Raw genomic sequence first — 100,690 nt, 5'->3', positions numbered from 1 at the left:
TGGTCATCTAATTTAGATAAAAAAACCTCTAGCATCATAATTGCAACACCATTTATTACGGTTGAAAAGTCTTCCATGAGATGGAAGAATGAGTACATTTCTTCATCATTAAATATCTTGTTTTCAGAAAAGTTAAAAAAGTCAGTGCAATTATCTGCTACTTGCTGTAAAATAAATTCCATAAGAAGGTCTCCTTTGCTTTGAGTTTTTTGACACATTCATTGTAACAAAGGATGACCTTCTTTTGCTATTTTATTTTCCCACAAACATTTTACACTAACCTACGCATTTCATTCCCCCTAGCTATGCGAATTTGGTACACCTAAACAAGATTCATTATACGTATAGTATTGAATCCCCTAATATGCACAAAAGGTACCTTCCCCTTAGGGAAGATACCTTGGCTATAGCATCTCAGATTATTCTTTTGATGTATCAATTTTATCGGGCATCACGATACCTGCCGCTTCTAGAGGAGACTTCTTACTGTTTGCTTCCTCTTCTGCTTGTGTCTGTGCCTCTTCTGGACTTAGCAAAGTACCATAGCGATACAAGTTGTCCACCTGCTTAGAATCAATCGTTTCTTCTTCTAATAAAGCTTTCGCCATATTATGTAAAAAATCAATATTTTCTGTTAACAAGTTCATTACATCACCGTAGGCTTCTGCTACGATACGATGCATTTCATTGTCGATTTTTTCAGCTACTGCTTCGCCATAATTGCGTTCAGATCCTAAGCTTTTACCTAAGAAAACTTGCTCTTGGTGTTCTCCAAATACCAATGGTCCTAGCTCATCACTCATACCCAAACGAGTAATCATTTCACGAGCAATGTTCGTCACCATTTGTAAGTCTCCAGAAGCACCACTACTGATTTCTTTCAGTACTATGGCCTCTGCACAACGTCCACCCAAAGCCACGCGAATCTGTGCTAGCAGTTGGGAACGAGTCATATAGTTTTTTTCCTCTTGTGGAAGCATCATGGTGTAACCACCTGCACTACCACGAGGAATGATTGTTACTTTATGAACTGGATCTGCATTCGGCCATAAATGAGCCACAATAGCGTGTCCAGATTCATGGTACGCTGTCAATTCCCGTTCTTTTTCACTCACCACATGACTTCTACGCTCAGGACCATAGCTTACTTTCTCACTAGCTTCTTCTAAATCATGCATGGAAATCGTTTTACGATCTTGACGAGCCGCCAATAATGCTGCTTCATTTAATAAATTGCTCAAATCAGCACCAGTAAAACCAGGCACTTTTTTCGCAATTGTTTTTAAATCCACATCTGGATCCAACGGTTTATTACGAGCATGAACTTGTAAAATCGCTTCACGACCCCGAAGATCTGGACGACCCACTGTCACTTGACGGTCAAAACGACCTGGACGCAATAAAGCTGGGTCTAAAATGTCTGGGCGGTTCGTAGCGGCAATAGTAATAATACCTTCGTTAGCACCGAAACCATCCATTTCTACCAATAATTGGTTCAAGGTTTGCTCTCGTTCATCATGACCGCCACCTAGACCAGCACCACGTTGACGACCTACCGCATCAATTTCATCGATGAAAATAATACATGGTGCATTTTTCTTAGCCTGACTGAACAAGTCACGTACACGAGAGGCACCAACACCAACGAACATCTCTACAAAGTCAGAACCACTGATAGTAAAGAATGGAACCCCTGCTTCCCCTGCTACGGCACGTGCTAACAAGGTTTTACCTGTACCTGGAGGGCCAAATAATAAGACCCCTTTCGGAATTTTAGCGCCGATAGCATTAAACTTAGCTGGATTTTTCAAAAACTCAACCACTTCTTGCAATTCTTGTTTTGCTTCATCTGCACCAGCCACATCTTTGAAAGTCACATTGACTTTGCCTTCTCCTTGCATTTTAGCACGAGATTTGCCAAAGTTCATGACGCGACCAGAGCCACCTTGTGTAGACTGCATCATAAAGAACCAGAATCCAATAATCAATACAATTGGTAAGGCAGAAGTTAATAAGCTTACCCACCACGCTGGTTGTTCAGGCGGTTGCGCCGTTACATCTACACCACCTTCGGACAATTTTGCAAAAATACCTGCATCACTAGGTGCATAGGTAGCAAATTCTGTACCGGATTTTAATTTACCTGTAATCGAATGATCCCCTGTAATTGTGACACTCTCTACATTTTTTCGTTGTACCTCTTGTAGGAACGATGTATATGTAATTTCTGATTTATTTTTAGTACCTTCAGAAAAAGAGTTTATGGCTGCCACTGCGGCCACAATTATCAACAAATAGAGGAGTACGTTTTTTAAGCCTCGCTTCAAATTTTTCTCCTTTCTCATCTATAATCTAAATTGATACTTATTTATCATATCAAATTTTGTCGAATATATCAACGATTATTGATAGACTTCTTCTTTTAAAATGCCGATATAAGGCAGTTGACGATATTTTTCATCATAATCTAAACCGTAACCGATAACAAACTCATCAGGGATGACAAACCCTTCATAATCTACATGAACATCTACTTTACGACGCTCTGGTTTATTCAATAAAGAACAAAGACGAACACTAGCAGCCTTACGAGATTGTAGGTTTTCTAGTAAATAGGACAAAGTGGTACCTGTATCCACAATATCTTCTACTACAATGACGTGTTTTCCTTCTACAGGACGGTCTAAATCTTTTAGAATACGCACAACCCCACTGCTCACAGTGCTACTACCATAACTAGAGCAGGAAATAAAATCCATACTCACATCGCCTTCAATATGGCGCAATAGATCTGCAAAAAAGACAACTGCCCCTTTCAGCACGCCTACAAGGACAACTTCCTTACCTGTATAATCTTCTGTAATTTGACGACCCAATTCTGCCACTCGTTTTTGAATTTGTTCTTCTGAAAGTAATAATTCTTTCACTTCTGGTATCATAGTAACTCCTTATTAGTTAGCTCTATTTCTTTTCTATGTCACTACATAGAACAATCTTAATTGTATCATATGACGTGAAAACTTGCACCTGACGAAATCGAAATTCTTTTCCTTTTGGGCCTTTCACCAGTGAAAGTAAGGCATCTATCACCGTTTGGCTCAACTGTTCTGCTCGTACATAGGAACCTAATACTCGTTTCCATAACCGGCTCACCAAGGCAGTATGCTCGCCCATCAATCCTCGTTTATCCAACACTATGCCCTCTTCAGTATGACTGACATAGTCCATTTCTAACCGTGTCACCGCTTGCTCAAAATAGGAGGCATCACATTGCGCTAATGCACCTAATCGGCACAAAGCATGTACCGTTTGTGGATACCGTTCTACACAAGTAGGTATTAACACTTGGCGAATCCAATTTCTATCATAAGTTGCATCTTGATTTGATGCATCTTCTCCATGAAAACAGTGTAACCACTTAGCATAGTCTTGCAAGACTTGCTTTGGCACAGCCAAACAAGGTCGCCAAATATCACCAGAGAACAGGCTCATCCCTTGTAAGCCTTCTAAGCCTGAACCTCGTAACAGATGCGCTAATATGGTCTCCCCTTGATCATCTAAATGATGGGCTGTCACAATATATTCATAGCCCCGTTCCTCAGCGATATCACGCAAATGAGCATAGCGCAATGTGCGTCCCATCATCTCAAAGGATACACCTTCTATATCCGCCTTCGCTGATACATCTTCCTGTACCGCATAGCAAGGCATACCAAATTGTAATGCATACCATTCTACGAGAGCCACTTCTTCCGTTGCCTCTGGTCGTAACCCATGATCCATGGTAAAGACCCCAATATTTGTGAACCCTTCTATATAGAAATAATGTAGCAAGGCAATAGAATCTACCCCACCAGAGCAAGCGAGCAATACAGGTGTATTCTTTGTAATCACATCATCCATGGATTCCGTCACAGCTTGTCGCAACCGTAACAGAGTAGTCCACATATCTCCGTACAAAGCTTTCTCTTCGCTACGATTCATCGGTCTAGTACAGTGAAACATGCGTTGTCGATACCTATGGTACTGCTCAATACAGCCTTCTTCATACCATTTACTCAACATATGTTGACTATGCTCCACTTGCTCTGCCAACTCTTCCATCGTCAGCAAAGGCACCACCATCTTCACATGTTTCCGTGTTTCATTCGCCTTTTCTACTTCTATCACCGTTTGAAAGTCCCCTTGACTTTCATAGGCATCTAATAAGCTATCCACCAAGGGTGCCCAGGAATAATAACTATCTCTATCTTCCACCATATTGTGATTGCCACCCTTCTAATCCATCGGCCTCGCTGATGACGATGGAGCCAATTTGATACGTATCCATAAGAGACGTAATAATCTCTGCACCTGGCACAATAATATCTACACGACCTGGTTGCAAACCTTTCACTTGCAATCGTTCCTCACGGCTCATATAGCGAAGTTGCAGTATCATCGCCTCGATGGTACCACGGTCTAAACGATGGCCTTGTATTCGTTTCGGATCATAGATCTCCATCTGCAAATCCATAGCCGCCAACGTCGTAGCAGTTCCGCCAATACCGATGAACTCTCCAAAGGTCCCTGCAATAGGTAATTCATCCCACATACGCACTGTTTCTTCCCATACACGTTGTGGCCCCTCTGCGGACATTTCTTGCATACGCACAGCACCAGCAGGATAAGATTTTGCAAAGTACACATGATTTGCATCACCCAAGGCAATTTCCGTACTCCCTCCCCCTACATCAATAGTGGCATAGTGAAAGTCGGGATGTTCATAAACCGTAGCCCCCTTAAATCCATAGGTAGCTTCTTCTTCACCACTTAGCACACGGTACTCCATAGGGCACACTTGTTTGGCTTGTGCTAGAAACTCCTGTCCATTTCCTGATTCTCGAATGGCACTCGTAGCAAGACCAATGCGAATAGTGGCACCATACGCATCTAAGACCTTACAGATTTCTTTAAGTGCTTGTAGACCACGTTCCATACCTCCCTTAGTTAATAGACCATCACTACTACGTTTTCCTAATTGTGTAGTCCATAATTGCTTCGGTTCATTCTGCCACTGCGAACCATCATAAGTGCCCAATAATACTCGAAATGAATTGGATCCTAAATCTACAATTCCTATCTGACTACCTTGTTGCACTATATATTGTTCCATCTATATCACTCAACTTTCTATCCATAATTATGTACATCCGTCTATTATGTAACTACTGTGTACACAAAAGAGACTATAATAAAATATTCATGTTTACATTTTCATTACAGTCCTTTTTTACATGCAGAAACTACCAAGTTCTTGAGACAGCATTATCACAAGATATCTTGGTAGTTTTCCGTTTTTCGACGCACTTGAAGCTATTTTATTACAGCCCCTTTCTTATCGAACATAGGGAACTTCCCCTGGTTTCACTAGACCAAGTTCTTCCCGTGCTACACCCTCGATATGTTTATCGTCTTCTAACAATTTCTTTTGTTCAGATAAACTTTCATTTTCCTTTTTCAGCTCCTGTAATTGTTGCTCCAACTGTTGCTTCTCTTGATGCAAACTATAAATCGTATATATTTGTTGCACTAATACAAGTGCAAACAAGATAACGATAGCGTAGCGCACCTTTTTCCACATACCATTTGCCTTCGCCTTGACAGGCCGACTCGGTCTTTTAGTACCGTTCTCCATGGTCTCCACTCCCAATATATATCTACTCGCTTTATCTATACCTTTTGTCCAGTCTTATGTATAGTTGTATTATAGCATATCTCCACAGTTCCGTGTAAACCTCATTCGCAATAACTAAGTCTCCATACTACATGTTAGCACTACTCATACAAGAGTAATCTCTGGGTTATAGGCCAAAATGATTTGGTATGCTAATCCCTGTCTTTTGTCAAAGAACCCTAACTACCCGCATACCCACGATGTAAATGCAATAAAAAGCGACCCCATAAAGAGGTCGCTTTTTATATGTGAATGTAAGGATTAACTATTCACCTTTGTAGTTCAATACTTTTTGAGTTACAGGTGTTGCATGTTTTTCGAAGTATTGAAGAGCTACTTCTGGGAACATAGCGTATGTTAATACGTCTTCTTCTGTTACGCCAGTGAAACCTTTAGCTTCAAGATCAGCACGCATTTTTTCCATTTCTGGAGCTACGTCATCAGCTGGACGATGAGTGATAGGAGTTTCATCACCAATGATTAATTCTTTGATTTCTGGTTTTACAGCTGCTGGAAGTTGACCGTATTTACCACGAACTAGGTCTTTTACTTCAGCTGGTGTAGTGTTGTAACGAGGCAATCCTTGGGATTGGAACAACACGTTCATCATAGCCATTGTACCAACGATTTGGGATGTTGGAGTTACCAATGGAGGGAAACCAAGATCTTCACGAACGCGAGGCATTTCATCCATTACGTCGAAGAATTTATCAGCCATACCCATTTCTTTCAATTGGTTTTGAGTATTGGATAACATACCGCCAGGAATTTGGTAATGACGAACTTCTGGCAATACTTCATGAGCTGGAGTCAAGCCGAATTCATCAGCGATTTCTTTACGAACGCCACGGAAGTATGTAGCTAATTCACGCATTTTAGCAAGATCTAAACCAGTATCATATGGAGTGTTTTTGAAGATTTCAACGATAGATTCAGTAGCAGGTTGGCTAGTTGCATGACCGAATGGGCTCAATGCAGTGTCGATGATATCAACGCCAGCTTCTACAGCTTTTAAGTAAGTAGCAGATGCTAAACCACAAGTGAAATGGCTATGTAAATCGATATCGAATTTTTCACCAAATTCTTTGCGTAAATCTTTTACTAAGGATTCTGCATCATATGGAGCTAATAAGCCAGACATATCTTTGATGCAAAGGGAATCAATACCCATTTCTTTCAATTCTTTAGCTACTTTTACGAAGCTTTCGTTAGTATGTACAGGGCTGATTGTGTAAACCATAGTACCTTGTACATGCACACCTGCTTTGTTACCAGCTTCGATAGCAGCACGCATGTTGCGAGGATCGTTCAATGCGTCGAAAATACGGATACGGTCCATACCGTTTTCTTTTGCTTTGCGAACGAATGCTTCTACTACATCATCAGCATAATGTTTGTAACCCAATAAGTTTTGACCACGAAGTAACATTTGCAATGGTGTATTTTTTAAGTTTGCTTTTAATGTACGAAGACGTTCCCATGGGTTTTCGTCCAAGAAACGGATACAGCTATCGAATGTAGCACCACCCCAGCATTCCAAAGCATCATAACCAATTTCATCCAATTGTTGTAATGCTGGAAGCATGTGTTTCATGCGCATACGTGTAGCCAAGATAGATTGATGACCATCACGAAGAACTGTTTCTACTAATCTTACTCTTTTTGCACTCATAATCCTTCTCCTTCACATTGACCCTTCCCTATCAAGACTCTACCACCTGATAGAAGGGGAATTATTAAATACATGAGTAACAGTTATCTCATGTATAATGTACATAACTATATTAGACTACTAAACGTGACATTTGTCAACCAAAGTACATGCTTTTTAGTCATATGAATTTTATCGATGTACTACCATGTTTTTCCACTATTTTAGAGGGATTTCAGTATATATATTACGATATTCATTGTCAACTGTTTAAGTTTATTTTACCTTTTTAGGCGCCGTTTCTAATACAATATTGTTGCCATTACGCTTGACCTGAATAGAAAAATCCTTTATGTCATCTTTGAAATAATCCATTTTTATGGCTAGTAATAACTTACCGATTTCCGTTTTTATCCGCTCTGTTAAAAACTCTTGGTAAAAATCATCTTCCGTTTTTTGCTCTTTCGGCTTTCCTACTACTTTGTTAGTTGCCTTAGCATCATCTTTCAATAGGGCAGTCTCAAATGTTTCTTCTTCAACAAAGCCTTTCATCATATCTGCATCACTTAATCCTTTTTGGATTTTAAATTTTGCCATTTTACAGTTCCTCCTCTCCATATCTTCCACAATTTCGCTTCTGTTATGACTAATTGTTATAGCTTTTTACAAAATACAGTGAACTTTATTACTGCACATTATACAATATTCTTACTTTTTTACTTCTTTTTCTCTGTAGAAGCACTATCTTTAGCAGATTCCTTGTCTTTCAGAATAGAATCTACCGTAATTTCTGTTAATTCCGTTGGGTTATCATAGGTATAAATTTTATTAAATCCTACTCCTAATTTACCCTCATAGGCCTCTAGAGCACGGTTTTTATCATCCACTTTTACAATATAAATTAGCTGACCTTGCGTCACACCAATGAGGCGGAATTTACCAGGAGGATTGATGGCACGCCAACCACCTTCTGTACCATTGAACATGAATACATCACCAGTGCGCGCATTATCGTAAAAGAATCGATCTTCATTATAGAACATACCGATGCGACCAATATCGGAGGCTTGCATGTACACACGACGAGTATCATAGTTCGCATCCGTACGATACACACGGTAAGCCCCATCACCTACACGGACTTTCATATACACTACGTTCGTTGCCGCAGAATATGCCACATCAGTAATTCGTGACCCTCGTGGGACTGTATTGATAGTCGTATCAATTTCATGATCTGGTGCTTCTGGGTCAATACGTGCTAACACAATATCATCATGCTTTCCACCGAATAAACCAACAATGGCTAGGTTGCGATCTGACATCCATTCAAAATAGGATACTTCTCGTTCTTTTAAATCCAACGTAACTGGCGCTTCTTTGCCCGCCGTATATATATCAACACGATTCTGTTCCACCACTGCCATATATTTATGATCATGGGAATAATAGCGCGTTCCCTCTTTCACGTCAGGAAAATTCTTATCTACTTCTTCCCCATTGGTGACCTGAAAGTTCGTGGTAGGCGCTAAGTATACTTGGTCTAAATAATAATAGACACCGCCTTGTAAAACTAAGCCCAACAAAAAGGCTGTCGTTACTTTTCCAAAGGTTTTCATAGACTCTCCTATTTCACGATAAATACAGTAGGAATCATGCGTTCACCGAGCAAATCAGCTGGTTTATTCACAGTTTTACCATTATAGAATAAGGTCGTACTAGAACCGCCATCTAAGTTAGCCGCAATGACAGCCCCTTCTTGGTATAAAATATCTTGTACATCACGCAAGGTAGCCCCTGCAGAGTAGGCTTGACGACCATCGATAACTAAGAATAAAACAGTACCGTCTTTCTTTTGTGCGATAGCCGTTCTAGGACCAATGCCCCACCCACCATCACCATCGGTAATCATCTTTTTACCGTTCACGATAAGAGGGGGTCCAAAGGTCAATCCTTCTTTGGCGCCCATTTCTTTCAATTCCCGCTTGTTGTAGGTACCGGCAATTAAGTTACCCGCTTTTGTAAAACCGATGAAATCTACATCTTCATCAGGTCCTACGTCTTTTCCGATGACATATTCTCCATCATGCAAAATAAATCCATAGGGAGAACGACCTGTGCCCGTTCCGTTTGGATCGTGGAATCCACCACCATTGATGGCAGCTACGGCTCCATTGAGGCGCGCAATATTGCTAGTGGTCTCCCCTTTTTCATTCAACTGTGGCGCCGTAGCCACTTGAATGCGTCGAGGGTCTGGAATTTCCAATAAAAATCCCGTATACCGATTGGACTCAATTTTACGCAAGTTCAAGGATGTATCTTCTTTCACATCGAATTTGAACAGTTCTTGGCTTTCACCAGTGCCCACAGTACCTACAATTTTCTGAATTTCCTCAGGTGTATAGAGCCACGTAATATAATGTGGATGGCGAGACCGTAAGATGGCCCCTACGACGGTACGTTTAATATTATCAAAGGGACCAAACAACACCACAATAGGCGATGTAATAGCCGTAAATATAAACATGAGAAGGATAAATTTTACCCACCCTTTTCTAAAAAAAGAACCCATATATATGCTCCTTATATATTTCTTCATAGACCATTCTAACGATGACTAACACCATCAAGGTGGGAATCATCCTAAACTGGCTCTGCATAATTCTAGCTACGATTCTATTGCCCGCAATTCCTCTAGTCTATTATGAATACTAACTCCTTGATAGATAAATTGAGGATAAATTTCTTGTAATGGTTCCAGCACAAAGATCCGTTCCCAAAAATAGGGATGAGGTACTACCAAATTAGCTGTGTTCACCTGCACGCATTGGTCCGCTTCATCTTCTATCCAAACAATATCTAAATCCAATGTACGAGGTCCCCAGTGAATCTCTCGCTGTCTCCCTGCTAACCGCTCGATATGCAATATTGTATCTAACATAACAAGAGGTGTCAGAGTGGCTTCTACTTTCAAAATACCATTTAAAAATGGACCTTGTTCTACGGGACCCCAGGGTGGTGTTTCAATCCAGCTGGAATGGTTTACACTGCGAACACCGTCTGTGTTCGTCAATTCAGATACAGCGAATGCTAAATACCCTTCCCTATCACCTAGGTTCGATCCGATGCCAATATAATAGATATACATTATAATTGCCCTCGTGTAATCACTACTTCTACGTAATCCAGCACGCCTGGAATAGGCGCTTCTGGTTTGCGCACCGTCACTGAAAGTCCCTGTAACCCTTCATAGTGTCCCCAGATGGATTCCGCTATTAGAGTTCCTACACGTTCAATCAAACAGCGGGGCGTCCCCTCTACGATTGCTTTTGTGCGCTCATAGACGTCCGCATAATTAATGGAGTCTTCTAATTGATCCGACTGACCTGCTTTTGACAAGTCTAAGGCGAGGGAAACATCTACAAAGAATCGCTGTCCTATTTCATTTTCACTTGGTAAATTGCCATGGTATCCGTAAAATGCCATGTTTCGCAAGTTAATTCTGTCCATTACTCACCTCGTAATAGTACATCTGCCACCGTGATGGCACGTTTATGCATTTCCACATTGTGAACACGGACCATATCCACGCCTTGAATCATACCTGTAATACAAGTAGCTACCGTTCCTTCATCCCTCTGATCCGCTGACAATTCATTTAAAATAGTGCCAATGAAACGCTTGCGACTAGGCGCTAATAGCACAGGATACTCATAGACAGTAATTTCCCCCAATCGTTGGATGACTTCCACATTTTGGGCATAATCTTTACCAAAACCAATGCCTGGGTCAAGCCAAATATTCTGCGGTTTTACTCCTTCTTTCAAAGCTAAATCCACAGAGGAGAAAAAGAATGCTTTCATATCGTCGATGATATCATCATAATCCGTCGTATTTTGGTTGTGCATGATAATGACCGGCACATCGTATTTCGCAGCTACTGCAGCCATATCCTTGTCATATTTTAAACCCCAAATATCGTTTAAAATATGAGCCCCATGAGATAAGGCAAAGTCTGCTGTTTCTGCCCGGTATGTATCCACCGATACAGGGATTGTACATACATCTAAGACCGGCAATAGAATGTCTTTCATGCGCTCAATTTCCTCAGTAACAGAAATTTGCGTGTGCCCTGGACGTGTGGATTCTACACCTACATCGATGATGTCTGCACCCTGCTCAATCATCGATTTCGCATGGGCCACAGCGGTGTCAGAAGTATTGTAACGACCTCCATCAGAAAAAGAATCGGGAGTGCCATTTAAAATCCCCATAATCAATGTACGGTCTTTTAGTTCTAATTGTTTACCATCTTGCCAGTTGTACTTGCGGTACTTAAACATGATCGTTACCTCCTAATAACACCAATGCTTCCTCCCGTAATATCCCAATGGGCTCTAATATACCAGTGGCTACGATTGTTTTTGCCACCGTTTCTTGTGCTACCTCACCTTTCATGAGCATGCATAAATGAGTAGCTTCCACCATGACCATAGCGCCCAACACATGGCCGTCTTCCACTAAGGATGTGGCAATGTCATGGGTAAATCGCTCTTGTAATTGTGGACGTTTAGCAAAGACATCTACCAAGGCTTTCAAACGGCCCAAACCAAATACTTTGCCATCCCGTGGCTGATACACAATGTGTACTTTGCCATAGAAAGGCATTAAATGATGTTCACATATGGAATAAAAAGGAATGTGATTCACCGATACAAGGCCCGTATGTTCCGTGGGATACACATCGCCTAGAGCCTCTTCGGCCGTGCTGTTACGTCCAGAAAACAAGCTTTCAAATAACGTGGCCACACGCTTCGGCGTATCTGTCATACCCTGTGCTTCAAGATCGATACCAAGGCCCTCTAATAATTGGCGCACACCGTCTAGAGCTTGTTCTTTCATAGTCATCTCCTAAATAATTTTCGTAGTCCAATCTTCGATGGTCCAAATATCGGTCACCCAAGATTCGTAAAATTCTGGTTCATGGCAGACGAGGACAATCGTCCCTTTAAAAGCCTGCAATGCCCGCGCCAATTCTGCCTTCGCATCTACATCTAAATGGTTCGTCGGTTCGTCCAATACAAGTACATTATAGGATTCCTGCATCAATTTACAGAGACGAACTTTTGCATTTTCTCCACCAGATAAGACACGCATTTGGCTCGTAATATGCTCATTGGTAAGTCCACATCGAGCAAGAGCTGCACGCACCTCGGAATTCGTCAAGGACGGGTAGGCATCCCAAATGTAATCCAACGCAGTTTTCGAATTATCTCGACTGTCTTCTTGGGCAAAGTAACCAATTTGTAAAAACTCACCTTTTTCAATATTTCCAGATAAAGCCGGAATCATGCCTAACAAGGTTTTTAATAAGGTTGTTTTTCCCAAGCCATTCACACCTTGAATAGCGATTTTCTTACCTCGTTCGATGACCACTTCTACAGGACGTGTCAATGGCTCATCATAACCCAAAACAAGGTCTTTCGCATCCACGATGAAACGACTCGGTGTACGTCCTTCTTTAAACCCAAAGGATGGTTTTATCTTTTCTTGTGGCTTCTCTAGGATTTCCATTTTTTCTAGGCGTTTCGCTCTGGAGTTAGCCATACCACGAGTAGCCACACGGGCTTTGTTGCGCTGAATGAAATCTTTCATGTCTGCCACTTCTTGCTGTTGGCGCTCGTACGCACGCAAAGCTTGTTGCTTTTTTACTTCGTAAGCAGCTAGGAATTGGTAATAATCGCCAGTATACCGTGTGAGCTGCGCTTGCTCAATATGGTAAATGACGTTCACTACAGAATTTAAGAACTCTACATCATGAGAGATTAAGATAAAGGCGTTTTCATAGTTTTGCAAATAGTTTTGCAGCCATTTAATATGATCCACGTCTAAATAGTTTGTCGGTTCGTCCAAGAGTAAAATTGTTGGTTGCTCCAACAACAATTTTGTGAGCAATACTTTCGTCCGTTGACCACCGCTCAAATCCATAACGTCACGGTCAAGACCGATGTCCATCAAGCCTAAGCCTTGGGCAGTCCGTTCAATGGTCGCATCGATTTCATAGAAGCCTCGTTGCTCTAACATCTCTTGCCATTCGCCAGTAAGCTCCATAAGCTCATTCATTCTGTCCTCAGAACAATCGCCCATTTCTAAATAGGCATCTTGCAATTGTTGCTCAATACCATAAAGAGAATCGAAGGCCCCTCGCAGTACATCGCGAATGGTCATTCCTTTCTCTAATACACTGTGCTGATCTAAATAGCCTACCGTCACTTGGTTGGACCATTCCACCTTGCCTTCATCTGGCATTAGATGCCCCGTAATGATATTTAAAAAGGTGGACTTTCCTTCTCCGTTGGCTCCGATTAAGCCCACGTGTTCTCCTTTCAGCAAACGGAAAGATGCATCATCTAATATTTGTCTTGCCCCAAATCCATGGGTTACATTGGTTACAGTTAAAACACTCATATTCAATCTCCAAACTATTGTTATGTATCTCTTTATTATACGTTAACATGACAATAATTTCTAGTTTTTACATATCTGTCCTAATATTTTTATAATTTCTGTGTATTTACGCATGACACTATGAAAGTGTATACTAATAGCATTCTTAAAATATCCTATTGATATACAGTAGAATATACTTCTTCACATACAATGGTCTATATAAATTTTGTTAACTGCATAACAAAACACAAGTGTCATCCACAAGTATAACAATATGAAAATATATATTACAAATAGCATAGTGATATTGTTATGTGAAGGTATCTATTACAAACAAAAGGAGAGTGTCCCATGAATCACGTACCTACTATACTATCCATACAAGATATGAGTTCTGTCGGTCGTTGTTCACTCACTGTGTTCATCCCTTTAGTGAGTGCTCTACGGTGCCAACCGATTCCGTTACCAACAGCGGTACTTTGCAATCATTTAGAATATCCTAACTTTGAATTGGTAGACATTACGGATTACCTTGAAAGTTTCTACAACTGTTGGAACAAAAACGACATCACCTTCGATGCCATTCAAAGTGGCTTCCTCGCATCACCTGAACAAATTCGTCTCGTAGAAGATGCCATCGAACGGTTCGGCAAAGATAAACTCGTTGTGGTAGACCCTGCTATGGCAGATGATGGCAAACTCTATTCTATCTATAACGACGAAATGGTGAAAGAAATGCGCAAGCTCATCACCAAAGCGTTCATCATCAAACCGAACTACACAGAGGCTTGTTTCCTCTTAGATATCCCCTATGACCCTACACCTCAATCAGAAGAAGTAATCTATGATATGTGCCGTCGTTTGCATGCACAAGGACCTGAGTATGTAGTACTATCTAGCTTACCATCTGAAGATTCTGCACTCATCGCCGTCTATCGTGGCAGCACAGATACTATCACATGGATATCCAACCCATTAGTACAAGTGAAAGCCCACGGAACGGGGGATACTTTCACAGCTATCTTAACAGCCCTCGTATTACGTGGCTATACCCCGGAAGAAGCATCTCGCATTGCAGGCCAATTTACTACAGAAGCAGTGAAGTTCACCCATGAGGAAATCGGTTCCTTGCGTGACGGCTTAGCCCTTGAATTACTATTAGATCGGTTAATTTCCATTCCCAATCCATAATTAGGAGGTTTCATGAACTCAACAACAAAAGATATCATCTATATCGGATTATTATCCGCTTTATGCATCGTGTTTACGACCATAAAAGTACCTCTGCCAACAGGGGCTATGGTACACCTTGGTTCCGCCGCTCTATTCTCCATGGCATCCGTATTCGGCGGATTCTATGCAGGGCTCGCTGGGGCCATCGGATCTGGCATCTTTGACCTCATCATGGGGCATTCCCAATACACAGTGTTCTCCATCGTGATTAAAGGATTAGCAGGTGTCATCGTAGGCTTATTAACAGTGGGTTGGAGACCTACCGTTCCTGCTCGTTCCGTATCTACTCCTCGTATCTTATTAGCTATGCTAGTAGGTGCTATTTGGACAGCTGCAGGGTACTTCGTGGCATGGTGGGTCGTACTGGATAGCTACATCGCTGCCGTCACAAGACTACCCGCATCCTTCCTAACCAGCGGCATCGGCATCTTAGTAGCCTTGCTACTAATCCCAATCTTACGCCGCATCCCTCGTAAATAATTTGGCATACCGTTGAAAGTATGGTATACTAGCCATAATAAAAGAGAGCCAATAACGTGTCGAAGGCGTTAGGCTCATCTCGAAAATACTTGAGAACGAAAATGGCCTAACGTGTTGAGGTGTACAAGACCTCATTCGTTAGGCGTTTTCATATATTCAATACACACAATCAAAACACTGAGGAGCGCCGTTATGTGTAGTAGCCTTGTGGCGACTCATACTAAATAAATAAGATAACAAAATGCCCGTGGTATACGTCTGAAGAAACATTATGAAATACCGTTTCTGAAGACGTGTACCACGGGCTTTGTCGTACCTATTCTGTTCATCGCCACAGGCTACATAACTTAGCTAGCGACGATTTTAGACATAAACTTTTCGTTATTAATAATAAACCGTTCATGTGTACCACGGCCGATAACTTTTTCACCTTCTTTAGCCACTACCTCAAAGGTTACTTTTCTACCGTCAACAGCTACCACCGTTGCCATTGCAGTTATAATTGCACCTAATGGGCTAGCTGCTTCATGGCTTGTTTCCATGCGAATCCCCACGGATCCTTCGCCGTCTCCTAAATCACTTTGAATCCCAGTATAGGCTGCTTTCTCCATCAATGCTACCATCGCAGGTGTGGCAAACACAGGTAAAGTACCACTACCCATGTACTCTGCTGTATTGTTAGCTTCCACTACCACCATAGCCATACCAACTTGTCCAATCTCGATTGCCATAGAAACTCCTTTCCAATCTATTATTAATACAGAATATCATTTTTTTCATTCTAACACTTTTATTGGATTATTTCTATTTTATTTTCCCATAAGAGTGTTACACTAACTCATGATATATTCTTCTTACCTATATACATGTATAGATTTTACCACTTCATTACCTTCAAACCCAAATTTCTTGACTTTTTTTGCTTCTATGTTTACAATGTAAACATGGAAGCGAGGTGATTATCATGGCTGTTATATCTGTTCGTTTTAATGAAGCAGAAGATAAAATTATTCGTCAATATATTGAAAGTAAAGGAGAAAACATCTCTCAATATATTAAAGCTATGTTATTAGAGCGAATCGAAGATGAATACGATATATCCATCGTCAATGAATATTTACAAGAAAAAGATTCTATGGAGTTCCTAACATTTGAGGAGGCTGCTAAAGAATGGGATATCAAGTAATTATTCCAGTTAAGTTACATAAGAAAATCAAAAAAATGGATTCTTCTACTCAAAAATTATTATACTCATATATTAAAAAAAATCTTTGTGGCACTGAGGATCCTCGTATACATGGAAAACCTTTAAAAGGAAATCTTAAAGGCTTTTGGAGATATCGTATACTTAATTATCGATTAATAGTCGAAATTAAAGATGATACATTAGTTATCATAGCTGTTGATTTCGATCATAGAAATAAAATTTACACATAATCAAAGTGGGTACCACGTCATTACGACATTGGTACCCACTTTTTGGTATGCTAGTTAACTTTTAATTATTGTTATTTCATTTTATGCCATACCCATGCGTTCCATGAGCATTTTAATTTGTGCTTTCATTTCTGCATTTTCTGCATCTTTTCTAGCATTTTCTGCTTTCAAGGCCGCGATTTCATCTTGCATCACATAAATAGAGGAGATTGGTCCCCCTTTGTAACGTTCTGGAATGGCGTCATCTCCAGCACCAAAACGATAGGTTGCACCTAAGTTTGCCATGCTTTTACCCGCTCCCATAGTGACGCCTGCATTGAACATGAAATTTTCATTTACATAATGTGCCACGCCTAGAGCCAACGCTTGGTTACCTTTATAGGTACCAATCCCTGCCATAATTTGTGATTTCCGTAGCGGATCGTAACCTAATGGATTCATAGCCGACAACGCTGCTGCATGTGCTCCTACTTCATTCACCCGTTTTGCCGTTTCTTTCACGGCTTCACCGATTTGTCCAGATGTATTTGCTAATGCTTCTTTCATTTGACCTACTGTAGCCACATCGTTGTCACCAGTACCTGCTTTCAGTCCTGTAATCGTTCCATCTTTAAAGGTAATAGTAGACGACGATTTACCAGTGCTATCCATGCTAACAATGGATAATCCTTGATCATTGATAGTCACTTTGCTCTTGCCTTTATCTGGAGCACCATTAGGGCCAGAATGATCTCCAAAGACACCGGTGTTAGCTGTAACGCTACCATCGGCGCCATTCAATTTCACCTCATTGGCACCAGCCCCCGCCGTAATCGCACCATGGCGACCATCAATATTCACAACGGAATCACCATAACCGGCAGTAATGGATCCATCATGACCATTAATATCGAGCCCCATGTTAGCCTTTTCTCTATCAAACATTGGATTTCCATCCGCATCTACACTATTAGGCGTTTCAATAACATTTCCTTGCGCATCTGTAGTTGGTTTTGCCAACTCTAAATGATTACTCAAGGTAACTGTAAAGATTTTTTTGTCACCTTCTGTTTTATTACTTACATTGATAGCTTTTCCATCACCAGCTACATCGATGACCTCTTTCGCTAAATCTTTGATAACATTTGTTCCTGTTTCTGTTAAGCCATCCATATTTTTTAGTTTTTCCACGTCTGCGTTCGTCGCAGTGGCTACAGAGTTAAAACGATCATTGATGGTCGTTAACGCATCACCAACAGTGTTCACAGATTTAGCATTACCATCTTTATCTGTTAGGTGATAGGTAGGATTCGTCAAGGTACCATCGGCACCGACAGTAGCTCCACCTCCTAAAGCGGTAGCTAACTCAGTTTTCGCATCAAACAATTGCTTGCCCGTTGCTGCATCTTTAGAGGTAGAAGAAATAGTTCCATCCGCCACATTAGATAATTTTGTAGGTGTTGTCGTACCATTTGGATTTACCAAGGTGGCTTGGAATTTGTCTGCCCCTACTGGTTGTGCTGCTCCAATTGGATTACCATCAGATCCTACTTCATTAGCCTTATAATATTTTCCATTATTAGCTTTTGTTAACCGATTTCCATCCGCATCTGTATACACAACAGAACCAGCTTCACCATTACGAAGGGCATTTACTTTGTCGGTTAATGTTTTACCATTTAACCCATCTTCAGCCGTAAGACCTGTGTTCTTTGCCGTTCCATTTACACCATCACGACCATCTGCTGAAGTGTCACCAATTTTAGCAATTTCTTTTAATTGGTCTTTTACCTTATCAGATAAGCCTACTGTAATCGTATTGCCTTTGGCTACTGTATGAATTTCATCTGTTACACCTTTTACATTTAGTGTATCTGTTTTTAGATTTAATTCCACTGCATTAGTAGCCGTGTCATTACCATCTTTTGTTACATCCCCAGCAAAGGATAATTTAGTGCTATCTGTAATTTCCGTTTTTAATGCAGTTAATTTCTCATTAAAATCTTTTGAATCTACCTTATCATTCAACTTAGTAGTAATCGTATTAATGTTAGTTTCCGCATTCCTTAAACGATTTCCTTGATCGGTAACCGTATCATTAATTCCATCCACTCTCGTAGAAAGATTCGCCACAGCTGTATTCGCAGCATTAGCTGTTGCTTCTACAGTTCCCACTTTTGTGGTCAAATTAGTTAACTTCGTTTTTGTATCCCCTAAGTCAGTGGTAAGGTTAGTAATATTCGTCTCCGCCGTTGTCACTCGTGTAGTTACAGCATCTACACTTGCTTTCGTTGCCACGCCGGTAATTGTTACTTTTTCATCATTTTTAACAGTACCAGTGCCGTCCACTTTTTCTAACACGATATTACCATTTGTATCAAAGGTATATTCACCTTTTTTCACATGCAGTTCCGCTGTTTTATCCACCTTATCAACAGTTAAGTTTGCTAATTCATCTTTTTTAACAACTGTATCACGCAATGCAGTTTCCAATTTTGCTGCATTATCTGCAATCTTCGTATCTACATAAGTCGTATCCGCTTTCTTACGTAATTCTGTGTTCACAAAGGAGGTATCTGCCTTCTTACCTAATTCGGTATTCACATACGTTGTATCAGCTTTTCCTGCTACCGTTGTGGTCAATGCTTCTAATTTAGCTTTGCTAGCTACATCTGTGATTTTGAAAGCTTTATCTGCCACCGACTGTTGGTTCCCATTTTCTTGTTCCAGTGTCACCTCACCAGTATCTGCATTCACCGCATAGCTTTTGGCTTTCACATGGAGTTCATCGGCTTTATCCACCTTATTTTCAGTGGAAGCGGTAATCTTATCACTTAGTTCCGTTTTTGCATTCGCTAACTCTCTATCACTGTCCGCTTTAGCTGCTGTTAATCGGTTATTTAGGTCCTCAGTACTTACCTTATTTTGCATGCCTTGCACAAATTTATCTGCCGTATCCTTATCCAGCTTATTATTCAACACATCACGCAAAGCAGCAATATCATCTCGATTCGCAAAATTTGCTTTTGCCGCATTAAAGTCTGCCGTTTCTAATTTATTTGCCAAAGCCGCATTTACGCGGTTTTTCTCAGTTGTAAAGTCAGCGGTACTTACTTTTTTACCTACTTCTGTAGTTAATGTAGTAATATCGGTTTTGCTAGCGACACCAGAAATAATGACATCCTGATTATCTTGCACCACATTTTCACCATTGGCTTGTTTCAATACCACATTGCCGTTCGTATCAACGGTATACGTATTTTTCACTACATGTAATTCTGCTGTAGCATCTAGCTTACCACTCGTCAAATTCGCCAAATCAGCCTTTTTCACAACCGTGTTATTCAACGCATTATCTAATTTTGTATCGATATCGCCAAATTTTGTATCTACATAATTCGTACTTGCTTTTGTTCCCAATTGTGTATCTACATAAGATTTGTCAGACTTTTCAGCTAACTTTGTAGTGAAAGTATTCGTATCTACTTTGCCTGCCACTGTAGTTGTTAACGTATCCAATGCAGCTTTACTTGCCACACCTTTAATCACCACATCTTTTCCAGTTGCCACAGCTCCATTTCCATTGGCCTGTTTCAAGGTAACATTGCCTGTACCGTCAATGTCATATTCCCCTTCTTTCACATGGAGCTCGTCCGTTTTATCCACCTTTGTCGTTCTCAATGTGTCCACATCTGTGACATTAGCCTTTTTATTCATTTCCCTTGTGAAAGTATCATTGCTCACCTTTGTATCTAATGCCGTTTTCACAGCGCCAGCCGTAACTAGTTTATTTCCTTCTGCTGCACTTGTAACATCTGCGGCTACCACAGGAGTCACTGTCACATTACCATTCACATTGGTCACAGTAAGAGCATTTGTATTACCACTAGTAATCTTATTTACTTCACTAGTGGACGCAATGGTAATAGCTCCAGTGTTCACATCTGGAGTTAAGGTAACATTGTTCCCCGCTGTTAACGTAAGCTTACGTTCCTTTGGTACCATTTCTGTCGTAGTGGCACCATTCACAACTTTCAAAGTTTTCAAACTCGCCGCTTCTAAGGCTTTTAATTGTTTCACATTGACCGCATCATAATCGTCGGAACCACCTGCTACACTGACAATACGACGAGTGATGGTACCTGTATCAGATTCATTTCGTTTATTCCCCAGGGATACAATACCATTTCCCGTATCATTCACAGCATCGCCGGATAAGTAGGCAGTTGCATTTTTCGCATCTGTCGTAGCTGTCGTGGATCCTTCACCTAGTGCAACGGAATGTGCTAGGGCGGCATTAGCACTTTTACCGATTGCAATAGAGGATGCCCCTGTTGCTTGTGTGCTATTACCAAGAGCAATCGCACTATGACCAGATGCTAATGTGCCATTAGATCCAATGCCGATACCACTTTGACCAGTAACGCTTGACATGTACCCAATTGCTACGGCACCACCAGCATTCTCACCAACAGTCATATTAGATCCAATGCCTACCGCTTGATTACCCAATACGTTGGTAATATATCCAATCGCCGTACTACCATCTTGCTTAGAACTTACTTGAAACCCAAGACCTACCGCTTTACTTCCTTCTACCTTAACTGTAGAACCAATTGCTGTTGAGCCATGTTGCTTTGCTAATACATCAGTACCGATAGCCGTCGTAGCCACACCAGTGGCAGATGCAGTGGAACCCATGGCAATAGCATTACCACTATTGGCTACTGTTTTCGTACCAATCGCGATAGACTGAGTTCCCGTTGCTGTAGGAGCTTCTGTTAAATCTGTGCCTGCACTGCCGATAGCAATAGCCTGTGTCGCATTGGCTGTTGCACTTTTACCAAGTGCAACGGTACCTGCAGCGCTCGCACTAGCACCATTACCTACTGCTAATGCACTATCTTCTGTGGCCTGTGATGTGTTACCTACCGCCACTGTGTTAGCGGCCGTAGCCTGTGATGTATTACCTACCGCTACTGTGTTAGCAGCTGTGGCTTTTGAGGTATTACCTACAGCCACCGCACTAGCACCCGTTGCTTCTGATTTATATCCATAGGCAGCTGCTGTGGCGCCTGTGGCTTTTGATTCACTACCAATTGTCACTGATGTGGCACCTGTCGCTGTTGCTTTGTGGCCTAACGCGATAGCCTCCGTAGCTCCCGCCTTACTTTCATTACCAATAGCAATACCACGTTCTCCAGTTTCTACAGTAGATAAGCGACCAATAGCAATCCCCGCCGATTTTTTTGCCTGTGCCGCCGTACCAATGGCAATGGCATCATTTTCATTGGCTTCTACTTTTTTCCCACTAAATGCGCCAGAACCTATGGCCACTACATTTTCTCCTGGTGCTCGCACTTGTACACCAATACCTACCGAGAAACGACCACTGACTTCCACATCTTGACCCATGGCAGAAGCAAACCGATTGCTGGCCTTAGCTCCCCCACCAATGGCAACGACAGCACCATTCGATGTATTGCCCTCTGGAATCGCTGCTTCTACAGTTGCCACTTGTACACCTACCGTCAGCGCCGCTAATACGCTAGCTACAACAATTTTCTTTTTTCCACTTCTGTTTTTTGCTACTTCAGATACTACGATATAGCATTGCTTAGATTTGCTCCAAATAACTTTGAATAACTTGTTCATCTGTGATAGAACCTCCTAATTCATATATTATTTATAATCACTATACTACAACCAAAAAAACAGCTAATATACTACTTCATTAGCTGCTATATACAATTCATTACATCCAGCCACTTATACTAAACTCATGCATAGATAAGCCATGGCATTCTTTTATAATTCTTACATATATTATACATAGTAAATCTATTATTTTCAATATTTATTTTGATTTATCGCTTTATTTTTTTACTGTAATTTTTCATTAATTTTTTGCCAATACTAGCCTATCACTAGTAATAATTTCTTGCTATAAGCTTGTATTGCACGACGAAAAATCAACCTTCACTAGAAGATATACATTCTATAGTGATTATAACTTTTTTTGATACTTTATTCACCCTATCATAGAACTGGTACTTTAGTATAACCTACATGCTCTCCCTAAGGAACGCAGTTAGGCCTAAAAAACTTGTGGCGGATCGTACTGTCTAAATAAGACAAACAAAAAAAGAGCACGGTGTGCCCCGAACAAACACCGCAACCTATTCTCTGAGGAACGCAGTGATGAGTAGAAAACTTGTGGCATCCATATTGACTGAATTACACCAATACAAAACGAGCGCGACATGTTCCGGAGCAAACCTAACCACTGTATCAGTTTGCGGAGGAATATGTCGCGCTCTTCCTTCACCTAAGGAACGCCGTTACGCGTAAAAAACTTGTGGCAGATTGTACTGTCTAGATAAGACAAACAAAAAAAAGAGCACGGTGTGCCCCCGAACAAACATTATGAAATACCGTTTGAGAGGGGGTATACCGTGCTCTTTCCTTTATCATATTACATCCGCCACAAGTTTTTATAGCGTTACAAGTGACGTCTTACTCTGGTTGAATTGTGAAGGATAAACTAGAGAAGTATTTAGTTTGTTCCCCTTTTGTTTCTGTTGGGAATGCTACTTCTACGCCTACTACATTCAAGCCATTAGCACCTACTGTTACCATTGCTTTACCTTGTGCATCAGCTTCGCTTTCATTAGTCAAATCATTGATAACGTCTTTGATTAATGGAGCGTTAGCATAAGGCATGCCATCTTTGTATACTTGGATTTCATAAGTATCGCCTTTGCGCAATGTTAATGGGTTAACGCTTGGAACGATTTCGATTGGCATATTTAAACGTTGAGGTTTTACCGCTGCATTCCAATAGTTTACATTGTATTTTACTGCATGCGTCGATTTCACAGCATTCGGTACATCTTTCATCATTGCTCTATGAGTTTTACCGTCTTTATCTTTAGTAAAATAGCCATAGTCAAATGTAGTTGCTGTAGTACCTAACATTTCATTTTTATCAATTGTTACATTGTGTTCATGAGGGATTACTTTCATGTCCAATGGGTTATATCCCACATCATAAGCTTCAAAGCTTTTTACCATGGATGGTTCGTATGCATTATCTACAGGACCTTCCCCTAATACCAATGTTGGTTGATCAATACGTTCTGCAAAGAATACGCCATGAGCAGATGCATTTGCGCCCACAGATACTGCGCCTACTAATGCCAATGCAAGAATAGCTAACTTACTTTTTTTCATTTGGATACCCTCCTATGAAATATAAAATTATACCTTCTATGATTGTACTCTTTTTGGGAATGACTAGCAATATTTATTTTTTGATTATGAATAATTGTTATAATTAGCTATACTATATTTCTATTTATAAACGAAACGACTGCTTCATCATTATAGAATTAGATGAACAATGCTTTCAAAAATGCCTAAAATCACTGCAAATACTGGACGTATGATAGCGCCTAAAAATCCAAATTGGCCCAATACCAAAATACCAATAAAGAACCATAGCTGAGCACCTAATAGTTTTTCTTGCCACTCATAGGGCAAATATTGAAGTAGTACATAAAATCCAATAAAGCCTGGTACTGGCAACATGTTAAAGACTCCAAAGCCGATGCTCAAAGTCACGATGTAGGACATAACCATCTGCAACCCCGTGCTGATTGTCCCCAGTTGCGTGACCACAGACATACCCATGTAGGCAAGGAATGCCACTAAAATATTAGCACCCAATCCAGCTAAGGCAATTTGCACCATCGCTGTCCGTGGATTTTTAAAATTATAGGGTGAAAACGGAATAGGCTTACTCCATCCTACACTGGCAATAAGCATGACCAGCACGCCCAGCAAATCTAGGTGAGCAAAAGGATTGATCGTATCTCGTCCCCATTGTCTCGGTGTCGTATCCCCTAGACGGATAGCCATCTTTGCTTGAGCATAGTTAAATATCGAAATTGCGATAGCAATAGCCGGTAGCATCGCAATATAATGAATCATATCTTTCATAATATCTCCTTGTATCATCAAAACTATTTCTTTTATTATACACGATGATCACCTCGTTCCTCCATAGGAGACAGAAAATTTCCTACCAGTGATACACACTCCTACCAGTGAGTAGACAACTTTCACTATTCTATGCATACTGAAAGTAAACTAACTCAACAGCAAAGCATACGAGGAGGCCTATTATGAGCAAACCAAAAAAGTTCATCATTTCGATTCCCTATGAATTACTGTATCAACTTTATGTAACTCAGCACTTGACTACCAAAGCTATCGCAGATCAATTACACTGTAGTCAAAGTACTATTTGCCAACGCCTACGAGACAATGAGATTCCCTTTCACAGTAGAACCCCGAATATCCCCAAAGAGGAACTGACTCAACTCTATGGAAGTGGCACATCCATCAAAGCTATAGCTCAGCACTTTCATGTGTCCCCTCGAACCATCTATAGCCGTTTACATGAATGGCATCTAAAAGAGCCTCGCCCTAGTTCTTCTCCAACAGCATTACCTATCTCCTATATTCTAGAATCCTATAACAGAGGATCTAGTGCCGCCATGATTGGTCGAGAATTACAGGTATCACCTTCTACGATTATTCATGTCTTACAACGTCATAGTATTCCCCTCCGAAATAGTATGAAACGTATTGACCTACCTATTGATGATATTTGCCAACTCTATACACAGTACAAGCTATCTACCATCCATATTGGACAACTATATGCTGTCAAACCCTCTACCATCGCCTCTCGGTTGCGGGAACGAGGGATTACTTTACGAGGAAACAAGGAACAACTCCCTACACATAGCATTATTTCTAAATATGTCCAAGGCACTCCATTGCAAGCATTAGCAAATGCATATCATACCAATTACCATACAATTCGGAATCTGCTCATTCGTCATGGCGTGTATCAAAAAGCACCCCGTATTCGTACATATGCTTATGATATATACGCTTTACACCAAGATGAGCAGTTGTCCGTAGCTGAAATTGCTAGCCATTACGGATGCCATCCAGAAACAATTCGTCGCATTGTAAAAGATATGTCGCCTAAGGAAAAATCTATCCATTGATATCCTTGCTATGCGTTCCAAAGTAACGTATACTAAAAGTGAATATATCATTTTTTAAAAAGGAGTTCATCATGGAGTATATCTTTGCCCTACTACCTTACTTTACGATAGGTATCGTAGCAGCCTTTATCTCTCGGTTTACGGGGATTACCATTTCCTTCTTATTAGTACCAACCCTATTATATTGGGGGGCTACACCAGTAGAAGTTGTGTCATTTATGTTGACATTTACTTTGTATAATACATTTACCTTAGAAACACAGGATGTACGATTAGACTTTAAAGAGTTAACCTTCTTCCCTGGTTGGAAATTAGCCATTCCTCTTGTTATCTCTTTTGGATTAAGTCTTGTATCTCCTCATGTATCCATCGGATTATTTATTTTCTTCTTTATCTTGGAATTAGGGGCTGCCTTATACAAACGCATCCCACAAGCAGAGCGTCCTACCCTAAAACAAATCGGGATTTCCTCCCTGTTAGCCGCTGGTTGGACCATCGTCGGTGTCTTAGCATACCGTCATATTCCTGATACTTGGTACTTCCTTTTAGTAGGTATTGCCATGCTGGGCTTAACTTGGTTTGCTTACTATGTAGGGGCTAATCGCTATGCTATGCGTCAATCCTGGACTGCTATTTGGCCTTCCTTATCCTTACTATTAGGTGTATTCGGATTGGAAATCTCCTCGTACATTCATGGTGTTAAACGAAATTTCCCATCTCCATTTGATCGTATTGTACCTATGGTCACAGTGATCGGCGCTTTTGCGGGTACCATGGTTCTGTTTGTACTAGAAAACCAATTCTCCTTAGCCTCCTTAATTGCTGCCGTTGGTTGTGCCTTCGGTATCCGCATGTTTGGATACTACGGATTCAGTAAGTCTGGCAAATTCTCTTGGTTAATCATCGGTTTAACTATACTCATCGTACTTTGCTTATATTTGGTAAGTCCTGCTCCAGTTGGCATGGATACTGGTAACGCTTTATTGCAAGCACCTATTGCGGAATAATTGATTACTAGCTATGGCGGAACAATAACAAACTAGTACCTAATAAAATAGAACTGTAACAAAATAGCCCGTAAATAAAATAGAGGAAAGTTGATTAAAAATTATCAACTTTCCTCTCTTTTATGATTCTATCATATAGATTAGTTCTATGCTAAATTTAGGAGCCACGCCTATAAAAGTAGCCCCCACATTTGATTAAAAACCTTTTATAACATGCTTCTATAATACGTATAGCTTCTTCCATAGCATTGCATAGGTTTTACCTAGTACGATTATCGACGCCATCAAAATTCTACCCTTGCGGAAAAGCCCCTACAAACTCCCACACGCTCATATCTGGCAAATGGCTTTCTATGTACATGGTTTGCAATGTATCCATACACCATGGTATGGGCACATCCTTCTTCACATACATATAGTTATATCCATCTTTATCTAAGGCGATTTCCAGATTTAGCTGATTCGGTTGCTCTTCATCCATAATAGCTTGAACAAAGTGGCAGTTTTCTTTTGGTGTGCCCCAAAACAAACTAAAGAACACCCGTTCATCTGCCACAATCTGATGTAGCACTGTTTCTACATCGATCCAAGTGCCTTGTTCATAGGTTTCTTCATCCGTCACTAAGCGAAACATTAGGCTTCTCCTTGTTCAATGCGAATTACATCGCCAATACGGTTACATAATTCATCCAATTGGTCTTGGTTCGGACCTTCTGCCATAACACGAATCAATGGCTCTGTACCAGATGGACGTACTAAAATACGACCATTACTACCCAGTTCTTCTTCTGCTTCACGAATCGCATCTTGGATCGCACTATTCGTTTCCCAACCTGCTTTTGTTAACACTCGTACATTCACCAACAATTGTGGGTATTTCGTCATCAAACCAGCTAATTCAGATAAAGATTTTCCTTTTTCTTTCATGATGGACAAGGTTTGTACCGCTGTCAATAAACCATCACCAGTGCTATTGTAATCCAAGAAGATAACATGTCCAGATTGTTCCCCACCAATAGAGTATCCATCAGCGAGCATTTTTTCCAGTACATAGCGGTCACCTACAGCTGTGCTACATGTTTGCATACCCAACTCTTTCGCCGCCTTGTGAAATCCGATATTGCTCATCACAGTGCCTACAATCATATTCTCTTTCAATTTACCTTGCTCTTTCAAGTGTAAACCGCAAAGTAACATAATTTGGTCACCATCTAAAACTTGGCCTTTTTCATCTACCATTAGACAACGATCTGCATCACCATCATTGGCAATCCCCACCTGAGCACCTTCACGAAGCACTGTTTCTTGTAAGCCATCTAAATGAGTAGACCCTGCATTGTCGTTAATATTCGTGCCCGTTGGTGTTACATTGATAGCTACTACCTCTGCCCCTAATTGACGAAGAATCTTAGGTCCCACATAGGAAGCTGCCCCATGGGCTCCGTCATAGACAACTTTCAAACCCGTTAAAGCGTCGCTAGTGGATACTACGAAGTTTACATATTCTTCCACCCAGTCTTGATGGTAGAAGATTTGACCAATATCACCTTTTGTTGGTCGTGGCAAGCAATCGTCTGCGCTAGCTGTACATAATTTTTCAATTTCATCTTCTACGGCATCTGGCAATTTAAAGCCGTTACCATCAAAGAACTTAATACCATTATCTGGATACGGATTATGAGATGCGGAAATAACAACCCCTGCAGTACATCCTTTTTGGCGAACCAAGTAGGCAATCGCTGGTGTCGGTGCTTCTCCTAAAATAATCACATCTCCACCTACAGCGCAAATACCAGAGGCTAAAGCATTTTCTAACATACCTCCCGATATACGTGTGTCACGTCCAATTAGAAAAGTAGGACGATCTACGGATTGTCCAAAGTAAGACGCCGCTGCCCGACCTAAATGATAGGCCAACTCTGGCGTTAAAAATTCATTAACTAAACCTCGTACCCCATCTGTACCGAATAATCTACTCATGATGATCTCCTTTCAAAGGGCCATATGTATTCATAATTAGTATGGCAGTTTCTGCCCCATCTAAGGCGGCACTCATGATGCCTCCTGCATAGCCTGCACCTTCTCCGATGGGATATAATCCCTTCGTGGACTGTGAAAGTCTGTTGTCGTCTCGTACGATGCGAAGCGGTGCTGATGTTCGTGTTTCCACCCCAGTCATACACACATGGTCCGCATCAAAGCCTTGTATACGGCGTCCAAAATATGGCAAGGCCTCCGCTAATGTATTCGTCACGTACTCTGGCAAGCATTGGCGAATATCTGCTGGTGTCACACCCGGTTCATAACTGTAAGCCTTCCGTTGTACATCATTCGTATCAGTACGACCTAAGAAATGACCTACCGTCTGAATTGGTGCATGGTAATTGCGACCTCCCACGATAAAAGCCTGTTCTTCCCATTTTCGTTGAAAGTCCACCCCAGCTAATGGATGCTCTCCAAAGTCACGAGGGCCTACAGTAACCACCAATGCACTATTCGCAATCCCACTGTCACGAGCGTATAAACTCATACCATTGGTCACAACACCGCCTTCTTCAGAGGCGCTCGCCACAACTTGTCCCCCTGGACACATACAGAAACTATAACAAGAACGATCTTGTTCTTTATCATGATACACTAAAGAATATTCTGCTGCTCCTAACCCAATATCTGCGGGATACACTCCATATTGTGACGTATCGATCACATCTTGATCATGTTCAATACGAACGCCGATAGCAAAGGATTTCCCTTCTAAATGGACCCCTCTATCATAGAGCATACGATAGGTATCACGTGCACTATGACCAACCCCTAACATCACAATATCTGCAGGGATTCGTTCTATTCCATTAATGATAACGCCGGTTACAACTTGGTCTTGTACTTCAATATCTGTGACGTGTGCACCAAATCGAACGTCTCCACCCCAAGCAATAATTTGCTGGCGCATAGCTTTTACCATATGGCGCAAAATATCTGTTCCTACATGAGGTTTATGTTTATATAAAATTTCTTTAGGAGCTCCAAATTCTACAAAGTACGTAGCAATCTCATGAAGTCTTGGATGGGTGACACGGGTCGTCAATTTGCCATCTGAGAAGGTACCTGCTCCACCTTCACCAAACTGTACATTCGATTCGGGTTTGAAAATACCTTCTTTCCAAAACTGTTCTACATCTAAAGTGCGTTGGTCTACATCTTGACCTCGTTCTAACACGATAGGTCGATATCCTTCTCGTGCTAAATAGAACGCTGCCAGCATGCCAGCAGGGCCAAAACCAACTACCACTGGGCGATGTTGCATAGGTGCCGTACCACGCATAATAGGTTCCGGCATTTCAGGTTCCATCAAAGTAATATCTTTATGACGACTTAATTTTTTCATCAATTGTTGCTCTTGGTCTACTTCTAAAAACAAAGTGTACACAAAAGTAATATTCGGTTTCTTCCTTGCATCTACGGCCCGTCGTACCACATGAATCGCTTTAATACGTCCTTGTAATGGGCTATATTTTTTTACAAGTAATGTTTCTAACCGCTCTGCCTCTTGTACTGGTATCCGAAAATTAATAATACGTAACATCTTTCTCTCCTACATCTGTGGTTCAATTTCTACTTTCACCACAACTCGGTCTTTTGTTGTTGTCACACCTTCTGGTAAGACTAAACTATACCCCCCGGTAAAGCTACTAGTAGCACCATGGATAGGGATGTCGATAGTTTTTACTCCATCAATACCGTTGAGGATGGATTCTTTTCCTACAATCGTCAACTCTTTTGGTTCAACTACAACACGTTTCACCGCATAACCTATCGGTACTGATCCGACTAGATTCGGTTGCACCAGCACTTTTTTCTCCATTCTAATCCGTTCTAATTCATATTGAATTTGTGCTCCTCTTGGTGTGATTGTTAAACCTTCTACCTCATTCCCAGATGTATCTACAGCTAAAATATCACCAACTTCTGTAAAACTTTCACGATGTTTATCTAGGTTAATGCGAATCACAGCATACGATGCTTTACTTACTAAGTGGGCTGGTCCAGAAATCGTAACCGTTGTAGGCATGATTTTCGAGTCTTTAATGGCAATATCATTAGGCACTGTCCCCAATGGATGCACCTGTACTTGCAATTCTTTTACCATATATTCATCCACTGTAACAGTGACATTTTCTGGTGTCATACTATCTATGAAAGTCCCTGTTGGGGCAGTAAAATTAATAGGTATATTTTCCTGACCTACACGAGCATTTTTCATATTCACATAGGCTTTCAATACAGATGGGTTAATATCAAAGATGGCATTGCGAGGTCCTCGTAAATGAACACGCACTTCACTCGGCACCCCTTCTACTAAATAGTTTTGATCTAAGTTTTGCACTTGTACCGGTACGGTGTAGGTCATTTCAATGATCGGGTTTTGATCCTTCATAACATACAGCCACATACCAATGGCGCAAAATAAGCAAAACAACTTCATGCCCCAATTATGTTTTAATCCTACTATCCAATGCATCATTTCGATTCACCTCGTTTGATTTTAAGTAAAGAGCTGACTGCACTTGGTGTTGGCTCCAATAAGGTCAACATAACTGTGCGCAATGTATCTTCCGTAACACCACGGTGAATTTGTCCACCTAAAGCATAGGAAATTTGACCAGTTTCTTCACTGACCACCACCACTAAGGCATCACTTTCTTCACTTTGCCCTAAGGCTGAACGATGTCGTGTACCCAATTCTTTACTCACATCACGATTTTGACTTACGGGAAGTAAGCTTGCAGCCGTCTCGATACGACCGTTACGAATGATCACTGCTCCATCATGAAGAGGAGATTTTGGATAAAATAAATTCATCAATAATTCACTAGTTACGAGTCCGTCAATACGTGTGCCTTGCATAGATAGCACGTCTAATTTCATTTTTCTTTCAAAGACCATGAGAGCCCCAATTTTACGACGAGACATACTACGACAAGCAATGACGACTTCTTTTACAATAGATGTTAATTCTTCTTTAGAAATTTTAGTACGGGATGAGAAAAATCCAGTACCACTACCCAGCTGCTCTAAGAGGCGTCGTAATTCTGGCTGAAATACAATGGGTAACGCAATCATAAGGACTGCCACACTTTGCTGCATCATCCAACTTATAGTATGCAATCCCATAAAGTGTGCTACGATATTCAAAACAACTAATACGCCCAAGCCTTTTAATAAGCCCAAGGCTCTTGTATTTTTAACTAGACGATATAACCAATAAAATAGTGTGGCTACAACTATAATATCTACGATATCTAAGAACCGTAATGTAGCTAATGTAGTTTGTAATTGAAACAGCATAGAATATCTCCTATCCTTTCTAATACAAATAAGGGCACATGCTCATGCATGTACCCTTTTATTGTATCCTATATTAGTATTTTTTTCTAGTAAACCTAGTAGTTATACATAGTAAGTTTCGATGAGTACGTCCATGTTACCGCCACAAACCATACCTTCTTTAATCGCTACATCATCGTTCAAATCCACATAAATACGACGGAAACGTTCTTTCTTTTCCAATGCATCTATCGCACTTAATCGAATTTCATTTTCCGCACGACCACCTCCAATAGTACCAAAGATTGATCCATCAGGATGTACAATCATAGTAGTGCCCGCTTTCCGTGGAGTAGATCCGTGGGTATTTAAAATCGTTGTCACTGCTAATGTATCTTCCTTATGTTGTTGTAAATACTCAATAAACTCATACTTCATGTGTATACCTCTTTTTCGATAAAAAACCACCTTGCTTACGATAAGACACTGCCATATATTCTGCTACGATGGATAGTGCTATCTCTTCTGGTGTTTGGGCTCCTAAATCTAAGCCAATAGGACCATATAACATATCTAGTTCTTGCTGTGTCCAACCTTCTTCTTTTAACACCTCAAAAGCATGGAAAATACGTTTATGGCTACCCATGACACCCACATAGGTTGGCAACACATGTCGCACTTGGTGCAAGCATATGCTATCGAACTCATGAGCTCTAGTGACTACCACTATGCCCGTATACGAATGAAGATTCAAGTTATCCTGTAATGATTTAAAATCTAAATGTACTCGTTTTACACGAGAGTCAAAAAAGTTTTCTTGTAAGTATTCCGCTCGGTCATCAACGACGGTGACACCGCAACCAATGAATAAAAATTGGTCAGCCACACAGCGGCTTACATGACCAGCCCCTAGAATGAGGACTTCTGGATCTTTTACTACAGGTTGTAGGAAACATTCCATATCTTCAATAGAAAATAATTGTGGTTCTATACTTTGAGGTACTGTAAAGCCTTCAATGGCATTGCCATATACCACGTCGCCAGTATGGCTATACATCACTTTATCGCCTTGTCGCTCTCCAGATAATATCGTTACAATCAACGATGATTCATCCTTTGCCATACGTTCTTGCGCAATATCAATCAGATTCATGGTACTACTCCTTTATCTGCTCATATTCCCAAGCAGTGATGGCCTCCATCACACCACCGCCGACAGCTAATGCTTTATCTGATATAGTAAAGCAATGGCTCTCTTCACATCGTGCGTCCACATCCGCTAATTTAAAGCCTTTCGTTACTAATATATTAGATGCTAAAATACCTCGTAAAGTGCCGGTAATTTTTGCATGCACTGGTACATCCTCTACATAGCCTATGATAGAACCTGCCTCTACTTGATCTCCAATATGGCTCTTCGCTACAAATAGACCATCCGTTGGGGATTTTATTACTCGCTCATGAGTATAGCCTCCCACATTGCCCGGAATCCCTGTATTAGCTAATGCTGGTCCTTCATAAATACATCGTCCCAAGGTATGACCACGCATAGTTTCAACTACAACATGTACATCCTTGCCAGCATTGAATCCAGGACCGCATCCAATGACTAAAGGAGCATCACTTTTTTTGGTGCCTACATTTCGCTTCGCCAAGATTGCATCCACCACGATGGTTGGTTGTATCGTAGCTAATACGGTTTCATAGGGCTCAGTGACAACAGGAATTGCTTCACGACTCTCTAGTAATTTTGTCACATCTTGTAAGGGTACATGACGTGAGCGCAAACGCTCTAAAATCATTTCCCCACGATGCACCGCATTTCCATAAGACACTTCTCTACGAATCATGGTAGGAATGGCAATTTCATTAATCACCACAGGATACCCTGCCCGCCACAATCGATACACAGCACCAGATGCTACATCTCCACCGCTACGGATTAAAATCATTGGTTTCATAACGTCCTCCTTCGCTCACAATACGGTCATAGTCTTCTTTCGTATCAATATCAATACCACTATGCATAATACGTTGCCTTTCAAGCCATACATAGGTAACATGAGGAGAACCTTCACCTCGCAAAATGACACGTCCCCCCATATCGCCCGGAATCAATCGTAACGCATCCGCCCAATGTCTACCAAACACTACGGGATTACCTCGCTCTTGATGCGGTCCATACTGTGGCTGTACAATGGCTTTCTCGTCGCCTATGTCTCTGAAAGCATTACACAAGTCGTCAATGACTTGTCCATCCAATAGAGGTTGGTCGATCACACCACATACAATTGCCTCTAGGCGATCCTTCTGTGTGCGTTCCCATTGTAACAAGGCTTCAACTCCCAATCGGATAGATGTACCTTGCCCTAGTTGTGGTTCCTCATTAAAAACAGGAATCCCCTGCACCTTACGCACCATATCTTCCACACCCATACGTGGGTCAATGACAACCGCTAGCGGTTGTATCCCGCCATACTTAGAGAGAGCAATCTCTAGCAACGTCTGTCCTTGATAGGTCAATAATTGCTTGGCACATCCCATACGTTTCGATTGTCCAGCCCCTAATAATACACAACCTATTGCCATGTTAGTATCCTTTGTATACAACAATTTTCACCATATCCATTAGCTAATACTACTTTGTGTAATGGAAGGGATTGTAAGGCTTGTAAAAATGCATCCACCACTGTTGAGTCTACCGTATCGCATCCTGTACAGAACACAATTCGTTTCCCCTGAGCATATTGAAAGATACCATTGTCGTGCCTTAATAGTTTTACAACTCCTTCTGGAGTGATTCTATCCCCTAGTGGGATATCCATAATAGCCTGCACTTCTTCTATGCGATGCACATAGGCCTCTGTGAGCGGTTTGCCTAGGACCTGCATATTCACTACTGCAATAGTGGTTACCGTTTTAGTCGGTATCACCGGTTCGTGAGATTTAGGGGCTTTCAACCACTTGGTTTTCGCCCCATCTGCCTCAACAACAATGGACCAATCTGGATGTCGCTCATGTAATGTATCTAGTAATTCCGGATCTAGTCCTACTACTTTATGCCCGGCTACTGCTTGGAACCAAGACCCCATCTGACCACGTTTCATTTGTTCAACAATATGAGACTCACCCAGTGTTACGTCATCCCCATAGTAGGGGTTCCAAGGAGCCACTTGTTCAGACCCCATCTTTGTTGTCGTCGTCACCACCACTGGTCGCTCTAGACTGACTGCCACAGCACCTAATTTAGATACAACTGTTGTCTTACCACCAGCTCCTACGACAGCAAGTATCCCCGGTTCTAGTAAGGATTCCCAGTACTTCCTATCACTCATCTTGACTCTCCTATTGCTTACTCGACTTATTTTTCTTGTAATGCCTTATACACACGTTCCGGAATCATTGGCAATGTAGTGACCTCAGCACCTGTAGCGTTCAAGATAGCTCCTTGAATAGCTGGACAAGATGTATTGATAACAACTTCCCCAATGGATTTAATACCGTAGGCACCAGTTGGTTCATAGGATTCCACAAAGTCTACATGAACATTACCAGTATCTAGTCGTGTTGGTAATTTATAGTGCATGAAATTGTTTGTTTCTAATACCCCACGAGAAGAATAACGAATCTCTTCATACAATGCCATACCGATACCTTGTACTATACCACCTTCTGTTTGTACAGTGGCTAGGTTTCTATTCACAATCGTACCGCAGTCAACCACAGCATAATAGTTTTCAGGCGTTACTTTACCAGTTTCAAGGTCTACTTTCACCTCTGCAATGCCTACCATGAAAGGAGGCGGAGATGTTTGACTACCCCAAGTAGCCATACCACTTAAATAATGACCTTTCGGTCCCGATACAAGTTTCGGTGCTAACTCTTTGGTAGTCATCGTTTTAGACCCATCTTCAGTCCACGCTTTTTCCCCATCAAAGGAAAGTGTACTTGGATCCACTTCCATTAGACGACCAAATTCTTGCAAGATTTTTTCTTTCAACTCGTCACAAGCTAGTTTCGTAGCAGTCCCTGTCACATAGGTCGTACTCGATGCATAGGAACCTGGGTCAAATGGTACTACGTCAGTATCTGCTTCATACACAACCATCATATCCATTGGACATCCCAAAGTTTCACAAGCAATTTGTGCCAACGCCGTATTGGAACCTTGACCCATATCTGTAGAGCCAGTAAATAACATATACGTACCGTCATCAAGCATGCGCACTTCTACCGATGCAGAATCAATATTGGCAATCCCAGACCCTTGGAAAGCAAGGGCTACCCCTAAGCCACCCATATGGCGGTCATCTATTTTCCATGATTTTGGACGATTGTCCCAGTTGGACATTTCTTTCGCTTTTTGGATAGCTTCTTTTAACAAACCAGATTCCAAAATTTCCCCTGGATGGAAGGATTGTGCAGTTTCACCTACATCAATTAAGTTTTTTAAACGTAGCTCGATTTCATCTACGCCCATCTTATGAGCCAATTTCGTAATGGCACACTCCAGCGGCCACAAGGCTTCTGTAGCGCCATACCCACGGAATGCACCGCCTGGCATATGATTCGTGTACACCACATTGGACTCATAGCGGATGGCTTTCGTTTTATTATATAGTGGCAAGGATTTATGTTCCCCTGCTGTGAAAGTAGTCAATGCGTGCGTACCATGAGCCCCAGCATCGGATACAGCCACCATGTCGATCACTTGGATAATACCATCTTTTGTGGCACCTACACGGATCTTCCAATCCCGTGCGTGTCGGCTAGTGGAGCAGTTATTCGCTTCATGACGATCGTATACGATATAGGATGGTTTTTTCAACTTCCATGTTACAAAAGCAGGGAACATTTCTGTACAACCTGTTTGTTTAGATCCGAAACCACCACCAATACGAGGTTTGATAACACGAATCTGAGCTGCAGAAAGCCCCAAAGCACGTGCCACATGTCTACGAATATGAAATGGAACCTGCGTAGAGCTTGTGATAACAAGACGGTTGAATTGGTCAATATGAGCAAATGTTCTAAAGGTTTCCATCGCCGATTGTAAAGTAGCTTGGTCAAAGTAAGACTCTTCTACTACATAATCACATTTCGCCAATTCTGCTTCTAAATCACCTACTACATGGCTATAGGAACAAGCAATATTTCGCTTAGGGTCTCCCCCTACTGGGAAGTTATAGTGGAAATCATCTTCATTGTGAATGATGCTAGGATGATCGATGGCTGTATGAATATCCAAAACTGGTTCATAGATCTCATATTTTACTTTGATGAGAGGCATCGCTTTCAATGCTGTCCGTTCATCCACAGCTACCACTAGGGCTACTTCATCCCCCACATAGCGAACCACTTGATCTAAAATCAACATATCGTATGCAGATGGTTCTGGATAACTTTGACCAGCTAAGGTAAATCTAGTCTGTGGCACATCTTTGTAGGTATAAATCGCTTCCACACCGGGTACTTTTAAAGCGGCATCAATATTGATATCTACAATTTTAGCAAAGGCATGAGGACTACGAAGCACTTTAATACACAATGCATTAGAAGGAATAAAATCTTCTGTATAGGCTGCTTTACCACTCAAAATCGTTGTAGAGTCTTTTTTCTTGTAACTTTGTCCTAAGTGTTTCATAGTGTTCTGCCTCCTAAAAACTTACGAATCCCCCGCATATGAGATTCATATCCAGTACAACGGCATAAATTATTGTTTAGGTAAGCTTTAATTTCCTCATCAGTAGCATTTGGATATTTACGGCTTAAGGCTATGGCACTCATCATCATACCTGTTGTACAGTAGCCACATTGATCAGCCCCTTCTTCAGCCAAACAATCCGCTAAATGAGCCGCCTCTTCCGCTACGCCTTCTAGGGTAGTAATCTCGTGACCTACCGCTCTGAAAGTTGGATACGCACAAGACAACATAGGATCTCCATCTACCCATACAGTGCATAGACCGCAATTTGTCGTATCACAACCGCAACGCACACTATAAAAGCCTAAGTTACGTAATGTTTCCAATAACATTTCATCTGTTTCGATGAGAACTTTTCGTTTCACTCCGTTCACTTGTAACATTATTTCCATTGTGCCACCTCTTTTACCAATCGTTTAAACATGTTTTTTGCCATCTCTAAGCGATACTCTGCACCTGCATGTGAGTTACTTTGAAAGGATAATTCCTCTTGAATCAAGGTTACCGCTTCATCCAAAGCATCTAATCCTTTTTCATTGATTACCTGGCAAGCTTTTGCTGCTAATGCTGGTTTTCCTGGTCGACAACCAATATATACGGAGTAGCCTTGATCATCTAATCGAACAGAGCCCGTTAAATAAGGAAAATCTGAAATCGATTTCCGCAATGCTTCAATCCCTACCGGTACTTCTTGTTTTGGTACAATGATTTCAAGCAATAAATCTCTTGTTCCATAGGTTAAGTATTGTTCTATGGGCATACGGCCCGCTTCAAACAAACGCACCTCTGCTCGCAATGCTAATAAGGCAGGAATAATGTCAGAGAATCCGAATTTCGCTGCTACCGATCCCCCCATAGTAGCCATACTCCGGAATTGAACACCTAAAATATCTTTCACAGCTTTTGGGAGCACTCCTCTACAGAATGTTTTAAATGGTTCATATACCTCTACATCCCGTTGTGTAGCCATGGCGCCAATGCGGTATTCCGTTTCGTCCTCCTCAATATAACGGAGACCTAATTCAGACAAGTCAATTACCATAGGCCATTTACGATTTCCCAATCGTGTCCAACAACCACCTGCTAAGACAGGCGCCATCTTTTGCTTCACCATGAGTGCATGTGCCTCTTCTACTGTTTTAGGCTGTTGCACTTGCATAAACATAAGCATACTTATACCTCCTTACTACAACACATCTATATTCTTATTGTATCATGTATAGCCCTCTTTGGTATATGATTTATATATGATACTTCTTATAGTTTATGATAACTACACCCCATATAACGTTACTTTTTATATACTATCATCTATTCCATATCCATAGATAGTAAAAGAAAATAGGCATATACAAACGATTTCTAATGCTGATGAATCCACGCTGTTAGAGAATACGTTATATATGCCTAATGTATTTACTTCAGATATATCACAGATATCATTTACCCACTTGTGTAGACTTCTTTATACCCTTCTGCTTGTTTTTCTACAACCTGTTCTATATCCTCTAAAATATCTTCAGGAATGTTCTCCACAATACACAGATCCACTTGGAATATGGCACATGTGCCACATGAGGAGCTTAGCCACCTTGGAACAGGTTGTAAGTGCACCGCAATCGATGCTTGCTTACAAAATTGTTCAAATTGGATAGCCCCAAAGTGAGAATAAAACGTTGCTACATATTCCATACTATTTTGTGATAGTGAGAATATACTCACCGTTCTCCTCTTTAGATACAATTGTATATCCTTGAGCTACTACAAATCGAGTAATATTTTCTACCGCGGTTTTGGAGTCAGATTGTACAGTATATTCACTGTCATCTGATGCCATTGCTTTTTGTACCATAATAACGGGTTCGGGACAAGATAGTCCTCTTACATCAATCATACTTACCTCCTATGTCTTCTATTTACGCAGATTTTTAACAGCAATTACCAAAGCAATCACAAAGCCTACACCTACTGCAATTTGGCCCGCCACTGGAACTCCAGTACCAGATGCAGCTAAACCAAAATTATGTGCAAATGCTGCACCTGCTGCTAAGCCTACTACTGTAATCATAGAATCGGAATTACCTTCACCAGATAAGATAAGTTGACGTAATGGACATCCACCCATTAATGTACAGCATAAACCTGCTAGAGCCATACCTAAGAAGTTCCACAATCCATCTGTATGCGCAATTGGTTGTTTCACAAAACCAGGATGGAAGTTGCCAACGGAAATGTTCACTAGGAATGCTGCTACAAGAATCGCAATAAAACCAAGAATTAATTTTGTTTCTTTAAATAAAATGATATCTCGGATACCACCTACCATACAAAGACGGCTATATTGTGCCAAGCCACCTACTACTAAACCAGCTGCTAAAGAAATCCACAATGGAGCATGAATGGCACCTGGACCTTTTTCAGTAAAGAAAATGAACGCTGGCGCTGCCACCACAAGACCTAATAGAATCACCTGTGCTGCTGGCATAATAGAGGAATCCATTTTAGATACAATGTACGTTCTACCCAAGGAATAACCACGTTTTAAAAATACTGTACCTACTGCAATACCACCTGTGAATCCTAATAGACCCATAATTGCATTCCAGTCACCACCTGCTAAGCGCAAAATCATACGGAATGGGCATCCTAAGAAAATAAGACAGCCAATCATAGTAAAGAACCCTAAGGTAAATCGTGTTGCTGGAGCGGAACCACCTTTAGCCGATCTCTCCCCACGGAACCAAGATAATACAAAGGCTCCTAACACTAATCCAATAATCTCTGGACGAATGTATTGTACTGGTGCTGCTCTATGCAGACCCAAGCCTCCTACAGAATCACGAATAAAACAGGCAATACAAAAACCCATGTTTTGTGGGTTTCCCGCTAGCACTAACAAACTAGCAATCGCACCAATAATTAATCCAGCAATAATAATTCTTTGCTTTTCACTTACTCCACTCATAGTATCTCTCCTACTAAACATTACCTCTTCGACTAGTTTACTTTGGCCCCTACAAATTGATATTTTGTACGCATTACTTTATACTAAATATAATATACATATTAAAAGGAGTTATAATTATGAAGTCTATCTATGCAGATAATAGCAGTACCTCTTTCCCGAAAGCGCCAACTGTAGCGCAAGCTATGTATGATTACATTTCCTATAATGGAGCTTCTGTTCATCGCTCCTCTAACGAAGATGCGTACCAAGTGGAACGTTTGATCCTAGAAACACGCCAACAGTTACAACAACTATTAGGTGGACCTAGTCCAAAATACGTCATCTTTACTCCCAATGTGACCACTAGTCTAAACATGGTCTTACAAGGTCTTTTCTCCGCTGGTGATCACCTCCTAATTTCCAGCTTGGAGCATAACGCAGTGATGCGCCCACTCCATCAATTATCTATGAAAGGTGTATCTTACTCCACCATTCCAAGCACACCTCAAGGTGAAATGATTACCTCTACCTTAGAATCACTTCTCTTGCCTACTACAAAGGCCATTCTAGTGACTCATGTGTCTAATGTATGTGGTACCATTCAACCCATTGCCGAAATTGGTGCATTTTGTAAAGAACATAATCTATTGTGTATCGTAGATGCTGCCCAATCTGCTGGTATCTTACCTATCCATATGAAAGAGATGAACATTGACATCCTTTGCTTTACCGGCCATAAAGGATTATTGGGACCCCAAGGGATTGGTGGGTTTCTCCTTACCAAAGATGTAGCCCATCAAATACAGCCACTACTAAGTGGTGGTACTGGTAGTTTTTCTCACACCTTAGAGATTCCCACTACCTTTCCCGATCGCTTTGAACCTGGCACGCCTAATATCCCTGGCATTATCGGTCTTCATGCTAGTTTATCCCATCTCCATACAGTAGGCATCGATCGCATTTACCAACACGAATTATCTTTGACCAAACAATTTCTATGTGGATTACAAGAACTTCCGAAGTATACGATTCACGGTATTCCCGATATTCACAATCGGACAGCGGTGATTTCTATTTCTCCTACTCATTGTGATCCAGCGGAACTGGCACACAATCTAGAACAAAATTATCATATTATTACTAGAGTTGGCTTGCACTGTGCTCCTACAGCTCATCAAGTACTGGGCACCTATCCTAGAGGCACTGTTCGCTTTTCCTTTGGTTACCAGAACACAGCTGATGAGGTAAATACTATATTAAACAGCTTAGATTTATTACAAAACTGACAACACTAACAACTCTTATAACTAGAATATCACATATGCAAAAACAAAGTAAGCACCAATTATACATATAATTGGTGCTTACCTATTTTCGTGCCACTTTCTCTATAAAGAAAGCACTTATATATGTAACCTAACTCTAACCATATATAGCATGTTTTTAAATAGATTGTTTTCTACGAATTTTTCGTTCTGCTTTCCATTTATCTAATCTGGCAATCGCCTTTTCACGGCGTGTTGTTTGTACTACATGTGTTTCACTTCCGTAACCATTTAACAATACATTAAGAAATACTGCCATTAAGCTACCAAATGTAATCCCACTATGAAGGACAATTTTTAACCATTCAGGGAAATGATTATAGAATGTTGGTACTGCTAATGGAATCATGCTCACACCAATACTAATCGCCACAATCATAAGATTGTAAGTGCCGTCAAATTGTACTTTAGATAAAGAACGAATACCACTAGCGATAATCATACCGAACATAGCTACACCAGCACCACCTAATACAGGATTAGGGATACTTGCCACAACGGCCGCCATTTTAGGGAATAAACCTAATAATACTAAGATAACACCAGATGCAGCTACTACGAAACGGCTTTTTACATTAGTTACGGCTACTAAACCTACGTTTTGCGCGAATGCTGTATGTGGAAAACTATTTAAGAAACCACCAATCATCGTTGCAAAACCATCTGCACGTAAGCAAGCAGCTAATTCTTTCTTACCTATTGGTTTCTCAACAATTTCACCAATAGCTATACAATCACCAGTGGTTTCTGTCATTACTACAAGCATAACAATAACCATGGAAATAATAGATGAAATTTCAAAGGTTGGCATGCCAAATGCTAATGGTGTTACGATGGCAAACCATTCTGCTTTACCAACTGCACCTAAATTTGCAACACCTAATGCCATGGATACTAGCGTACCAGCGACTAGACCTACAAGGACTGCAACATTACTCCAGAATCCTTTGCCAAATCGATACACTGCTACTACGATAGCTAATGTTAACGTAGCTAATAACAAGTTAATAGGATTAGCGAAGTCCGGTGAACTAGGGTTACCTCCCCCTATCCAACGAACGGATACAGGCATTAATGTAATACCAATAATTGTAATAATAGTACCTGTTACTATAGGTGGAAAAAACCGGATTAAACGGCTAAACAGATGGGAAATTAAAAATGTGACTATCCCCGCCACAATAACGGCTCCGTAGATACTTGTCATACCATGTTCTTGACCAATTAAAATCATTGGTGACACAGCGGCAAATGTAATCCCTTGAATTAATGGAATTTTTGCACCAATTTTCCAAAACCCTAGCGTTTGAATCAATGTGGCAATGCCACAAGTAAATAAATCCGCATTAATTAATTGAATCAGCTGCTCGTCTGATAAACCCATAGCCTGTGCTATGATGATGGGAACCGCTACAGCCCCTGCATACATTGCCAACACGTGTTGTAAACCGTAAGCAAACAATTTCGGAATCGGTAGCATTCCATCTACATGATTAACACCCTGAATTTGATGTGCCATATGAATCACCTCATATTACTTAATAGAATATACTAGTCCTATGCTTATATCATGTTTTGAATTTTTTTACATCATCTGATGGTGTAGCAAGCACTCCCTCTATTACTACACCATCGAACTTCATAGATTTAGTACACTCTCTTCCCTACTGATTATTTTCGATATCCAGTTTTCTCAAGTGGTAAAGAACAACGTTCCATACCGTCCAAACGATTGTATGCATTTGCAATAGCTGGAGCAATTGGAATACTACTGATTTCCCCAATACCTTTAGCACCATATGCATATTGGTCTGGCGTACCTTTTTCTATGAATGTACATTTGATTTCTGGGCGTTGTGTAGCTCTTAACAAGCCTAATGTGCCATATTTGGTAACTACCTTACCTTCATTGTATTTGAAGTCTTCTGTTACACCATATCCCATCCCCATGATTGTGCCACCTTCAACTTGGCCTTCACAAGATTGAGGGTTCACCACTCGTCCTACATCATAAGCTACATGAATTTCACTTACCTTGTTATCATCTCCAATCGTAGCTACGCAAGCTCCATACCCATAAGCCACATGACTCTTAGGATGTTGTTTGTCCGAATCGAATGGATCCGTAACACCTAGGAACTCTTCGTATATTTCTTTTCCTTCAAGGTCTGCTAACGTTTGAGTTTTCAATAATTCTGCCAATTTTTCGGCTGCTCTACGTGTTGCTTCCCCTGTAAATACCGTTTGTCGAGATGCAGTAGTGGTACCAGAATTTGGCGTACGCTCGGTATCTGGTGCTTCTACTACAATTTGTTCTGGTGAAAGTTTTGTAGCTTCTACAACGATTTGTGCCGCCACTGTACCTACACCTTGACCAATACAAGCTGCGGATGTACGAATACGAACCTTGCCGTCACGAACCTCTAGGATAACACGTCCTGTATCTGGCAAACCTACACCAACACCACTATTTTTCATACAAATGGCAAGCCCTGTACGATCGCTGGCATAATATGAATCTTTAACGGCTTCCAAACATTCCACAATGCCTGTATCTGGAGTACATACTTGTCCATTTGGTAAGTAATCACCAGGTCGTACCGCATTTTTATAGCGGAATTCCCAAGGATCCATACCTACTTCTTTAGCTAGTAAATCAATATTCACTTCTTGCCCAAAAATCGTTTGTGTTACACCAAATCCACGGAATGCACCACCAGGCACTGTATTCGTATATACACAAATACCATCCATGGAGAAGTTTTCAAAATTATATGGTCCGCTAGAGTGTGTACCTGCCCGTTGTAATACTGGTCCACCTAAAGACGCATAAGCTCCACAATTAGAAACAATTTTTACTTTTGTAGCTACTAATTTACCTTCTGCATCACAAGCTGTAGTGATATCCATTTCCATAGCATGGCGTTTTGTATGTACTTCTAAACTTTCTTGTCGAGTTAACTGTACTTTCGTTGGAAGTCCCGTTTTCCAGGCTACAAGTGCTGCATGATGTTGCACACTCATATCTTCTTTACCGCCAAATCCGCCACCTACTAGCATGCTGTGGACTTTTACTTTGGATACATCCAACTCCAACATGCGAGCCACTTCACGTTGATCATCATATATACTTTGGCTACCTGTATAGAGTTGAATGCCATCTTCAGTTTTCACTGCAATAGCACATTCAGGTTCCATAAATGCATGGTCCGTTTGTGGTGTAGAATAATGACGAGTAACCACATGCGCCGCATTGGCAATTGCTTCATCTGCATTACCACGACTTAATGATTGATGCGACAAAATATTACCATTCGGATGTAATTGAGGCGCTCCTTCTGCTAAAGCCTCTTCTGGAGTGACTACAGGTGTCAATTCTGTATAGTCTACAGTCACTAGATTACATACTTCTTGTAAATATTGTTTTTCTTTTACCGCAACTACTGCAATGGCATCACCTACATAGCGAGTGATATCTCCTTCTGCGATCATTACGTCCCAATCTGGAACAATATGACCGGTTTTATTAAAAGGTACATCTTTGGCTGTTAATACTGTCACGCATTGAGGATGTGCCAAGGCTTCTTCAATATGAATTGCATCTACACGAGCCCTTGGATATTTAGAGCGAATAGCTTTTGCATAAATCATGCCATCCACTACCATATCATCTACGTATAAACCTGTACCCAATGCTTTCTCCATCGCATCAACACGATGCAACCGAGACCCGACCGTACCGTCTGCATCATTTTTAGGAACAGGTGCATTCTCTTTAAACATACGAGCTGCTAATAAAATAGCATCTTCAATCTTTACGTATCCTGTACAACGACAAATATTGCCCAGTAAAGCTTTTTGAACAGCTGCTCTCGTAGGCTCTAGTGTAGTATCTAATAATGCTTTAGCACTGATAATCATGCCTGGAATACAGAAACCACATTGCACAGCTCCACACTCCGCAAACGCATATACATACACTTCTTTTTCACGTTCAGTAAGGCCTTCAATCGTAATAATTGATTTACCTTCCATTTGTGAAACTTTGCCTATACAAGCTTTTACCTTTTTTCCATCAATGAGAATTGTACAAGCTCCACAAGCACCTGCACTACAACCATCCTTTGTTCCAGTTAAACGTAGATCGTCACGAAGATAATCCATTAATCGTTTATCTTCTTCTACCTCTCGCCAAACACCGTTGACCTGAAATCGGTACATACAGAGACCTCCCTCCGATTATTGTTGGAATTCCCCTTTATAGGCTTCCACTAATTTTCTATTTTGCACCACATGGTGTCCACGTAAAAACACATCATCTATTCGACCATGTACAGTCATTCCCTCATAAGGTGTATAGTCTGACCGACTATGAGTTGTATCCGAAGTCATACATTCTGTTACATCCGGTGAAAGTATCACGATATCCGCATCACTTCCTACCTGTAACGTTCCTTTTTTTGGATATAATCCATATAACTTAGCTGGTGTTTCGCTAGTTAATTTCATATATTCTACAGGCTCGATTCGTCCACTATGAACAAACATATCCCACATTAGAATCATCCGCTCTTCTACACCTGGCAAACCACCTGGTGTTTTCGTAAAGTCACCAAGACCCTGCGCTTTTTGCGCTAATGTATAATTGCAGTGATCCGTACATAATGTTTGGAAAACTCCGCGTTCTACCGCCGCTTGCAAAATCTCCACATCTCTTTGTTTTCTAAGAGGTGGACTTAAGATATATCGCAATCCTTTTCCATCTGGCTGATTATACAATTCATCTGTCAATAGTAAGTATTGAGGACAGGTTTCACAGGTCACTTTTGCTCCATTTTTTCTGCGTTCCTCAATCACATCTAATCCTGCTGCAGAGCTCACATGCACAATATGTACTGGATAATCTGCTAATTCCCCTAGTCGAATGAAACGATGCATTGCTTCTGCTTCTATAGTATCTGGCTTTGAAAGTGGGTGATACTTTGCTTCTGTATCTCCTTCCTCTCTCATTTCCTGTACCTTAGCTGCAATCATCGCTCCATTCTCACAGTGGGCTGCCACCAACGCACCAGTTGGGGCGATTGTTTTGATTGCTTCATAAATTGACCGATCATCAATGCTAAAGCTGTAGGCCATATATACTTTGAAGGATGCGACGCCTTCTTCAACGACCTTAGGAATTTCTTCTGCTACTTGCTCATTCATATTCAAAATTTCCATATGAAATTTATAATCACAAGAGCAACGTCCTTCCGCCCGTTTCTTATCGCGTCGCAAACCTTCTAACAAAGATTCTTCAAAAGGCGATGCAAAGTTGATAATCGTCGTGGTTCCCCCCATAATAGCTGCCTTCGTACCACTATCAAAATCGTCAGCCGTGGTGGCAAATGCATTGGTCATTTCAAAATGGGTATGTGTATCGATTCCTCCAGGCAACACATAACGCCCTTTTGCATCGATTCGTACATCTCCTGGTTTCGCCTCAATATGAGGGGCTACCTCTACAATCTTATCGTTTTCAATTGCTATCGTCCCTTGCATGACTCCCGTTGGGAGTACAAGATATCCTTGTTCAATGAGTATCATAGATATAATATGGAAGTTCTTTAATGAACGCTTCCACTACTCCTTTCAACACCTCTGGTAAGGCATCAATCGCTGTGCGACCCGTAGCGCCTTGGAAGCGATATCCGCATTCCTTACCTTGAATATAAAAGCCGTCATTATCGCTTGCTAATAAGCGTTCTTCATCAATGAAGTATGTCAATTTATCTTTATATGGGAAGCATGGTTGTACGCAATGGCAAGCACAGTTACCACATTCATTACATGACTCATCAATATGAATGATTAATTTTTTACCGTCTACAGTAATGCATTCATTCGTTCTATTTGGACATACACGCACGCAAGTACCACATACCACACGACATTCATGATTTTTATCATGAGCTGTTGGGAAACCTGGTTGCTCTTCGCGTTTTTTCTTAGCCGCTGCAGATTTTTTGTATGTTGGCGCTGCTCCCATCGCCTCCGCAAAAGCTTTAATCTCTGTTGGTTTAACTACCTTAGCAGTATCGTAATCTTCTGCTTCTACTAATTTAGCCAAATTATCCAATTGGTTGTAACCTAATCCTTGTAATAAAGTTGTACATACTGTGATTGGCCAAATACCTGTGCGGAATAAAGCTGCAATATTTTTCGCATCTGCACCACCGCTATACGACATTGGTAAGCGTTCACCAAATGTTTCACTCAATAGTTGAGCCACACCGATGGATAATGGTAATAAGGATTTACCAGACATATACATTTGCTCACCTGGTAATTCTTTTTCGTGAATTGAAACAGGGAATGTATTTGTCAATTTCACACCGAACACTAACCCTTCTTCTTCTGCAATGGTCAACAATCGTTCAATCATTGGCACTGCTTCTTTAAAAGATAAGTCTACTTCAAATTGATGTGCATCAAAATCAATATATCCAAACTCTGCTTGATCTAATAATTCTCTTACACGATCATAGCCCAATAATGTTGGGTTACATTTTAGATATAGATTTAGATGTTTTTCTTTCAGTAGGTATGTACAAATCGATTCAATTTCGCCTGCAGGACAGCCGTGCATTGTGGATAATGTAATACCTTGGCAAATGTTGTCATCAATATTACGAATGTAATCTTCTGTTACATGTTTAAATTGATGCACATTCGCTAATGCCCATTCTTCGCATTCTTTCCAAACTGGTTTAGTACGTGCTGCACGTAAGTATTCCATATAGGAATCTACATCTTTACTTTGAATACCTGCTAAGTTATAGCCAACACTCATAATAAAGATGAATCCATCTGGATCGCCGATGCCCCATTCTTTACTAATTAATTTAATAGCAAACCATGCTTTAATGTATTCATCAGCAGCCGCATGGCAATGGTACTCAGAGGACCATTCCACATTGTATGCTTCATCTTTTGAATAAATACATGGTCTTGGGATGCCCAATTCTTCACCGAACATAATTTGTACTGTTTTTAATTCTAAGAATCGGGAACCTCCCACATAGGCTGCTACTAAGTTTTGAGCTAATTGAGTATGTGGACCTGCTGCAGGACCTAATGGATTTTCTAGGTTACGACCAAATAAGGATAACCGTTGATCCGTACCTGTTGTGTGCATGCGCTCCACATTATATACTCGATTGTGTGTAGCATATTCTGTTAAAATATGGTTCATTAAATGTCCGAAACTTACCGGATACATGATATCGCTCATAGTATTCACTCCTTACTGAAAGTGTATTATGGGACTAATCGTTTCCATAAACGATGGGAAATTTGTCGTACTTCTCGTAGCAATTCTTCTTTATTCATGCCACATAGTTGACGATCTAGCATACGTACCTTACCACCAGAAATCGTTGTAATTACATTGAGACCATTAAGTCCAAATAGTAAATGACCATTGATATTATCAGCATGTAAATCTGTTCTAGGAATATAATCTAACACAATTACATCTGCTTCTGCCCCCGGTGTCAAGGTACCAACTTTTACAGGGAAGAATTTTTCAATCATTGCTGGGTTAGTATTGAATAACATATGTGGAATTTCAGTCCAACCAACATTTGGATGTTGCATGTTATGCTTCACTAAGCAATTTGCTACTTTGTAGGATTCTAACATATCGCTCGTATATCCATCTGTACCAAGACCCACTGGAATACCTGCTCCCATAAGTTGTAATACATTAGGTGCTCCTACTGCATTACCCATATTACTTTCTGGATTATGAGCCACCACGGTGCCAGTTTCAGCTAATACCTTCACTTCACTATCATCTACATGGATACAATGTCCAGCAATCGTTTTTGGTCCTAGGATGCCATCTTCATGCAAGCGATGTACTGCACGCATGCCATATTTTTCTTGGCTATCTTCTTGATCTGTTGTGCCTTCTGCTACATGGATGTGATATCCCAAATTGTCTACATTTTGTTCACGAACATAGGCTAATGTATCTTTACTTAATGTGAAAGATGCATGTAACCCCATCATAGCTGCGAGTGTTTCAGGGTTTTCTTTTGCTTCTTTACCAAAGCGTACGTTTTCTGCTACCGCTTTCTCCATTTCCTCTTGGCCATTACGATCACTTACTTCATAACATAAGCAAGAACGAACGCCGAAGTCTTGTGCCACTTCACTGATAACAGATAAACTACCTTCTGTTTCCCCATAACTTGCATGATGATCAAATATGGAAGTCACACCATTTTCGATACATGCCATATAGGTCACAATCGCACTTGCCCACACATCTTCTTTCGCAAGACGTTTATCTAGGTAAAACCACAATCCATCTAAAATTTCTTTAAAATTTGTTGGGTTATTACCAGGGATATATAATCCACGGGCTAAGGCGGAATAAATATGATGATGAGCATTTACAAAACCAGGCATAATCAAGCGTCCATGCGCGTTCACTCGATATGCTTTTGGATATTGTTTGCGCAATGTTTCGTATGAGTCTACTGCCACAATTTTAGTGCCATCCATTAGTACTCCACCATCTTCAATAATCGGTTGTAATGGATTGCGTGTAACGACAGTTCCTTTTCCTAATAAAATCATAGATAGGCTCCTTTCTATGAAAAACAGTATTCAATGAAATACTACTATTATAATTCGATGTGAGTGCCTGTTTTTCCTTCAATACCTTCTCTAGATTTTTCTAGTTGTGTGATAATTGCTTTTCTACCTGGTTTCGATTTAGCAAAAGCTACAGCTGCTTCCATTTTTGGTTTCATAGAACCTTCTGCAAATTCACCATTTTGGATGTGTTTTTCTGCTTCTTCTACAGTAATGTGCTCTAACCATTGTTGGTTTTCTTTACCATAGTTAATCGCTGCTTTTTCAATAGCTGTTAAAATAATCAATACATCAGCATCAACTTCTTGTGCTAATAAGCTACTAGTCCAGTCTTTATCGATAACTGCAGAGGCACCTGTTAAGTGATTTCCATTGCGAACTACCGGGATACCGCCGCCACCGCAAGCGATGACCAATTCATGACCAATTAAGCCTTTGATAGCTTGTAATTCAATAATTTCTTTTGGTGCTGGAGATGCTACTACACGGCGATAGCCACGACCTGCATCTTCTTTTACCACATAATCATATTGGTTCACAGCATGTACAGCTTCTTCTTTTGTCATGAAATGACCAATTGGTTTTGTAGGGTCTAAGAAAGCTGGATCATCTGCATCTACACGAACTTGTGTAACCATTGTTGTTACAGGCAAATCTGTAATACCTCTATTTAACAATTCTTCGCGTAATGCGTTTTGTAAATCATATCCAATATATGCCTGACTCATGGCTACGCATACAGACAACGGAGTATTAGGTTGACCTTCTACTTCTCTTGTCAATGCAGCCATAGCATTATTGATCATACCGATTTGAGGACCATTGCCATGGGTAACGATAACATCACAATCTGCTTCGATTAAATCTACGATTGCTTTCGAAGTTTCTTTTACTGCAATCATTTGTTCTGGTAATGTATTACCTAGGGCATTGCCCCCTAAAGCGATAACAACACGTTTTTTCATAGGGTACCTCTCTATGGTGTATATATTCCTAACTACTTTGTAGGGATTAAAATAAGGGACTGTCTGAACAGACAGCCCCTTTGCTCTTAGCGGAGAACTCTTTCTGTTCCCTTTTCTTCTAGCTCTTTCAATAATTCTACTGGATTTTCAAATTTGCTTAATAAAATCATAGCAGCAATTACATATGGTTTATAGCTCGCTTCTTTGTAAAGAGGTACACGATAACGATCAAATACGGATGCGTCAACTTCACCTTCTTCACAGCTTACGCCAGTGATATCAGCTGGTAAGCAATGTAAGTATAATGCTTTACCGTCTTTTGTAAGACTCATCATATCTTCTGTGCAAGCCCAATCTTTATGTTGTGCATTTTGTTCTAATAAACGACCTTCTAATTCTTTAATGCCTGCTGTATCGCCTTTGCCATATAAGTCAGTTCTTTCTTCCATTGCTGCGAAAGGTGCCCAGGATTTAGGGTATACAATATCAGCATCTTTGAAAGCTTCTTTCATGTCGTTTGTACGTTTGAAAGATCCTCCACTAGCTTGTGCTTGTTTTTTAGCAACTTCTTCAACTTCTGGCATTACTTCGTATCCTTCTGGATGCGCTAATACAACTTCCATACCTAAACGAGTGAATAAACCGATAGCACCTTGTGGTACGGAAAGAGGTTTACCATAGGATGGGGAGTATGCCCAAGTCATAGCCACTTTTTTACCTTTTAAGTTTTCAAGTCCACCAAATTCATTGATAAGGTGAGCCGTATCAGCCATCAATTGTGTTGGATGGTCGATATCACATTGTAAGTTTACCAATGTAGGACGTTGTTCTAATACGCCGTCTTTATGGCCTTCTTCTACTGCATCAGCTACTGCATGCATGTATGCATTACCTTTACCGATATACATATCATCACGGATACCGATGATGTCAGCCATGAAGGAGATCATATTCGCTGTTTCACGTACAGTTTCGCCATGAGCGATTTGAGATTTTCCTTCATCTAAGTCTTGTACTTCTAAACCTAATAAGTTACAAGCAGATGCGAAGGAGAAACGAGTACGAGTGGAGTTATCACGGAATAAGGAGATACCAAGGCCACTGTCGAATACTTTTGTAGAGATATTGCGCTCACGCAATGCACGTAATGCATCAGCTACAGCCCAAACAGCTTGTAATTCGTCGTCTGTTTTTTCCCAAGTCAAGAAGAAGTCATTGTTGTACATGTTTTTTGTGTCTAACTTAGCTAATGCGTCTACACATTTTTTGAAATCTGCCATTTTTGCACCTCATTAATAATTTATAGCTTCATAAAATGTAAACTATTATTTGCAATAGTTTGTAGGTAAGATTGCATATACTGCTGCACATGTTACAAGGTCTTGTTTCCATGTGATTTCGTTAGGAGCATGTGCTTGTGCTTCTGCGCCAGGACCGAAACCGATGCAAGGAATACCATTACGTCCCATGATGGATACGCCATTTGTAGAGAATGTCCATTTATCAGTCAACGGGCGAGCTTTACGTTCTGCCAATGTAACTTCAGCACCAATACGTTCTGTGCCAAATAAGGAGATGTAAGATTCTTCTAACGCTTTTGTTACTTTATGATCTTTAGGAATTACCCATGTTGGGAAGTAGCATTCGATTGGATATGTTAAACCAGTCCAAGATGGACGAGCATATTCGTACATAGATACTTTCGCACCGTATTTTTGTACAGCTGGTAAATCTTCGATTTCTTTTAAGCAACTTTGCCATGTTTCACCTGCTGTCATACGACGGTCAAGAGATACTGCGCAAGAGTCTGCTACTGCACAACGGCTTGGGGATGTGTAGAAAATTTGGGAAGTTGTTACTGTACCACGTCCCAAGAAGCGAGCTTCTTCATAGTGGTCAGGGTTGAATTTTGGATCCAACATTTTTTCTAAGCCACGAACACGTGTGCTTTCTGTAGAATTGTTTGCATTTAATGCACGAACATCTTGTAAAATGTCAGCCATTTTGTAGATGGCATTATCACCGCGATCTGGTGCAGAACCATGGCAAGACACGCCTTCAACATCGATGCGAATTTCCATACGACCACGTTGACCACGATAGATACCGCCATCAGTTGGTTCTGTGGATACTACGAATTCTGGACGAATGCCACGCTCTTTAATAATGTATTCCCAACACAAACCATCACAATCTTCTTCTTGTACTGTACCAACTACTAATACACGATATTTATCATTCAATAAACCTAAGTCTTTCATGATTTTTGCACCGTATACTGCGGATACGATACCACCTAATTGGTCAGATACGCCACGACCACCGATTTCAGTGTCGCTTTCAAATCCCTCATATGGATCAAAGTTCCAGTTGTCACGGTTACCGATACCTACTGTATCAATATGTCCGTCAAAAGCAATCAATGTTTTACCAGTTCCCATATAGCCAAGAATGTTACCCATAGGATCCACTTCTACTTCATCAAATCCTAAGTCTTTCATTTCTTTTTCGATGCGGCGAACATGTTGTTCTTCTTCCGCACTTTCACCAGGGAATGCGACGATTTCTCTTAAAAATTTTGTCATCGCTGCTTCATAGCCTTGCGCTGCTGCTTTTACGGCTTGTAAATCCATTACCTTTTCCTCCTTGTAATACACATATACATATAGGTTAAAGTTAAAATTAACTGTATATGACTTAATAGGTTAAATTAAAATTTCCCTTGCCATACGATTTCTTGATAACGTGTTGGATCTGTATCCCCTTCTGTGGAGAAACAAAGGACTTTGGAGTCTTTTGTAAGACCTAAGTCTTCTTTCAAATCTTTATATTCATCCATTGTCATAGCGGCTGCTACTAAACCAAATGGTACAGCACCAGACTCACCAGATGTAATGCTTGCATCGCCTTTAATAGGAGCTGCACTCATGCGCATACCTAGGGATGCTACCCAGTCTGGAGCGGATACGAATACGTCCACATGATTTTTTAAGATGTCCCAAGAAATTGTATTTGGTTCACCGCAAGCTAACCCTGCCATGATAGTTTGTAAATCTCCACCAACAATGCGTAAGTCCCCGTCGCCTGCTTTAGCACCTTTGTATAAGCAGTCTGCTGCGGATGCTTCTACAACAACAATTTTTGGTTTCACAGGAGCATCTTTATAGCGGTTTACTACATAACCAGTCACAGCACCTGCTAAGGAACCAACGCCAGCTTGTACGATAACATGTGTAGGTACATCCACGCCTGCTTTTTCTAGTTGTTCAGTAGCTTCTAATGCCATTGTGCCGTAGCCTTGCATAATCCATGCTGGAATTTCTTCATATCCATCCCAAGCTGTATCTTGGATAACAACACCATGGTTAACTTTTTTAGATTCTGCTGTAGCTAAGCGTACGCAATCATCGTAGTTCATTTCTTCAATTGTAACTGTTGCACCTTCTGCTGCAATATTTTGTTTACGAGTTTCTGTAGAACCTTTTGGCATGAATACTACAGATTTTTGGCCCAATTTATTAGCCGCCCAAGCAACGCCACGACCATGATTTCCATCAGTAGCCGTGAAGAATGTAGCTTGACCAAATTCATCACGTAATTCTTTAGATGTTAATACAGAGTATGGTAACTCGGATACTTCTTTACCTAATTCTTGTGCCACAAACTTAGCAATCGCATAGGATCCACCCAACACTTTGAAAGCGTTTAATCCAAAACGATAGGATTCATCTTTAATAAACAATCTATTCAATCCTAAATGCTCTGCCATACGTGGTAATTCAGTTAATGGTGTTTCTTCATATTGTGGGAAACTTTTATGAAATTCCCTTACACCTTCACTTGATTTCACACTCATAATATGCGTATTTAGGTCCTCAGACCCAGGCATATTATTTTTCACCCATTGAATCCGTTCCATGTAATTCCTCCTCTTCTTTCACCTGATTTAGGTCATTATATAAAGTAAATTTAGAAACGTTGAAATATTCCGATATCTTATCAGATGCCTTTGAAATCAAAAAAGCGCCCTGGCAATATAAATATCGTATTGCTTCCAGACGCTCATTCTTATTCATTAAATGTGCTGGTCGCCCTACTACTTTTTCAGCTTGAGATAACATATCGCTCAACAAATCGCTAACAGATGTAACAATTCGTTCACCTTTTGTTTCCCACGCTCGATTACTGGATGTGATAATTCGATCTAATGAGTTTTGTAATGTAATAAAATCAGTAATATCGTAGTTAATACATAATAAATACTGTAATTTATCATTATCATCACGTATATACATTGTCGTCGATCGAAGAACCCTTCCATCTTTGGTTCGTGTTAGATACGCTTCCTTACCTTGACACTGACCATCGTCATTTCGTATCGCATCTAGTACAGCATGCGAGGCGCCATCACCTACATTTCGGTTAGAAATATCCCCGTGCTCAATATACACAATAGAACTCTCTAATGTTTCTATTTGCACGTCGTGAATCAACACTTCACATGAAGCTCCAAATTGTGTCGCAATACCATGCGCAATTACCTTTAATTGTTCTAATTTCATAATTGTCTCCTAACTATTATTTAGGCTTTCTAACAATTTATTAGGTATGCCCTCATTATAGCACTGTCATATCTATAATTCAATACTTTTTCTAAATATTTTTTAGGTTTTCTAATTTTTTGTCAGGTGATAATTTTCACAGACTAGACATAAAAAAAAGATAGAGGTAGGTTGAGTCAACACTTCAACCTACCTCTATACTATATGAGAGTTCTTTATCTTAGTAAGGAACTTCTGTTTTACGAGCTACACCAGTTTTAATCGCTGTTTCAGCTACTGCTTTTGCCACTGCTAGTGGAACACGTTTATCGAATGCATTGGCTACTACGTAGTCTTCTGCTAATTCTTCATCTGTTACAAGAGCTGCTAGCGCCTCAGCGGCTGCCAATTTCATTTCATCATTGATTTCACGTGCTTGTACGTCGATGGCGCCACGGAAGATACCAGGGAATACGTTTACGTTATTGATTTGGTTAGGCGCATCGCTTCGACCCGTACCCATCACACGTACGCCAGCTGCTTTCGCTTCTTCATACATTACTTCTGGCACTGGGTTAGCCATTGCAAATACAATCGCATCATCTGCTAAGCTTTCTAAAATTTCTTTTGTGAAAGCACCTGCTGCAGATACACCTAACAATACGTCTGCACCTTTAGCAATCTCTGCTAAATTGCCAGTTTTTGTTTCTTGACCTAATGTTTTGATCAATTCAGCTTGTAAGGAATCAAGACGTTTGTAATCTTTGTTCAATACACCAGAGCTTACCATTAAGGTAATATCACGCGCACCTGCTAAGTATAACAAGCGAGCAATATTAGCACCTGCTGCACCTGCCCCATTCACCACGATTTTAACTTTGGACAAGTCTTTTTTCACAAAGCGAAGAGCCGCTTTCACACCTGCTAAACAAGCAATAGCTGTACCATGTTGATCATCGTGGAATACAGGAATTTCTAGTTCTTCTTTTAAGCGATTTTCGATTTCGTAACATTTAGGAGAAGAAATATCTTCTAAGTTAATGCCTGCAAAGTTTTTTTGTACTAATTTTACAGTGTTGATCAACACGTCTGGATCTTTTGTATCGATTACCAAAGGAATGCAATCTACATTACCAAAGCGTTTGAACAATAGGGATTTACCTTCCATTACTGGAATCGCAGCTGCTGCTCCGATATCACCTAAACCCAATACGCGAGTACCGTCGGATACAACGGCTACCATATTAGAACGACATGTTAAGTCGAAGGATTTATCTTCATCTTCTTTGATATGAAGGCATGGCTCAGCTACACCTGGAGTGTACGCCACTGTTAAGTCATGAGCATCTTTTAATTCATATTTTGTTCCAGTTTGCAAGAAACCTTTTAGTTCCAAGCGTTTTTCAATTGCCTCTTGTTTTACGTCCATGGGAAAACCTCCTAGATTTTCAATGATGGTAAGTTTCTACCGTAAAAGATTTCAGCCATCTCTTGTTTGAGTTGCTGGTTGATTTGTTTACGCTCTTTCAGCGTCAAATCTTCTTCGGTAATACCAAACAAATAATTATTAATGTCGTACTCTTTCAGCATCATTTTGGTATGGAAAATATTTTCTTGATACACATTCACATCGATCATATTGTAAAGATTACGAGTTTTAGAATTGATATAATTTTGGATGGAGTTCATGCGATGGTCCATGAATAATTTTTTACCATGAATATCGCGAGTGAATCCACGCACTCTATAATCTAAGCTAATGATATCGGAATCAAAGCTATCGATGAGATAGTTTAATGCGTTGAGCGGAGAAATCTGACCACATGTGGACACGTCAATATCTGCACGGAATGTGCTTACTCCGTTGTCTGGATGACTTTCAGGGTAGGTATGAACCGTCAAATGAGATTTATCGAGATGCATTACCACATCATCTTTATCTACTTTATCAACAGGTTCTTCCGAAATCAGGATGGTTACGCTTGCCCCTTGTGGATCATAGTCTTGCTTTGCCACATTCAACACATTGGCTCCGATAATATGTGAAACCTCTGTTAAAATATCAGTCAGGCGCTGTGCATTGTAAACTTCGTCAATGTATTCAATATATTGGCGTTTTTCTTCTTCTGTACGCGTATAACAAATATCATAAATATTAAAACTCAAGGTTTTTGTTAAATTATTAAACCCATAGAGTTTCATTTTATTTGATTTTACAGATGTATCCATAACTTAATATCTGCCTTCCTTATAATACCTACCATTATTATATCGAATTACATCCATATATTCAAGACTTTCGATATAAAATTTTTCATTTTTTATTAATTACTTAATTATAGTGTGTCGCAATTGCTCCACCAACGCTCGTAGTGCCTTACCTCGATGGCTAATAGCTTGCTTTTGTTCCATAGAAATATTGGCCATCGTCGTTTTTAATTTTGGAATGTAAAAGTATGGATCGTAACCGAATCCACCTTTTCCCATTGGGCTTAACTGGATAAGTCCTTCACAAGTGCCTGTAGCTCGAATGCATTGTCCATCCGGCGTAGCCCACACAAGAGCACATTGATAACGTGCTGTTCTATCACTTGGAGTAACATCCACCAGTTCGGCTACCAAACGCCGATTATTATCTTCGTCACTGCGATGCAATCCTGCATAGCGCGCAGAATATACACCTGGTGCACCGCCTAAAGCATCTACTTCTAAGCCAGAATCATCAGCTACACAAGGCAAACCACAAGCCTCTGCATAGTATAAAGCCTTTAGTTCTGCATTTTCCATAAAGGTAGTGCCAATTTCTTCTGGCTCATCAATATCTACAATATCATCTACTGTGCGCACTTCAAAGCCTAATTCTTCAAAGGCAGCAGTAAACTCACGAATTTTTCCTTTATTCCGTGTAGCTAATACTACTGCTTTTGGTGCATTTTCATGACCCACCATATGACCAATTTCACCTAATGCTTCACGTTGTACCGCCATTAGTTGTTGTGTGCCGGATTCACCTAAATCTAATAGGCTATTCAACTCATCTCTTGTGAAAGTCCCATGTTCACCTGTTCCTTGCACTTCTACTAGTTGACCTTTTCCAGTACAAACTACATTCATATCCACAACGGCTGCACTATCTTCTTCATAGCACAAGTCTAGCATAGGACCATCTTCACCGATTCCCATAGAAATAGCTGCTAAATAGTCCGTTACAGGAAACTTACCATATCCATCGTACATAGAATAAATGGCATCTACTAAAGCCACAAAAGCACCTGTAATCGAGGCAGTACGAGTACCGCCATCAGCTTGTAGTACATCGCAGTCTACCGTAATCGATACTTCCCCAAGAGCTTCTAAGTCTACAACAGCTCGCAAGGCCCGACCAATCAAACGTTGGATTTCCACGGTGCGACCTGTCTGTTTACCTTTGGCTGCCTCTCTAGGTACACGAGTGTGTGTAGCTCGTGGTAACAAGGAGTACTCTGCTGTCACCCAGCCTGTACCAGTGCCTTTCAAAAAGCGGGGAACGCGATCCTCAACGCTAGCCGTACAAAGGACTTTTGTATTGCCACATTCAATTAGTACAGATCCCTCTGCATAGGCAGTGTAATGCCTAGTAATTTTCACAGGGCGTATTTCTTTTACACCACGACCATCAATTCGCATCGTCATTCCTCATTTCCCTCTAAAATCGGATAATATATACCTCCTATTATACACAATCTCATGGCGGATTGGCAATTTATGTGTGCCTTTGACTGAGGGTACTTTATCCTGAGTAAGTAGGGTATGTTTTCCTCTACTTCTCAGTCAGAATGCGGCATGCTTCCTCACAAACGGCACTACGTAATGTTTGCTGCGGAGCATACCGCATTCTTCTCAACCTTTATCTTATATAGCAAAACTAGCCTACTTACTTATCTCTCCAGAGCTCATACCTCCATTAGTCAAAGGCAATCATCTACTTTGGGTCCGCCTATACGATTGTGTATGATCATCAGTATGTGAGGGGAATCCTTACGGAGGAGAGTGTCCTTTTGCTATCTCTTTGCCAATGCATATAAAGTTAAATGATATGACAGATGTCCATCCTGTTGATAGCTCCTATATCTTCTACTAATTATATGTATGCCTCTATGTATGAGTATCCTCAAGGGAACAGATTGTGCTTATCTCCGAAGAAATACGTATAGGTCATAAAGTATAGTTATACAGAAAAATACGGCGCACCTCGCTACAAATATCATACAGTATTGTATGTAGCCGGTGCCCCGTACGGTAATTTAAGTTCGATATATTGTTTTTATACTCGCAGCATGGAGTTTAAGAACGCTTGTATTCTTGGGTTTTGTGGGTTCTCGAAGACTTTTTCTGGTGTTCCTTCTTCTTGGATTTTGCCGTCTGCCATGAAGATGACTCTGTCTGCTACTTCACGGGCGAATGCCATTTCATGGGTGACGATGATCATAGTCATGTCTTCTTCGGCTAGTTCTTTGATGGTCCGCAGTACTTCGCTGGTGAACTCTGGGTCCAAAGCGGATGTAGGTTCGTCGAAGAGCATAATTTCTGGTTTCATCGCTAATGCTCTAGCAATAGCGACCCGTTGTTTTTGTCCTCCTGACAAGGTACTAGGGTATACATCTCGTTTATCCCAAAGGCCTACTTTTTCTAGTAAGGACTGTGCGATGGGCAGAATATCTGCATCTTTCATCCCTTTCACCATGCGCGGTGCCACCATGATGTTTTCTAGCACTGTCATGTGTGGAAATAGGTTGAAAGATTGGAATACCATCCCCATTTTCAGCAAGATTTGTTGCTGTTCTTCTTTCCCAACATAGACCGCTGCCCCTGTGTTCGTCGGCGTGTCCACCAAGGTCGCTCCATCGACGATGATCATCCCTTTTTGTATGGTTTCTAATTGTCCCAAGCAACGAAGAAAGGTGGATTTACCCGATCCAGAGGGACCGATGATGGACACCACTTCGCCACGTTCCATGGATAGTGACACGTCTTGCAAGACCGCCACAGAGCCAAAGCTCTTTTCAATATGTAACATGTCTATGAAAGCCATGGTTTCCTCCTAATCTTCGTAAATTGCCATGCGGCGTTCTAAATATTGATACAGTTTCGTCAATACAAATGTCATAGCCAAGTAGAATACCCCAGCTACGATGAAAGCTGTAATGTCAAAGTCTCTTTGTACAATGCTACGAGTAATTCGCAAGATATCATTCATAGCTAAGACATACACCAAGGATGTATCTTTCAGTAGTGTAATCGTTTCATTCGCCAATGGTGGCAACACGCGCTTAATCACCTGCGGCAAAATAATTTTGTACATCGTCTGCACATAGGTAAAGCCCAATACCTTCGCCCCTTCGTACTGTCCTTTTGGAATGGATTGGATGCCACTGCGGAAAATCTCACACAAGTAGGCGATGTAATTCAACACGAATGACAACACTGCCGCCGTCATATCTGTAAGTTCAAAGCCATCAATCATGAATGGCAAGCCGTAATAGATGAGCAAAATTTGTAGCATCAACGGCGTACCACGCATCACGTACACGTAAGCATCTACGACAGCCGTCACCACACGGTTCGTACTCAATCGGAGCAGCGCCAAGAGCAATCCCCCTGGCACTGACAAGATGATGACGATGAAGAACAAGGACAAGGTCACTTGGAACCCGCCGGCAATGGCCGGGGCTATCTGTAAAATATACTCCAATACATCCATGTTTATTTATACTCCTCTTTCGTCAAGATGGATGTACTACCAAACCATTTTTGTGCCAATTTGTCAGCCGTACCATCATTCATCACTTCTTGTAACGCAGCGTCAACTTTTGCTTTCAATGCTTCCTCTTCCTTGCGCATACCTACACCCACTTTTTCACTAGCGAACGATCCTGTAGCTACAGTGAATACATTGTTACCTTTTTTGCCGATTAAATAACGGCCTACCATTTCATCCACCACGACCGCATCAATACGGCCTAATTCAAGGTCCATGAAAGCGTTTACATAATCGCCATATTCTTTAATTTCTTTAAAGTTTTTAGATTGTGGATCATTTTTCACCGCTTCCAACCCAGTAGAGCCTGATTGAACGCCTACACGTTTGCCATCAAGTTGGGCTTTATCAGCAATACCAGAATCAGATTTCACAGCAATAATTTGATCCCCCCGAAGATATGGTTTAGAGAACAAGATGTTACGTTCCCGTTCCTTCGTAATGGTTAAACCATTCCACAACACGTCAATACGTTTAGATTTCAACTCCGCTTCCTTGCTGTCCCAGTCGATGGACTTGAACTCCACCTCAGTACCAATACGCTTTGCCACTTCCTTCGCTAAATCAATATCAAAGCCAACTAGCTCACCTTTTTCATCTTTAAATCCCATAGGAGGGAAGTTATCATCTAAGCCGATGACAATTTTTTTCGGCACCTCAGTGTTCGCCTGCTTCGTAGACGCCCCACAACCTGCCACTAACCCAACAATCACCAATGCACTCGCCGCTGCTAATACCGTTTTAGAACATTTTTGTAACCAATTCATAATACTTTCTCCTCTCTATAGATATGTAATCTCTAATTCATGATTACATTATACTTTAGTTAGTTAAAGATGTAAAGAGATAAATTGCAAAAATTTTATCATGTCTTCTGAAAGTAATTTATACTGACAACGCCCCTCCAACAACTAACTATCAAATCAAAAGCGATATAGTAAGTTATGTACTCACCATATCGCTGATTTTCTATTTACCAATATGTTTATATCAATGCATGTGCTTTGCTTATTTCATTAATTTTTCTACGAAGTTGGTCTTTAGATTATATCTATATAATATGATAAGCTAGTAGAGATACTCAAAGATAACAAATGACAGCATAGAACAAAGTAGTACCCACCACCAAATCATTTCATTTCCAGTACCATCTTCCCAACCGAAATTATCGTCAAGTGCTATGCCAATAGCAAAGAACGAATAGATAAACGAAAGAATAGGTGCGATGATAAGTCCTTTATCAAAAATCATAAAAATTCCCATAAGTGCTACTACAATAGCATGGGGAATCACCATGATTCTATAACTAAAGGCATACATTAAGACTGCATAGACAGCATGAAGCAGAAAAGCACCAAACATATAGATTTTCCTCCTTTATGTGAAAATAGACCCTGCCGGATAACGAACAGATATTACTCCTTGATAAGAGGTTAACATGTTTTCTAGTCCTATTCAAGTATTTTTATATCGATTCAGTGCCTCTAAGACTTTCATTTTATCTTGATGGCTCAGAAATTGTAAGCTAATGGGCACGATATAAACACCGCCTGTTTCTGTTTGCACATACAAGGTTTTCCAATCCTCTCCGAATCCCATGATGCCTTGATAATGAACAAAGGTCAAATATAAATCTGATGCGAAGAAACGTTCAATTCGTTCTTTTACTAAAATAGGGGTTCGTTTGACAATAATTCCTTCTGTGGCAATATACACTTCTACATCATCTTGTTGGTACATGCGAAGCAAAGCGTATCCAGCAACCATCACGAGGAGAATGAACCACATATTCATCCCTGAGCCTAGCTCTCGATAAATAAGCACACTGCGATAAATGCCCCATACTGTAATGGCCGCATATAAAAGCTGAAAGCCCCATACCATAACAGCGGAATTATGTAGCTCTTCTTGAATCGTTCCACAGGGAAACATGTTCTCTAATTCTTCACGTTTCATAACTTCTCCCAATATACAGATTGGGAAATAGTCACTACTATTTCCCCACATGTTCATACGCATTTACACAACAATACTTCATTCCGATTCTACCGTACGGCTAATCGTTAGAACCGGCCTGTTCCTCCTTTCTTGACGTGCCTGTTCATATTCTTCCTTCATTTTCTTATCATATACAGCTTTTTTAGTATCACGATCTGTTAACTGTTTTACTCTATTCCAAACCGATTTAGCTATTTCACTTTCCCTTGTAACCATGAAATAATCATAGTTTCTTCTTCCCACTACCACATTAGAATCAGGGGTATACAGCAATGCGTCTACTACTTGTACACTCCCACCCCCAAAGTACACTTTATAATGTACAACCTCCTGACGGGGTTGATCTATATTAATCTTAGCTATCCAAGCTTCGCCTATGTCCAATTCTACATCATAAGAAACTGTATTCACATCAAGCTTTAAGGTTTCAGTCTCATCAGAAAATACTGTCTGCCAACGTGGGTCATTAAAGTCTTTGGCACTGATAGTACTCAACAACCCTACCAATACCATTATCAAAAATAGTATCTTTTTCATACTATAGTTCATCCCCCTAAACACCGTACATACCTATGGATACTATAATCCTGACTCCTACTAAAAAGATGTAATGAAATACCACGAGAGCATCTCATTACATCTTACTATTACTTACGTCGTAATCCCATGGCTTCTTCTACGCGAGCTAAGGTTACGTTCGCCACGGAGGCAGCTTTTTCAGCACCTTCTGTCAAAATTGTATCTAGCTCTGGGCTGGAGATTAATTCTTCATACCGTTCATGGATTGGTGTCATTGCTCCTACTAATAGGTCTGCAATGTCACCTTTGAATGTTCCATAGTTTTTGCCAGCATACATGCTTTCAATAGCCTCGAAGGAATCTCCTGTTAAAGCATTGTAAATACCCATCAAGTTAGAGATGCCTGGCTGTTTTTCTTTGTCGTAGCGCACGACACCCTCAGAGTCAGTGGCAGCTTTTTTAATCTTTTTCACCACTACATCTGGCGTATCCAACAAGCGAATAGTCGCCCAATTATTATCATCGGACTTGCTCATTTTTTTCGTTGGATCTTGTAAGGACATGACACGAGCACCACCTACGGTAGTTTTAATTTCCGGCATAGCGAAGACTTCGCCATACTTGAAATTAAAACGTTGTGCCAAGTCACGAGTTAACTCGATATGTTGACGTTGGTCATCCCCTACAGGCACATAGTTGGTTTGGTATAACAGAATGTCCGCTGCCATCAATGGTGGGTATGTCAACAAACCAGCCGGGATCGTTTCCCCTTGTTTCGCCGATTTATCTTTGTACTGGGTCATGCGCTCTAACTCACCGATGGAGCTCAATGTTGTTAAAATCCAGCCTAACTGCGCATGGGCAGGCACTTCGGATTGCACAAATAAGGTCACTTTTTTAGGGTCTAAACCTACTGCTAAATATAAGGCCGCTAGACTTTGCGTATTGTGGATTAAGTCCTTTGGATCTTGTGGTACTGTAATCGCATGTTGGTTCACGATACAGTAAAAACATTCATGGTCATCTTGGAATGTTAAGAAGTTGCGAAGAGCACCTAGGTAATTCCCAATGGTCAACTCACCGCTAGGTTGTATTCCGGAAAATATAACAGACATAATATCTCCTATTCTACGGTTACAGATTTCGCCAAGTTTCTTGGTTTATCTACATCAGCACCGCGAGTGATAGCTGCATAATAGGACAACAATTGCAATGGCACAACGGCTAAGATAGGCACTGTGAAAGCGTCAGTTTTTGGCACGAAGATAGTATGGTCCACGTATTTTGCCAACTCTTCGTCACCTTTCATACCCACACCAATGACAATGGCATCACGAGCTTTTACTTCTTTGATGTTGCTCATCATTTTTTCACGTACAGATTCTTGTGTTGCCAAGGCGATGACAGGAATGCCTTCTTCAATCAATGCCAAAGTACCATGTTTCAACTCCCCACCTGCATAGGCTTCTGCATGGATATAGGAAATTTCTTTCAATTTCAAAGACCCTTCCATCGCTACTGCATAGTCGATTAAACGGCCTAAGAAGAACGCATCTTCTTTGTAACCGTAGTGGTTGGCAAAGGCTTTGATTTCGTCCACATTTTCAAAGATTTCATGAGTCAATGTAGGCAACTCTTGTAAATTTGTCAAAATTTCGTGTTTTACTGCTGCATCGATGCGACCATTCAATTGACCTAAGTACACAGCCAATAACAATAAAGCTACTAATTGTGTGGTGTACGCTTTTGTGGAAGCTACGGCAATTTCAGGACCTGCCCAAGTGTAAATCACTTGATCCGCTTCACGGGATACGGCGGAACCTACTACGTTGGTGATACCTAACGATTTAGCACCTAAACGTTTTGCCTCTTTCAACGCAGATAATGTATCGCTAGTTTCACCAGATTGGCTGATGACGATGCACAATGTATCTTCATCTGTTAATGGTGTACGGTAACGGTATTCAGAAGCGATGTCTACTTCTACTGGAATACGTGCCAATTGCTCGATGTAATATTTCGCTACTAAACCTGCATGGTACGCTGTGCCACAAGCAGTGATTAAGATGCGCTTGATACCTTTCACTGTATCTGGTGTCCAGTTCAATTCATCATAGATAACTTCTGTAGCATCTTTATTAATACGACCGCTTAACGTATCACGAATCGCTTTTGGTTGTTCGTAAATTTCTTTTAACATGAAATGTTCGTAGCCACCTTTTTCAGCTGCTTCTGCATTCCATGTGACATGATAGATATCTTTTTGTACTGGTTGACCAGCTCGATCAGTAATTGTCACGCTATCTGGTGTCACAATAACAACTTCGTTGTCGTTGATGATATATGTTTCACGAGTACGTTGAATAATAGCTGGGATGTCGGAAGCGATGAAGTTTTCACCTTTTCCCAAGCCCACAACCAATGGATTATCTTTTTTGGTAGCAATGATTTTATTTGGTTCATCAGCGCAAACCATTACCAAAGAATAAGACCCTTCGATGCGTTCTAACATGCGGCGAACAGTACTTTCAAAATTGCCATCGTACATATCGCTCAATAAGTGAGCTACTACTTCTGTATCTGTTTCAGATGTAAATTCAACACCTTTAGCCAACAATTCTTCTTTCAATGGCATGTAGTTTTCGATGATACCATTGTGCACTACGGCAAATTTGCCATCTGTACTTGTGTGCGGGTGCGCATTCATATCGCTTGGACGACCATGGGTAGCCCAACGGGTATGACCGATACCAATATGACCTTGGTTAGGATCTGCTTTTACCACAGCTTCCAAATTCGCCAAACGGCCCATTTTCTTTTGTACTTTAATCACATTATTTTCGCCCACTACGGCAATCCCTGCAGAATCATATCCGCGGTATTCTAATTTCTCCAAACCTTCCAGCATAAAATCTGCTGCATTTTCAAATCCAATATATCCTACGATACCACACATGGTATGTACCTCCTTGATTAATTCATTTCTATTGCTTCTGAAAGTAGCTTTTGTGCACCCAGTCACCTCGGTGTTTTGCTCTACTTCTACGACTGAAGCTAGCCGAGAGGCATCCGCTGAATTTCGATACTCCTCTACCTCGTCCGCTGTGAAAGCTGTCTCTTTCCAGCGCTTGCGCTATTCGCCTGTACGAATTTGGTTCCTCCTTTGCATGTGTTTCGACAGTTCTTTTGACTATGCCTAGATATGCAAAAAATAGTCAGTAGTATTATACTTCATATGAGCAACAACTGTAAAGAAATAAACGAATTTAGCAAAAATAGAGGAACGCTGACCTAAGTATGTCAACATTCCTCTATCTCCTTACAACTCTTCTGCAATCATCCCATCACGACACAACAATCGATGATTGCCTACTGCTGCCGCTTCTTCCTCACTATGAGTGACCCACAAGCAAGGGATAGCCCATTCAGAAATAATAGCTACTAAATCTTGTTGCAACTGAGCACGCAAATTCACATCTAGCGCCGTCAATGGTTCATCCAATATGAGAAGCACTGGTTTAGAATACAATGCCCGACCTAATGCCACCCGTTGTTGCTCCCCACCAGACAAGCCTTTGGCTTTCTTCTTAAGATGTGGTGTCAATCGCAAACGCTCCACAATATGATCGAATAACTCTGGAGAACCTTGTTTACTATACCGAATATTCTCCTCTACCGTCATATGGGGAAACACAATATTGCCTTGTGGCATATAGCCAATGTGTCGTTCTTGGGTAGGTGTGCCCCTTCCCTTTTCGAACCATACCTCATTATTGGCTGTAATCCTACCTTCTTTTGGTGTCAACAATCCACACAAAGCTTTCAAAAATGTAGATTTTCCACTTCCAGAAGGGCCCATCAATGTAGTAATACCTTCTTGTAATGTACCTTGGGCTTTCACAACAAAAGCCCCTCGTTCTATGACGATATCAAAGGAAATCATAGTACCTCCTTACCGATTTGAGAAGAGGGAACCTTTGGTTAGACCTTGAATGGCCCACACAAGCCCCAATGTTAAAATACAAATATAAATCACTAATTCAAATGCACCGTTATAATCGCCAAATTCTACGAGAGAATAAATGGCTAATGGCATAGTTCTCGTCACACCTGGAATATTTCCAGCGATCAAAATAGTAGCACCGAATTCACCTAAGCCACGGGCAAAACATAGAATGGATCCGCTAAGGATTCCCTTCCATGCCAATGGCAGTGAAATTGTCCAAAATACACGAAATTCCGAAGCCCCCAAGGTGCGAGCTACGTCTTCCATATCTCGATCGATAGCAGCTAAGGCTGTTCGCACTGATTGATAAAATAACGGAAAGCTCACCACTGCAGATGCGATAATAGCTCCTATCTTAGAGAAAACTACACGAATTCCGTGTGCCTCTAACCAGGCACCAAAAGCATTACCTGGGGAGAATATGATGAGTAACACAAAACCCAATACCACTGGCGGTAATACCAAGGGCAATGTAAAGAAGGAATCGATCAAGGATTTCCCCGGAAAGGCATAGTGTTTCATCACATAATTTAGGCTAAGACCGATGACCATATTGATCAATAAGGCGATGAATGCCACTTCTATGGATAACTGTAAAGCTATCATTTTTTAGCAGGCTCAGCGAAGCCCCATTTAGCCAATACTTCGCTAGCTTCTTTACTTGTTAGGAACGCATAGAAATCTTCCGTTAATTTATTTTGGTTCTTTTTCACCACACCGATGGGATACTCAATTGGTGCATGTAATTTAGCATCTACTGTTGCAGAAATATCTACTTTATCTTTCAATGCCAATGCATCCGTTTTATATACAAATCCTACATCAGCTGCGCCTTCAGCAATATACGCACCGACTGCTTTTACGTCTTTCGCAAATACAATATTCGGTTCTACTGCATCCCACAAATTAGCTTTTGTTAAAGATTCTTTTGCATATTTACCAGCTGGTACTGTTTCTACTGTGCCGATAGCTACGCGTTTTGCATTTGTAATATTGTCTAATGTCACAGCCTCTTTACCTTTTGGTACGATCATTACCAATGTGTTTGCTACGAATGGGCGAATATTATCCATTAAACCTTTTTCATTCAATTGGTCCATGTTCTTTTTGTTCGCAGAAATGAAAATGCTAGACGGCGCACCTTCTTCGATTTGTTGGCGCAATGTGCCAGATCCTGCATACACAACATTGATTTGTTCAGGTTTTAAATTGTGTTTTTTCACATAGTCTGCTTTTAATTCTTCCATAGCTCCTTGCATACTAGCTGCTGCAGATACGGTAATCGTTTCTGTGGTAGATGGTGCTGTAGACGATGTAGTGCCTTGTCCACCGCAGCCAGCTAATACTAACATACCTGCCATAACTAAACCCATTAACCAATTACGCTTCATAATGATATCCTCCCTAATTTAAATATATACACTTAGAAGCTTACTACATATTCTCATTATACAAGAAAACTGATATTAAGCAAATTGATTTTAGTTATATGTGGTACAATAGAGATGACAACTATACAACCTAAGGAGGTTATCCGTTATGGATTTATTTTTTCACATTATTCTCACTAGTATCGTCCCCATCCTATTACTCACCCTTATGGGGGTCCTTTTAGACCGATGGTTTCACCTCGATTTGCGAACACTGAGCAAACTGAACTTTTATTTATTTTTGCCTGCCTATATTCTCAAATCTTTTTATGTTACTAACTTAACCCATGAAAGTTTTGAAATATTCGCCTGTGCTCTCATTATCTTATTTGCCAACTCCGCTTTAGCTGGCATCGTAGCAAAATGGCAAGGCTATGACTTAGGAAAAACAGAAATCGTCCGCAATGCGGTCATGTTCTCTAATATTGGTAACCTTGGCGTGGCTCTAGGAACTTTCGTCTTTGCCAATGATCCGTACATCATTGATGGAGCTACACCCTATTTACATGACGGGGTTATCGCCATTATCGCTACTTTTATTATCCAAACTGTTTTCTGTAATTCTTTAGGATTCTATCAAGCTGGCAAAGGGAAGTTAACTACAGCAGAATCTTTGCGTACCATCTTACATATTCCTATCATGTATTGTGTGCCTATATCTATCGTCGCTCACTACTACATTCCTATCGATTTCACCCAAACCATTATATGGGGTCCTTTAGATATCTTCGGACGTTGCTTTGTAGGCGCAGCTATGCTCACCCTAGGGGTACAATTGAATCGTACGCCTTGGAACTTCATCAAAAAAGATGTAATGATTACTTCCTTTTTACGCTTAATTGCTGGTCCCATTCTGGCGTTGATTGTCGTTCTTCCTGTAACTATGTACTACACACCATTAAGTGCTATTGCAGCACAAAGCATTATCATCGCTTACGCAGTCCCATCAGCTGTCAACACCGCTCTTATGGCTGTGGAAATGAACAACAATCCAGAGCTAGCCACACAACTCGTATTAGCTACTACAGTTCTATCTTCTTTCACCATGCCACTAGCCATACTCCTCGCCTACCATGTATTCCCTTTATAACCTACGGTAAAAGTCTAATCCTATACTAGCCTCCTCTCCATCCGTTCTTATGACCACCATGGATAGGGTCTTGTATAGATAAAAGGAGACTGCCACAACATGTACAAACTACATGTTGTGACAGCCTCCTTTTTTAGGAACTTGTATGTGACTACAACCTCCAAGCCTTTCGAACCTAGATACTGTTATTGATGACTTACATGTTCTAACCCTTGTCGAATTAGAACAATTACATGATCATCATTCAATCGATACCAAGCTGTTTTTCCTTCTTTTCTAAATGTTACAAGTCTTGCTTGACGCAACACACGCAACTGATGAGATATAGCTGATTGGCCCATATCCATAGCATCTGCAATTTCAGTCACACACATTTCTTTCGAAAGCAGATGTCTAACAATACGCAACCGCGTTGGATCTCCTAGGACCTTAAATAGTTCAGCTAACAATTGTGTTTCCAACTCTTGTTGATTTGTTTCCATCTTAACCTCGCTATCATACATTAGTATTCGATTTCATCAATTAGAATTCGATATACTCATTATATCATCTTTTTCTTGTTCTGTATCCCCAATTTTTTCAAGTAATACACGAGAATCCTTTTCCTGATCCACTACACTCTCTGGTGTGGCTAATTCCAATGGTACGCCTTTGGCATATACACCCGTTACTACTCCATAGCCATCGCGTAATTTTAAGGTCCCAATCAAAGTTCCTCGATAATTGTTGTAAAACTTACTATCCACTTTATTGAGATCTACTTTCACTCGATTGAAAGGAATGGTAAACTCCACTATACCATGGTCAAATCCCTTTACATTAGCTCGAATGTATTCTACCTCCTGTGGTGTTTCATCCGTAGCAGACACCACTTGTAATACGCCTGTTTGCTTCGGCGTCACAATGACATAGACTTCTCGTCCTACTTCTGGAATTTGTTTGCCCTCCCAATTCGCATAGGCTCCTAAAAATTCAACCTCTAAATAGTCTGAAGGAACCCAACCGATGTGACGGTTTACTTTCACAGGCCATTGGTATTCAGCCCCACCTTGCAGTAAGGTCGTATATCGTTGTTGAATGTAGAATTGACTTAGCAAGGCAACGATAGCAGCAAGAGCAAAGAAAATCCATTTTTGATATTTCATCGTTCTTCCTCCTTCATGGTTACCTCTGATTCTACCGTTTTACTTTCCTGTGTCACTACTTGTGTTTCCAACGTTGATACATCTGCTACTTGTCGACGTGCTTGTCGAACACGTTGGTTGACGGTAGCACGTTGTTTTCCTTTACGCCATAAATAAATGGCATTAATACCAAGTACAATGATGCCCAATACCAAGAACGACACGCCCCGTTCGATGAACGTAAAACTAGGATCAAAGAAGCGTGCTCCAAACATAGCAATCAAAGTTAAAATGCTACTGTTGAGCAAACTCACCTTTTTTACCAAGGTACCACGAATGAAAGTCCCTAATGCCGCCACAAAGATATACGCATTAAATAGAATAGATGTCAAAATAGGAGTCGACCCAGAAACAGTGACCATATAACATCCAAAAATTGCAAAAGGGATTAAGCCGATAGCACTTTCAATACGTTTCCCCAACACTAAACGACGCAATACGAGGAATGCTACCCCTAGGCTTAACAACATACAACACCATAACCACCATGCCATGGAGCTTTCACCAATGCGAACCCACGTGCTAAGGTAGGTACCTTCCACAATGGTATACAGTAAGGCGATGGCGCCTACCCCCTTACACGGCAACGCTAAGAGGGTTATTTTCTTTTCCAATGTACCTAATCCATAGGTGACAGCACCCAGTACACTGATAAAAAATAGATTCATTTGCGGTTCATAGGTGGATAAAGTGAAAAATACTTCTCCAAAAATCGCACCTACGAACGCCCATGATACGGACACTAATAAAGGATCTTTCACCTGTTGATACTGTCCAAAACGACGAATGTAATAAGGCACTGCCAGCAGTAAAAGCCCGCCTACAGCAGCTGGCCCTACCCATGCATTTAAAGGATGATTAGAAAAACTCCATCCCAAGACACCAATGAGGTACAATATCATCCCCAATGCGGAATCAAGGATATAAATAATGGGCAAAGAACAACACAGGATAATGAGCACATATAGACCCATGTGTTCCCCTGTATAATAGGTATCTGCCACTAATAAGGTAGACGTCGTTAATATCCCCATATAGATGACGGTAATTGCTTCCCCGATTATGCTAGCTGGCTTGGCTTTCCATACACCGCCCCCTACAATGGTGATTGCTAGCAGTAGGATGACTAATGCCCAATCAAAGCGTCCATTGGGGGAAAATCCATACCAATACCCAGCAAAGAGCAAAATAATTCCCAGCAAAATGAGTGATGCTCCACCTAATACTGTAACGAGTCGAGTCCAAGACGGTCCCTCTTTAGGAATACCTCCATACTTTGCTTGTAGCTGACGACTTTGTTCCTCTGAAATCAAACCTTCCTCTCGCCATTGTTCAAGTTCTGCATGTAACCAACGTATATGTTTTATACTCATATATATCTCCATAGAAAAAGGCTTTGCTCAGAGAACAAAGCCTTGTATCCTATTATTTAACAATTAATACTGGACATGTGGAATGACTAGTTACGTAACTGCTGACACTACCCATAAACAAACCTTTCAAAGGTCCTAGTCCACGGCTCCCCATAACAATTAAATCTGCATCATATTTTTTAGCTACTGCTAATACTGCAGGTCCAGGAGAACCTACTTCAAAGACGCATTTCACTTTCATATCTGCTGGTACCTCTTCTGCTACTTCGCTTAAGATTTTTTTACCAGTTTCTTCCATATCTTCTGCAATTTGTTCAGATACATAACCACCACTGATTGGAGTTTGGTCAAAGTTAGAAATTGCGGATACAATATTCGCTACGTGCACTAAAATCAATTCCGCATCATTGCGCTTTACAATGGCCAATGCATGTTCTAACGCTCGTTTACCATTTTCTGATCCATCTGCAGGTACAATTATTTTTTTATATTCCACCATAGTAAGACCTCCTCCGTATTGTCACTGTGCTACTATGTAACTTGTCTATATCACTATAATTCGACATAGACTTGAAAATTCCTTTTCTTTACTCTTATTGTCTCACAAAATTCCAATCTTCGCAAATGAAACTTGCGTCACGATGATATCTTTATGGTGTTCTTTGGCAATATTAGCGCACACTGAAAGCACAGCGTAGGTTCTAAATCGAAGAGCAGGGCACAAAGTTATTTCCTTCATTTCTGCCTTGCTTAGCAAAGGGAAGACCGTGGCACACCTCTCCACAAACTGATACTCCGTTAGGTTTGCTCCGAGGCATGCCACGTTCTTCTAGGATTAGCATAATTCTAATAAATACAAATATCATTTCATATACTAGAATCTATTTACCCATGCCCTGCTCTTCATCCATATACTAAATATAGATAATCAACATCGATACGTGCTTGCTGTGCTATACCGACTTTGTCCTATCATTACAAACGAACACCTACAAGAGTATATCCTACCACTGCGTTTCTACGAAAAGGTATACTATGTTTGCTCCGAGGTATGCCACGTTCTTCTCGCAATCTATGAATTTAGGCAGTAAGAACGCCACTTTAGGTCGATATACCGTGCTCTTTCGGCTTAGCGTAATTTTAGTAAATACAATCGCCTTTACCTCTACACTCCCTTCAATATATCTGCCGCGCTTTTCTTACTACGCCCTAAAGTAGCCAAAGAACACCTACAAGAGTATATCCTGCCACTGCGTTTCTACGGAGATGTATACTATGTTTGCTCCGAGGTATGCTACTTTCTTCTCGTAATCTATGAATTTAGCCAATAAGAACGCCACTGTAGGTGGATATACCGTGCTCCTTCGGGTTAGCGTAGTTTTGGCAACTACAACCGCCTTTGCTTCTACACTGCCTTCAATATATCTGCCGTGCATTTCTTACTATCCCCTAAAGTTACAAAAGAACACCTACAAATCTTTTTAAATACATTTTACTTCATGTACATAAGATACGTAAAATTTTTATTCTATACTTAATTCTATATATGCACTTTTATATTATGTTCCTCAAAATTATAAGGACTACCTCATAAAAGCGTATATTCTTATTTTAGTCGAATTAACGACAGTAAAATAGCTCCGATGATTGGAGAGATAGATAGTGCCATTAGTGCTGTTTGGTAATTGCCAGTGGCTGTTAATACTGTGGACAAGATGATAGGTGCTGTGAGGGCTCCAATTTGGTTAAACAAGTTCACGAATCCTGCTGTGGTTCCTCTTAGCTCTGGTGGTGCTGCCTGGATGATGATAGCATTGGTTAATGGGCTATACATAAACGCTCCCATACCTAATAGGGGGGCTGTAATGTATAACATATCTGGATTGCTTGTATTGGCAAAGATTAGCAAGGCTGGCGAGAACAAAAACATAACGATGCCCGCTAAATAGTTTCGTGGTAAAGAAATTCTATCAGATATGAATCCAATGGTTGGTTTGGCAATCACTGCTGCAATACCGTAAATACTCATAATAGCACCTGCAAAGATAGGTGTCACATGTAATTGTTTCACCAAATATAAGTTAGCCCATGTGGTAACGCCCCAGGTAGTACCTGTTGCGAAAAATCCCATCACTGCTAACAATACAATGTTACGGTTTGTTCCTACAAAACGCAAGCTCTGTACTAACGACATGGACTGTTGTGCTGTACCTTGTGTGTCTACTGTGTGATTCACTCTGAAAGCTTGTACTTCTTTCACAGTGAATAGAGCCAAGAAGAATACAATCAGTGGTAATAAAGCGGTCATCAAAAATGCCATTTGCCATCCGTAGTGGACAGCCACAAATGGTGCATATCCATTGACCACGGTAATACCAAAGGATGTACAGCTCATAAAAATACCAACGGCAGTACCACGTTGTTCTACACTGAAATGTTCTCCAATGGCTTTCAAACAAGCAGATTGTACAGGACCTGATAGAATACCTAATAAGAAACGCAATACTAAACCATATTCATAACTTTGAACAATACTCATAAGCCCAGTTACAATAGCCATAGCCACTAAACTACCTAAGATAGATTTACGATAGCCAAATCGATCTGCTAACAAACCACCTGGCAATACGGTCAATGCATAACCAAAATAAAACGCCGTCAAATAGGACGTTCCTTGCTGTGCTGTAAAATGCAACGCTTCATTTACAATTGGCATCAACGATGACCATGACAAGCGCATGACAAAACTTAATAAAAAGGTTAACCACAACGTCAGCAGTATACCTGATTGTGTAAGCGTAAACCCTTTCTTCATTCTATACCTCCTATGGAATACAAAAATCTATGCATACAATATAATCTGCATAAAATTATACCATATGTAACATAGTTTCACACCTGTATTCCTTCACTCTACTATGATTGTATGAAAGTTACCTCAGGGCAAGTGCTTGGAGCATTTTATATTAAAATATTTTACTTTACAATCCAATTACTATCAAAAAGGCTACCCGTTCTATACAACACGCCTTCTTTTTTCAATACATCAATATCTCTTTTAACCGTTTTATCCGATACATCCAGCAAAGTGCTCATTTCTTTAATTGTATATTTAGGATTCTTTTTTAATAATTTTATAATTCTAAAAATAAACCTACCCTCTTTATTATCATTTTACCCCATATATTTCTTATTGACAAATCAGTACCCACAATGATAGACTATAACTAGTTTTTATATTTGGAGAGGTGTCCGAGTGGTTTAAGGAGCTGGTCTTGAAAACCAGTGACTCCGCAAGGGGCCGTGGGTTCGAATCCCACCCTCTCCGCCACAATAAGCTGTTACCATCATGGTAGCAGCTTTTTTATTTCCCCCTAGAATCGCGGTTATGCGTAGTAGCCCTGTGGCGTTCCTTACTATCTAAATAACACAAACCCCAGAAGAGCACGGTGCCCCCTTGAGCACCCACCCGAAAGAACGCCACAGGCTATAGGACCCACGGTATACATCGTAAGTATGTGGCGGTCCATTGTTATACCAAAATAACACATATGCAAAAGAACACGATATATTCCAGAACAAACCTAACCACTGTATCAGTTTGTGGAGGAATATATCGTGTTCTTTCATCCCCGAGCATCCCCCCAAGAGCGCCACATGCTTGTAGGCTGTTAGCTTATGTCACATTCCTTAGTTGCTAGGTTTCATCTATGCAAAAGAGAGCGATATACTCCGGAACAAACCTAACCACTGTATCAGTTTGTGGAGGAGTATATCGCTCTCTTTCCTTTATATACTTATCACCATTGAATGTGAGATAAGCTCGGCATCAGCATGTGCCGTTTTTTCTTAATGCTAGTCTTTGAGTTCCGCATTCCCAAGTCCTGTTTTGCGGAAGATGGCAAAGATAACGCTCAACAAGATAGCTATTACTGTTGCCAATCCCATACCTTGTAGCACTACTGGACCGATGGCTAATTTAGCACCGCTTAAACCGATAACTAATACTACAGAGGTTAAAATTAGGTTAGAAGATTTTGTATAATCCACTTTACGTTCTACTAACATGCGTAAACCAGAGGCAGCGATAATACCAAATAATAAGATACTGACACCGCCCATAACTGGAACTGGGATCGCATGGATTAAAGCTGCTACTTTGCCAACGAAAGAGAACAAGATAGCAAGTACTGCGGCACCTGCGATAACGAAGGTACTAAATACACGTGTAATCGCCATAACGCCAATGTTTTCTCCGTATGTTGTATTCGGTGTAGCACCAAATAAACCGGATAACACATTGGATAAACCATCTGCAAATAAAGAACGGCTTAAACCTGGATCTTTCATTAAATCACGACCAATGATATTACTTGTAACTACAATATGACCCACATGTTCCGCAAATACTACGAATAAAGCTGGCATAATCATTAAAATAGCATTGATATTAAATTCTGGCTCATAGAAATGTGGAAGTGCAAACCAAGGTGCATTAGCTACGCTTGTGAAATCTACTACTCCCATGATGGCAGCTGCTACATAGCCAGATACTACACCAATTAATACTGGAATTACTGCAAAGAATCCACGGAATAACACAGTACCTAGGATAGTCACCGCTAAAGAGAATAAGGATAAAAATAGAACTTGTTCATGAGTCATGCCAAATGTTTGCCATTGATCTCCAATGATACCTGCCATGCCCATGGCTACAGGGGCCACTTCTAAACCGATAACAGCAACAATAGCGCCCATCGCTGCTGGTGGAAATAATACATCAATCCATTTAATACCAATAAATTTAACTAATAAAGCCAATAGCATAAAAGACACACCAAAGGCAATGAAACCACCTTGTGCTGCTCCATAGGTCATACCAGAGGCTACTACAGCACCTACGGGTCCAATGAAAGCAAAGCTAGAACCTAAATAGGAAGGAATCTTTCCTTGACAAATTAATACATATAAAATAGTACCAATACCATTCATGAATAAGGACGTAGCCGGATCAACTTTCAATAAGAATGGTACTAATACTGTGGCCCCGAACATAGCAAATAAATGCTGGAAACTAAGTGGTAATAACTTAGCGAAAGACGGGCGTTCGTGAACATCAATAAAATCTTTCATGGTTCATCTCTTTCCGTGTGAATCACACTTAAAACATTAAGACCTAGGTTGAAACCGATGCCGTGTTTCTTCACCAATGGATGGTAAATGACGGGTCGTTCCAATTTGTTTGCGTGCCTGTTCATTGCGACGCGCAATATTTAATAATATGCCTATGACAGCAAAGTTCGTTACCAATGAGGAACCGCCATAACTAATGAATGGCAAGGGAACCCCTGTTACTGGCACTAAACCTACCACCATAGCAATATTAAAAAATGCTTGAATGGAAATAAAAAAGGTAAGTCCTACAGCTAACACGTGCCCTAAGTAATCTCTGGAATGACGAGCAATGGATAGTCCATACTTCATGAACCAGATAAATAATACGGCTACTATGCAAACACCTAAAAAGCCAAACTCTTGAGAATATATAGAAAAAGCAAAATCTGTATGAGCTTCTGGCAAATAATTATATTTGGAAATCCCTTTCGTAAAACCTTCACCCCAGAATCCACCTATGGCAACACTCAAAATACTCTGTGTTACTTGATATCCATTGACAGTTGTATCTGACCAAGGATCATAGTAAGCACGAACCCGATCTAAGCGATAATCTACATTAGCCACCAATGGGTAAGCAATCGCTGCTAAGACAGCGAATATGATGAGGAAATATTTTCTATGTCCCTTATAATACCCTGAGCAAAGGGTCATAATCGCAGGGAATAAGAGAATTAATATAGCCGTCCCCATATCTGGCTGAAACATGGTAATCACAGCATACAAGAGAGGTACCCAGAAGGCTGATGGTAACAAAAACTTTGGATGTAGCTTCCCCTTTGTGCCACGGAATCTCATCCACAATTGATTCAATATCCTTGTCACAAAAGCCCATAACTTCCAAAGCCATCCAAGTCCTCTATAGCGTCCCCAGTGATAGGGTTCTACTAAATACATCATACCTCGTCGTTTCACTTGCAAGTCGATACGATAAGCAGCCCAAATCATGGCCGCTAACTTTGCAAACTCAGATGGTTGTATGGTCAGTACAGAAAATCCAATCCACCGTTGTGCCCCATTTGCACGATGCCCAATACCTGGAATAAACACCAAAATCATGGCCGCCACTATGATGAACCATACATAGCGCTGTGTCTTGGGATTTCCCCACTTTCGATAATCAAATCGATAGAAAGCCCACGCCACAAAAACGCCTACCCCTAAAAACAAAGCTTGCTTCCCTAGTAGAAACCAAAATGGTGTCCAGTTGTCTCCCCCATGCAATGTAGTTGTGTATGTCGCGCTATAACCATTTAAAAAGCCTATCAAAATGATACCGAAAAGAGGTACCAATATACCTTGCCCATCGTGCTTGATAATACTTTTATAAAGGGATCTAAGTTGCTGAAATATACCAAGCTTTTTATGTGATGAAGTATTATTCTCCTGCATCTGTCGTATCACTTCCTTTAGCTGGCTTAATCGCCTCTAAGCGGAAAATTGGTTGACCTTTCGCACTGAATTTTTCTTCATATTCTGTGCGTACATTTGGCATGTCCGTGCTATGTAAATCATAACTTACATGTTTTAATGTCCAACCAGAGTTTTTGAACTCCTCTAAGGAGAACATAAATAATCCTTCATTATCTGTTTTAAAATGGATTTCTCCATTGTCTTTTAACAGTCGCGCATACCGATTTAGGAATGTATGATAGGTCAAACGGCGTTTTGCATGCTTCGCCTTTGGCCATGGATCACAGAAATTGATGTAGAAACGGTCAACTTCACCTGGTGCCACCACCTCTTCAATGCCGGCAATATCAAACAAACTCACTTTACCATTCTCCGCTTTTTGTTCATACAATTTTTGAGCTGCATAATATAGGACGCCAATTTGCACTTCAAAACCAACAAAGTTTGCTTCTGGATGTGCTTCACACATACCAGCAATGAACTTGCCTTTTCCCGTCCCTAGCTCCATATATAATGGTTTGGACGGATCTGCAAAACTTTCACGCCATTTTCCCTTGAAAACTTCGTGATTCTCTAGTACAGTATATGTATTATATTCTAGGATTGCGTCATCAATCCATGGTTTTCTCCGTAAACGCATACTTTCTCCTTGTATAACAATCTTATCTTTACTATTATAGTACATCATCTGTTCTATGTCAGTACTCACTTATAAATTTTTTATTTCCATGAAAGGTTTTCTATGAAAGCATTAGTATTATCCAGTGGAGGTGTGGATTCCACCACATTAGAGAGAAAGCTTTCATTGACAACGGTAATGTCGACCCTTTACTACAATCATAATAGACAAAAAGCTATTCGTTCCTATTGGAATGAATAGCTTTTATTGTACTTTTCTCACCTCAATCACTTGGCTGGAATTCGCATCAATAGTGACATACATCGTCTCCCCCTGCCTATCCAGCACCATATGATATCGTGCTATATATCCTTTTGTTTCTAGCTCCCAACGCACTAAACGAGCGCCACTACCTAACATAGTAATCGCTATTTGTTTCGCCTCTTCAGGATTAATGACATCCCCTAAATCAATCGTAGCAGATTCCACCATCGGCTCTTGCGCTATATCTTCTGCTGTGGTCAACACTTGCCCCGTTGTGGCATCAATGGTGACACTTTGCCCCGTTTCAGACGACACACCTGCTACTTCATAGCTTTTACGACCATCTTGTTCTTCAAAACTTATCCCTTTCACTTGTGCTGTTGGATATTGTTTCTTGTATACGTTCACAGCTCCCTTAGCATCTACCAAGATAGGGTCTGATCCATCTCCTAAGTCCGATTTATCTGGTACTGCAGATACCACTTTCACTTCTGCTAAGGGAAGTTGTTTCATGGTCATTGGCTCTGTATTCATAGAGCTAGTGGACTTAGAAACATCATCTGTACCCATACAACATGTGTACAACACTACAACCACTATGGAAATAACGGCACAAATACTCAGGATACCTATGAGTATCTTTCGTTTCATATTGCATCCTCTATACACACTAATTGTCCCATACAGTATACATACTATTTATGAAAGTAATGTGAACAAAGCTCTTACACTTTCACAATATATCGCAATACACCACAACTGATTTCATAGAGTAAAATCATAGGACCTGCAATCATCGTTTGTGATAGCATATCTGGGGTCGGTGAAATGGCTGCACCCACAACAAAGGCCACTAGAATAAACATTTTCCGATATTGTCGTAATCGATCAGATGAAAGAATACCAATCACGCCCAAAGCAATCAATATCAGTGGAAGTTCAAAGGTAATACCAAATGGTAAAATAAAGGCAATGACAAAATCGATATACTGACCTATAGAAAACAACGGTTGTAATTCATCGGTACCAAAGCCAATAAAAAATTGTATGGCCATTGGTAGCACTAAATAATAGGAGAACAGTACACCTACTACGAATAAGGTAACGGCTGCAGGCACCACCATGAAAGTTACCTTTTTCTCACCTTTTGATAAGGCTGGCACAATGAATGCCCAAATCTGATAAAACCATATAGGACTAGATACAATACAGCCAGCTACTAAGGAAATCTTCATATATGTGAAGAAGGCTTCTGTTGGTTTTGTATAATATAATTTTCCTGCTGGCGCCACTAAGATTTGCAGAATATCCTCCACATAATAGTAGGCCCCCAAAGTGCCTATAATAATCGCTACAATGGCTACCACTAAACGTATGCGAAGTTCATCTAAATGGTCCACTACCGACATAGAGGAGGCTTCTTCCATAAGTTTTGCTTCCGTCTCTGTATAGTTGTCCTGTTGCAACAAGGCGTCTTGCTCTACCTGTTGCTGAGCAAGACGCTTTCTTTGCGCTATCACACTATTCAAGGATGGACGTTTCGCACTCATTTCAAAGTCTTTTATTTGAAATTCTTTCATACTTACACCTTACGGTTCGACAATTTTTCAAGAACAGTTTCTAGAATATCTTTTCCTTTAAAGGATGGTAATTGCTCTAGTGCTATCTCTGCTTGTCTGCGATACATTCCCTCAAGAGCCAAGGCTTGATTGATACCACCTTCGGCAATGACATAATCCAACAATTCTTTTGTATCTTTTCCTTCACGAATTTCCTCTATCATAGTTGTCAAGCGAGAGGTATTCTCTGGTGTTACAATAGATAATAAAGGATAGGTCAAGATACCTTCTTTTACATCCTTACCTACCGGTTTTCCTGTTGTTACCGTTTGTTCACGGTAATCCATCACATCATCGGTAATTTGGAAAGCCATGCCTAAGCCATGACCATAGGTCCGCAATAATGAAATATGCTCCTCTGACCATCCACCAAGAATGCCCCCTAATGCCAAGCAACCTTCAATGAAATCTGCTGTTTTCTTTTGTGTTTTTAATAGGTATCGGTCTGTACCTTGATCTAATCGGTATACATCTTCCATTTGCATAAATTCGCCTTCTACTAAGGCAGAAATAATTTCAGAAAAAATGGTTAAGCATGGAATGGAGCCGATTTCAGCTACAATACCGAAGGCCTTGGCAAATAAATAGTCTCCGCTAAGGATGGCCACTTTATTGCCTTTTGTGCAATGAATAGAAGTAACTCCTCGTCGCACTTCTGCTTGGTCTAATACATCATCATGAATGAGAGTAGCCAAGTGCAGCATCTCAATGGCTGCTGCCATGCGAACTCTATCTTCTTGTTTGGAATCTCCACTCAAGGCAATCAACAAACACAATTGCGCCCGTAATCGCTTGCCGCCCCCTGCTGAAAGAGGACGAATGAGGGCATTAAAATCTTCTGCACCAGTTTGTAGAGATTGTTGCAAATATGTTTCTACACGCTCTAAATCTTTAGATACGCGCAGTTTCATTTGTGCATCTGTAAGAATACTCATTCCTCTTCCCCCAATAAGACTGCATTAATACGCGCTAATAAACGATCACGACCTGTATGCTTTAAAGAACTGTACAAAATGGGAGGATGCCCTGTCGGATATCGTTCTTCGATGGTCTTTAACTGTTTTTGTCGTTCGTTCATTTTTAATTTATCCGCTTTTGTTACCACGATTTGTAAAGGTACCCCATGTGACTGCAACCAATCAAAGGCCTCCTGATCAATGGGTAACTCTGGATGACGCCCATCAATGAGTAAACACAATAGCATCATCCGTTCGCTTTGTAAAATATAATTAGCAATGAAAGAAGACCAAATATTAGTATTGGATCCACCTGTTTTAGCATATCCATAACCTGGTAAATCGACTAAGAACCAATCAAAGCGACGTTCCATATCATCTGGCATATCTTCTTTTGATTCTATACTAAAGAAGTTAATTGTTTTCGTTTTACCTGGCGTACCACTGACCAGTGCTAATCCTCGATGGTTGCATAAAGAATTAATCAAAGAAGATTTTCCCACATTGGATCGTCCCAAGAAGGCGATTTCAATAGTATCACCTTCTGGGTATTGATCTGCCTTCACCGCAGACGCTATATATTTCGCCGCGATAATACGTGGACCTGTGAGCTCTTTTCTAGTATACACTGGTTTTGGATGGCGTTTTACTGCTGGTTTCTTCTTCATAGTAATGCCTTTTCTAATACTTCTTCCATCGTTTTTACTGGCGTAATGAGTAAACCTTCTTTCACGATGTCTGGCAATTCTTGAATGTCTTTTTTATTGCCTTCAGGAATTAACACTTCTTTCACACCATAGCGAAGAGCTGCTAATAATTTTTCTTTCAAGCCTCCGATTGGTAATACTCTACCACGCAAGGTAATTTCTCCAGTCATGGCAATATCTGAACGTACTTTTCTACCAGTCAAAGCAGATACGATAGCCAATGTCATCGTAATCCCCGCAGATGGACCATCTTTTGGTGTCGCCCCTTCTGGTAAGTGCACGTGAATATCTAGTTCCTTATGGAATTTTTCTGGTAACTTCAACTCTTTTTGATGATGACGAATGTAGGACATAGCCGCTTGACCAGATTCTTGCATGACCTTGCCTAGGCTACCAGTCAAACTTAATTTGCCCGTTCCTTGCATTGTCGTCGCTTCACATGGTAAGACAACACCACCTACAGAAGTCCATGCCAAACCATATACAAGACCTACTTGTGCTTGTTTTTCTCGAGATTCTTCTACAAATTTAGGCGTGCCTAAATAGTCTACTACATTTTTCACTGTTACTTTAGGTGCTTTATCACCTTCTGTAACCACAGCAAATGCCAATTTACGACAAATTTTAGCAATTGTTTTTTCTAAGGTACGTACACCGGCTTCACGAGTATATTCAGAAATGACACGTTTCAACACCGCATCTGAAAGTTTCACACCTTGGTCTTGTAATCCATGTTTTTCAATTTGCTTCGGCACTAAATAGCGTTTAGCAATTTCTAATTTTTCTTCTTCTGTATAACTGCTGAGTTCGATGATTTCCATGCGATCCAATAATGGTCTAGGGATATTACCTGCCACATTAGCCGTAGTAATCCAAAATACATCAGAGAAGTCAAATGGAATTTCAATGTAATGGTCACTGAATGTACTATTTTGCTCAGGGTCTAACACTTCTAATAAGGCAGAAGATGGATCTCCTTTATAATCGGATGCTAATTTATCAATTTCATCAAGCAAGAATACAGGATTCCGAGTACCTACATTTTTAAGTCCTTGAATCATACGGCCTGGCAAGGCGCCTACATAGGTACGGCGATGACCACGAATTTCAGCTTCATCACGTACACCACCTAAGGATGCACGGATAAATTTACGATTCATAGCTTTTGCAATAGAGCTGGCTAAGGATGTTTTACCTACCCCTGGTGGTCCTACTAAACACAAGATAGAGCCCCCTTGTTTGCCAGACAATTTGCGCACTGCTAAGAATTCTAGAATGCGTTTTTTGATTTTTTCTAAACCGTAATGGTCACCATCAAGTACTTCACTAGCTTCTTTCAGTTCTAGACGATCATCCGACAAGGTATTCCAAGGTAATTGCAATAGCCAATCAATGTAATTGCGCAAAATATTGGATTCTGGCATCATTTGTGGCATACGGCTATAGCGAGTAATCTCTTTGTCGATACGCGCATGGATATCCTCTGGTAACTCTAATTTAGCTAGTTGTTCCCGTAGTTCTTCCGCCTCTTGGTCAGGATCCATTTTGTCGCCTAATTCGTCATGGATGACACGGATTTTTTCACGTAAGAAATATTCCTTTTGTGCTTTTTCCATAGATTGACGAACTTGGTTGTTGATAGAGTTTTCCATATCCGTGATTTGAAGTTCCGTATTCAAAACGCCTACAACCATATTCAAGCGTCGATTCACGGATAATTCTTCTAAAATGCTTTGACGCACTTTCATTTGGATAGGCACAAGGAATGCTACTTGGTCTGCCCATTCACTCGCATCTGAACTACCCAATACATGGTCTAGCCCTTCATCTGAATTCGGTTTGATTACTTCTACCCATTGGGCAAATTTAGATTGCAAAATACGACGGTATGCTTCCTCTTCCATTGGATCTTCATGAATCGTTTCCAGCGGTGTCACTGTTACTTCATAGAAAGGCTCCGTAGATAGAATAGCATCAATTCTAGTACGGCTCACACCTTCCACTAAAATACGAACTACTCCGCCTGGCAAGCGAAGCATTTGATTTATTTTAACAATCGTCCCAACCTTGCCTAATTCTTCCAAGGTAGGAGTTTCGATATTTTCATCTTTCTGAGCAGTTACCACCAAGTATTGATCTCTATCCATAGCTGCTTTCACCGCTTGCACAGATGTAGTGCGACCAATATCTAATTGTGTTACTACTTTGGGAAATACGACCATTCCACGTAGGGGAACCATCGGTAATGTCATAGGTTTAGTTTCCATTGAACCTCCCAGTTCTATATGATAAAAAGAAACTCATTTCGCCTTTGAAATGAGTTTCTTTGCCTTTACTATCTGATTTCTTCAGCGTGGACTCATTTATTGAGTATTGGCTCTTCTTCGCCACGAACCGCTTTATCTGTTACAATGCATTCTTTTACATCTTTCATAGATGGCACTTCATACATCACACGTTTCATAACTTTTTCTATAATCGCCCGTAAGCCTCGTGCTCCTGTATTGCGTTCTAAGGCTTCTTTCGCAATTTCATGAAGTGCATCTGATTCAAAGACTAATTTTACATCATCTAAAGACAGCATTTTTTCGTATTGTTTAGTCAATGCATTTTTAGGTTCTGTTAGAATTTTAATTAATGCCTCTTCATCAAGTGGGCTGAGCGTAACCATCACTGGCAACCGTCCGATAAATTCAGGAATTAATCCGAATTTTTGTAAGTCTTCTGGTACAACTTCCTTCAAAATAGAGGCTACATCTTTTTCCTCTTTCTTTTGAATGTCTGCACCAAAACCTAATGTTTTCTTTGCAGTCCGTTTCGTGATCACTTTTTCCATACCATCGAAAGCGCCACCGCATATAAACAAGATTTTTGTTGTATCTAAATGTAACATCTCTTGATTTGGATGTTTCCGCCCTCCTTGTGGTGGCACAGAGGCAACTGTTCCTTCTAGGATTTTCAGTAATGCTTGTTGTACCCCTTCACCAGATACATCGCGAGTAATGGACGGATTTTCTGATTTACGAGCAATTTTATCGATTTCATCAATGTAGATGATACCGCGTTCAGCTAGTTCTATATCATGGTCGGCAGCTTGAATGAGTTTGAGAAGAATGTTTTCTACATCTTCCCCCACATAGCCTGCCTCTGTCAAACTAGTAGCATCTGCCATGGCAAATGGGACTTGTAACATTTTTGCTAATGTTTGAGCCAATAATGTTTTACCACTACCTGTAGGACCAATGAATAATACATTGGACTTTTGTAGTTCTACATCATCAATAACATTATCATGTTGCAAACGTTTGTAATGATTATATACGGCTACAGACAAGGAAACTTTAGCATCATCTTGACCAATGACATATTGATCAAGATGCGCTTTGATTTCTTTTGGAGTCGGGATATCCTTTAAATCAAACGTTTCTGGTAGTTCTTCAATTTTGTCTTCCTCAATAATATGCTGGCAAACATCAATACATTCGTTACAAATGAACACATTAGGACCTGCTATCAATCGTTCGACTTCTGTTTCTGCTCTACCGCAAAAATTACAACGTCTTTCTTTATCGTCTTTATTCAAACTCCTGTCTCCTTATTTTTCTGTTGAAGATGGACGTGTTAACACCTCATCAATCAAGCCATATGCTTTTGCATCTTCTGCAGACATGAAATTGTCACGATCTGTATCTTGTGCAATCACTTCTATTGGTTGACCTGTATGATGGGCTAAAACACCATTCAATTCTTCTCGCAACCGTAATATTTCACGAGCGTGAATTTCAATTTCAGATGCTTGTCCTTGGACACCACCTAATGGTTGGTGAATCATAATGCGAGAATGTGGTAACGCATAGCGTTTACCTGGTGCCCCCGCTGTGAGCAACAAGGACCCCATACTAGCCGCTGAGCCTACACATATGGTAGATACATCAGGTTTAATGTACTGCATAGTATCATAAATCGCCATACCTGCAGTTACCACTCCACCAGGGCTATTAATATATAAGTGAATATCTTTGTCAGGATCTTCAGATTCTAAAAATAGTAATTGAGCTACGATACTATTAGCTACCGTATCATCAATTGGACCACTCAATAGAATAATTCGATCTTTTAATAGACGAGAATAAATATCGTAGGAGCGCTCACCACGACCAGTTTGCTCTACCACGATTGGCACATACATAGACATCTAACACCTCTTATACATGTACCTGCATTAGCAATTATTCAGCTTTTTCAGCACCTTTAGCATTCTCAATGATGAAACGAGCTGCTTTTTTGCGTGCTACGGAACTTGCTAACATAGATACACGACCTTCTTTTACAATGATATCGTATACTTCTTTAGGGTCAGCACCAAATTGTTGGGACATAGCAAAGATTTCATAGTTCATATCTTCTGGAGTTACTTGAACGTTTTCTACTTTTGCAATTTCATCTAATACTAAGTCAGCACGAACGTTTTCAGCTGCTGCCACTTTATTTTCTTCACGTAATTCTTCAATTGTTTTGTTAGAGAATTTTAAGTAGTCTTCTAATTTCAAACCACGACCTTCAAGATTCATTGCTAGTTCTTGAACCATTTGTTCTGCTCGGTCTTCAATCATGATTTCAGGGATATCTACTGTTGCATTTTTAACAGCTAATTCCACTAAACCTGCATTGTAAGTGTCGATGGCACGGCGTGCTGCATCGTCTTCCATACGTTTGCGAAGGTCTGCTACAAATTCTTCTGCTGTGTTGTAAGATGGTTCAGTTTTACCTTGACCTACAGATACAGAACGAACAAATTCATCAGTGATTTCTGGTAATTCTTTACGTTTAATGTCATGAATATGGCATTCAAATTTTGCTTCTTTGCCAGCCAATTCTGCTACGAAGTAGTCTTCTGGGAAGGATACTGTTACTGTTACGTCTTCGCCAGCTTTGTGACCGATTAATTGTTCTTCGAAACCAGGGATGAAACTGCCAGAACCGATTTGTAATGGGTAGGATTTACCTTCGCCACCATCAAATGCTTCGCCATCAACGAAACCTTTGAAGTCAATTGTTGCAAAGTCATCGTTTTGTACAGTTGCATCTTCTGGAGCTGCTACCATTTTCGCTTGTTGGCTACGGATATTGTTCAATTGTTCTTCTACTTGTTCGTCAGTGATAGTAGCATCTTGTTTTTCTACTTCCAATCCTTTATAGTCACCTAGAGTAACTTCTGGCTGTTTTACTACTGTTGCTTTGAAGATTAAATCTTTACCTTCTTCAAATTGTTCACGTTCGATTTCTGGATTGCTAACAGGAACGATTTCATTTTCACGAAGTGCTTCTGTGTACGCACGACCTGCTAATAATTCAAATGCTTCTTCAGCAATAGCTTCTTTACCGTAGTTCATTTCCAAAATTTTACGAGGTGCTTTACCTTTACGGAAACCTGGAATGTTAACTTGGCCAGCAATGCGTTTTACAGCTTGCGCAAAACCTTTTTTCACATCTTCCGCTGGAATTTCGATTGTAATAGATACCTTGTGCTGATCAACAGCAGTTACAGTTGCTTTCATGAAACTATTTCCTCCTTAGGGTATACTGCACCCAAATTATAAGTTTTAATATTGCATTCTTAATATTATCATAAAGTTGTCAATCGTGCAATTATTTCCCTATTTACCTTGTTCTTCGGCGATAAGTTTCATGATATCATGACGACTTACCATACCAATTAAATGATACGCATCATCCACAACTGGCAAGTTTTTCAAATGTTTTTCCACCATAGCCCCTACAGTCGCTTCTACCTCTGCATCTGCATAGGCAGTAATTACTTCTGTAGTCATAATTTCTTCTACATGAGTAGCCATCAATTTTTTAAATTGTCCATCGTATTCACCGATGCCACCGTAGTAAATATTAGCACCTAAAATATTGATGTAATGTGGTGCATGAGGCCGAACTTTTTTATACAACAAGTCCCCTTCCGATACAATACCAATTAATTTGTTATCTTCATCTACTACAGCAATGGCGGTTAAATTATGTTTCACCATCAATTTAGCTACATTCGTAATCTGTTCATCTTTACCAACAGTAATTGGGTATTTGTTCATAATTTCTTGTAATGTCATAGTCGGTTCCTCCTATTTCATATATACATACGCAGCAAAGATAGCTATTACTATCGCTGTGACAACCAAAATAGCTGTTAAACTTTTGCGGTTACCACCATCTCCACCTTCTTCTGTGCCTATGTGGTTGCCTTCTTCATCATAATTATGACGATATTGACCTTCTAAGTCCGCATAATCTGTCACATCTTCTACTTTCGCCTGTTGACGCATCTCTTGCAGACGTTTTCTTCGATCCTCTACATCATTGGCTACGGAATGGACTTGCACTTTCATCACATCTTCTCGTAACCCATCAATACGTGGCACCATTATTTGCAATCGTTCTACCAAAGCCTTATTAATTTCTACGCAGGAACTCAATGCAGTTTGATGCAAGAATAAAATTTGCATCGTTTCTTCTTCCGATACACCTGGTGCCCCTGCTACCACTGCTTTCGCAAGTTCCGTTTCTTTCGCAAGCATATCCACCACTGTAGAAATATAATAATCTACACGGTCAAAAATTTTATTCAATTCTACGTTTTGTTCTAATAATTCGTGTTTACGATGGAATAAATAAGCTGGATTACCACCAGAAGTTTCCATTTGTTGAATCATATTCGCCATATCTACATAGGTATCCAATACGGTACAAATTGTATTTGTTACATTCTCATATTCTCGTATACCATCGAGTACCATATGACGACGTTCTTCTAATATGTTAGATATTCCCTTTTCTTCTAATTCGACAAAGAGTGTTTCATATCCTTGTACCAGTGTTTGTATTTCATTTTGAATCGCAAGAATATCTTCTTTTCCCTCTGTTAATTCTGTCGTATAATGTCTCACAAATTCTGGATCTTCTAAAGACAATTCTTGTACATCTGCCGACACATACGTAATGCCTTTTTCAATCGCACTTGCCATGCATATCTCCTTTCCTACCAATGATATGGTTCATTTCGATTAATTTTACAAGCTCTATATAATTGTTCTACTAGCACAAGGCGTACCATTTGATGGGTGAAAGTCATGGGGCTGATGGACAATTTCCAGTTTGCCCGTTGTCGCAGTTCTTCGGACACCCCAAAGGCGCCACCAATGAAGAACACCATCTCACTATGACCTTGCACTTCTAATTCGCTAATCCGCTTTGCCAAGTCCTCGGAACTCATCTGTTTTCCATATACATCCAAAAGCACCACAAAAGACTGAGGTGTGACGTATTTCAATAACCGTTGCCCTTCATCATAGAGCGCTTTTTGCTTATCCGAAGGACTTGGCTTATCCCCTAATTTACTTTCTGGTAGCTCTGTAATCGTCACACCCCCATAGGGCTGCAATCGTTTGACAAATTCCGCTACCCCTTCCCGCAAATAAGGTTCTTTTAACTTTCCTATACAACAGATAGAAAATTTCATACTATACTATCTCCTACGACGCTTACTGTATTCCTTCATAGGAACCATGTTAAGTACTATACATACCAATGGATATATTATTTTCCATCGATACCAATGGATGTATATTCCTTTTGATCTCCATGATGTGCAGTAAACCCTTCTTGACCTTGTGTTTTGCACCAAGCTAGCAAGCGCTCTGATAGCTGCTCTACTAAATGGAGCGAATTGTTCTGCTCCGAACGATGGGCAAAAATAACTTCCATATTCTTAGGTCGTCTCAAGGCTGACAACACTTTCATGGCCGTCACATTCGACAAATGACCTGCATTGCCTTTCACACGCCGTTTTAATTCTGGCGAATAGGGTCCGTAGACCAGCATCTGTTCATCATAATTAGCTTCTAATACCAATAAATCTGTATCATGCAGATGCGCTAACATCTCCTTTGATACCATACCAGTATCCGTCAATAGAGCCGCCTTTGTGTGCCCTTTATAACAAGTGATTCCAATGGGATCCACCGCATCATGGCTCGTAGAAAATGGCTGTAACACCATATCTCCTATGGTTACTTCCGTCGCCCCTAATGTTTGAAAGCATTCCAAGGGCAAGCTAAACTTGTCCATAAGCCTCCGTGCTGTGTTATGCTTGGTCAGTATGGGCAACCCCATTTGCTTAATCATTTGTGGTACCCCTGCAATATGGTCAGAATGTTCATGGGTAATAACAATGCCTTCTACCATATGCTTCGGTATTTCCAAATCCTGCAAAGCCTTAGTAATCCTTCGGCAACTAATACCTGCATCAATAATCACTGCACTGTGAGAACTGCGTATGATGGTGCAATTCCCTTTACTACCGCTAGCCACGACATGAACTTCTAATTCTTTTTCTTGCAATGTCATTGTCTCCTAGCTTCTTTCTAATACATCTATGAAAGCTTTCATATTCTCTGTTAAATCTGGTCCTCGGCGGAACATATCGCCCCCTACGAGGAACATCGTATCCTTACCGTAAATGCCCACCAATTCAGGTAAACGGACCTCAGTCACACCGCCGCCCGGTGATGGACATGATGCTTTCATCGATGCCAATGGTCTACGATTACTATCACAAATTTGGCGACATAAATCTGGTTTAAATGTAAATCGTCCACCATAGGATACAAAAATATTCATATCCCCACCGAAGATACGTGGCAATAAGCCCATCCAGATGGTGGCAGCAATTCCTGATGTGCCTGGTAATGTGAAGCCACCCATCATAGCCGGGTGCACGATCAATGGTAAGTTCAAGGAATCATCGGTAGCTAATCGATGGAGCCAACCAAATCCAATTAAGGATGGTGCCACCATGAGAGCTGTAGCACCCGCTTCTTTCGCATAATGGGCCCGTTCTAGCACATCTGTACCATCCCCAGATACATTGGCTGCATAGAGGGTATGATGACCGCTCTTAGCATTCGCCTCTTGCACCGCATGGGCACAACGTGACACCCGATCTTTGAAAGGAGAAAAGGATTGATTCGTCAATCCATGGTCATCCTTGATGACATCGGCACCGCCCAATGTATAGGCGTGACACATGCGAGCCAATTCTTCATTGGGCGTCCCCATCGGTTTAATAACAGCTTGAATCATAGGACGAGTTGGGGTCTGGCATAATTCTCGAATACCAGCTAAGCCGAATTTAGGACCTTGAAATGCGTTTACTAAACTTGGGCACAACTCTATATCCACCACCCAAATGTGTGGTTGCAACGACGAGTTCCCAAAAACTACATTTAAAAACTGTGTTACTTCAAAGCCTGATGTCTCCACCGGGTAGGCAATCTTTGCCAAAAAACAATCTTTTGTTTCTGTTAAGGAAAGCAATTGCCCCACCATATGACGGCGTGGATCACTTTCACCTAATAATTCGTATGGAAATTCAATGGTTTGCTCCACCTGTATAGACCAAGCCACTTGCTTCGCCTCTTCATAGGTGGGAACATGCAATGCATAGGTTACGGAAAATGTTTCCATCAGTAACTCCTTTCCCATCATTACAACTGTATCTATTCTATCTTGTGAGTATCTTCGTGAAAGCCTGTTACATTCTATTAGGTTGTAACAATTCTTCGAGACTATTTCTCTATTCTTATAGTATGACATAAGTTCCTATGAAATGCTATGTCATACCTACAATTATACACTATATGCAACAAAAAAGAACCTCTAATCCACTAGGTTCTTTTCTAAGAATGTGGTACACTGTTACTATTATTTACTCTATTATTCTACTAGGTGTTGTGACCGCCTGTATGAGCTCTTATAAGTGGCTAACCCTATATACACTTGTTATGGGCTGCTCTCCTTGCAGTGTCTCATATGAGCGACTATCCATATCAGTGGCACAGCATTCTAACATTTGACATAGAGATACATGCATCATGTATCAGAAAGGACAACCTATGAACTGGAACCACTATCTTTCAACTATGACACAAACATTACCCCCTTCTGGGATTCGTAAATTTTGGGAAAAAGCAATGGCTATGGACGATGTTATTTCTCTTTGCGTGGGGGAACCCGATTACATACCTCCTCAACCTGTGCTAGATGCACTGGTAGCTAGTGTGGAGCGAGGGGAAACAAACTACTCCCCGAATGCTGGTATCTTGCCACTACGCGAAGCTATTAGCAATTGGTATAACCGCCGTTACCACGTACACTACGGCACGGATGAAATGATGCTCACCATCGGTGCTAGTGAGGCCATCGATTTGTCCTTACGTGCTCTCTTGAACGAAGGTGATGAAGTACTTATCCCCAATCCATCCTATGTAGCACACCAAGCAGAAGTTCACATGTGTGGAGGCAAGGCTGTGCCTGTACCGACACATTTAGAAGATGGCTTCAAACTTCGTGTAGAAGAGTTAGAAAAGCTTATAACAGACAAAACAAAGGCTATTTTGATGTGCTACCCAAGCAATCCTACAGGAGCCATCATGGACTATGAAGATCTATTGCCTATCGCCGAGTTCGCTAAAGCCCATGATCTAATCATCATCTCTGACGAAATTTACTCGGAGTTAACTTATCACAAGGACCATGTATCTATGGCGTCCTTACCGAGCATGAAAGAGCGCACCATCATCTTGAATGGCTTCTCCAAATCCTATGCTATGACAGGCCTTCGCATTGGTTTCCTCTGCGCTCCGGCACCATTCATTACAGCTTGCATTAAACTACATCAGTACAGCATCGTCGCACCAGCTACACCAGTACAACATGCTGCCATCGTAGCTCTAAACGAATGCGATGACTCCGTTATCGCTATGCGACAAGATTACCTAGAACGACGTGACATGATCGTGAAAGGATTCCAAGACATGGGCCTACCTATCGCCGTACCAGAAGGAGCTTTCTATGTGTTCCCAGATATTTCTCAAACAGGTTTATCCGATGAAGATTTCTGCGAACAATTGCTAGAGCAACAACATGTAGCCGTCGTACCAGGCTCTGCTTTCGGCACTTGCGGCGCTAACCGCATTCGTTGTTCCTATGCGTCATCCAAAGAAACCATTCAAGAGGCATTGCGTCGTATTAAGTTATTTTTAGATACTATCCATAATTAATATAAATATAAAACAACATTGGGAAATAAATGTACTCTTAGCAATTTTCTTCTATTGTATATGGTACTATCTATGTATGTATCATCTTATTCATGGAACCGCTTAATTGCATTACATCTTATCCTAAATAACATGTAAACAACTATGCATACCACAAAAGGGTTGTACCAAAACTACTACAGTAGTTCGGTACAACCCTTTTTTATCTCTTCGATATGTAATTATGCACGTTCACAAGAGGCTGTCGTAATATACACAGAGTTATTTTCCACTTCTAGGAATCCCCCAGGAAGGATAAACTCTTCACTCTTGCCATCATGATCAATGCGGATGGCCCCTGGCGCCAAAGCGCTCACTAAGGGCATATGATGTGGTTGGATACCAAACTCTCCATCGAGAGCTTTCCCTACCACCATCGTTGCGTCTCCAGAAAACACTGTTTCATCGGGAGTAATAATTGTTACATGCATGGTACTCATAGATTATTCTCCTTTCCCTAACATGTCCCTTCCTTTGGCAACAGCTTCATCGATAGTTCCCACCATGTAGAAAGCACTTTCAGGTAAATCATCATGTTTACCTTCTAAGATTTCACGGAAACCACGCAATGTTTCTTTCAATGGCACATATTTACCAGGACTGCCTGTAAATACTTCGGCTACGAAGAATGGTTGACTCAAGAAACGTTGAATTTTACGAGCACGAGCTACGGTCAATTTATCCGCTTCAGACAATTCTTCCATACCTAAGATGGCAATGATATCTTGTAAATCTTTGTATTTTTGAAGTACTTCTTGTACGCCACGGGCTACGGAGTAATGTTCTTCCCCTAATACTAATGGATCCAAGATACGGCTTGTGGAATCCAATGGATCCACGGCTGGGTAAATACCAAGTTCTGCAATGGAACGAGACAATACTGTAGTAGCATCCAAGTGAGCAAATGTTGCTGCTGGCGCTGGGTCAGTCAAGTCATCGGCAGGTACATACACGGCTTGTACAGACGTAATGGAACCTTCTTTTGTGGATGTAATACGTTCTTGTAATGCCCCTACGTCATTGGCCAATGTTGGTTGATAACCAACGGCAGATGGCATACGACCTAACAAGGCAGATACTTCGGAACCAGCTTGGATGAAACGGAAAATATTATCTACGAATAACAACACGTCTTGTTGTTGCACATCGCGGAAATATTCCGCCATCGTCAAACCTGTTAAAGCTACACGCATACGAGCTCCAGGAGGCTCATTCATCTGTCCATAAACAAGAGCTGTTTTGGACAATACGCCAGACTCTTTCATTTCATTCCAAAGGTCATTCCCTTCACGGGTACGTTCACCAACGCCTGCGAATACGGAGTAACCACCGTGTTCTGTAGCGATGTTATGAATCAATTCCATGATCAGAACTGTTTTACCTACACCGGCACCACCAAATAGACCGATTTTACCACCTTTTACATATGGCGCAATTAAGTCTACGACTTTAATACCAGTTTCTAAAATATTAGTTTCTGGAGCTAATTCATCAAATTTTGGAGCAGCACGGTGAATTGGCCAATGTTCATTCACTTTCACTTCTGCTGGATCATGGTCTACTGTTTCGCCTAATACGTTGAAAATACGACCTAGTACACCATCACCAACAGGAACGGAAATAGCGGCACCTGTGTCCACCGCTTCCATACCACGAGTCAATCCATCAGTGGAACTCATGGCTACACAACGAACTGTGTCATCACCTAAATGTTGCATCACTTCTACAACAATCTTAGATGCTTGTTCGTCGCCTTTTGTAATAGTAATTGCGTTGTAAATAGCAGGCAATTCACCTTTTGGGAAGACTACGTCTACCACCGGTCCAATAACCTGAACTACTTTACCTATATTTGTACTCATATACGAGATACTCCTTTATCTATTATTGCAATGCGTTTGCACCGCCTACGATTTCAGAAATTTCGTTAGTAATACCTGCTTGGCGCAACTTATTGTATTCTAAGTGCAAGGTACCAATCAATTCGCCTGCATTATCAGTAGCGGATGTCATGGCCGTCATACGGGCACCTAATTCACTAGCCGCCCCATGTAGCAATGCATTATATACAGTGCTTTCCACATAGGCTGGCAACAATTGTTCCAATACAGACCCTTGATTCGGATAGAATAAACTTTCACCGGCCTCTGCTGTATCGGACTCTAATGAAAGAGGTAATAAGCGCTCATGAGTCACTTCTTGCAATAAGGAGTTCACAAACTTAGTGTATACCAATACCACTTCATCTACCTCACCAGATAAGAACATGGTTTTCACTTGTTCCACAATGTCTTGAGCATGATGAAAGCCTGGTTTATCAGAAAAACCTTGCAACTCAGAGACTACAGAATAGCCATGGCCTCTGAAATATTCCGTTGGCTTACGACCCACTGTGAATAAACCATAGGCATCTGTTGGCGTATCCTTGAGCAAGGATTGCACGTATTTAATGATATTACTAGTATAAGCACCAGCCAAACCTTTATCAGCACCTACCACCACATAGGCTACCTTCTTCACAGGGCGAACTGTGAGTAGCGGTAAATCTGCGCCCCCATCTAGAGAGGACATACTTTGATGCAGCATGTGGCGGAGACGTTCAGTATAAGGTTCAGTACCTTTCGCTTTTTGTTGTGCACGACGTAGACGAGCAGATGCTACCATCTTCATAGCTTTTGTAATTTGCTGCGTATTAGTGACACTTTTTATACGCTTGCGTAAGTCTTGTGCACTACTCATAGATTACGCCTCCTCTGGTAATAATTCGTGAGTAGCACCAAAGATATCAATACATTCTAAAATCGCTTGTTGCAATGTTTTTTCTGTATCTTCTTCTAATTTCTTAGTATCTTTAATTGATGCTAATACATTGGCATAATTACCATGTACATAGTGTAATAAGGCATCTTGGAATGCTGGTACATCATGAACAGCTAATCGTTTAAAGTAGCCATTGATACCTGCATATAAGCATACTACTTGTTCTTCTACTTTTAATGGAGAATATTGTGGTTGTTTCAACATTTCAGTTAAACGTTCACCACGATCTAATTGTGCTTTTGTGGAGGCATCCAAATCGGAACCGAACTGCGCGAAAGCCGCTAATTCACGATATTGTGCCAATTCCAAGCGCAATTTACCAGCTACTTGTTTCATCGCTTTAATTTGTGCACTACCACCTACACGAGATACGGATAAGCCTACGTCAACTGCTGGACGAACACCAGAGTAGAACATATCTGTACCCAAGAAAATTTGTCCATCAGTGATGGAGATTACGTTTGTTGGGATATAGGCAGATACGTCACCTGCTTGTGTTTCGATAATTGGTAAGGCTGTAATGGAACCGCCACCTAATTCATCAGATACTTTCGCAGAACGTTCCAATAAACGAGAATGTAAGTAGAACACGTCACCAGGGTACGCTTCACGTCCTGGAGGACGACGTAATAACAAACTCATCGCACGGTATGCAGCCGCTTGTTTCGTTAAATCATCATATACACAAAGTACATGTTTACCTTGGTACATGAAATGTTCGCCCATAGCTACCCCAGAATATGGTGCTAAGTACTGCATAGGAGCTCCTTCAGACGCCCCTGCAGATACGACGATAGTATATTCCATAGCTCCTGCTTCTTCTAATTTTTGTACTACACGAGCTACAGTAGATTCTTTTTGACCAATTGCTACATAGATACAAATCACATCTTGTCCTTTTTGGTTCAAGATCGTATCAATAGCAATCGCTGTTTTACCAGTACCACGGTCACCAATGATCAACTCCCGTTGACCACGACCGATTGGCACCATCGCATCAATGGCTTTCAAACCAGTTTGCATTGGCTCAAATACAGATTTACGATCTGCAATACCAGGTGCTGGGTATTCTACAGGACGATATGTTTCTGCCACAATCTCTCCTTTACCATCGATAGGTTGACCAAGGGCATTCACAACACGACCAATTAAGCCATCTCCTACAGGAACCTGCATGATGCGGCCTGTACGGCGCACTTCATCGCCTTCTTTAATCAAGAAGTCATTACCTAGGAGAACGGCGCCTACATTATCTTGTTCTAAATTGAGTACCATGCCATATACACCATGAGGTAACTCTAACAATTCGCCAGCCATGGCCTTTTCAAGACCGTAGATATGCGCAATACCGTCCCCTACTTCCAGAACAGTTCCTACGTCATCTACGTTTAATTCAACATTATAGTCCTGAATCTGCTGTTTAATAATGGCAGTAATTTCTTCAGGCGTCATTTTCATAATTAACCATTCACCCCAATCTTATTGGTACTTGCATTAAGCAATGATTTTTTCAATTCTTCCAATCGTCTAGCCATACTTCCATCAATCCGAGTGTCTCCCACTTGAATGACCATACCACCTAAGATGGATGGATCCACCTGCTCTTCCATGACACATTCTTTGCCAGTGATGTCTTGCAGTTTTTTCAATACTTTTTCACGTATTACTTCTGAGAGTGGCTCAATAACCGTCACTTTCGCTTCCAAGATGCCACGGCTTTCACGGGATCGTTTCACGTAAGCACGGGCTGTTTCCATGATGTAGGGACTGCGACGGCGGTCCACCATAACATAGAGAAAATTCATAATCAATGGATGCACTTCACTTCCAAAGATCTGTTCTAGAATCTTCTTTTTCCCTGCCACTTCTAACATAGGATTGATTAAAATTTGGCGTAATTCCTCATGGGTGGAAAATAAATCTTGCACATAGGAAAGATCTGTATCAAATTGCGGTAACAAACCTGATTCCTGTCCTAATTCAAATATAGCGGAGCTATATGTTTCTGCAATTCTTTCTACACTCATCGTATCACGACCTTATAGTTGTACTATCAAGTTTTG

97 protein-coding genes, 1 tRNA gene and 1 pseudogene (1 of these 99 running past the window's edge) are annotated in these 100,690 nt (G+C 40.7%); 11 read left to right on the top strand and 88 right to left on the bottom strand.

What is annotated here, in order from left to right:
• The 15 genes from EO125_RS02780 to EO125_RS02710 form a co-directional block, all read right to left on the bottom strand.
• Nucleotides 1-182, bottom strand: a 182-nt coding sequence (locus EO125_RS02780; RefSeq protein WP_164726417.1) for a hypothetical protein, incomplete at its 3' end; no start/stop codon positions are given.
• Nucleotides 183-419: 237 nt separating this feature from the next.
• A complete protein-coding gene (ftsH, locus tag EO125_RS02775) occupies nucleotides 420-2,327 on the bottom strand; it encodes an ATP-dependent zinc metalloprotease FtsH (protein WP_127147559.1) in 1,908 nt (635 codons plus the stop codon).
• Between the two features lie 75 nt (nucleotides 2,328-2,402).
• On the bottom strand, nucleotides 2,403-2,939 hold the full coding sequence (hpt, locus tag EO125_RS02770) for a hypoxanthine phosphoribosyltransferase (RefSeq protein WP_127147558.1): 537 nt from the start codon (nucleotides 2,937-2,939) through the stop codon (nucleotides 2,403-2,405).
• A 22-nt stretch (nucleotides 2,940-2,961) separates the two neighbouring features.
• Nucleotides 2,962-4,260: a tRNA lysidine(34) synthetase TilS gene (tilS, locus tag EO125_RS02765; RefSeq protein WP_127147557.1), complete on the bottom strand. Its 1,299-nt coding sequence runs from the start codon at nucleotides 4,258-4,260 to the stop codon at nucleotides 2,962-2,964.
• Nucleotides 4,247-5,155, bottom strand: a complete 909-nt coding sequence (locus EO125_RS02760) for a phosphatase (protein ID WP_127147556.1) — start codon at nucleotides 5,153-5,155, stop codon at nucleotides 4,247-4,249. The genes tilS and EO125_RS02760 overlap by 14 nt, the downstream gene beginning before the upstream one ends.
• A 222-nt stretch (nucleotides 5,156-5,377) precedes the next feature.
• Complete coding sequence (locus EO125_RS02755; protein WP_127147555.1) at nucleotides 5,378-5,677, bottom strand: septum formation initiator family protein; 300 nt, start codon at nucleotides 5,675-5,677, stop codon at nucleotides 5,378-5,380.
• A gap of 304 nt (nucleotides 5,678-5,981) precedes the next feature.
• Nucleotides 5,982-7,388, bottom strand: a complete 1,407-nt coding sequence (locus EO125_RS02750; protein ID WP_127068273.1) for a pyruvate carboxylase subunit B — start codon at nucleotides 7,386-7,388, stop codon at nucleotides 5,982-5,984.
• 255 nt (nucleotides 7,389-7,643) lie between these two features.
• Nucleotides 7,644-7,964: a hypothetical protein gene (locus tag EO125_RS02745; protein ID WP_127147554.1), complete on the bottom strand. Its 321-nt coding sequence runs from the start codon at nucleotides 7,962-7,964 to the stop codon at nucleotides 7,644-7,646.
• Nucleotides 7,965-8,083: 119 nt separating this feature from the next.
• Complete coding sequence (locus EO125_RS02740) at nucleotides 8,084-8,986, bottom strand: hypothetical protein (RefSeq protein ID WP_127147553.1); 903 nt, start codon at nucleotides 8,984-8,986, stop codon at nucleotides 8,084-8,086.
• 8 nt (nucleotides 8,987-8,994) lie between these two features.
• A complete protein-coding gene (locus tag EO125_RS02735) occupies nucleotides 8,995-9,939 on the bottom strand; it encodes a phosphodiester glycosidase family protein (RefSeq protein WP_127147552.1) in 945 nt (314 codons plus the stop codon).
• A 96-nt stretch (nucleotides 9,940-10,035) separates the two neighbouring features.
• Nucleotides 10,036-10,515: a 2-amino-4-hydroxy-6-hydroxymethyldihydropteridine diphosphokinase gene (gene folK, locus EO125_RS02730; RefSeq protein WP_127147551.1), complete on the bottom strand. Its 480-nt coding sequence runs from the start codon at nucleotides 10,513-10,515 to the stop codon at nucleotides 10,036-10,038.
• Nucleotides 10,515-10,877, bottom strand: a complete 363-nt coding sequence (gene folB, locus EO125_RS02725; RefSeq protein ID WP_127147550.1) for a dihydroneopterin aldolase — start codon at nucleotides 10,875-10,877, stop codon at nucleotides 10,515-10,517. The genes folK and folB overlap by 1 nt, the downstream gene beginning before the upstream one ends.
• A complete protein-coding gene (gene folP / locus EO125_RS02720) occupies nucleotides 10,877-11,710 on the bottom strand; it encodes a dihydropteroate synthase (RefSeq protein ID WP_127147549.1) in 834 nt (277 codons plus the stop codon). Before folP ends, folB begins: the two co-directional genes overlap by 1 nt.
• Complete coding sequence (gene folE, locus EO125_RS02715; protein WP_127147548.1) at nucleotides 11,703-12,269, bottom strand: GTP cyclohydrolase I; 567 nt, start codon at nucleotides 12,267-12,269, stop codon at nucleotides 11,703-11,705. Before folE ends, folP begins: the two co-directional genes overlap by 8 nt.
• Nucleotides 12,270-12,278: 9 nt before the next feature.
• Nucleotides 12,279-13,835, bottom strand: coding sequence for an ABC-F family ATP-binding cassette domain-containing protein (locus tag EO125_RS02710; protein WP_127147547.1), 1,557 nt, complete (start codon nucleotides 13,833-13,835; stop codon nucleotides 12,279-12,281).
• A 333-nt stretch (nucleotides 13,836-14,168) separates the two neighbouring features.
• Between EO125_RS02710 and EO125_RS02705 the strand changes: the two genes are divergently transcribed.
• Complete coding sequence (locus EO125_RS02705; protein WP_127147546.1) at nucleotides 14,169-15,008, top strand: pyridoxamine kinase; 840 nt, start codon at nucleotides 14,169-14,171, stop codon at nucleotides 15,006-15,008.
• A gap of 12 nt (nucleotides 15,009-15,020) precedes the next feature.
• Nucleotides 15,021-15,530 carry an ECF transporter S component gene (locus EO125_RS02700; protein ID WP_127147545.1) on the top strand — a complete coding sequence of 170 codons (510 nt, stop codon included), beginning with the start codon at nucleotides 15,021-15,023 and terminating at the stop codon, nucleotides 15,528-15,530.
• 347 nt (nucleotides 15,531-15,877) lie between these two features.
• Here the strand turns inward: EO125_RS02700 and EO125_RS02695 are convergent, their stop codons facing one another.
• Nucleotides 15,878-16,261: a thioesterase family protein gene (locus tag EO125_RS02695; protein WP_127147544.1), complete on the bottom strand. Its 384-nt coding sequence runs from the start codon at nucleotides 16,259-16,261 to the stop codon at nucleotides 15,878-15,880.
• 233 nt (nucleotides 16,262-16,494) lie between these two features.
• Here EO125_RS02695 and relB point away from each other — a divergent pair, with 233 nt between their 5' ends.
• Both relB and EO125_RS02685 read left to right on the top strand, forming a co-directional pair.
• Entirely contained in the window at nucleotides 16,495-16,716 is a 222-nt protein-coding gene (gene relB / locus EO125_RS02690) for a type II toxin-antitoxin system RelB family antitoxin (RefSeq protein ID WP_127147543.1), read from the top strand.
• The gene (locus tag EO125_RS02685) at nucleotides 16,701-16,967 is read left to right on the top strand and encodes a type II toxin-antitoxin system RelE/ParE family toxin (RefSeq protein WP_127147542.1); all 267 of its coding nucleotides are present in this window, start codon (nucleotides 16,701-16,703) and stop codon (nucleotides 16,965-16,967) included. The genes relB and EO125_RS02685 overlap by 16 nt, the downstream gene beginning before the upstream one ends.
• 81 nt (nucleotides 16,968-17,048) lie before the next feature.
• Here the strand turns inward: EO125_RS02685 and EO125_RS02680 are convergent, their stop codons facing one another.
• From EO125_RS02680 to EO125_RS02670, 3 genes are all read right to left on the bottom strand, one after another.
• Nucleotides 17,049-22,601: a YadA-like family protein gene (locus EO125_RS02680; protein WP_127147541.1), complete on the bottom strand. Its 5,553-nt coding sequence runs from the start codon at nucleotides 22,599-22,601 to the stop codon at nucleotides 17,049-17,051.
• 861 nt (nucleotides 22,602-23,462) lie between these two features.
• Nucleotides 23,463-24,179, bottom strand: a complete 717-nt coding sequence (locus EO125_RS02675) for a DUF4198 domain-containing protein (RefSeq protein WP_127147540.1) — start codon at nucleotides 24,177-24,179, stop codon at nucleotides 23,463-23,465.
• Nucleotides 24,180-24,329: 150 nt separating this feature from the next.
• Nucleotides 24,330-24,947: a site-2 protease family protein gene (locus tag EO125_RS02670; protein WP_127147539.1), complete on the bottom strand. Its 618-nt coding sequence runs from the start codon at nucleotides 24,945-24,947 to the stop codon at nucleotides 24,330-24,332.
• 185 nt (nucleotides 24,948-25,132) lie between these two features.
• Here EO125_RS02670 and EO125_RS02665 point away from each other — a divergent pair, with 185 nt between their 5' ends.
• Nucleotides 25,133-26,029 carry a helix-turn-helix domain-containing protein gene (locus EO125_RS02665; RefSeq protein ID WP_127147538.1) on the top strand — a complete coding sequence of 299 codons (897 nt, stop codon included), beginning with the start codon at nucleotides 25,133-25,135 and terminating at the stop codon, nucleotides 26,027-26,029.
• Nucleotides 26,030-26,100: 71 nt separating this feature from the next.
• Nucleotides 26,101-27,036 carry a hypothetical protein gene (locus tag EO125_RS02660; RefSeq protein ID WP_127147537.1) on the top strand — a complete coding sequence of 312 codons (936 nt, stop codon included), beginning with the start codon at nucleotides 26,101-26,103 and terminating at the stop codon, nucleotides 27,034-27,036.
• Between the two features lie 292 nt (nucleotides 27,037-27,328).
• On the opposite strand, the gene EO125_RS02655 is transcribed toward EO125_RS02660, so the two are convergent.
• The 16 genes from EO125_RS02655 to yedE all read right to left on the bottom strand — a co-directional run bounded on the left by EO125_RS02655 (nucleotide 27,329) and on the right by yedE (nucleotide 41,033).
• Nucleotides 27,329-27,670: a hypothetical protein gene (locus EO125_RS02655; protein WP_127147536.1), complete on the bottom strand. Its 342-nt coding sequence runs from the start codon at nucleotides 27,668-27,670 to the stop codon at nucleotides 27,329-27,331.
• A complete protein-coding gene (gene glmM / locus EO125_RS02650) occupies nucleotides 27,670-29,016 on the bottom strand; it encodes a phosphoglucosamine mutase (protein ID WP_127147535.1) in 1,347 nt (448 codons plus the stop codon). The genes EO125_RS02655 and glmM overlap by 1 nt, the downstream gene beginning before the upstream one ends.
• Nucleotides 29,009-30,622: an NAD(P)/FAD-dependent oxidoreductase gene (locus EO125_RS02645; protein WP_127147534.1), complete on the bottom strand. Its 1,614-nt coding sequence runs from the start codon at nucleotides 30,620-30,622 to the stop codon at nucleotides 29,009-29,011. The genes glmM and EO125_RS02645 overlap by 8 nt, the downstream gene beginning before the upstream one ends.
• A 9-nt stretch (nucleotides 30,623-30,631) precedes the next feature.
• On the bottom strand, nucleotides 30,632-31,561 hold the full coding sequence (locus EO125_RS02640; RefSeq protein WP_127147533.1) for a YbbR-like domain-containing protein: 930 nt from the start codon (nucleotides 31,559-31,561) through the stop codon (nucleotides 30,632-30,634).
• Nucleotides 31,558-32,385 (bottom strand): diadenylate cyclase CdaA, encoded by an 828-nt coding sequence (gene cdaA / locus EO125_RS02635; RefSeq protein WP_127147532.1) that lies wholly within the window; start codon nucleotides 32,383-32,385, stop codon nucleotides 31,558-31,560. Before cdaA ends, EO125_RS02640 begins: the two co-directional genes overlap by 4 nt.
• Before the next feature lie 102 nt (nucleotides 32,386-32,487).
• Entirely contained in the window at nucleotides 32,488-32,802 is a 315-nt protein-coding gene (locus EO125_RS02630; protein ID WP_127147531.1) for an XdhC family protein, read from the bottom strand.
• The gene (locus tag EO125_RS02625; RefSeq protein ID WP_127147530.1) at nucleotides 32,792-33,517 is read right to left on the bottom strand and encodes an XdhC family protein; all 726 of its coding nucleotides are present in this window, start codon (nucleotides 33,515-33,517) and stop codon (nucleotides 32,792-32,794) included. The genes EO125_RS02630 and EO125_RS02625 overlap by 11 nt, the downstream gene beginning before the upstream one ends.
• Before the next feature lie 4 nt (nucleotides 33,518-33,521).
• A complete protein-coding gene (yqeB, locus tag EO125_RS02620) occupies nucleotides 33,522-34,325 on the bottom strand; it encodes a selenium-dependent molybdenum cofactor biosynthesis protein YqeB (RefSeq protein ID WP_127147529.1) in 804 nt (267 codons plus the stop codon).
• On the bottom strand, nucleotides 34,300-34,953 hold the full coding sequence (locus tag EO125_RS02615) for an NTP transferase domain-containing protein (protein ID WP_127147528.1): 654 nt from the start codon (nucleotides 34,951-34,953) through the stop codon (nucleotides 34,300-34,302). Before EO125_RS02615 ends, yqeB begins: the two co-directional genes overlap by 26 nt.
• Nucleotides 34,944-35,699: a selenium cofactor biosynthesis protein YqeC gene (gene yqeC / locus EO125_RS02610; RefSeq protein ID WP_127147527.1), complete on the bottom strand. Its 756-nt coding sequence runs from the start codon at nucleotides 35,697-35,699 to the stop codon at nucleotides 34,944-34,946. The genes EO125_RS02615 and yqeC overlap by 10 nt, the downstream gene beginning before the upstream one ends.
• A gap of 26 nt (nucleotides 35,700-35,725) precedes the next feature.
• Complete coding sequence (locus tag EO125_RS02605; protein WP_127147526.1) at nucleotides 35,726-38,008, bottom strand: xanthine dehydrogenase family protein molybdopterin-binding subunit; 2,283 nt, start codon at nucleotides 38,006-38,008, stop codon at nucleotides 35,726-35,728.
• Nucleotides 38,005-38,460, bottom strand: coding sequence for a (2Fe-2S)-binding protein (locus EO125_RS02600; RefSeq protein ID WP_127147525.1), 456 nt, complete (start codon nucleotides 38,458-38,460; stop codon nucleotides 38,005-38,007). The genes EO125_RS02605 and EO125_RS02600 overlap by 4 nt, the downstream gene beginning before the upstream one ends.
• On the bottom strand, nucleotides 38,451-39,239 hold the full coding sequence (locus EO125_RS02595; protein WP_127147524.1) for a xanthine dehydrogenase family protein subunit M: 789 nt from the start codon (nucleotides 39,237-39,239) through the stop codon (nucleotides 38,451-38,453). The genes EO125_RS02600 and EO125_RS02595 overlap by 10 nt, the downstream gene beginning before the upstream one ends.
• Nucleotides 39,240-39,511: 272 nt before the next feature.
• Nucleotides 39,512-39,790 carry a DUF3343 domain-containing protein gene (locus tag EO125_RS02590; protein WP_206168346.1) on the bottom strand — a complete coding sequence of 93 codons (279 nt, stop codon included), beginning with the start codon at nucleotides 39,788-39,790 and terminating at the stop codon, nucleotides 39,512-39,514.
• Nucleotides 39,762-39,962: a sulfurtransferase TusA family protein gene (locus tag EO125_RS02585; protein WP_127147523.1), complete on the bottom strand. Its 201-nt coding sequence runs from the start codon at nucleotides 39,960-39,962 to the stop codon at nucleotides 39,762-39,764. The genes EO125_RS02590 and EO125_RS02585 overlap by 29 nt, the downstream gene beginning before the upstream one ends.
• Nucleotides 39,963-39,980: 18 nt before the next feature.
• Nucleotides 39,981-41,033 carry a YedE family putative selenium transporter gene (gene yedE, locus EO125_RS02580; RefSeq protein ID WP_127147522.1) on the bottom strand — a complete coding sequence of 351 codons (1,053 nt, stop codon included), beginning with the start codon at nucleotides 41,031-41,033 and terminating at the stop codon, nucleotides 39,981-39,983.
• A gap of 119 nt (nucleotides 41,034-41,152) precedes the next feature.
• Between yedE and EO125_RS02575 the strand changes: the two genes are divergently transcribed.
• Entirely contained in the window at nucleotides 41,153-42,301 is a 1,149-nt protein-coding gene (locus EO125_RS02575; protein ID WP_127147521.1) for an aminotransferase class V-fold PLP-dependent enzyme, read from the top strand.
• A gap of 157 nt (nucleotides 42,302-42,458) precedes the next feature.
• On the opposite strand, the gene EO125_RS02570 is transcribed toward EO125_RS02575, so the two are convergent.
• The 25 genes and pseudogenes from EO125_RS02570 to modA form a co-directional block, all read right to left on the bottom strand.
• A complete protein-coding gene (locus tag EO125_RS02570; protein ID WP_127147520.1) occupies nucleotides 42,459-43,859 on the bottom strand; it encodes a nucleobase:cation symporter-2 family protein in 1,401 nt (466 codons plus the stop codon).
• A gap of 152 nt (nucleotides 43,860-44,011) precedes the next feature.
• Nucleotides 44,012-46,561, bottom strand: coding sequence for a selenium-dependent xanthine dehydrogenase (gene xdh / locus EO125_RS02565; RefSeq protein ID WP_127147519.1), 2,550 nt, complete (start codon nucleotides 46,559-46,561; stop codon nucleotides 44,012-44,014).
• A gap of 18 nt (nucleotides 46,562-46,579) precedes the next feature.
• Nucleotides 46,580-47,881 carry a dihydropyrimidinase gene (gene hydA, locus EO125_RS02560; RefSeq protein WP_240630421.1) on the bottom strand — a complete coding sequence of 434 codons (1,302 nt, stop codon included), beginning with the start codon at nucleotides 47,879-47,881 and terminating at the stop codon, nucleotides 46,580-46,582.
• A 31-nt stretch (nucleotides 47,882-47,912) separates the two neighbouring features.
• Complete coding sequence (locus EO125_RS02555; RefSeq protein ID WP_127147517.1) at nucleotides 47,913-49,613, bottom strand: selenate reductase; 1,701 nt, start codon at nucleotides 49,611-49,613, stop codon at nucleotides 47,913-47,915.
• Nucleotides 49,614-49,639: 26 nt separating this feature from the next.
• The gene (gene ssnA / locus EO125_RS02550) at nucleotides 49,640-50,968 is read right to left on the bottom strand and encodes a putative aminohydrolase SsnA (protein WP_127147516.1); all 1,329 of its coding nucleotides are present in this window, start codon (nucleotides 50,966-50,968) and stop codon (nucleotides 49,640-49,642) included.
• A 47-nt stretch (nucleotides 50,969-51,015) separates the two neighbouring features.
• Nucleotides 51,016-51,951, bottom strand: a complete 936-nt coding sequence (arcC, locus tag EO125_RS02545) for a carbamate kinase (protein WP_127147515.1) — start codon at nucleotides 51,949-51,951, stop codon at nucleotides 51,016-51,018.
• Between the two features lie 86 nt (nucleotides 51,952-52,037).
• Nucleotides 52,038-53,231 (bottom strand): knotted carbamoyltransferase YgeW, encoded by a 1,194-nt coding sequence (ygeW, locus tag EO125_RS02540; RefSeq protein WP_127147514.1) that lies wholly within the window; start codon nucleotides 53,229-53,231, stop codon nucleotides 52,038-52,040.
• 45 nt (nucleotides 53,232-53,276) lie between these two features.
• Nucleotides 53,277-54,584 carry a YgeY family selenium metabolism-linked hydrolase gene (locus EO125_RS02535; protein WP_127147513.1) on the bottom strand — a complete coding sequence of 436 codons (1,308 nt, stop codon included), beginning with the start codon at nucleotides 54,582-54,584 and terminating at the stop codon, nucleotides 53,277-53,279.
• Nucleotides 54,585-54,661: 77 nt separating this feature from the next.
• A complete protein-coding gene (gene dpaL, locus EO125_RS02530; RefSeq protein ID WP_127147512.1) occupies nucleotides 54,662-55,870 on the bottom strand; it encodes a diaminopropionate ammonia-lyase in 1,209 nt (402 codons plus the stop codon).
• Nucleotides 55,842-56,516: a helix-turn-helix transcriptional regulator gene (locus EO125_RS02525; protein WP_127147511.1), complete on the bottom strand. Its 675-nt coding sequence runs from the start codon at nucleotides 56,514-56,516 to the stop codon at nucleotides 55,842-55,844. The genes dpaL and EO125_RS02525 overlap by 29 nt, the downstream gene beginning before the upstream one ends.
• Before the next feature lie 217 nt (nucleotides 56,517-56,733).
• Nucleotides 56,734-57,921: an NADP-dependent malic enzyme gene (locus tag EO125_RS02520; RefSeq protein ID WP_127009314.1), complete on the bottom strand. Its 1,188-nt coding sequence runs from the start codon at nucleotides 57,919-57,921 to the stop codon at nucleotides 56,734-56,736.
• Between the two features lie 11 nt (nucleotides 57,922-57,932).
• Complete coding sequence (speD, locus tag EO125_RS02515) at nucleotides 57,933-58,721, bottom strand: adenosylmethionine decarboxylase (RefSeq protein WP_009353328.1); 789 nt, start codon at nucleotides 58,719-58,721, stop codon at nucleotides 57,933-57,935.
• A gap of 99 nt (nucleotides 58,722-58,820) precedes the next feature.
• Nucleotides 58,821-59,441 (bottom strand): XTP/dITP diphosphatase, encoded by a 621-nt coding sequence (locus EO125_RS10025; protein WP_240630422.1) that lies wholly within the window; start codon nucleotides 59,439-59,441, stop codon nucleotides 58,821-58,823.
• A pseudogene (rph, locus tag EO125_RS10020) lies at nucleotides 59,433-60,158 on the bottom strand (ribonuclease PH); the annotation flags it as partial. The gene EO125_RS10025 and the pseudogene rph, both read right to left, overlap by 9 nt.
• Nucleotides 60,159-60,795: 637 nt before the next feature.
• A complete protein-coding gene (locus tag EO125_RS02505) occupies nucleotides 60,796-61,563 on the bottom strand; it encodes an amino acid ABC transporter ATP-binding protein (RefSeq protein WP_127147510.1) in 768 nt (255 codons plus the stop codon).
• A gap of 9 nt (nucleotides 61,564-61,572) precedes the next feature.
• Nucleotides 61,573-62,232 (bottom strand): amino acid ABC transporter permease, encoded by a 660-nt coding sequence (locus EO125_RS02500; protein WP_206168345.1) that lies wholly within the window; start codon nucleotides 62,230-62,232, stop codon nucleotides 61,573-61,575.
• Nucleotides 62,233-62,234: 2 nt separating this feature from the next.
• A complete protein-coding gene (locus EO125_RS02495; RefSeq protein ID WP_127147509.1) occupies nucleotides 62,235-63,056 on the bottom strand; it encodes an amino acid ABC transporter substrate-binding protein in 822 nt (273 codons plus the stop codon).
• A gap of 301 nt (nucleotides 63,057-63,357) precedes the next feature.
• Nucleotides 63,358-63,651, bottom strand: a complete 294-nt coding sequence (locus EO125_RS02490) for a hypothetical protein (protein WP_127147508.1) — start codon at nucleotides 63,649-63,651, stop codon at nucleotides 63,358-63,360.
• A gap of 93 nt (nucleotides 63,652-63,744) precedes the next feature.
• Entirely contained in the window at nucleotides 63,745-64,245 is a 501-nt protein-coding gene (locus tag EO125_RS02485; protein ID WP_127147507.1) for a hypothetical protein, read from the bottom strand.
• A gap of 78 nt (nucleotides 64,246-64,323) precedes the next feature.
• Nucleotides 64,324-64,824 (bottom strand): hypothetical protein, encoded by a 501-nt coding sequence (locus tag EO125_RS02480; RefSeq protein WP_127147506.1) that lies wholly within the window; start codon nucleotides 64,822-64,824, stop codon nucleotides 64,324-64,326.
• Between the two features lie 110 nt (nucleotides 64,825-64,934).
• On the bottom strand, nucleotides 64,935-65,921 hold the full coding sequence (trpS, locus tag EO125_RS02475) for a tryptophan--tRNA ligase (RefSeq protein ID WP_127147505.1): 987 nt from the start codon (nucleotides 65,919-65,921) through the stop codon (nucleotides 64,935-64,937).
• A gap of 8 nt (nucleotides 65,922-65,929) precedes the next feature.
• Nucleotides 65,930-67,762: a glutamine--fructose-6-phosphate transaminase (isomerizing) gene (glmS, locus tag EO125_RS02470; protein WP_127147504.1), complete on the bottom strand. Its 1,833-nt coding sequence runs from the start codon at nucleotides 67,760-67,762 to the stop codon at nucleotides 65,930-65,932.
• A gap of 363 nt (nucleotides 67,763-68,125) precedes the next feature.
• Nucleotides 68,126-68,749, bottom strand: coding sequence for an ATP-binding cassette domain-containing protein (locus tag EO125_RS02465; protein ID WP_127147503.1), 624 nt, complete (start codon nucleotides 68,747-68,749; stop codon nucleotides 68,126-68,128).
• A gap of 9 nt (nucleotides 68,750-68,758) precedes the next feature.
• Nucleotides 68,759-69,418, bottom strand: a complete 660-nt coding sequence (gene modB, locus EO125_RS02460; RefSeq protein WP_127147502.1) for a molybdate ABC transporter permease subunit — start codon at nucleotides 69,416-69,418, stop codon at nucleotides 68,759-68,761.
• Nucleotides 69,415-70,203: a molybdate ABC transporter substrate-binding protein gene (gene modA, locus EO125_RS02455; RefSeq protein WP_127147501.1), complete on the bottom strand. Its 789-nt coding sequence runs from the start codon at nucleotides 70,201-70,203 to the stop codon at nucleotides 69,415-69,417. The genes modB and modA overlap by 4 nt, the downstream gene beginning before the upstream one ends.
• Nucleotides 70,204-70,351: 148 nt before the next feature.
• Between modA and EO125_RS02450 the strand changes: the two genes are divergently transcribed.
• Complete coding sequence (locus EO125_RS02450) at nucleotides 70,352-71,332, top strand: AEC family transporter (RefSeq protein WP_127147500.1); 981 nt, start codon at nucleotides 70,352-70,354, stop codon at nucleotides 71,330-71,332.
• Between the two features lie 185 nt (nucleotides 71,333-71,517).
• On the opposite strand, the gene EO125_RS02445 is transcribed toward EO125_RS02450, so the two are convergent.
• The 6 genes from EO125_RS02445 to EO125_RS10150 all read right to left on the bottom strand — a co-directional run bounded on the left by EO125_RS02445 (nucleotide 71,518) and on the right by EO125_RS10150 (nucleotide 77,027).
• On the bottom strand, nucleotides 71,518-71,814 hold the full coding sequence (locus tag EO125_RS02445) for a metalloregulator ArsR/SmtB family transcription factor (protein WP_127147499.1): 297 nt from the start codon (nucleotides 71,812-71,814) through the stop codon (nucleotides 71,518-71,520).
• 36 nt (nucleotides 71,815-71,850) lie between these two features.
• A complete protein-coding gene (locus tag EO125_RS02440; protein WP_127147498.1) occupies nucleotides 71,851-72,477 on the bottom strand; it encodes a hypothetical protein in 627 nt (208 codons plus the stop codon).
• Nucleotides 72,474-73,889 (bottom strand): DUF2157 domain-containing protein, encoded by a 1,416-nt coding sequence (locus EO125_RS02435; RefSeq protein WP_164726415.1) that lies wholly within the window; start codon nucleotides 73,887-73,889, stop codon nucleotides 72,474-72,476. The genes EO125_RS02440 and EO125_RS02435 overlap by 4 nt, the downstream gene beginning before the upstream one ends.
• 52 nt (nucleotides 73,890-73,941) lie before the next feature.
• Entirely contained in the window at nucleotides 73,942-74,388 is a 447-nt protein-coding gene (locus EO125_RS02430) for a universal stress protein (protein ID WP_009353425.1), read from the bottom strand.
• A gap of 1,107 nt (nucleotides 74,389-75,495) precedes the next feature.
• Nucleotides 75,496-76,704, bottom strand: coding sequence for an MFS transporter (locus tag EO125_RS02425; protein ID WP_127147496.1), 1,209 nt, complete (start codon nucleotides 76,702-76,704; stop codon nucleotides 75,496-75,498).
• Nucleotides 76,705-76,865: 161 nt separating this feature from the next.
• Nucleotides 76,866-77,027, bottom strand: coding sequence for a DeoR family transcriptional regulator (locus tag EO125_RS10150; protein ID WP_370447284.1), 162 nt, complete (start codon nucleotides 77,025-77,027; stop codon nucleotides 76,866-76,868).
• A gap of 104 nt (nucleotides 77,028-77,131) precedes the next feature.
• Between EO125_RS10150 and EO125_RS02415 the strand changes: the two genes are divergently transcribed.
• Nucleotides 77,132-77,220: transfer RNA gene (locus EO125_RS02415), tRNA-Ser, on the top strand.
• 524 nt (nucleotides 77,221-77,744) lie between these two features.
• Here EO125_RS02415 and uraA read toward each other — a convergent pair.
• Genes uraA through trmB form a run of 3 tightly spaced genes read right to left on the bottom strand, consistent with a single transcriptional unit; the run spans nucleotide 77,745 to nucleotide 81,117 of the window.
• Nucleotides 77,745-79,022, bottom strand: a complete 1,278-nt coding sequence (gene uraA / locus EO125_RS02410; RefSeq protein WP_127147495.1) for a uracil permease — start codon at nucleotides 79,020-79,022, stop codon at nucleotides 77,745-77,747.
• A 36-nt stretch (nucleotides 79,023-79,058) separates the two neighbouring features.
• Nucleotides 79,059-80,456, bottom strand: coding sequence for an FtsW/RodA/SpoVE family cell cycle protein (locus EO125_RS02405; protein ID WP_127147494.1), 1,398 nt, complete (start codon nucleotides 80,454-80,456; stop codon nucleotides 79,059-79,061).
• A complete protein-coding gene (trmB, locus tag EO125_RS02400; protein WP_127147493.1) occupies nucleotides 80,443-81,117 on the bottom strand; it encodes a tRNA (guanosine(46)-N7)-methyltransferase TrmB in 675 nt (224 codons plus the stop codon). Before trmB ends, EO125_RS02405 begins: the two co-directional genes overlap by 14 nt.
• A gap of 102 nt (nucleotides 81,118-81,219) precedes the next feature.
• On the opposite strand from trmB, the gene EO125_RS09800 reads away from it, so the two are divergent.
• Entirely contained in the window at nucleotides 81,220-81,357 is a 138-nt protein-coding gene (locus EO125_RS09800; protein WP_164726413.1) for a hypothetical protein, read from the top strand.
• Nucleotides 81,358-81,360: 3 nt separating this feature from the next.
• Here EO125_RS09800 and EO125_RS02395 read toward each other — a convergent pair whose 3' ends face one another.
• From EO125_RS02395 to EO125_RS02335, 13 genes are all read right to left on the bottom strand, one after another.
• On the bottom strand, nucleotides 81,361-82,011 hold the full coding sequence (locus tag EO125_RS02395; RefSeq protein WP_127147492.1) for a PepSY domain-containing protein: 651 nt from the start codon (nucleotides 82,009-82,011) through the stop codon (nucleotides 81,361-81,363).
• 74 nt (nucleotides 82,012-82,085) lie between these two features.
• Nucleotides 82,086-82,940, bottom strand: a complete 855-nt coding sequence (gene tatC / locus EO125_RS02390) for a twin-arginine translocase subunit TatC (RefSeq protein WP_127147491.1) — start codon at nucleotides 82,938-82,940, stop codon at nucleotides 82,086-82,088.
• Nucleotides 82,941-82,942: 2 nt separating this feature from the next.
• Entirely contained in the window at nucleotides 82,943-83,914 is a 972-nt protein-coding gene (locus EO125_RS02385) for a polyprenyl synthetase family protein (protein WP_127147490.1), read from the bottom strand.
• Complete coding sequence (gene yihA, locus EO125_RS02380; protein ID WP_127147489.1) at nucleotides 83,911-84,603, bottom strand: ribosome biogenesis GTP-binding protein YihA/YsxC; 693 nt, start codon at nucleotides 84,601-84,603, stop codon at nucleotides 83,911-83,913. The genes EO125_RS02385 and yihA overlap by 4 nt, the downstream gene beginning before the upstream one ends.
• Nucleotides 84,600-86,909: an endopeptidase La gene (gene lon / locus EO125_RS02375; protein ID WP_127147488.1), complete on the bottom strand. Its 2,310-nt coding sequence runs from the start codon at nucleotides 86,907-86,909 to the stop codon at nucleotides 84,600-84,602. Before lon ends, yihA begins: the two co-directional genes overlap by 4 nt.
• A gap of 92 nt (nucleotides 86,910-87,001) precedes the next feature.
• Nucleotides 87,002-88,225, bottom strand: a complete 1,224-nt coding sequence (clpX, locus tag EO125_RS02370; RefSeq protein WP_127147487.1) for an ATP-dependent Clp protease ATP-binding subunit ClpX — start codon at nucleotides 88,223-88,225, stop codon at nucleotides 87,002-87,004.
• 12 nt (nucleotides 88,226-88,237) lie between these two features.
• Entirely contained in the window at nucleotides 88,238-88,831 is a 594-nt protein-coding gene (clpP, locus tag EO125_RS02365) for an ATP-dependent Clp endopeptidase proteolytic subunit ClpP (protein WP_176782569.1), read from the bottom strand.
• Nucleotides 88,832-88,871: 40 nt separating this feature from the next.
• Nucleotides 88,872-90,200 carry a trigger factor gene (gene tig / locus EO125_RS02360; protein ID WP_127147486.1) on the bottom strand — a complete coding sequence of 443 codons (1,329 nt, stop codon included), beginning with the start codon at nucleotides 90,198-90,200 and terminating at the stop codon, nucleotides 88,872-88,874.
• Nucleotides 90,201-90,299: 99 nt separating this feature from the next.
• A complete protein-coding gene (locus tag EO125_RS02355) occupies nucleotides 90,300-90,761 on the bottom strand; it encodes a CBS domain-containing protein (RefSeq protein ID WP_127147485.1) in 462 nt (153 codons plus the stop codon).
• A gap of 12 nt (nucleotides 90,762-90,773) precedes the next feature.
• Nucleotides 90,774-91,673: a hypothetical protein gene (locus EO125_RS02350; protein ID WP_127147484.1), complete on the bottom strand. Its 900-nt coding sequence runs from the start codon at nucleotides 91,671-91,673 to the stop codon at nucleotides 90,774-90,776.
• 14 nt (nucleotides 91,674-91,687) lie between these two features.
• Nucleotides 91,688-92,167 (bottom strand): 23S rRNA (pseudouridine(1915)-N(3))-methyltransferase RlmH, encoded by a 480-nt coding sequence (rlmH, locus tag EO125_RS02345; protein ID WP_127147483.1) that lies wholly within the window; start codon nucleotides 92,165-92,167, stop codon nucleotides 91,688-91,690.
• A 77-nt stretch (nucleotides 92,168-92,244) separates the two neighbouring features.
• Nucleotides 92,245-93,054, bottom strand: a complete 810-nt coding sequence (locus tag EO125_RS02340; protein ID WP_127147482.1) for an MBL fold metallo-hydrolase — start codon at nucleotides 93,052-93,054, stop codon at nucleotides 92,245-92,247.
• A 6-nt stretch (nucleotides 93,055-93,060) separates the two neighbouring features.
• The gene (locus EO125_RS02335) at nucleotides 93,061-94,173 is read right to left on the bottom strand and encodes a RuBisCO large subunit C-terminal-like domain-containing protein (RefSeq protein ID WP_127147481.1); all 1,113 of its coding nucleotides are present in this window, start codon (nucleotides 94,171-94,173) and stop codon (nucleotides 93,061-93,063) included.
• Nucleotides 94,174-94,601: 428 nt separating this feature from the next.
• Here EO125_RS02335 and EO125_RS02330 point away from each other — a divergent pair, with 428 nt between their 5' ends.
• On the top strand, nucleotides 94,602-95,768 hold the full coding sequence (locus tag EO125_RS02330; protein WP_127147480.1) for a pyridoxal phosphate-dependent aminotransferase: 1,167 nt from the start codon (nucleotides 94,602-94,604) through the stop codon (nucleotides 95,766-95,768).
• A gap of 221 nt (nucleotides 95,769-95,989) precedes the next feature.
• Here the strand turns inward: EO125_RS02330 and atpC are convergent, their stop codons facing one another.
• The 6 genes in view from atpC to atpF are tightly spaced (at most 22 nt apart) and all read right to left on the bottom strand, a layout consistent with a single transcriptional unit that may run on beyond the window.
• A complete protein-coding gene (gene atpC, locus EO125_RS02325; protein WP_062401503.1) occupies nucleotides 95,990-96,247 on the bottom strand; it encodes an ATP synthase F1 subunit epsilon in 258 nt (85 codons plus the stop codon).
• Nucleotides 96,248-96,250: 3 nt separating this feature from the next.
• Entirely contained in the window at nucleotides 96,251-97,669 is a 1,419-nt protein-coding gene (gene atpD / locus EO125_RS02320; RefSeq protein ID WP_009353331.1) for a F0F1 ATP synthase subunit beta, read from the bottom strand.
• A 22-nt stretch (nucleotides 97,670-97,691) separates the two neighbouring features.
• On the bottom strand, nucleotides 97,692-98,546 hold the full coding sequence (gene atpG, locus EO125_RS02315) for an ATP synthase F1 subunit gamma (protein WP_127147479.1): 855 nt from the start codon (nucleotides 98,544-98,546) through the stop codon (nucleotides 97,692-97,694).
• Nucleotides 98,547-98,549: 3 nt separating this feature from the next.
• Nucleotides 98,550-100,085, bottom strand: a complete 1,536-nt coding sequence (gene atpA, locus EO125_RS02310) for a F0F1 ATP synthase subunit alpha (RefSeq protein WP_127147478.1) — start codon at nucleotides 100,083-100,085, stop codon at nucleotides 98,550-98,552.
• 2 nt (nucleotides 100,086-100,087) lie between these two features.
• A complete protein-coding gene (gene atpH / locus EO125_RS02305) occupies nucleotides 100,088-100,654 on the bottom strand; it encodes an ATP synthase F1 subunit delta (protein WP_127147477.1) in 567 nt (188 codons plus the stop codon).
• 4 nt (nucleotides 100,655-100,658) lie between these two features.
• Nucleotides 100,659-100,690 carry the 3' portion of a F0F1 ATP synthase subunit B gene (atpF, locus tag EO125_RS02300; RefSeq protein WP_127147476.1) on the bottom strand. Its footprint extends 463 nt past the window's final position, so only the last 32 of its 495 coding nucleotides appear in the window; the start codon falls outside the window, past its right edge; it ends in the stop codon at nucleotides 100,659-100,661.

The sequence above is a fragment of the Veillonella sp. VA139 genome (assembly GCF_003992005.1).
Taxonomy (GTDB): domain Bacteria; phylum Bacillota; class Negativicutes; order Veillonellales; family Veillonellaceae; genus F0422.
This window is presented reverse-complemented; position numbering and strand designations above follow the sequence as displayed.

Bases quoted from the DNA above. Each gene is read 5' to 3' on its own strand.
- hpt (WP_127147558.1), bottom strand. From the start codon at position 2,939: ATGATACCAGAAGTGAAAGAATTATTACTTTCAGAAGAACAAATTCAA.
- tilS (WP_127147557.1), bottom strand. From the start codon at position 4,260: ATGGTGGAAGATAGAGATAGTTATTATTCCTGGGCACCCTTGGTGGAT.
- EO125_RS02760 (WP_127147556.1), bottom strand. From the start codon at position 5,155: ATGGAACAATATATAGTGCAACAAGGTAGTCAGATAGGAATTGTAGAT.
- EO125_RS02755 (WP_127147555.1), bottom strand. From the start codon at position 5,677: ATGGAGAACGGTACTAAAAGACCGAGTCGGCCTGTCAAGGCGAAGGCA.
- EO125_RS02750 (WP_127068273.1), bottom strand. From the start codon at position 7,388: ATGAGTGCAAAAAGAGTAAGATTAGTAGAAACAGTTCTTCGTGATGGT.
- EO125_RS02745 (WP_127147554.1), bottom strand. From the start codon at position 7,964: ATGGCAAAATTTAAAATCCAAAAAGGATTAAGTGATGCAGATATGATG.
- EO125_RS02740 (WP_127147553.1), bottom strand. From the start codon at position 8,986: ATGAAAACCTTTGGAAAAGTAACGACAGCCTTTTTGTTGGGCTTAGTT.
- EO125_RS02735 (WP_127147552.1), bottom strand. From the start codon at position 9,939: ATGGGTTCTTTTTTTAGAAAAGGGTGGGTAAAATTTATCCTTCTCATG.
- folK (WP_127147551.1), bottom strand. From the start codon at position 10,515: ATGTATATCTATTATATTGGCATCGGATCGAACCTAGGTGATAGGGAA.
- folB (WP_127147550.1), bottom strand. From the start codon at position 10,877: ATGGACAGAATTAACTTGCGAAACATGGCATTTTACGGATACCATGGC.
- folP (WP_127147549.1), bottom strand. From the start codon at position 11,710: ATGTTTAAGTACCGCAAGTACAACTGGCAAGATGGTAAACAATTAGAA.
- folE (WP_127147548.1), bottom strand. From the start codon at position 12,269: ATGAAAGAACAAGCTCTAGACGGTGTGCGCCAATTATTAGAGGGCCTT.
- EO125_RS02710 (WP_127147547.1), bottom strand. From the start codon at position 13,835: ATGAGTGTTTTAACTGTAACCAATGTAACCCATGGATTTGGGGCAAGA.
- EO125_RS02705 (WP_127147546.1), top strand. From the start codon at position 14,169: ATGAATCACGTACCTACTATACTATCCATACAAGATATGAGTTCTGTC.
- EO125_RS02700 (WP_127147545.1), top strand. From the start codon at position 15,021: ATGAACTCAACAACAAAAGATATCATCTATATCGGATTATTATCCGCT.
- EO125_RS02695 (WP_127147544.1), bottom strand. From the start codon at position 16,261: ATGGCAATCGAGATTGGACAAGTTGGTATGGCTATGGTGGTAGTGGAA.
- relB (WP_127147543.1), top strand. From the start codon at position 16,495: ATGGCTGTTATATCTGTTCGTTTTAATGAAGCAGAAGATAAAATTATT.
- EO125_RS02685 (WP_127147542.1), top strand. From the start codon at position 16,701: ATGGGATATCAAGTAATTATTCCAGTTAAGTTACATAAGAAAATCAAA.
- EO125_RS02680 (WP_127147541.1), bottom strand. From the start codon at position 22,601: ATGAACAAGTTATTCAAAGTTATTTGGAGCAAATCTAAGCAATGCTAT.
- EO125_RS02675 (WP_127147540.1), bottom strand. From the start codon at position 24,179: ATGAAAAAAAGTAAGTTAGCTATTCTTGCATTGGCATTAGTAGGCGCA.
- EO125_RS02670 (WP_127147539.1), bottom strand. From the start codon at position 24,947: ATGAAAGATATGATTCATTATATTGCGATGCTACCGGCTATTGCTATC.
- EO125_RS02665 (WP_127147538.1), top strand. From the start codon at position 25,133: ATGAGCAAACCAAAAAAGTTCATCATTTCGATTCCCTATGAATTACTG.
- EO125_RS02660 (WP_127147537.1), top strand. From the start codon at position 26,101: ATGGAGTATATCTTTGCCCTACTACCTTACTTTACGATAGGTATCGTA.
- EO125_RS02655 (WP_127147536.1), bottom strand. From the start codon at position 27,670: ATGTTTCGCTTAGTGACGGATGAAGAAACCTATGAACAAGGCACTTGG.
- glmM (WP_127147535.1), bottom strand. From the start codon at position 29,016: ATGAGTAGATTATTCGGTACAGATGGGGTACGAGGTTTAGTTAATGAA.
- EO125_RS02645 (WP_127147534.1), bottom strand. From the start codon at position 30,622: ATGTTACGTATTATTAATTTTCGGATACCAGTACAAGAGGCAGAGCGG.
- EO125_RS02640 (WP_127147533.1), bottom strand. From the start codon at position 31,561: ATGATGCATTGGATAGTAGGATTAAAACATAATTGGGGCATGAAGTTG.
- cdaA (WP_127147532.1), bottom strand. From the start codon at position 32,385: ATGCTGTTTCAATTACAAACTACATTAGCTACATTACGGTTCTTAGAT.
- EO125_RS02630 (WP_127147531.1), bottom strand. From the start codon at position 32,802: ATGAAGTATGAGTTTATTGAGTATTTACAACAACATAAGGAAGATACA.
- EO125_RS02625 (WP_127147530.1), bottom strand. From the start codon at position 33,517: ATGAATCTGATTGATATTGCGCAAGAACGTATGGCAAAGGATGAATCA.
- yqeB (WP_127147529.1), bottom strand. From the start codon at position 34,325: ATGAAACCAATGATTTTAATCCGTAGCGGTGGAGATGTAGCATCTGGT.
- EO125_RS02615 (WP_127147528.1), bottom strand. From the start codon at position 34,953: ATGGCAATAGGTTGTGTATTATTAGGGGCTGGACAATCGAAACGTATG.
- yqeC (WP_127147527.1), bottom strand. From the start codon at position 35,699: ATGAGTGATAGGAAGTACTGGGAATCCTTACTAGAACCGGGGATACTT.
- EO125_RS02605 (WP_127147526.1), bottom strand. From the start codon at position 38,008: ATGAAACACTTAGGACAAAGTTACAAGAAAAAAGACTCTACAACGATT.
- EO125_RS02600 (WP_127147525.1), bottom strand. From the start codon at position 38,460: ATGGAAATAATGTTACAAGTGAACGGAGTGAAACGAAAAGTTCTCATC.
- EO125_RS02595 (WP_127147524.1), bottom strand. From the start codon at position 39,239: ATGCTTATGTTTATGCAAGTGCAACAGCCTAAAACAGTAGAAGAGGCA.
- EO125_RS02585 (WP_127147523.1), bottom strand. From the start codon at position 39,962: ATGATTGATGTAAGAGGACTATCTTGTCCCGAACCCGTTATTATGGTA.
- yedE (WP_127147522.1), bottom strand. From the start codon at position 41,033: ATGAGTGGAGTAAGTGAAAAGCAAAGAATTATTATTGCTGGATTAATT.
- EO125_RS02575 (WP_127147521.1), top strand. From the start codon at position 41,153: ATGAAGTCTATCTATGCAGATAATAGCAGTACCTCTTTCCCGAAAGCG.
- EO125_RS02570 (WP_127147520.1), bottom strand. From the start codon at position 43,859: ATGGCACATCAAATTCAGGGTGTTAATCATGTAGATGGAATGCTACCG.
- xdh (WP_127147519.1), bottom strand. From the start codon at position 46,561: ATGTACCGATTTCAGGTCAACGGTGTTTGGCGAGAGGTAGAAGAAGAT.
- hydA (WP_240630421.1), bottom strand. From the start codon at position 47,881: ATGCAAGGGACGATAGCAATTGAAAACGATAAGATTGTAGAGGTAGCC.
- EO125_RS02555 (WP_127147517.1), bottom strand. From the start codon at position 49,613: ATGAGCGATATCATGTATCCGGTAAGTTTCGGACATTTAATGAACCAT.
- ssnA (WP_127147516.1), bottom strand. From the start codon at position 50,968: ATGATTTTATTAGGAAAAGGAACTGTCGTTACACGCAATCCATTACAA.
- arcC (WP_127147515.1), bottom strand. From the start codon at position 51,951: ATGAAAAAACGTGTTGTTATCGCTTTAGGGGGCAATGCCCTAGGTAAT.
- ygeW (WP_127147514.1), bottom strand. From the start codon at position 53,231: ATGGCAGATTTCAAAAAATGTGTAGACGCATTAGCTAAGTTAGACACA.
- EO125_RS02535 (WP_127147513.1), bottom strand. From the start codon at position 54,584: ATGGATTTACAAGCCGTAAAAGCAGCAGCGCAAGGCTATGAAGCAGCG.
- dpaL (WP_127147512.1), bottom strand. From the start codon at position 55,870: ATGGAACGGATTCAATGGGTGAAAAATAATATGCCTGGGTCTGAGGAC.
- EO125_RS02520 (WP_127009314.1), bottom strand. From the start codon at position 57,921: ATGGACGTAAAACAAGAGGCAATTGAAAAACGCTTGGAACTAAAAGGT.
- speD (WP_009353328.1), bottom strand. From the start codon at position 58,721: ATGGATACATCTGTAAAATCAAATAAAATGAAACTCTATGGGTTTAAT.
- EO125_RS10025 (WP_240630422.1), bottom strand. From the start codon at position 59,441: ATGGTGGGTCATGAAAATGCACCAAAAGCAGTAGTATTAGCTACACGG.
- EO125_RS02505 (WP_127147510.1), bottom strand. From the start codon at position 61,563: ATGGCTTTCATAGACATGTTACATATTGAAAAGAGCTTTGGCTCTGTG.
- EO125_RS02500 (WP_206168345.1), bottom strand. From the start codon at position 62,232: ATGGATGTATTGGAGTATATTTTACAGATAGCCCCGGCCATTGCCGGC.
- EO125_RS02495 (WP_127147509.1), bottom strand. From the start codon at position 63,056: ATGAATTGGTTACAAAAATGTTCTAAAACGGTATTAGCAGCGGCGAGT.
- EO125_RS02490 (WP_127147508.1), bottom strand. From the start codon at position 63,651: ATGTTTGGTGCTTTTCTGCTTCATGCTGTCTATGCAGTCTTAATGTAT.
- EO125_RS02485 (WP_127147507.1), bottom strand. From the start codon at position 64,245: ATGAAACGTGAAGAATTAGAGAACATGTTTCCCTGTGGAACGATTCAA.
- EO125_RS02480 (WP_127147506.1), bottom strand. From the start codon at position 64,824: ATGAAAAAGATACTATTTTTGATAATGGTATTGGTAGGGTTGTTGAGT.
- trpS (WP_127147505.1), bottom strand. From the start codon at position 65,921: ATGTCTGTTATATTTTCCGGAATACAACCTAGCGGTGAGTTGACCATT.
- glmS (WP_127147504.1), bottom strand. From the start codon at position 67,762: ATGTGTGGTATCGTAGGATATATTGGATTTGAAAATGCAGCAGATTTT.
- EO125_RS02465 (WP_127147503.1), bottom strand. From the start codon at position 68,749: ATGATTTCCTTTGATATCGTCATAGAACGAGGGGCTTTTGTTGTGAAA.
- modB (WP_127147502.1), bottom strand. From the start codon at position 69,418: ATGATAGCTTTACAGTTATCCATAGAAGTGGCATTCATCGCCTTATTG.
- modA (WP_127147501.1), bottom strand. From the start codon at position 70,203: ATGAAGCGTAATTGGTTAATGGGTTTAGTTATGGCAGGTATGTTAGTA.
- EO125_RS02450 (WP_127147500.1), top strand. From the start codon at position 70,352: ATGGATTTATTTTTTCACATTATTCTCACTAGTATCGTCCCCATCCTA.
- EO125_RS02445 (WP_127147499.1), bottom strand. From the start codon at position 71,814: ATGGAAACAAATCAACAAGAGTTGGAAACACAATTGTTAGCTGAACTA.
- EO125_RS02440 (WP_127147498.1), bottom strand. From the start codon at position 72,477: ATGAAATATCAAAAATGGATTTTCTTTGCTCTTGCTGCTATCGTTGCC.
- EO125_RS02435 (WP_164726415.1), bottom strand. From the start codon at position 73,889: ATGAGTATAAAACATATACGTTGGTTACATGCAGAACTTGAACAATGG.
- EO125_RS02430 (WP_009353425.1), bottom strand. From the start codon at position 74,388: ATGGTGGAATATAAAAAAATAATTGTACCTGCAGATGGATCAGAAAAT.
- EO125_RS02425 (WP_127147496.1), bottom strand. From the start codon at position 76,704: ATGAAGAAAGGGTTTACGCTTACACAATCAGGTATACTGCTGACGTTG.
- uraA (WP_127147495.1), bottom strand. From the start codon at position 79,022: ATGAAAGATTTTATTGATGTTCACGAACGCCCGTCTTTCGCTAAGTTA.
- EO125_RS02405 (WP_127147494.1), bottom strand. From the start codon at position 80,456: ATGCAGGAGAATAATACTTCATCACATAAAAAGCTTGGTATATTTCAG.
- trmB (WP_127147493.1), bottom strand. From the start codon at position 81,117: ATGCGTTTACGGAGAAAACCATGGATTGATGACGCAATCCTAGAATAT.
- EO125_RS09800 (WP_164726413.1), top strand. From the start codon at position 81,220: ATGAAAGCATTAGTATTATCCAGTGGAGGTGTGGATTCCACCACATTA.
- EO125_RS02395 (WP_127147492.1), bottom strand. From the start codon at position 82,011: ATGAAACGAAAGATACTCATAGGTATCCTGAGTATTTGTGCCGTTATT.
- tatC (WP_127147491.1), bottom strand. From the start codon at position 82,940: ATGAAAGAATTTCAAATAAAAGACTTTGAAATGAGTGCGAAACGTCCA.
- EO125_RS02385 (WP_127147490.1), bottom strand. From the start codon at position 83,914: ATGAGTATTCTTACAGATGCACAAATGAAACTGCGCGTATCTAAAGAT.
- yihA (WP_127147489.1), bottom strand. From the start codon at position 84,603: ATGAAGAAGAAACCAGCAGTAAAACGCCATCCAAAACCAGTGTATACT.
- lon (WP_127147488.1), bottom strand. From the start codon at position 86,909: ATGGAAACTAAACCTATGACATTACCGATGGTTCCCCTACGTGGAATG.
- clpP (WP_176782569.1), bottom strand. From the start codon at position 88,831: ATGTATGTGCCAATCGTGGTAGAGCAAACTGGTCGTGGTGAGCGCTCC.
- tig (WP_127147486.1), bottom strand. From the start codon at position 90,200: ATGAAAGCAACTGTAACTGCTGTTGATCAGCACAAGGTATCTATTACA.
- EO125_RS02355 (WP_127147485.1), bottom strand. From the start codon at position 90,761: ATGACATTACAAGAAATTATGAACAAATACCCAATTACTGTTGGTAAA.
- EO125_RS02350 (WP_127147484.1), bottom strand. From the start codon at position 91,673: ATGGCAAGTGCGATTGAAAAAGGCATTACGTATGTGTCGGCAGATGTA.
- rlmH (WP_127147483.1), bottom strand. From the start codon at position 92,167: ATGAAATTTTCTATCTGTTGTATAGGAAAGTTAAAAGAACCTTATTTG.
- EO125_RS02340 (WP_127147482.1), bottom strand. From the start codon at position 93,054: ATGACATTGCAAGAAAAAGAATTAGAAGTTCATGTCGTGGCTAGCGGT.
- EO125_RS02335 (WP_127147481.1), bottom strand. From the start codon at position 94,173: ATGGAAACATTTTCCGTAACCTATGCATTGCATGTTCCCACCTATGAA.
- EO125_RS02330 (WP_127147480.1), top strand. From the start codon at position 94,602: ATGAACTGGAACCACTATCTTTCAACTATGACACAAACATTACCCCCT.
- atpC (WP_062401503.1), bottom strand. From the start codon at position 96,247: ATGAGTACCATGCATGTAACAATTATTACTCCCGATGAAACAGTGTTT.
- atpD (WP_009353331.1), bottom strand. From the start codon at position 97,669: ATGAGTACAAATATAGGTAAAGTAGTTCAGGTTATTGGACCGGTGGTA.
- atpG (WP_127147479.1), bottom strand. From the start codon at position 98,546: ATGAGTAGTGCACAAGACTTACGCAAGCGTATAAAAAGTGTCACTAAT.
- atpA (WP_127147478.1), bottom strand. From the start codon at position 100,085: ATGAAAATGACGCCTGAAGAAATTACTGCCATTATTAAACAGCAGATT.
- atpH (WP_127147477.1), bottom strand. From the start codon at position 100,654: ATGAGTGTAGAAAGAATTGCAGAAACATATAGCTCCGCTATATTTGAA.